The sequence below is a fragment of the Burkholderia sp. AU16482 genome, assembly GCF_002223285.1.
Taxonomy (GTDB): Bacteria; Pseudomonadota; Gammaproteobacteria; order Burkholderiales; family Burkholderiaceae; genus Burkholderia; species Burkholderia semiarida.
In genome coordinates this window covers 789158-904500 of record NZ_NKEY01000003.1, presented here as the reverse complement: position 1 = coordinate 904500, position 115343 = coordinate 789158, and the positions used below count along the sequence as shown (strand labels likewise).

General features: G+C 67.2%; 95 protein-coding genes, 2 tRNA genes and 1 pseudogene (2 of these 98 running past the window's edge). 32 read left to right on the top strand and 66 right to left on the bottom strand.

What is annotated here, in order from left to right; genetic code table 11:
* The 8 genes in view from bcsG to bcsB are tightly spaced (at most 27 nt apart) and all read right to left on the bottom strand, a layout consistent with a single transcriptional unit that may run on beyond the window.
* Nucleotides 1-315 carry the 5' end (the start) of a cellulose biosynthesis protein BcsG gene (gene bcsG / locus CFB35_RS06735; protein ID WP_089464711.1) on the bottom strand. It extends 1242 nt beyond the left edge of the window, so the window shows 315 of its 1557 coding nt (coding positions 1-315); its start codon is at nucleotides 313-315; the stop codon falls past the left edge of the window.
* A 27-nt stretch (nucleotides 316-342) separates the two neighbouring features.
* Nucleotides 343-2880, bottom strand: coding sequence for a UDP-forming cellulose synthase catalytic subunit (gene bcsA / locus CFB35_RS06730; protein ID WP_089464710.1), 2538 nt, complete (start codon nucleotides 2878-2880; stop codon nucleotides 343-345).
* Complete coding sequence (gene bcsQ / locus CFB35_RS06725) at nucleotides 2877-3656, bottom strand: cellulose biosynthesis protein BcsQ (RefSeq protein WP_089464709.1); 780 nt, start codon at nucleotides 3654-3656, stop codon at nucleotides 2877-2879. Before bcsQ ends, bcsA begins: the two co-directional genes overlap by 4 nt.
* On the bottom strand, nucleotides 3653-3898 hold the full coding sequence (locus CFB35_RS06720) for a hypothetical protein (RefSeq protein WP_060011717.1): 246 nt from the start codon (nucleotides 3896-3898) through the stop codon (nucleotides 3653-3655). The genes bcsQ and CFB35_RS06720 overlap by 4 nt, the downstream gene beginning before the upstream one ends.
* Entirely contained in the window at nucleotides 3895-5871 is a 1977-nt protein-coding gene (bcsE, locus tag CFB35_RS06715) for a cellulose biosynthesis protein BcsE (RefSeq protein WP_060011715.1), read from the bottom strand. Before bcsE ends, CFB35_RS06720 begins: the two co-directional genes overlap by 4 nt.
* Before the next feature lie 8 nt (nucleotides 5872-5879).
* On the bottom strand, nucleotides 5880-9776 hold the full coding sequence (locus CFB35_RS06710; protein ID WP_089464971.1) for a cellulose synthase subunit BcsC-related outer membrane protein: 3897 nt from the start codon (nucleotides 9774-9776) through the stop codon (nucleotides 5880-5882).
* On the bottom strand, nucleotides 9761-10990 hold the full coding sequence (bcsZ, locus tag CFB35_RS06705) for a cellulose synthase complex periplasmic endoglucanase BcsZ (protein WP_089464708.1): 1230 nt from the start codon (nucleotides 10988-10990) through the stop codon (nucleotides 9761-9763). Before bcsZ ends, CFB35_RS06710 begins: the two co-directional genes overlap by 16 nt.
* A gap of 3 nt (nucleotides 10991-10993) precedes the next feature.
* Entirely contained in the window at nucleotides 10994-13321 is a 2328-nt protein-coding gene (gene bcsB / locus CFB35_RS06700) for a cellulose biosynthesis cyclic di-GMP-binding regulatory protein BcsB (protein WP_059573794.1), read from the bottom strand.
* Nucleotides 13322-13812: 491 nt separating this feature from the next.
* On the opposite strand from bcsB, the gene CFB35_RS06695 reads away from it, so the two are divergent.
* Nucleotides 13813-14835, top strand: coding sequence for a sensor domain-containing diguanylate cyclase (locus CFB35_RS06695; protein WP_060011712.1), 1023 nt, complete (start codon nucleotides 13813-13815; stop codon nucleotides 14833-14835).
* 54 nt (nucleotides 14836-14889) lie between these two features.
* Here CFB35_RS06695 and CFB35_RS06690 read toward each other — a convergent pair whose 3' ends face one another.
* From CFB35_RS06690 to CFB35_RS06675, 4 genes are all read right to left on the bottom strand, one after another.
* Nucleotides 14890-15342, bottom strand: coding sequence for a hypothetical protein (locus CFB35_RS06690; RefSeq protein ID WP_059573796.1), 453 nt, complete (start codon nucleotides 15340-15342; stop codon nucleotides 14890-14892).
* A complete protein-coding gene (locus CFB35_RS06685) occupies nucleotides 15342-16757 on the bottom strand; it encodes a phosphatase PAP2/dual specificity phosphatase family protein (RefSeq protein WP_089464707.1) in 1416 nt (471 codons plus the stop codon). The genes CFB35_RS06690 and CFB35_RS06685 overlap by 1 nt, the downstream gene beginning before the upstream one ends.
* A complete protein-coding gene (locus CFB35_RS06680) occupies nucleotides 16754-18523 on the bottom strand; it encodes a bifunctional alpha/beta hydrolase/class I SAM-dependent methyltransferase (RefSeq protein ID WP_089464706.1) in 1770 nt (589 codons plus the stop codon). Before CFB35_RS06680 ends, CFB35_RS06685 begins: the two co-directional genes overlap by 4 nt.
* 77 nt (nucleotides 18524-18600) lie before the next feature.
* Nucleotides 18601-19206 (bottom strand): CDP-alcohol phosphatidyltransferase family protein, encoded by a 606-nt coding sequence (locus CFB35_RS06675; RefSeq protein WP_059573799.1) that lies wholly within the window; start codon nucleotides 19204-19206, stop codon nucleotides 18601-18603.
* Nucleotides 19207-19675: 469 nt separating this feature from the next.
* Here CFB35_RS06675 and CFB35_RS06665 point away from each other — a divergent pair, with 469 nt between their 5' ends.
* Together CFB35_RS06665 and CFB35_RS06660 are read left to right on the top strand one after the other, a co-directional pair.
* Nucleotides 19676-20308 carry a lysophospholipid acyltransferase family protein gene (locus CFB35_RS06665; RefSeq protein WP_089464970.1) on the top strand — a complete coding sequence of 211 codons (633 nt, stop codon included), beginning with the start codon at nucleotides 19676-19678 and terminating at the stop codon, nucleotides 20306-20308.
* Nucleotides 20309-20343: 35 nt separating this feature from the next.
* Nucleotides 20344-21273, top strand: coding sequence for a phosphatidate cytidylyltransferase (locus CFB35_RS06660; protein WP_059573800.1), 930 nt, complete (start codon nucleotides 20344-20346; stop codon nucleotides 21271-21273).
* Nucleotides 21274-21314: 41 nt separating this feature from the next.
* Here CFB35_RS06660 and CFB35_RS06655 read toward each other — a convergent pair whose 3' ends face one another.
* The 4 genes from CFB35_RS06655 to CFB35_RS06640 all read right to left on the bottom strand — a co-directional run bounded on the left by CFB35_RS06655 (nucleotide 21315) and on the right by CFB35_RS06640 (nucleotide 25407).
* Nucleotides 21315-22139, bottom strand: coding sequence for a hypothetical protein (locus CFB35_RS06655; RefSeq protein WP_059573801.1), 825 nt, complete (start codon nucleotides 22137-22139; stop codon nucleotides 21315-21317).
* A gap of 257 nt (nucleotides 22140-22396) precedes the next feature.
* A complete protein-coding gene (locus tag CFB35_RS06650; RefSeq protein ID WP_059573802.1) occupies nucleotides 22397-22708 on the bottom strand; it encodes a hypothetical protein in 312 nt (103 codons plus the stop codon).
* Nucleotides 22708-24069: an acyclic terpene utilization AtuA family protein gene (locus CFB35_RS06645; RefSeq protein ID WP_089464705.1), complete on the bottom strand. Its 1362-nt coding sequence runs from the start codon at nucleotides 24067-24069 to the stop codon at nucleotides 22708-22710. Before CFB35_RS06645 ends, CFB35_RS06650 begins: the two co-directional genes overlap by 1 nt.
* Nucleotides 24070-24108: 39 nt before the next feature.
* Complete coding sequence (locus tag CFB35_RS06640; protein ID WP_059640911.1) at nucleotides 24109-25407, bottom strand: CitMHS family transporter; 1299 nt, start codon at nucleotides 25405-25407, stop codon at nucleotides 24109-24111.
* A gap of 97 nt (nucleotides 25408-25504) precedes the next feature.
* Here CFB35_RS06640 and CFB35_RS06635 point away from each other — a divergent pair, with 97 nt between their 5' ends.
* Nucleotides 25505-26401 carry a LysR family transcriptional regulator gene (locus CFB35_RS06635; protein ID WP_060011698.1) on the top strand — a complete coding sequence of 299 codons (897 nt, stop codon included), beginning with the start codon at nucleotides 25505-25507 and terminating at the stop codon, nucleotides 26399-26401.
* A gap of 40 nt (nucleotides 26402-26441) precedes the next feature.
* Here the strand turns inward: CFB35_RS06635 and CFB35_RS06630 are convergent, their stop codons facing one another.
* Together CFB35_RS06630 and CFB35_RS06625 are read right to left on the bottom strand one after the other, a co-directional pair.
* The gene (locus tag CFB35_RS06630) at nucleotides 26442-27026 is read right to left on the bottom strand and encodes a flavin reductase family protein (protein ID WP_089464704.1); all 585 of its coding nucleotides are present in this window, start codon (nucleotides 27024-27026) and stop codon (nucleotides 26442-26444) included.
* 132 nt (nucleotides 27027-27158) lie between these two features.
* A complete protein-coding gene (locus tag CFB35_RS06625) occupies nucleotides 27159-27584 on the bottom strand; it encodes a VOC family protein (protein ID WP_060011695.1) in 426 nt (141 codons plus the stop codon).
* Between the two features lie 112 nt (nucleotides 27585-27696).
* Here CFB35_RS06625 and CFB35_RS06620 point away from each other — a divergent pair, with 112 nt between their 5' ends.
* The 3 genes from CFB35_RS06620 to CFB35_RS06605 all read left to right on the top strand — a co-directional run bounded on the left by CFB35_RS06620 (nucleotide 27697) and on the right by CFB35_RS06605 (nucleotide 31756).
* Nucleotides 27697-28587, top strand: coding sequence for a LysR family transcriptional regulator (locus CFB35_RS06620; RefSeq protein ID WP_059573808.1), 891 nt, complete (start codon nucleotides 27697-27699; stop codon nucleotides 28585-28587).
* Nucleotides 28588-28981: 394 nt separating this feature from the next.
* Nucleotides 28982-30142 carry a porin gene (locus CFB35_RS06615; RefSeq protein ID WP_060011690.1) on the top strand — a complete coding sequence of 387 codons (1161 nt, stop codon included), beginning with the start codon at nucleotides 28982-28984 and terminating at the stop codon, nucleotides 30140-30142.
* Nucleotides 30143-30547: 405 nt separating this feature from the next.
* Entirely contained in the window at nucleotides 30548-31756 is a 1209-nt protein-coding gene (locus CFB35_RS06605) for a transglycosylase SLT domain-containing protein (protein ID WP_059573810.1), read from the top strand.
* A 169-nt stretch (nucleotides 31757-31925) separates the two neighbouring features.
* Here the strand turns inward: CFB35_RS06605 and CFB35_RS06600 are convergent, their stop codons facing one another.
* Both CFB35_RS06600 and CFB35_RS06595 read right to left on the bottom strand, forming a co-directional pair.
* Nucleotides 31926-32261 (bottom strand): hypothetical protein, encoded by a 336-nt coding sequence (locus CFB35_RS06600; RefSeq protein ID WP_059573811.1) that lies wholly within the window; start codon nucleotides 32259-32261, stop codon nucleotides 31926-31928.
* 280 nt (nucleotides 32262-32541) lie between these two features.
* On the bottom strand, nucleotides 32542-33288 hold the full coding sequence (locus tag CFB35_RS06595) for a MipA/OmpV family protein (protein WP_059573812.1): 747 nt from the start codon (nucleotides 33286-33288) through the stop codon (nucleotides 32542-32544).
* Between the two features lie 245 nt (nucleotides 33289-33533).
* On the opposite strand from CFB35_RS06595, the gene CFB35_RS06590 reads away from it, so the two are divergent.
* Together CFB35_RS06590 and CFB35_RS06585 are read left to right on the top strand one after the other, a co-directional pair.
* The gene (locus CFB35_RS06590; protein ID WP_059573813.1) at nucleotides 33534-34259 is read left to right on the top strand and encodes a response regulator; all 726 of its coding nucleotides are present in this window, start codon (nucleotides 33534-33536) and stop codon (nucleotides 34257-34259) included.
* A complete protein-coding gene (locus CFB35_RS06585) occupies nucleotides 34260-35645 on the top strand; it encodes an ATP-binding protein (protein ID WP_059573814.1) in 1386 nt (461 codons plus the stop codon). It abuts the gene before it with no gap.
* Nucleotides 35646-35690: 45 nt separating this feature from the next.
* Here the strand turns inward: CFB35_RS06585 and CFB35_RS06580 are convergent, their stop codons facing one another.
* From CFB35_RS06580 to CFB35_RS06550, 6 genes are all read right to left on the bottom strand, one after another.
* Entirely contained in the window at nucleotides 35691-36731 is a 1041-nt protein-coding gene (locus tag CFB35_RS06580; protein ID WP_059573815.1) for an iron ABC transporter permease, read from the bottom strand.
* A complete protein-coding gene (locus CFB35_RS06575; protein ID WP_089464703.1) occupies nucleotides 36728-37720 on the bottom strand; it encodes an ABC transporter substrate-binding protein in 993 nt (330 codons plus the stop codon). Before CFB35_RS06575 ends, CFB35_RS06580 begins: the two co-directional genes overlap by 4 nt.
* Nucleotides 37717-38502 carry an ABC transporter ATP-binding protein gene (locus tag CFB35_RS06570; RefSeq protein WP_060965887.1) on the bottom strand — a complete coding sequence of 262 codons (786 nt, stop codon included), beginning with the start codon at nucleotides 38500-38502 and terminating at the stop codon, nucleotides 37717-37719. The genes CFB35_RS06575 and CFB35_RS06570 overlap by 4 nt, the downstream gene beginning before the upstream one ends.
* 11 nt (nucleotides 38503-38513) lie before the next feature.
* A complete protein-coding gene (locus tag CFB35_RS06565; RefSeq protein ID WP_059574310.1) occupies nucleotides 38514-40604 on the bottom strand; it encodes a TonB-dependent siderophore receptor in 2091 nt (696 codons plus the stop codon).
* Nucleotides 40605-41042: 438 nt separating this feature from the next.
* Nucleotides 41043-41483: a nuclear transport factor 2 family protein gene (locus CFB35_RS06555; RefSeq protein WP_059573819.1), complete on the bottom strand. Its 441-nt coding sequence runs from the start codon at nucleotides 41481-41483 to the stop codon at nucleotides 41043-41045.
* Nucleotides 41484-41529: 46 nt separating this feature from the next.
* Entirely contained in the window at nucleotides 41530-43554 is a 2025-nt protein-coding gene (locus tag CFB35_RS06550; RefSeq protein ID WP_089464702.1) for an NADPH-dependent 2,4-dienoyl-CoA reductase, read from the bottom strand.
* A 154-nt stretch (nucleotides 43555-43708) separates the two neighbouring features.
* Here CFB35_RS06550 and CFB35_RS06545 point away from each other — a divergent pair, with 154 nt between their 5' ends.
* A complete protein-coding gene (locus tag CFB35_RS06545; protein WP_179231719.1) occupies nucleotides 43709-44275 on the top strand; it encodes a PadR family transcriptional regulator in 567 nt (188 codons plus the stop codon).
* Between the two features lie 149 nt (nucleotides 44276-44424).
* Here the strand turns inward: CFB35_RS06545 and CFB35_RS06540 are convergent, their stop codons facing one another.
* The 4 genes from CFB35_RS06540 to wecB form a co-directional block, all read right to left on the bottom strand.
* Entirely contained in the window at nucleotides 44425-45405 is a 981-nt protein-coding gene (locus CFB35_RS06540) for an NADPH:quinone oxidoreductase family protein (RefSeq protein WP_089464700.1), read from the bottom strand.
* Nucleotides 45406-45649: 244 nt separating this feature from the next.
* Nucleotides 45650-47974 carry a xanthine dehydrogenase family protein molybdopterin-binding subunit gene (locus CFB35_RS06535; protein WP_089464699.1) on the bottom strand — a complete coding sequence of 775 codons (2325 nt, stop codon included), beginning with the start codon at nucleotides 47972-47974 and terminating at the stop codon, nucleotides 45650-45652.
* The gene (locus tag CFB35_RS06530) at nucleotides 47971-48432 is read right to left on the bottom strand and encodes a (2Fe-2S)-binding protein (RefSeq protein ID WP_059573824.1); all 462 of its coding nucleotides are present in this window, start codon (nucleotides 48430-48432) and stop codon (nucleotides 47971-47973) included. Before CFB35_RS06530 ends, CFB35_RS06535 begins: the two co-directional genes overlap by 4 nt.
* Before the next feature lie 455 nt (nucleotides 48433-48887).
* The gene (wecB, locus tag CFB35_RS06525; RefSeq protein WP_089464698.1) at nucleotides 48888-50105 is read right to left on the bottom strand and encodes a non-hydrolyzing UDP-N-acetylglucosamine 2-epimerase; all 1218 of its coding nucleotides are present in this window, start codon (nucleotides 50103-50105) and stop codon (nucleotides 48888-48890) included.
* A 1171-nt stretch (nucleotides 50106-51276) separates the two neighbouring features.
* On the opposite strand from wecB, the gene CFB35_RS06520 reads away from it, so the two are divergent.
* The 9 genes from CFB35_RS06520 (at nucleotide 51277) to CFB35_RS06480 (ending at nucleotide 63807) form a co-directional block, all read left to right on the top strand.
* Nucleotides 51277-52845, top strand: a complete 1569-nt coding sequence (locus tag CFB35_RS06520; RefSeq protein WP_089464697.1) for a glycosyltransferase family 2 protein — start codon at nucleotides 51277-51279, stop codon at nucleotides 52843-52845.
* A 3-nt stretch (nucleotides 52846-52848) separates the two neighbouring features.
* On the top strand, nucleotides 52849-53862 hold the full coding sequence (locus tag CFB35_RS06515) for a polymer-forming cytoskeletal protein (RefSeq protein ID WP_089464696.1): 1014 nt from the start codon (nucleotides 52849-52851) through the stop codon (nucleotides 53860-53862).
* Nucleotides 53855-54868 carry a YaiO family outer membrane beta-barrel protein gene (locus CFB35_RS06510; protein ID WP_089464695.1) on the top strand — a complete coding sequence of 338 codons (1014 nt, stop codon included), beginning with the start codon at nucleotides 53855-53857 and terminating at the stop codon, nucleotides 54866-54868. Before CFB35_RS06515 ends, CFB35_RS06510 begins: the two co-directional genes overlap by 8 nt.
* Nucleotides 54869-54881: 13 nt before the next feature.
* Complete coding sequence (locus tag CFB35_RS06505; RefSeq protein WP_089464694.1) at nucleotides 54882-55652, top strand: hypothetical protein; 771 nt, start codon at nucleotides 54882-54884, stop codon at nucleotides 55650-55652.
* Between the two features lie 332 nt (nucleotides 55653-55984).
* Nucleotides 55985-58132 carry a hypothetical protein gene (locus tag CFB35_RS06500; RefSeq protein ID WP_089464693.1) on the top strand — a complete coding sequence of 716 codons (2148 nt, stop codon included), beginning with the start codon at nucleotides 55985-55987 and terminating at the stop codon, nucleotides 58130-58132.
* A 92-nt stretch (nucleotides 58133-58224) separates the two neighbouring features.
* Nucleotides 58225-59313 (top strand): hypothetical protein, encoded by a 1089-nt coding sequence (locus tag CFB35_RS06495; RefSeq protein WP_089464692.1) that lies wholly within the window; start codon nucleotides 58225-58227, stop codon nucleotides 59311-59313.
* A gap of 49 nt (nucleotides 59314-59362) precedes the next feature.
* Nucleotides 59363-61180 (top strand): glutamine--fructose-6-phosphate transaminase (isomerizing), encoded by a 1818-nt coding sequence (gene glmS, locus CFB35_RS06490; RefSeq protein WP_089464691.1) that lies wholly within the window; start codon nucleotides 59363-59365, stop codon nucleotides 61178-61180.
* A gap of 256 nt (nucleotides 61181-61436) precedes the next feature.
* Nucleotides 61437-62513: a glycosyltransferase family 2 protein gene (locus tag CFB35_RS06485; protein WP_089464690.1), complete on the top strand. Its 1077-nt coding sequence runs from the start codon at nucleotides 61437-61439 to the stop codon at nucleotides 62511-62513.
* 16 nt (nucleotides 62514-62529) lie between these two features.
* On the top strand, nucleotides 62530-63807 hold the full coding sequence (locus tag CFB35_RS06480; protein ID WP_373453002.1) for a glycosyltransferase family 87 protein: 1278 nt from the start codon (nucleotides 62530-62532) through the stop codon (nucleotides 63805-63807).
* On the opposite strand, the gene CFB35_RS06475 is transcribed toward CFB35_RS06480, so the two are convergent.
* The 17 genes from CFB35_RS06475 to CFB35_RS06395 form a co-directional block, all read right to left on the bottom strand.
* Nucleotides 63771-64811 carry a TadG family pilus assembly protein gene (locus CFB35_RS06475; RefSeq protein WP_089464689.1) on the bottom strand — a complete coding sequence of 347 codons (1041 nt, stop codon included), beginning with the start codon at nucleotides 64809-64811 and terminating at the stop codon, nucleotides 63771-63773. The genes CFB35_RS06480 and CFB35_RS06475 overlap by 37 nt on opposite strands.
* Entirely contained in the window at nucleotides 64804-65232 is a 429-nt protein-coding gene (locus CFB35_RS06470; protein WP_059573836.1) for a TadE/TadG family type IV pilus assembly protein, read from the bottom strand. The genes CFB35_RS06475 and CFB35_RS06470 overlap by 8 nt, the downstream gene beginning before the upstream one ends.
* Complete coding sequence (locus CFB35_RS06465; RefSeq protein WP_089464688.1) at nucleotides 65229-66086, bottom strand: lipopolysaccharide assembly protein LapB; 858 nt, start codon at nucleotides 66084-66086, stop codon at nucleotides 65229-65231. Before CFB35_RS06465 ends, CFB35_RS06470 begins: the two co-directional genes overlap by 4 nt.
* Entirely contained in the window at nucleotides 66083-67027 is a 945-nt protein-coding gene (locus CFB35_RS06460) for a type II secretion system F family protein (protein WP_089464687.1), read from the bottom strand. The genes CFB35_RS06465 and CFB35_RS06460 overlap by 4 nt, the downstream gene beginning before the upstream one ends.
* A complete protein-coding gene (locus tag CFB35_RS06455) occupies nucleotides 67024-68001 on the bottom strand; it encodes a type II secretion system F family protein (protein ID WP_089464686.1) in 978 nt (325 codons plus the stop codon). Before CFB35_RS06455 ends, CFB35_RS06460 begins: the two co-directional genes overlap by 4 nt.
* Nucleotides 67998-69416 carry a CpaF family protein gene (locus CFB35_RS06450; protein ID WP_089464968.1) on the bottom strand — a complete coding sequence of 473 codons (1419 nt, stop codon included), beginning with the start codon at nucleotides 69414-69416 and terminating at the stop codon, nucleotides 67998-68000. Before CFB35_RS06450 ends, CFB35_RS06455 begins: the two co-directional genes overlap by 4 nt.
* Entirely contained in the window at nucleotides 69413-70636 is a 1224-nt protein-coding gene (locus CFB35_RS06445) for an AAA family ATPase (RefSeq protein ID WP_089464685.1), read from the bottom strand. The genes CFB35_RS06450 and CFB35_RS06445 overlap by 4 nt, the downstream gene beginning before the upstream one ends.
* 21 nt (nucleotides 70637-70657) lie before the next feature.
* Nucleotides 70658-71041, bottom strand: a complete 384-nt coding sequence (locus CFB35_RS06440; RefSeq protein ID WP_059573841.1) for a CpaD family pilus assembly lipoprotein — start codon at nucleotides 71039-71041, stop codon at nucleotides 70658-70660.
* Between the two features lie 14 nt (nucleotides 71042-71055).
* Nucleotides 71056-72438: a type II and III secretion system protein family protein gene (locus CFB35_RS06435; RefSeq protein WP_089464684.1), complete on the bottom strand. Its 1383-nt coding sequence runs from the start codon at nucleotides 72436-72438 to the stop codon at nucleotides 71056-71058.
* A gap of 63 nt (nucleotides 72439-72501) precedes the next feature.
* On the bottom strand, nucleotides 72502-73530 hold the full coding sequence (cpaB, locus tag CFB35_RS06430) for a Flp pilus assembly protein CpaB (RefSeq protein WP_089464683.1): 1029 nt from the start codon (nucleotides 73528-73530) through the stop codon (nucleotides 72502-72504).
* A gap of 17 nt (nucleotides 73531-73547) precedes the next feature.
* Nucleotides 73548-74030 (bottom strand): prepilin peptidase, encoded by a 483-nt coding sequence (locus CFB35_RS06425; protein WP_089464682.1) that lies wholly within the window; start codon nucleotides 74028-74030, stop codon nucleotides 73548-73550.
* An 89-nt stretch (nucleotides 74031-74119) separates the two neighbouring features.
* A complete protein-coding gene (locus tag CFB35_RS06420) occupies nucleotides 74120-74302 on the bottom strand; it encodes a Flp family type IVb pilin (RefSeq protein WP_059573845.1) in 183 nt (60 codons plus the stop codon).
* A 617-nt stretch (nucleotides 74303-74919) separates the two neighbouring features.
* Nucleotides 74920-77499 (bottom strand): EAL domain-containing protein, encoded by a 2580-nt coding sequence (locus tag CFB35_RS06415; protein ID WP_089464967.1) that lies wholly within the window; start codon nucleotides 77497-77499, stop codon nucleotides 74920-74922.
* Between the two features lie 56 nt (nucleotides 77500-77555).
* Nucleotides 77556-81245: a response regulator gene (locus CFB35_RS06410; RefSeq protein ID WP_089464681.1), complete on the bottom strand. Its 3690-nt coding sequence runs from the start codon at nucleotides 81243-81245 to the stop codon at nucleotides 77556-77558.
* Between the two features lie 43 nt (nucleotides 81246-81288).
* Nucleotides 81289-82524: an ABC transporter substrate-binding protein gene (locus CFB35_RS06405; protein ID WP_089464680.1), complete on the bottom strand. Its 1236-nt coding sequence runs from the start codon at nucleotides 82522-82524 to the stop codon at nucleotides 81289-81291.
* 789 nt (nucleotides 82525-83313) lie between these two features.
* A complete protein-coding gene (locus CFB35_RS06400) occupies nucleotides 83314-83676 on the bottom strand; it encodes an aegerolysin family protein (protein WP_059574313.1) in 363 nt (120 codons plus the stop codon).
* 428 nt (nucleotides 83677-84104) lie between these two features.
* A complete protein-coding gene (locus CFB35_RS06395; protein WP_218828247.1) occupies nucleotides 84105-84446 on the bottom strand; it encodes a hypothetical protein in 342 nt (113 codons plus the stop codon).
* A 233-nt stretch (nucleotides 84447-84679) separates the two neighbouring features.
* Here CFB35_RS06395 and CFB35_RS06390 point away from each other — a divergent pair, with 233 nt between their 5' ends.
* On the top strand, nucleotides 84680-85489 hold the full coding sequence (locus tag CFB35_RS06390; RefSeq protein ID WP_256939965.1) for an AbiJ-NTD4 domain-containing protein: 810 nt from the start codon (nucleotides 84680-84682) through the stop codon (nucleotides 85487-85489).
* A gap of 51 nt (nucleotides 85490-85540) precedes the next feature.
* Nucleotides 85541-86101 carry a hypothetical protein gene (locus CFB35_RS34185; RefSeq protein WP_143328700.1) on the top strand — a complete coding sequence of 187 codons (561 nt, stop codon included), beginning with the start codon at nucleotides 85541-85543 and terminating at the stop codon, nucleotides 86099-86101.
* Between the two features lie 119 nt (nucleotides 86102-86220).
* On the opposite strand, the gene CFB35_RS06385 is transcribed toward CFB35_RS34185, so the two are convergent.
* Together CFB35_RS06385 and CFB35_RS06380 are read right to left on the bottom strand one after the other, a co-directional pair.
* A tRNA-Arg gene (locus tag CFB35_RS06385) sits at nucleotides 86221-86297 on the bottom strand.
* Between the two features lie 191 nt (nucleotides 86298-86488).
* Nucleotides 86489-87319: an undecaprenyl-diphosphate phosphatase gene (locus tag CFB35_RS06380; RefSeq protein ID WP_059644280.1), complete on the bottom strand. Its 831-nt coding sequence runs from the start codon at nucleotides 87317-87319 to the stop codon at nucleotides 86489-86491.
* A 479-nt stretch (nucleotides 87320-87798) separates the two neighbouring features.
* On the opposite strand from CFB35_RS06380, the gene CFB35_RS06375 reads away from it, so the two are divergent.
* From CFB35_RS06375 to CFB35_RS06355, 5 genes are all read left to right on the top strand, one after another.
* Nucleotides 87799-88710, top strand: a complete 912-nt coding sequence (locus CFB35_RS06375) for an aldose epimerase (RefSeq protein WP_089464679.1) — start codon at nucleotides 87799-87801, stop codon at nucleotides 88708-88710.
* A gap of 133 nt (nucleotides 88711-88843) precedes the next feature.
* Nucleotides 88844-89545: a peptidoglycan DD-metalloendopeptidase family protein gene (locus tag CFB35_RS06370; RefSeq protein WP_089464678.1), complete on the top strand. Its 702-nt coding sequence runs from the start codon at nucleotides 88844-88846 to the stop codon at nucleotides 89543-89545.
* A 368-nt stretch (nucleotides 89546-89913) separates the two neighbouring features.
* The gene (locus tag CFB35_RS06365) at nucleotides 89914-91533 is read left to right on the top strand and encodes an acyl-CoA synthetase (RefSeq protein ID WP_089464677.1); all 1620 of its coding nucleotides are present in this window, start codon (nucleotides 89914-89916) and stop codon (nucleotides 91531-91533) included.
* Nucleotides 91534-91605: 72 nt separating this feature from the next.
* A complete protein-coding gene (locus CFB35_RS06360; protein ID WP_089464676.1) occupies nucleotides 91606-91929 on the top strand; it encodes a DUF2288 domain-containing protein in 324 nt (107 codons plus the stop codon).
* Between the two features lie 10 nt (nucleotides 91930-91939).
* Complete coding sequence (locus CFB35_RS06355) at nucleotides 91940-93319, top strand: MATE family efflux transporter (RefSeq protein ID WP_089464675.1); 1380 nt, start codon at nucleotides 91940-91942, stop codon at nucleotides 93317-93319.
* Between the two features lie 18 nt (nucleotides 93320-93337).
* Here the strand turns inward: CFB35_RS06355 and CFB35_RS34925 are convergent, their stop codons facing one another.
* On the bottom strand, nucleotides 93338-93514 hold the full coding sequence (locus tag CFB35_RS34925) for a hypothetical protein (RefSeq protein ID WP_089464674.1): 177 nt from the start codon (nucleotides 93512-93514) through the stop codon (nucleotides 93338-93340).
* A 136-nt stretch (nucleotides 93515-93650) separates the two neighbouring features.
* Here CFB35_RS34925 and CFB35_RS06345 point away from each other — a divergent pair, with 136 nt between their 5' ends.
* Nucleotides 93651-93821, top strand: a complete 171-nt coding sequence (locus tag CFB35_RS06345) for a hypothetical protein (RefSeq protein ID WP_167351607.1) — start codon at nucleotides 93651-93653, stop codon at nucleotides 93819-93821.
* A gap of 201 nt (nucleotides 93822-94022) precedes the next feature.
* Here the strand turns inward: CFB35_RS06345 and CFB35_RS06340 are convergent, their stop codons facing one another.
* Both CFB35_RS06340 and sixA read right to left on the bottom strand, forming a co-directional pair.
* Nucleotides 94023-94829: a GNAT family N-acetyltransferase gene (locus CFB35_RS06340; RefSeq protein ID WP_059644266.1), complete on the bottom strand. Its 807-nt coding sequence runs from the start codon at nucleotides 94827-94829 to the stop codon at nucleotides 94023-94025.
* Nucleotides 94830-94999: 170 nt separating this feature from the next.
* Nucleotides 95000-95461, bottom strand: a complete 462-nt coding sequence (gene sixA / locus CFB35_RS06335) for a phosphohistidine phosphatase SixA (protein WP_059644263.1) — start codon at nucleotides 95459-95461, stop codon at nucleotides 95000-95002.
* A gap of 161 nt (nucleotides 95462-95622) precedes the next feature.
* Between sixA and CFB35_RS06330 the strand changes: the two genes are divergently transcribed.
* Nucleotides 95623-95699: transfer RNA gene (locus CFB35_RS06330), tRNA-Pro, on the top strand.
* Between the two features lie 172 nt (nucleotides 95700-95871).
* Here CFB35_RS06330 and CFB35_RS06325 read toward each other — a convergent pair.
* From CFB35_RS06325 to CFB35_RS34920, 4 genes are all read right to left on the bottom strand, one after another.
* Nucleotides 95872-96261: a hypothetical protein gene (locus CFB35_RS06325; protein WP_089464671.1), complete on the bottom strand. Its 390-nt coding sequence runs from the start codon at nucleotides 96259-96261 to the stop codon at nucleotides 95872-95874.
* A gap of 160 nt (nucleotides 96262-96421) precedes the next feature.
* Nucleotides 96422-96673 (bottom strand): PAAR domain-containing protein, encoded by a 252-nt coding sequence (locus tag CFB35_RS06320; protein WP_081066582.1) that lies wholly within the window; start codon nucleotides 96671-96673, stop codon nucleotides 96422-96424.
* Nucleotides 96674-96701: 28 nt separating this feature from the next.
* Nucleotides 96702-97229 (bottom strand): hypothetical protein, encoded by a 528-nt coding sequence (locus CFB35_RS06315; RefSeq protein ID WP_256939964.1) that lies wholly within the window; start codon nucleotides 97227-97229, stop codon nucleotides 96702-96704.
* A gap of 10 nt (nucleotides 97230-97239) precedes the next feature.
* Entirely contained in the window at nucleotides 97240-97620 is a 381-nt protein-coding gene (locus CFB35_RS34920) for a hypothetical protein (protein WP_179231717.1), read from the bottom strand.
* A gap of 39 nt (nucleotides 97621-97659) precedes the next feature.
* On the opposite strand from CFB35_RS34920, the gene istA reads away from it, so the two are divergent.
* The gene (gene istA / locus CFB35_RS06310) at nucleotides 97660-98688 is read left to right on the top strand and encodes an IS21-like element ISBcen13 family transposase (protein WP_071335282.1); all 1029 of its coding nucleotides are present in this window, start codon (nucleotides 97660-97662) and stop codon (nucleotides 98686-98688) included.
* The gene (gene istB, locus CFB35_RS06305; protein WP_069246704.1) at nucleotides 98685-99458 is read left to right on the top strand and encodes an IS21-like element ISBcen13 family helper ATPase IstB; all 774 of its coding nucleotides are present in this window, start codon (nucleotides 98685-98687) and stop codon (nucleotides 99456-99458) included. Before istA ends, istB begins: the two co-directional genes overlap by 4 nt.
* A 72-nt stretch (nucleotides 99459-99530) precedes the next feature.
* On the opposite strand, the gene CFB35_RS06300 is transcribed toward istB, so the two are convergent.
* The 6 genes and pseudogenes from CFB35_RS06300 to CFB35_RS06275 form a co-directional block, all read right to left on the bottom strand.
* On the bottom strand, nucleotides 99531-100127 hold the full coding sequence (locus CFB35_RS06300; RefSeq protein ID WP_060011521.1) for a plasmid pRiA4b ORF-3 family protein: 597 nt from the start codon (nucleotides 100125-100127) through the stop codon (nucleotides 99531-99533).
* A gap of 38 nt (nucleotides 100128-100165) precedes the next feature.
* A pseudogene (locus CFB35_RS06295) lies at nucleotides 100166-101336 on the bottom strand (IS66 family transposase); the annotation flags it as partial.
* 98 nt (nucleotides 101337-101434) lie between these two features.
* On the bottom strand, nucleotides 101435-101716 hold the full coding sequence (locus tag CFB35_RS06290) for a PAAR domain-containing protein (protein WP_081066583.1): 282 nt from the start codon (nucleotides 101714-101716) through the stop codon (nucleotides 101435-101437).
* A 63-nt stretch (nucleotides 101717-101779) separates the two neighbouring features.
* A complete protein-coding gene (locus tag CFB35_RS06285; RefSeq protein ID WP_226232572.1) occupies nucleotides 101780-102583 on the bottom strand; it encodes a lysozyme inhibitor LprI family protein in 804 nt (267 codons plus the stop codon).
* Nucleotides 102584-102602: 19 nt separating this feature from the next.
* Entirely contained in the window at nucleotides 102603-104318 is a 1716-nt protein-coding gene (locus CFB35_RS06280; RefSeq protein ID WP_059573859.1) for a glycoside hydrolase family protein, read from the bottom strand.
* A gap of 28 nt (nucleotides 104319-104346) precedes the next feature.
* Entirely contained in the window at nucleotides 104347-107112 is a 2766-nt protein-coding gene (locus CFB35_RS06275) for a type VI secretion system Vgr family protein (protein WP_089464668.1), read from the bottom strand.
* A 934-nt stretch (nucleotides 107113-108046) separates the two neighbouring features.
* On the opposite strand from CFB35_RS06275, the gene CFB35_RS06270 reads away from it, so the two are divergent.
* Nucleotides 108047-108484 carry a hypothetical protein gene (locus CFB35_RS06270; protein ID WP_089464965.1) on the top strand — a complete coding sequence of 146 codons (438 nt, stop codon included), beginning with the start codon at nucleotides 108047-108049 and terminating at the stop codon, nucleotides 108482-108484.
* Between the two features lie 103 nt (nucleotides 108485-108587).
* Here CFB35_RS06270 and ppx read toward each other — a convergent pair whose 3' ends face one another.
* Nucleotides 108588-110102: an exopolyphosphatase gene (gene ppx / locus CFB35_RS06265; protein WP_060011517.1), complete on the bottom strand. Its 1515-nt coding sequence runs from the start codon at nucleotides 110100-110102 to the stop codon at nucleotides 108588-108590.
* 278 nt (nucleotides 110103-110380) lie between these two features.
* Here ppx and ppk1 point away from each other — a divergent pair, with 278 nt between their 5' ends.
* Nucleotides 110381-112444, top strand: coding sequence for a polyphosphate kinase 1 (gene ppk1 / locus CFB35_RS06260; RefSeq protein WP_089464667.1), 2064 nt, complete (start codon nucleotides 110381-110383; stop codon nucleotides 112442-112444).
* An 87-nt stretch (nucleotides 112445-112531) separates the two neighbouring features.
* Here ppk1 and phoR read toward each other — a convergent pair whose 3' ends face one another.
* The 3 genes in view from phoR to phoU are tightly spaced (at most 57 nt apart) and all read right to left on the bottom strand, a layout consistent with a single transcriptional unit that may run on beyond the window.
* Complete coding sequence (phoR, locus tag CFB35_RS06255) at nucleotides 112532-113851, bottom strand: phosphate regulon sensor histidine kinase PhoR (protein WP_059644238.1); 1320 nt, start codon at nucleotides 113849-113851, stop codon at nucleotides 112532-112534.
* 57 nt (nucleotides 113852-113908) lie between these two features.
* Nucleotides 113909-114610 (bottom strand): phosphate regulon transcriptional regulator PhoB, encoded by a 702-nt coding sequence (gene phoB / locus CFB35_RS06250; protein ID WP_006750313.1) that lies wholly within the window; start codon nucleotides 114608-114610, stop codon nucleotides 113909-113911.
* A gap of 31 nt (nucleotides 114611-114641) precedes the next feature.
* Nucleotides 114642-115343 carry the 3' portion of a phosphate signaling complex protein PhoU gene (phoU, locus tag CFB35_RS06245; protein WP_059573864.1) on the bottom strand. The gene runs 3 nt beyond the window's last position, so 702 of the gene's 705 nt are visible here — the last part of the coding sequence; its start codon lies off the right edge, out of view — the gene reads right to left on this strand; its stop codon occupies nucleotides 114642-114644.

The following is a 115343-nucleotide window of genomic DNA, read 5'->3' as shown; positions in this document are numbered from 1 at the left end:
GACGATCGTCAGCGCGAGCACGGGCGGCAACAGGCGCGGCAGCAGCTCCATCCAGTAGTCGAGCCGGAACGTGCTGACTTCGCGCGCGGCCTCCGCGAGACGGGCGAGCGGCGGCGCATGCAGCTCGCGCGCGAGCAGCGGCACCGCGATCGCGATCGCCACGACCTGCCGGACGATGCGCCACGCGCGCGACCGGATCGGCGCGCTCGCCACCAGCGCCACCGCGAACGCGAGGTTCGCGAGCCAGAACGGCTGCAGGCGCCCGGTCGCGAACAGCGCGAACTTCAGGATGAAATACAGATTCCAGAACGTCATCTAACCCACTCCATGATGCGCGCCGCGTCAGTCGCGCGCGCGATCGAGTTTCGGCGCGAGCATGGCCTGCACGCCGCGCGCCGCACCCTTCCACATTCGTACGTAACCGTCGAGCCCGATCCGCAGCACTTCCTTGAGCCCGCCGAGCGGCGTGTCGGGCCGCGCGCCCTCGCGCCAGTCGAGCCACGCATCCGCACGGCCGAACGTGCATTGCACGAGCTGACGCTCCTGTTCGAGCGTCAGCGCCTCGAAGCTCACGCCGACGTGGGTCGGCGTCACACGGGTCACGCGCACCGGGAACGGAAACGCGCGGTCGCCGCGCGTCACGCACACCGTCAGCGTGTCGCCGACCGCGAGCGGCAGCCCCGGCACGGCTTCAAGACCGAGGCCGCCGGTCGAGTAGTCGCTCGTGAAGCACGCGGCGGTCGAGCCGTCGGCGAGCAGCAGCATCGCCGGCACGCGCATCGCGATCCGGTGCGTGACGCGCACCTGCTTCGTCTCGCGCGCGACGGCCAGCGCCGCGCCGAGCATCGCGAGGTTGTACACGGTCCAGCCGAGCGTGATCAGGATCGTCGACGCCTCGTCGCCCTGGTCGGCCACGAGCCGCCACAGGCCGGCGACGATCGCGAGCACGTTCAGCGCGAACAGCACGAGATACGGCTTCGACGTCGACCAGTCGACGTAGCCTTCGTCGATCTTGCCGCCCTTGTCGGTCACGTTGAACTTGCCGTGCTTCGGGCTGAAGAACGCGACGGTGGTCGGCAGCGCGATGTACCACGCGAGCACCGATTCGTAGACCTCGGCCCAGAACGAATGCCGGTAGCGCCCCTGCATCCGCGAGTTCGCGATGTTCGCGAGCACGAGGTACGGGATCACGTAGCTCGCGAGCGCGAGCGACGACGCGTTGATGAAGTACAGGTGGAAGAACAGGTACGCGAGCGGGATCGTCAGGAATACCAGGCGCGGAATCCCGTAGAAGAAGTGCAGCATCGCGTTGCCGTAGCAGATCCGCTGGATGAAGCCGAGCCCGCGCCCGAGGAACGGGTTGTCGATGCGGAAGATCTGCGCCATCCCGCGCGCCCAGCGCGTGCGCTGCTTCACGTGGCCGGCGAGGCTTTCGGTCGCGAGGCCGGCCGCCTGCACGGTCGGCAGGTACGCCGACGTATAGCCGCGCCGATGCAGCTTGAGCGCCGTGTGCGCATCCTCGGTCACGGTTTCGACCGCGACGCCGCCGACCTCCTCCAGCGCGCTGCGCTTGAGCACCGCACACGATCCGCAGAAGAACGTCGCGTTCCACAGGTCGTTGCCCGACTGCACGAGGCCGTAGAACAGGTTGCCCTCGTTCGGCACCTCGCGGAACGTGCCGAGGTTGCGCTCGAACGGATCGGGCGAGAAGAAATGGTGCGGCGTCTGCACGAGCGCGCACTTCGGGTCGCGCAGGAACACGCCCATCGTCGTCTGCAGGAACGAGCGCGTCGGCACGTGATCGCAGTCGAAGATCGCGATGTACTCGCCGTGCGTCTTCGGCAACGCGCGGTTGATGTTGCCGGCCTTCGCGTGGAGATTGTCGTCGCGCGTCAGGTAGTCGATGCCGGCCTCGGCCGCGAATGCCGCGAATTCCGGGCGCCGGCCGTCGTCGAGCAGGTACACGCGCAGCTTCGCGGCGGGCCAGTCGATGCTCTGCGCGGCGAACACGGTCGGCTTCACGACCGACAGCGGTTCGTTGTAGGTCGGGATATAGACGTCGACGCTCGGCCAGGTGTCCGGATCGTCGGGCAGCGGCACGATCGGCCGGTCGAGCGGCCATGCGGTCTGCACGAAGCCGAGCAGCAGGATCATCCACGTATAGGCTTCGGCGCCATACAGCAGGTAGCCGGCGACGGCCTCGATCGGGCTGCGGAAATCGAGCGTCTGCGTCGTGCGCCACCATACGTAGCGCACGGCCGCGAGCAGCGCGAGCGACGCGAGCGCGAGGGTCGGCAGATGGCCCGGCAGGCGGCGCAGCGCGAGCGCGAGCACCGCGACGATCGCGAAGAACGCGAACTGCGCGCCGGGCATCAGCGGCGACATCCCGGCCGCGGCCCACAGCACCGCGCCGGCCACGAGCAGCAGCGGCGCGAGCCCGCGGCGCCGGCCGACGCCGTTCGCGCGCGCATCGAGCCAGCCGCCCCAGCGCGCCCACGGCAGACGTTCGAGCATCGCGTTGATGCGCCGGCCGACCGCGCGCCCGGCCACGTAGACGGGCACCACGAACCTGTCGAACCACGCGAGCGGATCGCGCGCGGGCCGGCCGTCGGCCGCGCGCGGCGCGCGCACGATCGCGCGCCACAGCCATTCGCGCACGCTGAGCGGCTGCAGCACGCCCCAATCGTGCGCGAGCTGCAGGAACGCGACGCGCACCCAGCGGCGCACATGATCGGGCCGCCCGGCCGGCGGCGCGTGGAAGAACAGCCGCACGAACCAGTCCAGCCGCGTGCGTTGCGCCGGCAGCCCGATGCCGCGCGCGCACCAGTCGGCCGCTCGACGGCCGAGCGCGCGCAGTCGCGACGCGAACGCGGCCTTCATCGCATGGCTCCCGCGCGGCCGGCGACGACCGCCTTCAGCCACGTATCGACCCAGTTCGCGACGCCGTTCAGGTCGTGCGACGCCTGCGAATACGGCGCGTCGTCGAAGATCCAGCTGCCGCGCGCGAGCGCTTCGGGCACGGCCGCGTCGACGTGAATGCGCTGCTCGAGCATCGACGCCGGCCCCGCGACCGCGCGCAGCATCGCCAGCGCGTCGCGCTGCATGTCGCGCGCCGGGTTCAGCCGGTTCACGACGATCCGCAGGTCGCCGCCGCCGGCCCGCAGCGCGCCGAGCCGCGCGGCCGTCGTCGCGCAGGCGACCGGCTCCGGCGGCACGACGACGAGCATCAGGTCCGCGCATCGGATCGCCTGCTCGGCCTGCGGCGACGGATAGCGGGCGGTGTCGATCAGCACGACGCCGTCGGCCGGCAGCGCGATCTCGTGGAGCGCGCGCGCGAGCCACGCCGGATCGGCCACGAGCCGCGCATCGCACGCGGCCGCGCCGGCCGCGTCGACCTGCCCGTACGGCACGAACAGCACGCCGTCGGCGTTGCCCCACGTATGCGTATGCCACGGTTCGGCGCCGCCCAGCAGGCCGTGCGCGAGACCGTGTTCGGCCAGCGTATCGAGGCCGAGCGCCGCGCCCATCAGGTTCTGTGCATCGAATTCGACGGCGACGACCGGCCGGCCGCGGCGCGCGAGCAGCACCGCGAGCGCGGCGGCGAGCGTCGTGCGGCCCGCGCCGCCCGTCGTCGATGTGAGGGCGATCGTCTTCATCGTGCCGCCTTGCTGTCGCGCGTGCCGCGCTGGTCGCCTTCATCGCCTCCGTCTCCGCCCGCGCCGGGCAGCAGGCGGCCGCGCAGCGCGACGGGCACGAGTTCGCACGGCACCGCGTCGCGCCGGTCGATGCCGCGCGGTGCATGAAAGCCGCGGCCGATGCCGAGGTGCTGCGCGACGATCCACACCGGCACCGCGATCACGATACCGACGATGAAGCCGATGACGAGTTCGGCGATCATGCGTCCTCCTGCTTGCGCAGCGGCATCGCGCTGCGAATGGCGCCGCGCGCACGCACGGCGGGAATGACGGGATCCGGCGCCGCGGCGGCGTCGGCAGCGGGCGCGGACGCCTGCGGCACGCCGATCGCGTCGAGCGCGACGACGGTATCGATCGCATCGATCGCGTCGCTCACCTCGCTCGCGTCGGGCAATGCCGCGCCGGGCGCGACGGGCGTGGCCGCTGCGCGCGCGGCGCCCGGCGGCCGCGCCGCCGCGAACAGGTCGCTGTAATCGGCGATCGGCGCGCGCCGGTTCTCGGCCTTCAGCGCGTCGAGCTCGGTGTCGATGCTGCCCTGCCCCAGGCACACGACGCGGTCGGACAGCGTATCGACCGGCACGTCGAAGATCCGCGCGAGCGCGTCTTCGGCATCAACCGGCTCGCACGCGAACAGGAACACGAACAGGTGCCCGGCATCGGCCGTCACGACGTCGCCCGCGCGACGCGGCCGGCAATGCCGCAACGCGTCGACGTGCGACACGCCCGGCAGCAGCGTGAGCTTCGCGAGCGTATGCGGCAGCGCGAGCACCGCGCCGCGATCGAGCACCGCGCGAATCCGCTGGCAGAACGCGCCGACCGGCAGGTAGCCGAGCACCGAATCGCCGAGCGCGGCCGCGAGCGCCGCGCGATAGTCGGCCGCGACGGGACGCGCGTAGAGCTGGCCGTGCAGCGCGTGCACGGCGGCCTGCATCCGCGACACGGGCAGGTCGCGCGCGACGACGCGGTTCGCGCCGACGCTCAGCACGAGCATCTCGAACTGCTGGCGCAGCACCTCGCCGCGCTCGACGACCGCGATCTTCAGCGCGCCGCCGCACTGCCGGCGCAACGTATGCACGTCCGCGCACAGCGCTTCGAGCTGCGCATGCGAGCGGAACACCAGCACCGCGGTCGCGGCCTGTGCGTTCGCGCACGCGGCGACGACGGCCGCGTTGTCGTCGACGATCTCCCAGCCGTCCGGCACGCGGCTCGCGCCGTCGAGCACCGCGCGGCTGACCACCACGCGATCCTCGTCGCTCGCGAGCTTCATCCGGTGCGCCGGTTCGGTCGCGCCGCCATCGACGCTGGCGGTCAACCGGCCGCCGGGCGCGAAGCGCAGCGGCCGCACCTCGCCGGCCGCGAGCGTGTCGCCCGCGCGCCAGAAATCGACGACCCACAGCAATTCGCCGTGCGTGCGCTGCAACTGCGCGACACCCGAGCAGATTCCGTGGAAGGCGCTGCGCGGCGCGCGCTGCGCATCGCGCACGAGCGGCGCATCGTCGGCACGCGTGTCGCCGCCTGCCCGGGCCGCTTCCGGGTCGAGCAGCAGCACGAGCGCGATCCGGCGGGTGCGGCACCAGCCGGCCAGCGCGTGCGCTTCCTCCGCGAGCGCGACCGGATCGTCCCAGCTGAACCAGCGCTGCGCGCCTTCGACGAAATACAGCGACCGGGCATGCAGCCCGTAGCGCTTCATCGCGCGCAAGCCGCCCGTCAGCCGCGCGAACGGGCCGGGCGCCGCGCGGCCCGACGCGCCGCCGGCCACGCCGGCATCGGCGCCGGCGCCGGCGTCGGCCGGCTCGGCCGCCGGCGGCATCGCCAGCACGTTCAGGTTGCGCGGCCAGCCGGCCGGCTGCGCGCCGCCCGCGAAGCCGAGCGATGCCATCTGCGCGGCGACGCTCGCCGGATCGCGCGCCAGCACGATCGTGACGTCGCGCGTGCGCGCCTGCCGCGCGCTTTCCCACACGAGCGCGTCGCACCCCGGCGTGCCGCCGGCCGCGTAGATCGCGTAAAGGCCGCCGGCGTCCAGTTGCGTCCAGGCGTCGGGCAGGCCGTCGATCGCGAGCCGGCTCGATGCGCCGGCACGGCCGCCCGCCGGCCCCATGCGCAACAGCGCGCGCACGCGATCGACCAGGCCGGTGGCGCCGGGCGCGAGGCGGGTAGCATCGAATTCCGTAGTCACGCGTTCCCCTAGTAATCCGAATAAAGCCGCACGGGCGTGGGTGTCACGAGCCAGCTGCGCGGCGCGCGCGCATCGAACGCATAGCGCAGGTAGACGAGCGCCGAGCTCGGCGCATAGTCGTGCGACCGGTCGATGTGCAACTGCGCGCCGACGCTCAGGTGCGGGTTCACGCGATACTCGACGATGCCGTTCACGCCGTACGAGAACGACACGCCGCGCGTCGAACTGCCCGCGTACACGAACCCGGCCGCCACCTGCGCGGCCCGCTGTCCGGAGAGCGTCGGGTAATACAGCGAATCCTTCTCGTAGCTGTTCGAGATCCCGCCCGTGACGGTCAGGTCCCACGACAGCGCATCGTGCCGCCCCGCCCATTCGATCGGCACGCCGAGCGACAGGTAGCGCTGCGGGCTGTAGTAACCGCCCTGCCCGTACGTGTAGTAACGCAGGTTCTGCGCGTAGTGCCACGCATTGCCGACGAGCCCGGTGCTGACCTTCATCGTCGCGCGCTCGTACACGGGCACCGTGAAGCCGGTGCGCAGCGTGACTTCCGCATTGCGTTCGACGTTGCGGCCGGACAGCACGCCCGCGCCGAGTTCCGCGAACAGGTTCGTGCGGCCGACGTCGACCGACGCGCGCAGGTTCACGCCGTCGCGGCGCACGCCGCCCCACACCGCGCCCGTCCACGGGTCGCGCATCCCCGCGTACGACAGCACGCTGCTCGTTTCCGGCCGGCGCGACGCATTCACGGAGAAACTCGCCGGGCCCGCGTCGAAGCGATAACGCACGCCGCCGACGAGGTAATGCACGGGGAAGCCGAGCGGCGACGTGCCGAGATCGAAGCGCCATGCATCGGACAGGTAACCGGCACCGAGCGCGACGCCCGTCACCGACTGGTGCAACGAGCCCGACGGATTCGCGAGCAGCGCGGCAGCCTGCGGATTCGGCTGGAACGGCGGCGGCAGCCCGTTCGGCGCCCTGAGCCCCGCGTACGTGCCGAACGTCTTCAGCGAATACGCGTTCGGGTCGCTCGTATCGAGCGTGCCCGGGTCGAGATGCACGGTGTCGATCTGCGCGAATACGTGCCCGTCGTAGCGGACCGGCATCTGCATGTAGATCGGCACCTGCTGCGCGCGATACGACGAGATGCCTTCGTCGCCCGATTTGTACGCGGGTATCCAGCCGGTCTCGATCTCGGGATTGCGCCGCTGCGCCAGCTCCGCGAACGCGGCCTGCGCGGGTGTCAGCCCGTCGCGGCCCGGGCCTACCCCCGTCGCGCGCTCCTGCGACTGCGACAGCCGGTACAGCGACGCCGCGTCGTCGTAGCGGCCCTGCGCCTCGGCCACGCGGCCGGCCGCGACCGTCACGTCGGCGCGCGCCGGATATGCGGCCTGCAGCCGCCCGGTCACCTGCGCGGCTTCGTCCGGCCGGCGCAGCGCGTTCAGGCGCCGCACGGCCGACAACTGCGTGTCGACGTCGTCGTCCGGCGTGCGCGCCAGCACCGCCTGCACGCGCTCGCGGGCGGCCGCACGGTTGCCGCTGTCCTCGTCGATCCGGGCGAGCGCGAGCTGCGTATCGGCATCGTCGGGCGTACGCGCCACGACCGGCGCGAGCGCCTCGCGCGCCGCATCGTAATGCCCCTGCGCGCGTTCGAGATCGGCGAGTTCGAGCGCATGGCGCTTGTCCGCGCGGCCGGCCGGGCTCGCGCGATCGAGCAGCGTGCGCGCCTGTGCATAGTCCTGTCGCGCGATCGCGTCGTCGGTCTGCCGCAGCACGAGCCGCAGCGACTGGTCCTCCAGTCGCGCCGTCTGCGCGGGCGTCAGCGCCGGGTCGCGGCGCAGCGTGTCGAGCCACGCGGCGAGCGCGTCGTCGCGCCCCGCGCGGCCGAGCAGGTCGCCGTAGCGCAGGCGCACGTCCGCATCGGCTTCGCGCGGATGCGCGGCGATCCAGTCGTGGAGCGGCGCGAGGCCGCGCTCGGGTTCGCCCGCGTCGATCCACTGCGCGCCGATCGCGGCGAGCATGTCGGGATCGTCCGGCGCGCTCGCCTGCGCGTGCGCGAGCGTGGCGGCGAATGCCGCGCGGTCGCCGCGTGCATGCGCGCCGCGCGCGTCGGCGAGCGCATTTTCGGCATCGAGCTTGCGCGCGAGCGCACGCATCCCGTCCGAACGGTGCGCATCGTCGACCGGCGCCAGTGCGGCCTGCGCGCCCGCGACATCGTCGAGCGAGTTGCGATACAGCGCGTTCGCGTAGCGCATCTCGGGCGTATCGCTCAGCGCGAGCCCGTCGTCCATCACCGTGCGGCCGAGCTGCGGCAGCCCCATGTCGCGATAAAGGCGCGCGAGCGCGAAGCGCGTCCACGGCGCGTCGGGCGTCGCGCGCACGGCCGCCTCGTAGCGTTGCGCGGCCGGCCCGCGTGCCCCCTTGTCGGCCAGCGCGCGCGCTTCCTTCGCGAGCAGGTCGCCGCGCAGGCCGTCGAGCGCGCGCCGATCGTCGGCGCCCGTCACGCGCCCTTGCAGCGCGTCGAGCAACGGGCCGATCCGGTCCGCGCGGCCGGTGTTTTCATACAGCGTGGCCGTGTCGCGCACGGCCGACACGCTCGGCGAGCGCGCGGCGAGCAAACCGCGCAGCAATGGCTCCGCCTGCGCCCAGTCGCGCTGCGCGAGCAGCGCATCGGCAAGCTGAAGCTTCGCGTCCGGGTTGTCCGGCTGCATCGCGAGCGCCGCGCGCGCGGCGCGCTCGGCATCGCGCGGGCGGCCCGCACTGGCCGCCTCGCGGCCCTGGGCGAGCAGCCCCCAGAACTGCGCGGTACGCGCGAGGCCTTGCCATTTGCCGCGCTGGTCGGTCGCACGCGTCGCGGCCCGTGCGAACAGCGCGCGCGCTTCGTCATGCCGCCCTTCGCGCAGGCGCAGCAGGCCGAGCCCGCCCAGCGCATCGGCGTCGTCCGCCCGCGCCCGCGCGGCGCGCGCGAGCAGCGGGTCGGCGGCGGCCAGGTCGCCGCGCGCCAGCGCCTGCAGCCCGCGCTGCTGCGCGATGTAGTCGGGATCGCGCTCGAGCCGGCGCTGCGCATCGCGCTGCCGATCGAGGCCGGCTGCGCGATCGCGGAATTCGGTATCGTCCGGCGCGAGCGCGAGATACGCGTGCAGCGCATCGAGATACGCGGGATCGCTGCCGGCCGACTGCAGCACGCGCCGCCACAGCGCCATCGCTTCCGTATGGTCCGCGTCGGCGCGCGTCGCGAGCGACGACGCGATCCGGTTCGCTTCCGCGCGCGTGTCGTCGCGCTGGTTCAACAGCCGCGCGAGCGCGATCGACGCGCTCGTGTCGCGCGGATCGGCGGCGATCGCGCGGCGCAGCGCGGCGATCGCCGGCTCGCGCCCGCCCGGCGCATTCGACACGATCTGGTAATACTCGGCGCCGAGCGCACCCGACGGCGCGCCGTTCGGAAACAGCGCGACGATCCGCCGGGCCGCCTCGTCGGCGCGGCCGCTGCGCGCGAGCAGCCGGATCTGCGCCATCTCGCCGCGCGCGCTCGTCGCGACGCGGTATTCGTCGGCCACCCGCCGCGTGGCCGGCGCATTCGGCGACTGCGCCTGCAGCCGCGCCAGCGACGCCTGCGCGCCTTTCGCGTCGCCGAGCCGCAGCAGCACGCGCACCTGTTCGGCCAGCAGCTCGGTGTCTCCCGGCGCGATCAGCAGGCCCTTGCGCAGCGCATCGCGCGCGAGATCGTCGCGATGCTTGATGCCCCACATCCGCGCGGTGTCGAGCTCGCGCCGCGCATCGCCGGCAGCCGCGGTCGCCGGTGCCGCGGGGGTCGCCGCCGCGGCGCCCGGCGCCGCCGCGCACACCGACGACGCGAGCCACGCGAATCCCGCGACGTGCGGCGCGGCGCGCTTCAACGGGCGGCGCACGAACGGCCTCCCCAACGGGTGTCGAGCGTGCCGTCCGCTTCGAACCGGTAGCGGCCGTCCCGCCAGCCGAGCCCGAACAGCGTCAGCACGCTGGAGTAATAGCCGGGCGCCGACTGGCGCGCGAGCGTCTCGACGCGCGCCGCCTGCGCATCCGCGAGCGCGTGCTGGCCGCGCGCGTCGAGGAACGGCACGGCCGCCGCGGAGAAGCCGCCGTTGCCGTCGTTCGGGCCCGCGACGCCCGTCGTCGTATCGACCTTCTCCGGCGGCGCGCCATGCGCGGCGATATGGTCGGCAAACGGCGCGAACTTCGCGAGCAGCGGCGTGGCGAGCGGATCGGCGCGGTCGAGCATGCCGGCCCACAGGTACACGCGGATCGCGTTGTACGCGCTCTCCGCGTGCGTGTCCGGATCGGGCCCGAACCCCTTGCCCGCGCGATACAGCGCCCAGTCGGGCGAGAAGCCCTTCGGCGCGGTGTCGAGCAGCACGCGAGCGGTGCTGGATGCGAGCGCGGCCCAGCGACGGTCGTCGGGCAGCCGCGCGCCGAGCGCGCGAATCACCTGCGGCGGCGAATAGCTCGGATTCACGCGCCATTGGCCGTTGGCCAGCTTGAACCCGGTCGGCCCCGGCAGCAGCGTGAGGCCGAGGCCCGGCACGGTCGCCGTCTCGTCGTCGAGCACGCGCTTCGCGAGCAGCGCGCCGCGCGCCGTATAGCTGCGCTCGTGCCACAGCCGCCCGGCCTCGACGAGCGCATAGGCGATCCACAGGTCGGCGTCCGACGCCGCGTTCGCGTCGAGCACGCGCCATGCGCCGTCGGGCGCGCGGCCCCACAGCCACGCCGGCAAGCGTGCGCTCAGGTCGCCCTGCGCGAGATTGTTCTCGGTCCACGCGAGGATCGTGTCGAACATGCGCCGGTCGTTCGCGACCAGCGCGAAGAACAGCCCATACGCCTGCCCCTCCGATACCGTGCGCGAATCGGCCGAGCCGACGTCGATCACGCGGCCGTCGGCCGAGATGAAATCGCGCTTGAACGCGTCCCAGCGCGGCCACGCGGCGCTGCATCCCGCGGCGGCGGCATCGGCTGCACTGGCCGGCGCGGCCCGCGCGTGCATGGCCATGCCGGCCGCCGCGCACGTCACCGCCACCGCCAGCGCGAGCGTCGCGCCGACACGCCGCGCCGGCTGCGTCGCCCGTCGCTTCGTCATTGCCCGCGCCATCCGTTACATCCCCCGTCGACGCGCGGCGATTCGCTGCAGCACGCTGAACACGCCGAGCGCGAGCAGCAGCCCCGCGACGACGCCCACCGCGCCGAGCACGACCGGATGCCGCGCCGCCTCCGTCCACACGCGCGCATACCACGGCACGAAGCCGACCACGTAAGGCTCGCCGACCCGCAGGCTGTCGACCTGCCCCGGCCGCACCAGCGCGAGGTCGCCCTGCAGTTGCGCCACGAGCCCCGCGTTCTCGAACACGTCGAGCAGATCGCCGAGGCGCGGCTGGTCGGTCGCCGTCAGCGCGACGACGCTGCGGCCGCGGCTGCCCGGCAGCTCGAAACCGGCGAGCGCGGCGAGCGGGCCCGTCTGTTCGATGTGCGCGCCGCCGTCGGCGACGCCCACGCCGTTGCGCCAGCGCTCCTTCACCGTGAACGCGACGCGCGTCGCGCCGCCGCCGCCCGCGCCGCCCGGCTCGCCGATCGCGAGCGGCAGCGACGCACGCCAGTTCGCGAGCAGCGGCGACGCCGGGGAGCCATCGATCACGAGCACATCCTTGTGCCCCGACAGCGCGGCGACGTCGCCGGGCCGCGCGACCTGCACGCGCAGCGCCGGGAAGCCGGTCCATTCGCCCATGTGGCCGAGCATCGTCAGGTACGCCTCGAGCTCCTGCGGCGAGGGCCGCTCGGGCAGCACGACGGCCGTCTGCGACAGGTCCGCGAAGCGCGTGAACGGAAAGCCGCTGTTCGCGAAGAACGCAAGGTTCGGCAATTGCGCGTAATGGACGAAATGCGAGAAGTCGATCGTCGAATCCGGATCGATCGCCGCGCGCTGAGGCTCGGTGGCCGTGCTCGAGCACAGGCCCGTCTTCTGCGAATCGAGCGTGAAGCGGAATTGCAGCTGGTTGCCGCTGCCGACGCGAAACGCGGGAATGTCGACGTCGCTCGTCACGCGCCCTTCCGGCACCGACAGCAGCGGCAACTGCATGCGCCCGTGCGCGTCCTCCGCGTGGGCCGGCCCGAGCCGGTACGACTTCACGAGCTGGTCGTTGATCTCGACCGCGAGCGTCGAATTGTCCTGCACGGTCGGCGCCGTGTAGCGGTAGCGCAGCGTGATCGGCACGCCCGCGCCGTTCCACGAATGCAGATCGGCCGGCACACGCAGGTTCAGCCGGATCGCGTCGGGCGTCGTGCCGCGCACTTCGAGCTGGCGCGGGTCGTTCACGAGCTCGCGGAACGCGATCGGCCGGTTCACCGGCAGCCAGCGCGGCGCGTCGTACGGCTTGCGCGGCGCGCCGAGATCGACGTGCGCGACCGTCGCGGCCGGCCCGGACAGCGCCGCGCGGCCGAGCACGAGCGTCGCGACCGCGTCGTCGACCTCGGCCGCCGTGCGGCCCGTGACGATCAGCAGCTTGCGCCCCGGCGCGGCCGGATTGTCGGCGACCGCGAGCAGCGGACCGTTGATGGGCGGCAGCGCGAGACCGGCCGGCAGCGTCGCGGCCGTGCCGACCACGACGGCCTGGTCGTCGGCCGGCAGCGCGGCCGATACCGGGAAGCGCGCATGCCGGTAGTCGGCCAGCGCGCCGAACCACGACGCGAGCACGCCCGCGCTGCGCAGCGTCGCCGAATCGGGCGTGGCCGGCAGCACGAACGGCAGCCGCAGGCGGCCGTTGTCGCGCCGGTCGAAGAACGGCGCGGGCAGCAGCGCGAGATCGTTCGGCAGGCGCACCGGCGATTCGTCGAGGATCAGCTCGCTCGTCGGGCTCACGTCGGCCCACAGCGCCGAGTTCGCCGGATCCTCGCAATGGTCGAGCGTGTAGTGCGCGATCAGGCGCAGGCCGATCTGGTTGAAATCGGAAAAGTAGCGCGGATCGATCGGGATCTCCTGCGTGACCGTACGCCCGGCGCGTGCCGCATCGAACGGAACGGTCGCGATCACCTCGCCGTTCACCGACACCTTCAGGTGCGACAGCGGAAAGACCAGCGACGGCGAATACGCGTAGGTCAGGCGCAGCCGCGCGCCCGTGATCACGCGGTCGAGCCGCACGCCGGCGTTGATCGTGCGCGCGTCGTCGGCGCCGCGCAGGCGCAGCGGATCGAACGCGCCGAGCGATGCGAACGGCATGCGCACGGTCGTCGCCGGCAGGCCGGCGGCCGGCGCGCTGGCCGCCGTCGGCGCGGCCGCGGGCGCCGCGGTAGCGGGGGCCGCCGCGCGATCGGCAGCGGACGTCGAAGCGGCGGCCGGCACCGCCGGCATCGGCGCGGCCGACAGCGCGGCCGCGTGGAAAGCGCCGGTCATCGCGGCCGCGAGGACGAACAGCGACACGGCCGGCCTCATGCGCCGCTCTCCATCGTCACGATCGTCCGGTCCATCCGCGCGTCGCAACGGACGCGCGCAAAGCAGCTATGCCCGTGAGTGCACATCCCCTCTGCTTCCTCTCATCTATATGACCTGATTGCATTTGTCGGTACGACGCGGCGAATGCTTCAGCGGCCGGTTCGTCGCGTTGCGGCGCGCCTGGCACCGGCGCCCGCTCATTCGTCACACTATCTCAAAAATAGAACAAAACTTACCGTGATTCGCGACTGTGAAGCGAAAAAACCTCAATTCGGTCGGAAATGCCGCGCGGGAAGAGGGAATGGCAAGAATTGCGCCGTTGCCAGCGGGACGGCTGGAACGGCATACTGCCGGCGCGATACGGCTGGCCGGGAGCCGGGCCCCGGCCGCGGTCCGTGGCGGACCGCCCTCGCCACGCGCGCTGCCGCAGGCGGCGCGTATGCTACCGCAAGTACGTGTCGCGCGACGTACTTTCTTCATGGAAAACTGACTTGAATCAAACCGCCGACTCCGCCACCCCGTCCGCCGACACGTTGCTGCGCATCATCGCGGCACAAGCCGAAATCGCGAAACTCGGCATGGACCTCGGCAGCGTGATCGCGTACGTGGCCGAACAGATGCCGCAGCTCACCGGCGCGAGCGCCGCCGCGGTCGAATTCGCCGAAGGCGACGACATGGTGTACCGCGCCGCGTCCGGCACGGCCGCCGGCATGCTCGGCCTGCGGTTGCGGCGCTCGGGCAGCCTGTCGGGGCTGTGCGTGCAGCAAGGCGAGTTGCTGCACTGCATCGATTCCGAAACCGACCCGCGCGTCGATCGCGATGCGTGCCGCCGGGTCGGCCTGCGCTCGATGCTCGTGATGCCGCTCGCGCATGCCGACACGACGGTCGGCGTGCTGAAGGTGATGTCGCCGGACGTCGACGGCTTCTCGCCGGCCGACTCGGCCACCCTGCGGCTGATGGCCGACCTGATCGCCGCCGCGATGTTCCACGCGGCGCGCAACGAAGCGAACGAGCTCTACCTGCGCGCGACCCACGACGCGCTCACGGGCCTGCCGAACCGCGCGCTGTTCTACGACCGCCTGCGCCAGTCGATGCATTCGGCGCTGCGCGCAAGCGGCCGGCTCGGCATTCTCAACATCGACATGGACGGGCTGAAGCCGATCAACGACGGGTTCGGCCACCGCGCGGGCGACGCCGCGCTGCGCGAGGTCGCCACGCGGATGCAGGCCGCGGTGCGACGCTCGGATACGGTCGCGCGCATCGGCGGCGACGAATTCGCGGTGATCCTGCCGAATATCGGCACCCGCGACGATGCCCATGCGCAAAGCACGCGGCTCGCGCGGCGGGTGGGCGAGCCGTTCGAATTCGACGGGCATGCGCTGCAGCTCGGCGTCAGCGTCGGCATCGCGGTGCTGCCGGACGACGGCACCGACATGAATGCGCTGATCGAGCACGCGGACCACGCGATGTACGAGGCCAAGCGCACGCGATCGCGGCGCTCCGCGCAAGCATGACGCGTCGCATGCGCCGGACGGGCCGTTCCCGCCGATAGCGCGCTTGCGCTGGCCCTAACCGATCGGCGACACCGCGATCGCGAGCCCGACGACGAGCCACTGCACGATCGCCACGAGCACCGCGGCCCGGCACAGCCCGACCGCGCCGCGCACGCGTGCGTCGAGCGTGCGTCCGGCCTTCGCCGCGTCGATCCAGCCCAGATCGGCGAGCGCACGGTCGAGCGCCGCGAGCCCGTCGTCGACCGCCCCGTCGCCTTGCGCCGCCCGCGCCAGCGCGGCAAACAGCCGCCGATCGATCTCGATGCGCACCGCGTACCACAGCGCCGCGATCCCCGATCCCGTGCTGACGACGGCCAGCAGTACCCGGGCGAGCGTCGCGGGCGCCCAGCCCGCCGCGATCCACCCGCCCGCGCCGGCCGCGGCCAGCGCGGCCGCGAGCGCCCATGCACCCGCATCGAGCGCGCCGCGCGCGGCGGCGATCCTGAACGGCGCGGACGGATCGCGCATCACACGCGCCCCGCGTCGCACCGGCGATCGATCCACTGCTGCAGCACGGCCACGCCGTCATCCGACCAAACCGCGCGCGGCCGAACCGCGCGCACCGCGGCCAGCGCCTCGCGCGCATCGGTGAACCCGCGCCGCGCGGCGAGCCACGCGGCCGCGCACAGCACGCTGCGCCCGTAGCCGAGCGCACAGCAGACCAGCACGTCGCGCCCTTCGCCGTGCAGGCGCTCGAGCGCCGCTACGGCCTGCGCGAGCTGCGCCGCCGTCGGCGCGACGAGGTCGAGCTGCGGCACGCACGCATACGCGAGCGATGCGTCGGCCGTCGCCCAGCGCGGCATCTCGGCAGTCAGGTCGACCAGCGCGGAGAAGCCGTGGCGCCGGATGTCGCGCGTCGTCGGCGTCCGGCCGATCGACACGCGTTCGTCGATCCGCACCGGCGCCGGCTGGCGGAACGTCCACAGCCGCGAATTGACGAACGCGCCGGCGATCGTCGGCGCGAGCAGCGCGCCGATGAAGACCGGAAACCGCCCGTGCGCGTCCTTCTGGAACGCGCCGGGCGCGCCGCGCCGGTAAGCCCACGCAACGCAGGCGAGCGCCAGCGCGACCCACCCCGCCGCCAGCGCCCCGGCCGGCGCACGCGGCACGCAGGCCAGCGCCGCGCATGCGACCAGCGCGGCGCCGAACGCATAGCGGCGCGCGAGCGCGCGGCCGGCCTGGCTCGGCGATGCATCGGCGCCCGGCCACCGGCCCGCGGCATCGCGCAGCGGAAACAGGAACAGCGCGAGACAGCCGACGGCCGCCCCGGTCGGCACGTCGATCGCGTGATGCTGGTAGGTCGTCAGCACCGACACGCCGATCACCGCGAACCACAGGTGCAGCACGCCGCGCGCGAACGTGCCGCGCAGGTGCTTCGCATAGACGGCCCACAGCACGACGAGCAACCCGATATGCAGCGACGGCGCCTGGTTGAACGGCTTGTCGAAGCCCATCAGCAGCGTGAACAGCGCGCCGGCCACGCCGCCCGCGTCGGGCCGCTCGAAGCCGAAGCGCAGCGGCCACGCGATGAAGCATGCGACCGACACCAGTTGCACCGTCAGCAGCCGTTTCACGTGATCGAGCAGATCGTCGCGGCGCGTCCAGAAGAAGAACGACAGCGCATACAGCAGGTCGATCGACCAGTACGGCACGATCGTCCACGGCACGAACGGGATCGCATGCTCCCAGCCGAACGCGAACGTCGGCACCGCGGCGCGTCGCGCGGCGAGCCAGTTCGCGAAGCCGTACGTCGAGAAGAACACGGCGCCCATCGCCGCGAGCCAGCCGAAACGCAGCGCGAACGACGCGCCGCGCGCGCCGGCCGCCGGCTCGGCCAGCCCGCCGCCCGCACCCGCGCCCGCGCCGCCGCCGAGCGCGCTCATGACGCGTCGACCCGCTGCGCGAGACTGACCGTGAAGATGCCCATCTCGTCGATCCGCTGGTCGAGCTTGCGGAAGCCGGCCCGCGCGACGAGCTCGTCCATTTCGGCCTGCGAACGGCGGCGCATCACCCACGTCGACTCGCCGCGGTGATTGTTCAGCGCGCGCGCGATAAATTCGAGCTGCGGATGCCACGGCTGCCCCGTGTAGACGAGATAGCCGCCCGGCGGCACGGCCTGCGCGAGCCCGCGCAGCGAGCGCTCGATCAGCGCGTTCTCGCCGAACAGCTCGTACAGGCCCGACACGATCGCCAGCGTCGGCCGCGGCTCGAGCGTCGCGAGCGACGCCTCGTCGAACGCGTCGCCGCGCTCGAAGCGCGCGATCGGCTCGAGGCCGCGCTGCGCGATCAGCACGCGCCCAGCCTCGACGTTCGGCGGGCTGTAGTCGCGCAGCGTGATGTCGTCGGGCGCCGCGCCGTCGCGCTCGGCGGCCATCGCGATCGCGTCGAGCACGTAGCGCCCGTGACCGGCCGCGATGTCGACGATCCGCACCGGCGTGCCGTGCGCGCGCAGCCGGCCGATCGCCGTGCCGATCAGCTCCTGCAGATGCACCTTGCGCTGGCGGATGCCGACCCAGCCCGGCGAATCGAGATACGTGCGGTCGATCAGCGCGCCGATGCCGAACCGCCCCTGCGCGCGGTTGCGGTACACGTAGTCGAGCGTCGAGCCCGAATCGAAGCCGAGTCGCAAGCCGAGCGCGATGCCGTCCGACAGCGCGCCGCCGGCTTTCAGCCCGGCGCGCGTGAGCGCCCAGTACGCCCGGGCGAACACGTTGGCCGGCGGCCGGCCGAGCGCCGCGTATTCGTCGTGGAACGCGCCGCGCCGGTCGGCATCGGCGAGCGACACGCGCGGGCTCGGCGCATCGAACTCGCGCAGCACGAACGCGCGCAGCGGCGCGAGCGCCTGGGCCCGATCGCGCTCGCCGAGCGTGTCGTGGTAGAAGCCCGGCAGCACGATGCGCTCCTTGCGCGCCGAGCCGAGCCGTTCGAAGAAGCGGTCCTGCGGGCCGCGATGCACGACCCAGTCGGCGCCCGAGATCAGCAACTGCGTCGGTACGGTGATCGCGGCCGCGTCGGCGACGATCCGCCGCGCGGTATCGTGCAGGTCGAGCAGCATGTTGACCGCGATCGGCCGCGTGATCAGCGGATCGGACGCGTAGCTCGCGATCCGTTCGGGATCGTGCGTGAGGAATTTCGGCTTCACGTAGCTGTTCACGTAGAACAGCCCGCGCAGCTTGTGCATCAGCCGCAGCCCCGGCCGCGCGAACGGCACGTAGAGCTTGATGTGGAATGCCGGCGACGCGACGACCAGCGCGCGGATCGGCGGCGCGTAGTCGTGCACCCAGGTCGCCGCGAGCACCGCGCCGACGCTCTGGCCGACGATCGCCATCTCCTCGATCGCGATACCGTGCGTGTCGCGGATATGCTCGACGAAGGTCTGCAGGTCGCGCACCGACGCGGCCGCGCTCGGGCTGTAGCCGCGCGCGCCCGGCGAGCGGCCGTGGCCGCGTGCGTCCCACGCAAAAAAGGCGAAATCCGGCAGGTCGAGCTCGTCGACGAGGTGCGCGACGCGCGCCGAATGTTCGTGCCCGCGATGCAGCAGCACGATCGCGCCGCGGCAGCGTGCGCCCGTCGCGGGCCAGTGGCGGTAGAACAGCGTCGCGCCGTCGTGCGTGATGAAGTCGGCCTCGCGGGCCGTGCGTGCGTTCATGCGATCTCTCTCGTTTCGTTATTCGAATCATGCGGCGCCGCCCTCCGGCGCCGGTCCCGCCCCGCGTCGGCGGCCGATCAGCCGCCCGCTTCGGCGATCCCGGCCTGCACGCGCCGCACCGCCGTCACGATCGACAGCACGATCAGCAGCCGCCACAGCCACGCGGCGGCGCCGCCGACCGGCAAGCCGAGGCCGATCCACAGCGCGAACGCGCCGAGGGCCAGCGCCCGGTCGCTCTTGCCGAACGGGCCGTCGTAGCGGCGCGTCGCGCCGACGAGCGGGCCGATCAGCCCCGCGCATTCGACGATCACCGCCGTCAGCGCGAACAGCCAGACGTCCGCCGGCGCGAACGCGGGAATGGCGAGGAACGGCAGCACGAGCGCGACGTCGGACACGATGTCGCCCAGCTCGTTCAGGTAAGCGCCGAGCGTGCTCTTCTGCCCGTGCTCGCGCGCGAGCATCCCGTCGATCGCGTTGAGCGCCATCCGCGCGAACAGCCACAGCGGAATCAGCAGGAACAGCGCGCGGGCGAACACGCCGAGACCGGCGAGCGCGCCGACGACGATCGAGCCGCCGGCCGCGAACAGCGTGACCTGGTTGGCCGTGACGCCACGTTCGGCGAGCGAATTCGCGAACGGGCGCAGACGGTTCTGGAATTTGGGTTTGAGTGCGTAGAGGCTCATCGTTTCGTATTCGTATTATTCGCGCGGCACGGTTGGATACGTTTCCCGCCGCCATGCCCCGGGCGGCGAAACGGCCTTCGTCGGCCTGGATTGAACGGCCCTCATCGTCGCCGAGCCGCCCCGATGCGTCAAGCATGCGGCCCGGCCCGCCCGCGTGGCGCCAATCTGGCGTTTTTCGGCGAAACTCGCGATAATCCGCTGGCCCGATCGCAGCGAGATCCATTCGAACTGCAGACGGGCACTCGTGCAACAGCCGATTATCACGCCGCCGACCGGCGCATTCGCCGCGACGCACCAGCGTGCGACGGCGAATCGTCCGATTATCGCGGACCTGCGACAGGCAGCCACGAACTTTGAAAAAATTTAAACAAGAGCCGTCCGGCGCGCATCCTGCCGCGCCGGCATTCCGGGGTTCCGCCCACCGCGCGTGCGCGGCGGGCCGGGCATGCACGCAGGAGGCCGCGCGCCGATGAACATCCTCAACGTCTGGCAGCGCGATTTCCTGCTGTCCATCGTGCGGCTCGTCGCCGGCGCGTATCCAGTCTGGCATCAGGCGCCACCGTCCCCGACGCAGAAGATCTATTTCTCGAACCATACGAGCCACATCGACACGCTCGCGATCCTCGCCGCGCTGCCGCGCGACGTGCGCGCGGTCGTGCGGCCGGTCGCCGCGCGCGACTACTGGGACAGCAGCGACCTGAAGCGTCACATCGCGCAGAAGCTGCTGAACGTCGTGCTGATCGACCGTCATCGCGAATCGGGCGGCGACCCGCTGGAGCCGGTGCGCGACGCGCTGCGGCAGGGCCACTCGATCATCATCTTCCCGGAAGGCACGCGCGGCGCCGACGTGCTGCCGCAGCCGTTCAAGAGCGGGCTGTTCCATCTCGCGACCGAATTCCCCGACGTCGCGCTCGCGCCCGTCTACCTCGAGAACCTGCAGCGCATCATGCCGAAGGGCGCGATCTGGCCCGTCCCGCTGATCTGCAAGGTGCATTTCGGCGCGAACGAAGCGCTCGCCGCGCAGGAAGACAAGCCGACGTTCCTCGCCCGCATGCGCGACGCGGTCGTCGCGCTCGCGCCGCCGCAGCGGCCGGCCGGCTGAGCGCGCCCCCCTTCTCCCTTTTCCGGATACCAACCATGCGAACCCTCTTCTGGGAACTGGTCGCGGGCGTCACGGGCGTGCTCGTCGTCGCGACCGTGATCGGCGCGATCCTCGGCGCGCGCAGCGGCGGCGCGAGCCCGACCATCGTCAACCTGAACCAGCGCATCCGCGCATGGTGGGCGATGATCGCGATCATGGCCGTCGCGATCGGCCTCGGCAACAACGTCACGTACCTGGTGTTCGCGCTGCTGTCGTACCTGACGCTGCGCGAGTTCATCACGCTCACGCCGACCACCGCGAGCGACCATACGACGCTCTTCATCGCGTTCTTCATCGCGATTCCCGTGCAGTACCTGCTGCTCGGCATCAACTGGTACGGGATGTACTCGATCTTCGTGCCCGTGCACCTGTTCTTCGCGATGTCGCTCGTGTCGGCGCTCACGCAGGACACGCGCGACTTCCTGAGCCGCAACGCGAAGATCAACTGGGCGCTGATGGTGTGCGTGTACGGGCTGAGCCACGCGCCGGCCGTGCTGATCCTCGACATCCCGCGCTACGCGGGGCAGAACGCGCTGCTGCTGTTCTTCTTCCTGTTCGTCGTGCAGATCAGCGACGTGCTGCAATACGTCGTCGGCAAACTGTTCGGACGCCGCAAGATCGCGCCGCAGTTGTCGCCGTCGAAGACGGTCGAGGGCTTCATCGGCGGCGGGCTGCTCGCCACGCTGTGCGGCGCGTCGCTGTATCGCGTGACGCCGTTCGGCTTCGGCGCGGCGTTCGGGATCTCGCTCGCGATCGTGATCGCGGGCTTCGTCGGCGGGCTCGTGCTGTCGGCCGTCAAGCGCTCGCTCGGCACGAAGGACTGGGGCTCGATGATCGCCGGCCACGGCGGCATGCTCGACCGCGTCGATTCGATCTGCTTCGCCGCGCCGGTGTTCTTCCACCTGGTGCGCTACCTGTACGTGTGAATGCGCGGGCGGTGCAATGCCGCCCGTTTCCGCGCGAAGGATCAGTACCCGTCGCGCAACGCCTTGGGCACGACGTAGCGGCCGCGCGCGGCGTCGAACTTCACCGTGTAGCGTGCATGGATGGCCTTGTCGCCGCGCGTACCCGTTTCCGTGACCGTCAGCGGATAGACGTCGCCCGTGCCGGCGGTGTCCGGCGCGATCTCGAAGCGGCGTTCCTCGCAGCGCGCGCGGGCGTTCGCGCATTCCGTCGACTCCGCGTTGTCGAGCGCCTCGTCGATGCGTGCCGCCGCATGCACCAGCGCATTACCGACCGGCAGCCAGATAGAACGGAAGCGTTGCGTATAGCCTTGCCGCGTGTCGCTTTCGCCGATGACGAACCCGAACAGGTGCGGCCCGAGCCGCTCGATGCGCACCGTGCCCGGTTCGCCGCGCCCGCCCGAGGCGATCTCCGTTTTCTTCGCGACCGGCTCGAGCGTCCTGCCGTCCGGCGAAGGCTTCAGCACGTACAGGTCGATCGCGCCCGGCGTCGCGTCCGAATCCATGCCCGGCATCCCGTTCTGCACCGCCGCCTCGGTCTCGCCGCACATCGCGAGCAGCGTGCGCGGGCCGTCCGCGGTCGCCACGCGCAGCACGCCGCACGGCGAATGGATGAAATCGTCGCCGTCCGACTGCCAGCCCTTGCGGCTCGCGCGCCAGTTGCCGTACGTGTCGCGGATGAAGGTTTTCAGTTGACGGTCGGGCTGGGCCGGCTCGGCGGCATGAACGGGCGACGGTGCGGCGAGCGCCGTGAGTCCCGCGAGGGCACCAAGGGCGGCAAGCGAAGCCAAGAGCGGCTTGAGACGTATGGTCGGGTTCTGGGCAGTCATGACGAGATCAGGTCGGATGGGTGTGCGGCGGATTGTTGCAGAATCGGCGGGTCCCCGTCGATCCTTCACACGTCGTCCGGGGCGGAAAAGAATGGCAACCGCTCGTTGCCGACGACGACGCGCCCTGCATCGTTGCCCATCACGTCATCGCCTCGTGCCTGCGCACATCGCCGGCGCGCGCATCGAGCACGCGCACGAGCGTCGCGAACTGCCGATTCCGTGCGCGCCCGGCCGCGTCCCGACCGCGACGCCCGCCGTCACGCCGGATCCGGCACCTCGATCGCCAGCAGCGCCGAACTGACCGACTTGCCGTGCGCATCGAGCGCGAGCGAGCGCGTCACGCCACCGCCGAGCGCATCGCTCAGCACGAAGTTGAACGCACCGAGCGCCGGCAACTCGTAGCGCACGACGTCGCCGTGCACGATGCCCGCGAGCCATGCCTTCACCGCCTGCGCATCGAGGTGCGTGCGCAGATGATCGTAATGACGCGGATCGCGGCAGATGACCGACACGTTCAGCGTATTGCCCTTGTCGCCGGTGCGCGCATGCGCGAGTTCACGCAGTTGCATCAGGCCTCCACGAATGAAAACGACGGCGTCACGGCCGCGCGCGGCAGCAGCACCGACTGCACGGCGATCACCTCGCGCGTCGACTTGAACGCGCCGCCGCCGCCGGCCGGCCCGTTCGTATAGAGTGTCTCGACTTCGTTGCCGATTCGCGCGGCCTCGGCGGCGTTCGCCGCGCGGCCGGCCACCCGCACGCGCACCTCGGCCGGCTCGCCGCGCACGGCCGGCGTCGCGTCGCCGTACAGCGCATCGACGCCGATCAGGTCGAAGCGCAACTCGGTCGCCGCGACGCCGGTCAGCGCGAGCCGCTCGCGAACGATGTCGAGCGCAAGATGCGCCCGCGCGAGCGCGCCCGGCCCGCCGTACGAGATCTGGCCTTCGCCGATCCAGCCGTCGACATACGCGACCGACACCTTCAGCGTATCGGGCCGCGCGGCGCCGCGCCCGCCCGTCACACGCACGCGATCGGTCGCCTCCTCCGCGACCGCCACGCGCGTGAAATCGGCCACGACGTCGGGCTGCAGATACCGCGCCGGATCGTGAATCTCGTAGAGCAGTTGTTCCTTGCAGGTCGCCGCGCTCACGCGGCCGCCCGCGTGCGGCACCTTCGTGATCACGACCGAGCCGTCGGCCGCGACCTCGCCGATCGGGAAGCCGAGCCGCGCCAGATTCGGCACGTCCTTGTAGCCGGGATCGGCGAAATAGCCGCCCGTCACCTGCCCCGCGCATTCGAGCAGATGGCCGACGACGGTCGCCTGCCCAAGCCGGTCCCAGTCGTCCATCCGCCAGCCGAATGCGTGGATCAGCGGCGCGGCGAACAGCGACGGATCGGCGACGCGCCCGGTCAGCACGACGTCCGCGCCGGCCGCGAGCGCGTCGACGATCGGCGCGGCGCCGAGATACGCGTTCGCGGATACGATACGGTCGCGATACGCGGCGACCTCGTCGCCCGATTCCTCGAAACGGAACGCGCCGCGCAGCACGACGTCGAGCACGTCGTCGCCTTCGACCGCCGCGACCTTCAGCCCCGCGATGCCGAGCGACTGCGCGATCCGCGCGGTACGCCGTGCGGCCGCGCGCGGATTCGCCGCACCCATGTTCGACACGATGCGCACGCGCTTGACCGCCGCGACCGGCAGCACCGCCTGCATGCGCGCGTCGAGCAGCGGATCGTAGCCGAGCGCCGGATCGTTGCGTCGCGCTTGCTGCGCGATCGCGATCGTGCGCTCGGCCAGGCATTCGAAGACCAGGTAGTCGAGTTGCCCGTGTTCGGCCAGCTCGACCGCGGGCTCGATCCGGTCGCCCGAGTAGCCGGCGCCCGCGCCGATGCGCACGCGCCGTTCATGTGAAGGCTTTGCTGTCATGTCCGTACCGTCGTCCGGCGGAGCGCGCCGCCGGCAAAATCAAAAGACGCCGAGCACGACGCAGGCGATCGTCATCACGATCGACGCGCCGAACAACAGCGGAAACGTGAATTTCTGGTGCTCGGCGAGCTCGATCCCGCACAGGCCGACGACGAGGAACGTCGCCGGCGTGAGCGGGCTGACCGGGAACCCCGTCGTCATCTGGCCGAGCAGCGCGGCCTGCCCGACCTGCACGGCCGGCACGCCGAGCTGCCCGGCCACTTCGGCGATCACGGGCAGCACGCCGAAGTAGAACGAATCGGGATCGAACAGCATGCTGAGCGGCATCGACGCGAGGCCGAGCGCGACCGGAATGTGGCCGGCCATCGACGGCGGCACGAAGCCGACCGCCGCCTGCGCCATCGCCTTCAGCATCCCGCTGCCCTGCATGATCCCGGTGAACACGCCGGCCGCGAGCAGGATGCCGGCCATCATCAGCGCGGCCCGCGCATGCGCGTCGATGCGCTTCCGCTGCATGTCGACGTCGGGGTAATTCACCATCAGCGCGATGCACAGCCCGACCATGAACATGATCGCGGGCGGAATCTTCTCGCCCATCACGACCATCGTGCCGAGCACGACGAGCGTCAGCACGAGGTTGAACCAGAACAGATGCGGCCGACGCAGCGCCTGCTCGTCGGCCGTCAATTCGCGCCTGGGCAGCGGGATCGACGCATCGTCGCGCGACAGGCCGAGCCGCTTCTCCTCGCGCCGCCCGAGCCAGTACGCGACGCCGAACACGAACACGAGCCCGATCGCCTGCACCGGAATCAGCGGATTGAACAGCGCCGACACCGGCAGGTGCAGCGACGCGGACGCGCGAATCATCGGCCCCGTCCACGGCAGGAAGTTGATGCCCGCGGCCATCGACACGGCGGCGGCCAGCACGCGCCGGTCCATCTTCAGCCGGTCGTACAGCGGCAGCACGGCCGGAATCGTCACGAGAAAGCAGACGGCGCCCGAGCCGTCGAGGTGGATCAGCAGCGCGAGCAGCGTCGTGCCCATCACGATGCGCGTCGGCCGCGTGCCGACCGCGCGCAGGATCCGGTCGATGATCGGGTCGAGCGTGCCGGCATCGGTGATCGTCCCGAAATAGAGGATCGCGAACACGAACATCCCGACCACGGGCGCGAGGCCCTTCAGCCCGTCGATGACGAACTTGCTGGTGTGCAGCCCGAAGCCGCCGATCAGCGACGCGGCGATCGGCACGATGATCAGCGCGACGAGCGGCGACATCCGCTTCGACAGAATCGCGGCCAGCAGCACGACGATCGTGCCAAGCCCGAGTAACGGCAGCATCCGTGTCTCCTACCTTGTCTTTTGTTGGAGACGAGCGTAAGGTCGGCGCAGCGATAGCACAATTGAAATGATTTGATCGTAGCAATCACGAATCGTTATGGATCTGAATCTTCGGGACATTCGCGCGTTCGTCACCGTCGCGCACGCCGGCAACTTCACGCGCGCGGCCGCGCGGCTGCACCTGTCGCAGCCGGCGCTGACCGTGCAGATCCGCCGGCTCGAGGAAATCGTCGGCGCGCGCCTGTTCGACCGCAACAGCCGCAGCGTCGCGCTCACGCAGACCGGGCGCGAGTTGCTGCCGCTGTTGCAACGCTCGCTCGACGACATGGAGCGCGTGCTGCGCGATGCGCGCGCGCTCGGCGAAGGCGCGAGCGGCACGGTGCGGCTCGCGTGCCTGCCGACCTTCGCGTCGAGCATGCTGCCGGAGCTGATCCAGTCGTTCCGGCGCGACGTGCCGCGCGCGGGCTTCGAGATCCGCGACGGCGTCGCGAGCCTCGTCACCGCGCTCGTGCGCAACGAGGATGCCGATCTCGGGCTGACCGGCGGCGACACGTTCGATGCGTCGCTCGAGGTGCTGTATGTGGGCGCCGACCGGCTCGTCGCCGTGTGCCCGCAGGATCATCCGCTCGCGCGCAAGCGTCGCGTCGGCACCGCCGACGTCGCCGGCGTGCCGCTCGTGCTCACCGCGCAGGGCACGAGCGTGCGCAGCGTCGTCGATGCCGCGCTGGAAGCGGCCGGCTGCACGGCCGACATCGCGTGCGAGCCGACCTACATGATGACGGCCGTCGCGATGGTGCGCGGCGGCCTCGGGGTGACGATCCTGCCCGCGACCGCCCGCGAGGTGCGCGCCGAGCCCGATCTGGTCGCGAAGCCGATCGACGATCCCGCGTTCGTGCGGCCGATCGCGCTCGTCGTCAAGCGCGGGCGCACGCTGCCGCGCGTCGCGCAGGCGTTCGCCGACCTCATGCTGGCGGAATTGAAAAAGCGCGCGTGACGCGCGGTTCCCACATCGGGACGGTTTGCCCGGCGCTTACTTACTGCGCCGCCGGGTCGACGTGCAGCGATTCGCCAATCGCATAGAAATTGCCGCCCGCGATGTAGTGCAGGCTGCGCAGCGCGGGATCGGCCGATTCGAAATACCAGTGGCCGTCGCGGAACACGCGCGTGTCGGACCACGCGGCGACCACCTCGCCGATGAACAGGTCGTAGGTCTGCTGGTTGTGCGGCTCCGGAATCAGCCTGCACGCGAGCCAGCCCGAGCAGCCGGCGACGAACGGCAGGCCGTGACCGTCGACGTCGAACAGCGTGACGCCCGCGTCGCGCAGCTTGTCGGGCCGCTCGGTCAGACTGTGGCTGCCGACCGCATGCGTGAGCCGCAGTTGCGCGGCCGTCGGCACCTGGATCACGAACGTGCCGCTGCGCTCGACGAGCTCGCGCGTCTTCGCGGATTTGTCGAGCACGACCGTCAGCTTCGGCGGCAGGAAGTCCAGCGCGCACGCCCACGCGGCGGCCATCACGTTGTCGACGCCGTCGTGGCGGGCCGACACGAGCACGGTCGGGCCGTGATTGAGGAGACGGTAGGCTTTGTTCAGCGCCACCGGCGCGATGTGACTGTTCATACGAGCTCCCTGGAGAACGGCGCGCACGGACGGATGCCCTGCGGCGCGGCGCCGGCCGTCGCACCTGCGCGCGGCCGGATCCGAGGCCGCATTCTCGCACCCGATTTCGATCGGCGCAGGCGCCGCGGCAGGTCACTTCGCGAACAGTTGGCCGATGTCGCGAAACGCCTTGAATTCGAGCGCATTGCCGCACGGATCGAACAGGAACATCGTCGCCTGTTCGCCGACCTGCCCCTGGAACCGCACATACGGCTCGATCACGAACGTCACGCCGAACGAACGCAGCCGCTCGGCCAGCGCCTCCCAGCTTGCCCAGTCGAGCACGATCCCGAAATGCGGCACCGGCACGTCGTGGCCGTCGACCGCATTCGTATGCGCGCTTTCCTGCGCCGCGGTTTTCGGATGCTCATGGATCACGAGCTGATGGCCGTAGAAGTTGAAGTCGACCCACTGCGCGCTCGAGCGCCCCTCTTCCAGCCCGAACACGCGGCCGTAGAAATCGCGCGCGGCCGGCAGGTCGTGGACGGGAATCGCGAGGTGAAACGGGGAAAGACTCATGATGGCCTCGTGAAGGAACGCTCGCGGGGCGCGAGGACGGCACCATGGTAGACAAGCCCGGACAAAAATCAAATCAATATAAAATTGGCTGATTCACAAACAGAATTGATGAATGATCCGCGAACTGAAAACCCTCGTCGCCGTCGCCCGGGAAGGCACCTTTGCCGCCGCCGGCAACCGTATCGGGCTCACGCAGGCGGCCGTGAGCGCGCAGATGCAGCGCCTCGAAGCCGAACTCGGCTTCGCGCTGTTCGACCGGCAAGGGCGATCGGCGCGGCTCAACGAAATGGGTCATCACGTGCTGGACCAGGCGCAGACGCTGATCGGCCTGTACGAGAACCTGAGTTCGACCGCGCCCGGCTCGCCGGCCGCCGTGCGCGTGACGATCGGCGCGATCGCATCGGTGCAGAGCGCGCTGCTGCCGGCCGCGCTGGCCGATTTCCATCGCCGGCACCCCACATGCCGGACGCGCGTGATACCGGGGCTGTCGATCGAGCTGGTCAACCGGGTCGACGCGGGCGAGATCGACATGGCCGCGATCATCCGGCCGCCGTTTGCGCTGCAGAGCGACCTGTACTGGACGACGCTCGCACAGGAACCGTTCCGGCTGATCGTGCCGCGCGGCGTGAAGGGCAAGGACTGGGCCGCCCTGCTCGCGAGCGAGCCGTTCGTGCGCTACGATCGCGCGTCGTTCGGCGGCCGCCAGGTCGACCGCTTTCTGCGCAAGATGCACATCGCGGTGCGCGACACCTGCGAACTCGATGAGCTCGACGCGATCGTCAAGCTGGTCGAGAACGGCGTCGGCGTCGCGATCGTGCCGCAGACCGCCGTGTATCGCCGCTGGCCGGCCGGCGTGCGCGCGATCGACCTCGGGCATCACACGTTCCATCGCGACATCGGCCTCGTGCATCGCGCGCGGCGCACGATGTCGGAACCCGCGCAAACGCTGGCGCAACTGATCGAGGCGGCGTCGCGGCGACGCTCGCCGCCGCAAGCCGCGTGATCGACACGTGGCGGCTCGGCGCCGAATGGCAAGCAGCGATGCCGTCCACCCGACGCGAATCGCACGCCTTTATCACACTCATTCCGACTGAGCCAATTCAATCCATTAAATAACGATTTGACGAAACGTTAACAATGTTGGGAATGAGGCAATTCGCCCGAAAACTACCTCGAATTATCACTCGACACGCAAAACTCAACGACACCCCACCCAAACTCGGCCCCCTATTGATACGCAACGATCAATAATCCAAATCCCTCAATGATGAATTTCATAAAACAGGCCTGTCTGCACCAGGCCACAATGGAGAATTTCATTTTTGCGGTTTTATCGCGGCTCTGTAGTCTCCTGCCATTCCGGATCACGAACCCACACCAATGCGCAAGGAGATGACATGAAACGCACGACCCTCTCGCTGATTTCGCTCGCGTCGTTCGCGGCGATGCCCGTCGCGCATGCGCAGTCGAGCGTCACGCTGTACGGCGTGATCGACACGTCGATCACCTATGTGAACCATGCACAAGGCAAGGACAACGCGTGGATGCTCGGCAACAGCAGCGCGGGCAACCTCGCCGGCAGCCGCTGGGGCGTGAAAGGCACCGAGGATCTCGGCGGCGGGCTGAAGGCGCTGTTCCAGCTCGAGAACGGCTTCGACCCGAGCAACGGCCGGCTGGGCCAGGGCAACCGCCTGTTCGGCCGGCAGGCCTTCGTCGGGCTGGCGAGCGACCGCTACGGCACGCTCACGTTCGGCCGCCAGTACGACCCGCTCATCGATCTCGTGCAGGGCATCACCGCCGACAACTATCTGGGCAGCGCGTTCGCGACGCCGGGCGACGTCGACAACTACGACAACAGCTTCCGCGTCGACAACGCGGTGAAGTACACGTCGGCCGTCTATTCGGGCCTGCAGTTCGCGGCGATGTATTCGTTCGGCGGCATCGCCGGCAGCACCGGCGCCGCGCAGTCGTACTCGGCCGCCGTGTCGTACAACAACGGGCCGTTCAGCGTCGCGGGCGGCTACTTCCACGCGACCAACAGCCCCGCGTCGAGCGGTGTGCGCAACGGCTGGACGAGCTCGTCGGACGGCACGTTCGACGGCCCGATCAATAACGGCTACGCGAGCGCCCATTCGATCGGCATCGCGCGCATCGCGGGCCAGTACGTCGCCGGCCCGTTCACGTTCGGCCTCGGCTACAGCAACGCGCAGTACCGCCGCGACGCCAGCTCGGTGTTCGGCTCGAACGAGCACTACAACACGGGGCAAGGCTTCGTGAACTATCAGGCGACGAATGCGCTGCTCGTCGGCGTCGGCTACAGCTACACGCGCTCGGGCGGCGACACGTCGGCGACCTATCACCAGGTATCGGCCGGAGCCGACTACAACCTGTCGAAGCGCACCGACGTCTACCTGACCGCCGCGTACCAGCACGCGAGCGGCCAGACCGGCGACGGCAAGGGCGGCTCGATGGCCGCGCAGGCATCGATCGGCTCGTACGGTTATGCGGGCACGAGCTCGCAGACGATGGTCAACCTCGGCCTGCGTCACCGTTTCTGATCGCGATACGGCAGGACGGCCGGCCGCGCGCGGCGCGACCGGCCGAATCCGCATTGCGCAAACGGCGGCTTCGGCCGCCGATTTTTTATCGCTTTCTATCGCCCCCGCCAACGGCCGCCGGGCGATTTTCCCTGTCGCGCCGCTTATCGCCGGCTTTACCGCGTGGCTGACGCAGCACGTCAGGTTTCCATCGCCGCCGTTGCATTCGCATGCGCATAATTTCCGGCCATTTTTACCGATCAGGCATCGGCTCGGTCCCTGATCCGGCGCGATAAAAATGCCCGGCGAACGCGCGGGCAAATGCAAAGGAAAGTTTGACGCGAACCATTTGCCCGCCTGCTATGGCACACTTCGCGTCTGCGTAATTTCCTTGCACCGGGCGGCCGGATTCCGCCCCATCCTGCCATGCCGCGTCATACTTCTCGCCCGCTCGGTCGCGCCACACCGACCATTGCCTCGACGATCGCGCTCTCCTGCGCGCTCTGCGGCGTCGCGCGGGCCGACTGCCTGGACGACGCGGCCGCATTCCAGCACGTGAGCGTCAGCCTGATGCGCGGCATCGCGCAGGTCGAATCGGGAATGAATCCGAACGCGATCAACACCAATACCAACGGCACGGTCGACATCGGGCTGATGCAGATCAACAGCACGTGGCTGCCGACGCTCGCGCGCGAAGGCATCACGCGGGAAAGCCTGTTCGATGCGTGCACGAACGCGTATGTCGGCGCGTGGATCCTGTCGCAGAACATCCGCCAGCTCGGCCCCAACTGGAACGCGATCGGCGCGTACAACTCCGCGTCGCCCGACAAGCGCCTCGCGTATGCGCGCAAGGTCTATGATGCAATCCGGACCATGCCGGATTCGCCGGATACTCCCATGCCCATCCTTCCACCGTCCTTCACGCCGCCGCAACAGGCGCAGACGTACAACCCGTTCGCGAGCCTGAGCGTGTCGGCGCCGCCCGTCACGCGCGCACGCACGATATCGCCGGCCTCGCCGCCTCCGCCGCCGCAGGGTGGCCCCGCCGGCCCGGCTGGTACGTACAACTTCGGATGGACGGTCACCGGCGCCGACCAGGCCAAGCCGACCCAGGTGTTCGACGACGGCGCACGGGTCTACGTGCAGTTCAGCGACATGAAACACGTGCCTGCGATCTTCACCGAAACGTCGGCCGGGCGCGTGCTGATGTCGTGGGAGCTGCAGTTTCCGTATGCCGTCGTGACGCGTCCCGCGCAAACGTTGATCTTCCAGCTCGGGCCGTTCGAAGCGCGCGCGCAGCGGGGGGCGGCGGCCGCCGGCATGACCGCGCAGGCCGGGACGGCGGGCACGGCGACGGCCGGGGCATCGAAGAAATCGGCCGGGACGGCCGCGCATGCGGCGACGAACACGGCGCCCAATACGGCCGCGAAACGCACGGCCTCGGCCGATGCGCTGTGGTACGTGAATACGCCATCGACGTCGGGCACGGCGGCGGCCTCGCCTTCGACCGCGAATATTCCCGCCACGCTGCCGACGGCCATTACGTCGAACACGCCGCCGCCCGCGCCGGCTCAGGCACCGGCCGCTCAGCCGTCGCGCGCCAGCGCGGACGCGCTGTGGTACATCTCGAAGTGACGCGCGTCCGACCGCACGCGCATCGCGGCGATCATGGGCCCGCTGTCGGCCGCGGTTCGGGCGCGTTCATGTCGTCCACCCGTTGCAGCTCGGCCGTGCCGTTCTGCCTGAAATACACGCGCAGATAACGCGACGTCGACGATTCCGGCTGCGGAATCGTCACACGCCCTCACCCGCGCCGCACCCAGATCACCTTGCCGTCGCGAATGCCGAGATTGCGGCGCTCCTCGCGATAATCCATCGTGCCCGGCAACGACTTGCCGTCGCGCTCGAGCACGCGCCACAGGCAACCGTCGAGCAGCGCGGCCGCATCGGTTTCGGTCTTGCCGACCAGCGCGTCGTCCGGCGTGGCGTCCGCCTTGCACGCCGGCGCGGCGCCCGGCTGCGCGGGAATCGTCGCCGCGCCGCCGGCGGTGGCGTTGCGGTGCTGCGTGTTCATGTCTGCACATCCTGCAAAAGTTGCGCTCGCAACGAGTGCGACGAGCATCGCGATCGTGTTCTTCATTGGTTTCTCCTTCTCTCGGCCCGGCGGTCCATGTGCGGCATTCGTGCACGACCGGGCATCGCATGCGTGATCGGTTCCGCACGCTGCCGGCCGTTTCCTGACGGAGCCGGCCAGCGAACGGCGGCCGTTTTCGACCTGGCCGAGCCGTCTCGGCGCACCTGCGTCGCGGGCCGGCCTGACGCCGGACCCGAGCGCATGTTACCGCACGCGGTTCGCGGCGACCGCGCGACGCCGACGCAACGCATGCGCCCGGCACACGCCGGCCCGCGTCGGCATCCGTTCAGAATTTGTAGGTAACGCCCGCGATGCCGTAGTAGTTGCTGCGCGACTGCACGATCGGGCTGTCGCCCGCGCGGCCGAGCAGCCGCGTCACGCCGCCGGTCGCGAGCACCGACCAGTGCCGCGACAGCGTCCAGTTCCATGCCACCGCCATCGACGCGCTGTCGATCCCGCCGCTCGCCGAATACGGCCGGAACCGGCTCGTCAGCGACTGTGCATCGGTCACGCCGTAGAAGGTCTGCATGTAGCGTCCCGAGCCCGCGTGCACGGTGCCCGTTACGATGATCTCGTGCCGCGACGTCTTGAGCACCGGCACCGCGAGATCCACGTGCCCCGACACGCCGCGCGACGTGTGCGTCACCGGCGTATCGATCGTGACGCTCAGTTCCGCCGCATCGAAGAACGTCACGCCGGCGCGCACGCCGACGAGCACCGAGCCCGGAATCCGCCCCATTCCCTTCAGGTAGTCGGAGCCCGGCAGATCGAAGCGGTTCTCGTCCGCGCGGCCCGCGTCATAGCCCACCGCCGCCGACACGAACGCACCGTGCGGCAGGTTCAGCCGGTAGCCGGCGCCCTGCGTGCTGTCGATGAAGAAGCCGTTGCCGAACGTGGCGGAAAACGACGGCGCGACGACGCCGCGATACTGGTTGCTGCCCGCGTAGCGCGGTGCGAACCCGCCGCCGAGCGACAACGCATACTGGTTTTCCGCGTGGGCGGCGGCGGCGAGGGTCAGGCCGGCGAGCGGCATGCAATAGCGGTAGCGGCGAAGTAATGGGCGCACAATATTGAGATAAGAGTGACGAAGCCCGCAGTCTAGGTGCCGCCCTGCGCCGAGACTGTCCCGAATGTGCGGCGAATCTGTGCGCAATTGTGTTCGATTGTTCGAGATTGTCTCCCCGCTGCCCCGCCGGTCGATCCGCCGGCTAGAATTCGCGTGCCGCGTCGCGCACCAGCCTGCCGGGTGCGAAATGGCGCGTGCGCCCTGAGGAGACCATGAACGAAGTTCCGCTCAAATACCGTGTGCTGCTGATCGAGGACGACGATCGCCTCGCGCAGCTCGTCCGCGAATATCTCGACGGCTACGAATTCGCGGTGACGGTCGTGCGGCGCGGCGACCTCGCTGTCGCGGGCGTCCGCGAGCACCAGCCGGCCCTCGTGATACTCGACCTGATGCTGCCGAATCTCGACGGCATGGAAGTCTGCCGGCGCATCCGCGCGTTCACCAACGTCCCGGTGCTGATCCTGACCGCGCGCGCGGACGTGTACGACCAGGTCGCCGGGCTCGAGACCGGCGCCGACGACTACGTGACGAAGCCGATCGAGCCGCGCGTGCTCGTCGCACGCGCCCGCGCGCTGTTGCGCCGCGCGCAGCCGGCCGCGGTGGAAGCGCCGGCCGTCGCGCCCGACGCGCTCGTATTCGGCGAACTCACGATCTCGCCGCCGAACCGCACCGTCACGTGGCGCGGCGAGCCGGTCGAGCTGAAGACCGCCGAATTCAACCTGCTGCTGATCCTTGCGCGCGCGGCCGGCACCGTGCTGAGCCGCGACGACATCCTGAAGCAGTTGCGCGGGATCGAATTCGACGGACTCGACCGCTCGGTCGATTCCGGCATCTCGAAGCTGCGCCGCCGCTTCGAGGACGCTTCGTCGGAGCCGCACAAGATCAAGACGATCTGGGGCCGCGGCTACCTGTTCAGCCCTTCCGCATGGGACGAGTAAATGCTGCGCCCGCTACTCCGGTTGTATCTCGTCGTGATCCTGTTCGTCGGCGCGTCGATCATCTTCATCCAGCTATCGTTCGACCGGATCTTCTACGAGCGCGGCGCGCAGGCTCAGCGCGACTCGCTGACGACCTACTCGTTCGTGCTGAACGACTATCTCGAACGCCATCCGGGCGCGCAGCGCGAGCTTGCGTTGCGCGAACTCGCGCTGCACGGCCGCGAAGGGTTCGGCTTCATGTCGATGGCCGACGCGCGTGCGCAATTGAGCGGCGCGCCGCTGCGCGATCTCGATGCCGGCCGGATCGCGATCAGCTACAACGGCAAGGATTACTACATGCCGCTCGCGGACGGCTCGGTGCTGCATGCGCGCCCGATCGAGGCGCCGGACCTCGACATCCGCATCTATGCGTACATGCTGCTCGCGCTCGCGACGCTGCTCGCGGTGGTGCTGTGGATTCACTATCACTGGCGCGACATTCGCCGGCTGCAGGATGCCGCGCGCGCGTTCGGCGCCGGGATGCTGTCGACGCGCGTGAAGCTGTCGGGCAAGTCGAACATCTACGAGCTGTCGCAGCAGTTCAACGACATGGCCGCGCGCATCGAGGCGTCGATCAAGCAGCAGCGCGAAATGATGCACGGCATCTCGCATGAACTGAAAACGCCGCTCGCCCGACTCGAATTCGGGCTCGCGCTGCTCGCCGACGCCGACGAAACGGGCCGGATGCGCGAGCGCCGCGACGCGCTGCGGCGCGACGTGCGCGAACTCGACGAGCTCGTCACCGAGCTGCTGACGATCGGCCGGCTCGAACAGGGGGCGAGCGAACTCGCGCCGATGGAAGTCGACGTCGACGCGCTGATCGACAGCGTCGCCGGCAACGTCGCGGACGACATCGCCGATCGCGGCATCGCGCTCGACGTGTCGACGCTCGATGCGCCCGCGACCCATGTCTGCGATCCGAAGCTCGTCGCCCGCGCGCTGCTGAACCTGATCCGCAACGGCGCGCGCTATGCGTCGCGCAAGGTCGTGCTGGCCGCCACGCGAGACCGGTCCGGCGCGCTCGTGCTGAGCGTCGACGACGACGGCCCCGGCATTCCGGCCGCCGAGCGTGCCCGCGTGTTCGAGCCGTTCCAGCGGCTGGATTCGAGCCGCGACCGGCAGACCGGCGGCTTCGGGCTCGGGCTCGCGATCGTGCGGCGCGTCGCGCAGGTGCACGGCGGCGACGTGCGGCTCGAGGATTCGCCGCTCGGCGGCGCGCGCTTCGTGATCACGCTGCCCGTGCGCGCGCTGCCGGACACGCTCTTCGACGTCGCGCAGGACGCGGCGAGCACGCATGCCGACGCGCGGCGCGGCAGCGGCGCGGGTGCGGTCATCCCGCTTCGATAAAACACGCGGCGTGCGTCGGCCTGCCCCGCCCGACCGCGCCGCCGCTCAGCGCCGGCGCAGCAGCGCGACGAAGAACAGGCTGCCGAACAGCGCGGTTACGATGCCGATCGGCAGATCCTCCGGCGCCGCGAGCGTGCGCGCGGCGACATCGGCCCACACGAGCAGGATCGCGCCCGCGAGCGCGGCAACCGGCAGCAGCCGGCCGTGCTCGGCGCCGACGACGCGACGGCACAGATGCGGCGTCACGAGCCCGACGAAGCCGATCGCGCCGCTCACCGCGACCATCGCGCCCGTCGCGAACGACGCGACGACGAACACCTCGCGCCGCATCCGTGCGCTCGGCACGCCGAGCGACGCGGCGGCGACGTCGCCCGACATCAGCGCATTCAGTTCGCGCCGGCGCGCATGGAGCGCGCCGACGGCGAGCACCGCGCACACGGCCGGCACCGGCAGCAGGTCCCAGCGCGCGAGCCCGACGCCGCCGAGCATCCAGAACAGCACCGACGATGCGGCGCGCTGGTCGCCGAGATACAGCAGCAGGTTGCCGAACGCGGCCATCATGAACGACACCGACACGCCCGCGAGCAGCAGCCGGTCCGATTCGAGCCGGCCGCTCCGGTAAGCGAGCGCGACCACGCACGCCGTGGCCGCGAGCGCCCCCGCAAAGGCGGCGGCCGACAGCGTGAACGGGCCGAACGCCGCGCCGGCCACCACCGTGACCGCGACCGCGCCGAGCATCGCGCCCGCGCTCACGCCGAGCAGGTGCGGATCGGCCAGGCGGTTCGCGGTCGCCGCCTGCAACGCGACGCCGACCGTCGCCAGCGTCGCGCCGACGATCGCGGCCAGCAGCGCACGCGGCATCCGGATCAGCCACACGATGCTGTCGTCGCCCGCTGCCGCGGCGAACGCGTCGGCGCCGCCGAACGCCGACGCGACGTGCGCGGCGACGATCCGCACCGCGGCCGGCATCGCGATCGGCGCCGGGCCGAACGCGGCCGACACGACGATCGACGCGATCAGCAGCACGGCCAGCGCCGGCAGCACCATGCGCATGCGGGGCCGCGCCGCCTGCCCGCGCACGCTCATCGCGCCGCTCCGGCAAATGCGGCCGGATACAGCGCGCGTGCGAGCGTCTCGACGGCCGCGACGTTCTCGGGGCCCGGCGTCGCGGCATCGTACGGAATCACGACGAAGCGCCGGTCGCGGATCGCGGCCATGCGCGCGAGCGCCGGCTGGCTCGACAGGAACTGCTGCTTCTGCGCGGCCGTGACCGCCGAATAGTCGACGATCACGATCACCTGCGGATCGCGCGCGACCACGCTTTCCCAGCTCACCTGCGTCCAGCTGCGCGGCAGGTCGTCCATCACGTTGCGTGCGCCCGCCGCCGCGAGCAGCGCGGTCGGCATCGCGAGCCCGCCCGCCGTCATCGGCTTGTCGGTGCCGCTGTCGTACACGAACACGCGCACTGGCGCCGGGCGCCCGATCGCACGCGACACCGCCGCGAGCCGCGCGCGCATCGCGGCGACGACCTGCGCGGCGCGCGCATCGACGCCGAAGATCCGGCCGAGATTGGTCAGGTCGCGGAACACGTCGTCGAACGATGCGGCCGACTGCTTCATCACGTGCGAACACGATTCGGTCAGTTCGTACGTGCGGATGCCGAACGGCGCGAGCGTCGCCGGCGTCACCGGCCCGCCGACATGCATCCCGTAGTTCCAGCCGGCGAGATAGAAGTCTGCGCGCGCGGCGGCCAGCACTTCCAGCGACGGATACTGGCTCGCCAGTTCGGGCACGCCGCGCAATGCGTCGCGCACGCGCGCGGTGCCCGTCTTCCAGCCGCCGATGCCCGTATAGCCGACGAGCCGGTCCTTCAGGCCAAGCACGAGCATCATCTCGGTGAGGTTCACGTCGTTGCTCACCGCACGCCGTGGCGCATGCTCGAACGTCACGTCGCGGTCGCAACTGCGCACGGTGACCGGATAGGCGAGCGCGTGAACGGCCGCGCAGCCGAGCACGGCGGCGGCAAGCAGCCGGCGGGACACGAAGGACAAGAGAGTAAACGGCATGGCGGTCATTCCGGATGAAGCGGCGTGATGCGCGGGCGGCCCGTGACGGGATGGCGATCGACGAGCGCGGCGACGCCGAACACGTCGCGCAGCAGCGCTTCGGTCAGCACGTCGTCCGGCGCGCCGGACGCGACGACGCGGCCGTGCGCGAGCACATGGAGCCGGTCGCAATACGCGGCCGCGAGATTGAGGTCATGAATCGTCGCGAGCGTCGCGATGCCGAGGCGGCGCACGCGCGCGAGCAGTTCGAGCTGGTGACGCAGGTCGAGATGGTTGGTCGGTTCGTCGAGCAACAGCAGCTCGGGCTGCTGCGCGAGGGCGCGAGCCAGCAGCGCGCGCTGCTTCTCGCCGCCCGACAGCGACGCGAAACGCTGGGCGCGGCGCTCGACGAGGCCGACGTCGTGCAGCGCGGAGTCGACGATCCGCCGATCGTCGGCCGATTCCGCATCGAACGCCCGTTTGTGCGGCGTGCGGCCCATGCCGACCAGTTCGTCGACCGTCAGCCCGAAATCGTCCGGCGTTTCCTGCTGCAGCACCGCGATGCGCCGCGCGACCGCGCGCGGCCGCATGCGCCACACGTCCTCGGCGTCGAGCGCGACGCGACCCGCGTCGGGGCGCGCGTAGCGGAACACGCAGCGCAGCAGGCTCGTCTTGCCGCTGCCGTTCGGGCCGACCAGCCCGACGAATTCGCCTTCGGCCACCGTCAGCGTCACCGAATCGAGCACGTCGACCGCGCCGCCGGGAGACCAGCGCACGCGTTCGATGTCGAGCATGTGGGTGACGGCACGCATGTCGTGCCGGCCTAGAAGCGCATCGTCGCGACGAGCTCCGCCGAGCGCGACGGGCCGAGCAGCCATTGCTCGCCGCCGTTCGACGTCGTCGCCGCGTACGTGCGGTTCGCGAGATTGCGCAGCGTCAGCGCGAGCTCGGTGCGCGACGTCGGCTGCCAGCGCAGCGACGCATCGAACACCGTATACGACGGCACCTGTATGCGATTGGCGTCGTCGCCGTAGGTCGGCCCGACGTAGCGCACGCCCGCATTCGCCTGCCAGCGCTCGGCGAACGCCCAGCCGAGCCACAGGTTCGCGGTCCGCTGCGGCACGCCGGACGGCACGTTGCCGGCCCGCGACACCGTCGCGCCGCCGGCCGTCTGGTTGAATGTGTCGTAGCGCGCACGCAGCAGCGCGACGTTCGCATCGACCGTCCAGCCGTGCGGCAGCCGCGCGCCGCCCGTCAGCTCGACGCCGCGCGACGACTGCCGGCCAACCTGCTGGCGCAGCGCCGGATTGAACGGATCGGTGCTGAGCAGGTTGCGCTTCGTGATGTCGTACACGGCGAACGTCCAGTACGCGCGACCGTCGAGCAGCGTCTGCTTGAGGCCGGCTTCCCACTGCTCGCCGGTCGCGAGCCGGTAGCCCGCCTGCGACGCCGACAGCGTCAACAGCGAGCCGACGCCCTCCGCGCCCGTCGTGTACTGCGCATACGCGCTGAACGTCGGTGCGATGTCGAACACGAAACCGGTGCGCCAGCCGACGTTCGCGAATCGCTTGTCGAAGCGCGCGCCGGTCGCCGCCTGCTCGCGGCTGAACGCGATGTGGTCGTAGCGCAGGCCGCTCACCCACGCGAGCCGCGGCAGCACCTCGAGCCGGTTCTCGGCGAATACCGCCGCCTGCCGCGCGCGCGTGCTGAACTGCGGCACGGTCGGGTTCGGGCTCGTGAATACGCCGGGATCGAAGCCGTGCGCCGGTACCGTCGTTTCGCCGCCGTACGGCGAATTGTTGATGCCGTTGAACGTGGTCTGGCTGAATTCCGTGCCGACGACGAAACGGTTCGCGCGACCGAACAGCATGCCGTCGAAGCGCGCGCTCAGCCGGTCGCCGATCTGTCGCTGATGGTGGCCGATGTCGAGATAGTCGCCGCGCGTGACACGTCCCGTCGCGCGGTCAAGCACATACGATTCCGCGTTGCGCCAGTGGCGGTTCGAGGTCAGGTAGTAGAGCTGGTTGTCGATCGTCACGCCGGCCGCGGGCCGGTAGCTGGCCGACAGGCGCGTCCACTGGTCGTAGTACGAAATCGTCGCGTCACCGACCGTGTAGTTCAGCTTGCGCAGCGACGGATCGAGCACGCCGTTCGGCGCGGGCACGCCATAGTACGTCGCGGGCATCTGGCGCCCGTAGTCGTAGTCGAGCGTCAGCGTGAGCCGGGGGCTCACGTCGACTGTCAGCGCGCCGCCGATGGCCGTCGTATGCGTATCGGCCCGCTCGGCGAGACCGTTCGCGCGCGCATCGCTCGCGTAGAAGCGGTACGACAGCCGCGGGCCGAGCGCGCCCGTCGTATCGAACGCGAAGCGCTTCGCGCCGTCGGGGCCGATGCCGGCCTGCAGCGTCGTCTCGCGCGCGCGCCGGGGCCGCTTCGGCACCACGTTCACGACCCCGCCGATCGCCCCTTCGCCGTACAGCACCGATGCCGGCCCGCGCAGCACCTCGATGCGCGCGACCGACCACGTGTCGAACGGAAACGTGATCGTGCCGGCCGCCGGCATCAGCCGCACGCCGTCGAGCAGCATCATCACCGATTCCTGCCCGCTGAAGCCGCGCACGCTCGATGCGGTGCCACCCGTGCCTGGTGCGATCGCGCTCGCAAAGCCGGCCGTGCGCGTGACCGCGTCGAGCACGGTGCGATCGCCGCGTGCTTCGATCGTATCGGCCGTGACGGTTTCGACGCTCGCAGGCGTGTCGAGGCTCGCGAGCCCGAGCCGCGAGCCCGTTTCGAGCGGTTGCGTCAGCGGGTCGGCCGGTGCGGACGAAGCCGTGACGCTGATCGCCGGCAGCGCGTGCCGGTCGTCCGCCGCCGATGCGGCGGCTTCGGCGGCCAGCGCGCCGGTGGTCGCGATCGCGCAGCCGACCAAGGTCGTGCAACCGCGTGCCGCGCGCGTGCGCCAGGCGCTCGCGTTCCGGCGCGGCGCGGCATGGCGCCGCGCCCCGCGCGCCGGGGTGTGTCCGATTCTCGTCACGTCGTATCGATCTTCGCAGGATGTCGTCGCACACGAGCGGCCCGGGCAGCCCGCCCGGCCGGCGACGAAAACCTCGGATGATACAATATATCAACTTGATTCGTCAGGATTTTGACAGCTTGGGATGCCGCTCCGCGCGTCTGCGGCGGGAAACCGAACTGCATCCGCGGCTTGTCGGCCTGCGGCCGATTGCGTGCCGTGAACGCGTGCACCCGCACACGTACGCGCTTGCCGTGCGCGTCGTCGACGCTGCGCCCGACCTCGCGCGGGGCCGGCAACGCGGCCGCAAGCCGGTTGCACGCTAGCGCGTGTTCCCGCTCACCCGCCGGTCTTGAACGCCGGCAACTGCTGCCCGAGCCGTGCGCCCATTTCCGCGCCGAGCGCCTGCAGCGCATTGAACGGCCGGATCATTACCTCGAATTCGACGATCCGCCCGTCGTCGTCGAAGCGGATCATGTCGATCCCCTTCAGCGCCTTGTCGCCGACGGTCGCGTCAAACTCGAGCACGACGCTCTTGCCGTCGTCGGTCGCGAACTGGCGGTGATACGTGAAATTCTCGAGGATCGTGATCACCGTGCGCAGCGCCATCAGCAGCGCGGGCGCCGGCCCGTACGGCTTGAACGCCATCGGCGAACGGAACACGGCGTCCGGATGGACGATCGATTCCAGCGCGCCGAAATCCTTGCGCTCGACCATCGCGTGCCACGCGTCGAGCGATTTCGCGACGGCGGGATGAACATTCAGCAGTGAGTGCGTCATCGCGGTCTCCAGTAACGTTGTTGGATCGAATGGAAACGAGTCGGTATCAAAGCGTCGCGGCCAGCGTCGTGCCCTGGTGAATCGCGCGCTTCGCATCGAGTTCGGCGGCCTCGTATGCGCCGCCGATCAGATGCACGCGGCATCCGGCGGCTTGCAGTTGCTCCGCCAGCTCGCGCGACGGCTCCTGCCCCGCGCAGATCACGACGTTGTCCACCGGCAGCGTCTGCTCGACGCCGTCGATCGTCACGTGGAAACCGTCGTCGTCGATGCGGCGGTACGTGACCGCCGACGACATCCCGACGCCGCGCGCCTTCAGCGCCGCGCGGTGAATCCATCCGGTGGTCTTGCCGAGCCCGTCGCCGACTTTCGACGCCTTGCGCTGCAGCAGATGCACGTGCCGCGCCGCCGGCTCGGGCCGCGCGGCGCCGAGCCCGCCCGCGGTCGCATACGTGCTGTCGACCCCCCATTCGCTGAAGAAACGGTCGGCATCGACGCGCTCGCCGCCGTCGCGATGAACGAGATATTCGGCGACGTCGAAGCCGATGCCGCCCGCGCCGACGATCGCGACGCTGCGGCCGACGGCCATGCCGTCGCGCAGCACGTCGAGATAGCCGAGCGCCTTCGGATGGTCGATGCCTTCGATCGGCGGTGTACGCGGCACGATGCCCGTCGCGATCACCACTTCGTCGAATTCGCGTTGCAACAGCATCTCGGCGCTCGCACGCGTATTGACGTGCAGCGTGATGCCGCGCAGCTCGATCTGCCGGCGGAAGTAGCGCAGCGTCTCGTTGAACTCTTCCTTGCCGGGCACTTTCTTCGCGAGGTTGAACTGGCCGCCGATCTCGGCGCCGGCCTCGTACAGCGTGACCGCGTGACCGCGTTCGGCCGCCGTGACCGCGAAGCCGAGGCCCGCCGGCCCCGCGCCGACCACCGCGATCCGCTTGCGCCGCGGCGCGGGACGAATCACGAGCTCGGTTTCATGGCACGCACGCGGGTTCACGAGGCACGACGTGATCCTGCCGCTGAACGTATGGTCGAGACACGCCTGGTTGCAGCCGATGCACGTGTTGATTTCGTCCGCGCGCCCTTCCCGCGCCTTGCGGACGAATTCGGCATCGGCGAGGAACGGCCGCGCCATCGACACCATGTCGCAATAGCCGTCGGCGAGCAGTTGCTCGGCGACTTCCGGCGTGTTGATCCGGTTGGTCGCGACGAGCGGAATGCCGACCTTGCCCATCAGTTGCCGCGTCACCCACGCATACGCGGCGCGCGGCACCTTGGTCGCGATGGTCGGAATGCGCGCCTCGTGCCAGCCGATACCGGTGTTGAGGATCGTCGCGCCGGCCGCCTCGATCGCCCGCGCGAGCCGGATCACCTCGTCGAGCGTCGAGCCGCCTTCGACGAGATCGAGCATCGACAGCCGGTAGATGACGATGAAGTTCGCGCCGACGCGTTCGCGCACGCGCCGCACGATCTCGACCGCGAAGCGGATACGGTTGTCGTACGCACCGCCCCACGCATCGTCGCGATGGTTCGTGCGCGCGGCGATGAATTCGTTGATCAGGTAGCCCTCGGAGCCCATGATCTCGACGCCGTCGTAGCCCGCATGCTGCGCGAGCGCCGCGCATCGCACGAAATCGGCGATCGTCTCGTCGACCTCGTCGCTCGTCAACGCATGCGGCGTGAACCGGTTGATCGGCGCCTTCAGCGCGCTGGGCGCCGCGAGCGCCGGGTGATACGCATAGCGCCCGAAATGCAGGATCTGCAACGCGATCCTGCCGCCTTCCGCGTGCACCGCACGCGTCACGACGCGATGGCGTTCGGCGTCCGCTTCGGTCGTCAGCATCGCGCCGCCGGGCGCCGGGCGGCCACGCTCGTTCGGCGCGAAGCCGCCCGTGACGATCAGGCCGGCCTCGCCCCGTGCGCGCTCCGCATAGAACGCCGCCATCCGCTCGAAGCCGTTCGGCGCCTCCTCGAGGCCGACGTGCATCGACCCCATCAGCACGCGGTTCCTGAGCGACGTGAAGCCGAGTTCGAGCGGGGTCGTCAAATGCGGATAACGGGAGGTCATCGGGAGCGTCTCCAATTTTTATGCAACAAGTTGCACGAATGGTAGCTCGCCGCCCTCGTTTATGCAACATGTTGCATAAACAGGGTCCCGTCGTTTGTGCCGTGGCCCCGATATGGCAAGATGCAGGCCATTGCGCAGCCTCCTTCGATCCGACATGTCCCTGCCTCACGCGCTTCTCACCGCCCTCGCCGAACGTCCCGGTTCGGGGTCCGAGCTCGCCGATCGTTTCGATCGCTCGATCGGCTACTTCTGGCAGGCGACGCATCAGCAGATCTATCGCGAACTCGGGCGTCTCGAGGAAGCGGGCTGGATCGAATCGCTGCCGGCCGAATCCGGTCGCGGCCGCAAGCGCGCGTACCGGATCCTGCCGGCCGGCAAGAAGGAATTGCGCCGCTGGATCGCCGAACCGGAAGATCCGACGCCGTTGCGCGAAGCGTTGATGGTGCGCCTGCGCGCGGAAGCCGTGCTCGGGCCGGCCGGCCTCGAGGACGAGATCCGGCGGCGCATCGCGCTGCATCAGGCAAAGCTCGACCTGTATCTGCAAATCGAGGCGCGTGATTTTTTGGCGGCCGGCGATCTGGCGGCCGGCGACCCGGCGGCCGGCGAGTCACGCACGAAGCGCCTGCAGCATCTGGTGCTGCAGGCCGGCATCGCGAACGAGCGGTTCTGGGTCGAGTTTTCGCAGCACGCGCTCGATACGCTGCGTCTGCCGAAGGATTGACGCCGCGGCGCGGCGGTTCGCTTCACCGCCGCTCGACATCGTGCGTCTGACTACATGGCGAGGATGCCTTTACAACGCTCGCCCCGCGCCCGTCGTCATGAAGAACCCGCCGCGCGGCCCGCGTTGAATCGCCGCGCGGCGAAACCGGATCACGCGTCCGGGAAAATCACCACCTTGCCCTTCACCTGCCGGTTCGCCATCCGCGCGATCGCGTCGGCCGCACCGTCCAGCGACACGCGCTCGGTGATCGCGGGCCGCACCTTGCCGGCCGCGAACCATTCGGCGAGCAGCCGCATGTTCGCGGCATGCTGCGCCGGATCGCGCCGCACCGCATCGCCCCAGAACACGCCGAGAATGTCGCGCTCCTTCAGCAGCGCGAGGTTCAGCGCAATCTTCGGAATCTCGCCGGCCGCGAAGCCGACCACGAGAAACCGGCCGCGCCACGCGGTCGCACGCAGCGCCGCTTCGCTGCATGCGCCGCCCACCGGATCGTAGACGACGTCGGCCCCGCACCCGCCGGTCAGTTCGTCCACGCGGCGGCGCAGATCCTCGGTCGCATAGTCGATCGTCTCGTCGGCGCCCGCTTCGCGGCACAGCGCGAGCTTGTCCGCGCTCGACGCCGCCGCGATCACGCGCGCACCGAGCGCTTTCGCGATCTCGATCGCGGCGAGCCCGACGCCGCCGGCCGCACCCAGCACGAGCAGCGTCTCGCCCGGCTGCAACCGCGCCCGCTGCTGCAACGCGTGCAGCGACGTGCCGTACGCGAGCACGAGCGCCGCGCCCTGCTCGAACGTCATGCCCGGCGGCAGCGCGGCGAGCTGGTGCGCATCGGCCACGCACTGCTGCGCGAACCCGCCGTGCCCGGTAAACGCCATCACGGAATCGCCGGGCCGCCATGCGGTGACGCCGTCGCCGACCGCATCGATCACGCCGGCAAACTCGGCGCCCGGCGAAAACGGCAGCGCCGGTTTCACCTGATAGAGCCCCTGGACGATCAGCGCGTCGGGAAAATTGAGCGACGCCGCCTTCACCTGGATCCGGACCTGCCCGGCAGCCGGTTCGGGAATCGCGACGTCCTCGATGCGCAAGCGGTCGATCGGGCCGAATGCGGTACACAACAGGGCTTTCATGCGCTTCTCTCTCCTTGCGCGGCGTGGCCGGGCATCGGTATGGTCCGCGGGATCCGCCCGCTCGGCCGGTTCGCGACGAACGCACGATGGCCTTCGGCGTCGGCACGATCGTCAGCATTCCGGCTGGCGGAAATTTAGCACGGTCGTTCGCAACCGACAACGACGCTCGCGCGAGTCCGCGCACCGGGAGGCGGGCCGGGCCGCGCGATGCGGCCCGGCGCCGCCGCCACGAACGGTGGTTGCGTCAACCCGCCCGCGGTTTCGCGAGCTGATCGGCAACCGGCAGGCTGCGGATACGCGTGCCGGTCGCCGCGAAGATCGCGTTGGTCAGCGCCGGCGCGACGGGCGGCAGGCCCGGTTCGCCGACGCCGCCGAGCGGCGTCGAGTAGTCGTCCGGCGCGACGAGATGCACGCGGATCTCGCGCGGCGCCTCGTTCATCCTCAGCACCTGGAAGCCGTTGAAGTTGCTCTGCTCCGGGTGGCCGTCCTTGAACGTGATCTCGCCGTGCAGCGCGATGCCGAGCCCCATCACGACCGCGCCCTCGAGCTGCGAGCGCACGCGCTCCGGATTGACCTGCGGCCCGCAGTCGATCGCGATGTCGACGCGCGGCACCGAGATCCCGCCGTCCGCGCCGACCTGAACCTCGCACACGGCGGCCGTGTACGACACGAAGCTGCGATGCGCGGCGATCCCGAGCCCGTGCCCCTTCGGCAGCTTGCGCCCCCAGCCGGCTTCGCGCGCGACCGTCTCGACCACGCGCCGCAGCCGCCCCGTATCGACCGGATACAGCGCGGGATCCTCGCCGTAGTTCACGTTCCTCACCGTGATGTGCGGTTCGAAACGCCGCGCGGGCCCGATCAGTTCGAGCAGGAAATCCTTCGGATCGCGGCCGGCCGCATGCGCGAGCTCCGACACGAAACTCTGGATCCCGAACGCATGCGGGATGTTGTACACCGAACGGAACCAGCCGATCCGCGTGTGCGCTTCGGCGGCCGGATTCTCGATCCGCACGTTCGGAATCGCGAACGGCAGATCCGCGATGCCCTGCGCGAGCTCGCCCGGCTGCTCGTGCACGACGCCGGCCCGGAACGTCGACTGGATCGACGGCGCGACCGTGCGATGCTGCCACGCGACGACCTTCCCCGACGCATCGATCCCGCCGTCGAACGCCTCGAGCGACACCGCGTGGAAGTAGTCGTGCGCGATGTCGTCCTCGCGCGTGAAGGTCAGCTTCACGGGCGCGCCGACCGCCTTCGACAGCAGCGCGGCTTCCACCACGTAATCGGGCTTCGACTTGCGCCCGAAGCCGCCGCCGAGCAGCGTCACGTTGACCGTCACGCGCTCGGTCGGCAAGCCGAGCGCCTTCGCGATCTCGTCGCGCGTGGTCTGCGGCGCCTGCGTGCAGGTCCACACTTCGCAACGGCCGTCGGCCACGCGCGCGACGGCCGCGGGCGGCTCCATCGTCGCATGCGCGAGATGCGGGACGTAGTACGTCGCACGCACGCGTTTCGCGGCGCCGGCGAGCGCGGCCGCCAGGTCGCCGTCGTTGCGGATCACGTCGCCCGGCTGAGCGGCGGCCGCTTCGAGCGTCTTGCGATAGGCGGCCGAGTCGTAGCCCGCATGCGGCCCGCGCTTCCAGTCGATCTTCAACTGCGCGCGTGCCTGGATGGCCGTCCACGTATCGCGCGCGACGACGGCCACGCCGCCGAGCGGCTGGAAGCCGGACGGCAGCGGCGTCGACGCCAGTTGCACGACCTTGACGACGCCCGGCAGCTTCTCGGCGGCCGACGCATCGAACGACGCGACCGTGTCGCCGTAGGCCGGCGGTCGCGCGACGACCGCATACAGCATGCCGTCGAGCCGCGTATCGATCCCGTACTGTGCCCGGCCGCCGACGATGTCGCGTCCGTCGATCAGCGCCGTCCTGCCCTTGCCGATATAGCGGAATTCGGCCGGCGCCTTCAACGCGAGCGTCGTCGTATCCGGCACCGGCAGCGCGGCCGCCTTCGCCGCCAACTCGCCGAAGCCGAGCGTGCGTCCGGTCTTCGGGTCGACGACCTCGTGCACCGTCACCTTGACCTGGCGCACGTCGACGCCCCACTCCGCAGCGGCCGCCTGCGCGAGCATCGTGCGCGCGGCCGCGCCCGCGCGGCGCAGCGCGGCGAAGCTCTGGCGCAAGCTGCGCGACCCATCGGTGTTCTGGTTGCCGTAACGCGCCTCGTCGCCGACCGCTTGCGCGACCTTCACGCGCGCCCAGTCCGCGCCCAGCTCGTCGGCCACCACGAGCGCGACGCTCGTGCGCACGCCCTGCCCCATCTCGGAGCGGATGCAGGTCACCGTGACGGTGCCGTCCGTTGCGATCGCAACGAACAGGTTCGGATCGTCGCGCAAGCCGTGCGGCATGCCTGCGCCGCCATACCGCGGATTCGCGCTGACGGGCGGCTGCACCGGCGCGGCCGCCTGCGCGAGCGACGGCACGCCGAACGCGAGCAGCAGCCCGCCTGACGCGAAGCCGAGCAGCAGCGCGCGGCGGCTTTCGTTGTGGACGGAGAATTCGGATGCGCTCATGCGGCACCTCCGCGGCGCACGGCCAGCCGGATCGCCGCGCGAATGCGCGTATAGGTGCCGCAGCGGCAGATGTTGCCGGACATCGCATCGTCGATGTCGGCGTCGCTCGGATGCGGATTCGTCTTCAGCAGCGACGCGGCCTGCATGATCTGCCCGGACTGGCAGTAGCCGCACTGCGCGACGTTCAACTCCTGCCACGCCTGCTGCAGCGGGTGCGTGAGGTCCGTCGACAGCCCCTCGATCGTCGTCACGCGCTTGCCGGAAGCCGCCGCGACCGGCGTGATGCAAGACCGGATCGCCACGCCGTCGAGATGGACGGTGCACGCACCGCACAGCGCCATGCCGCAGCCGAACTTGGTGCCGGTGTGGCCGAGGACATCGCGCAGATACCAGAGCAACGGCATGTCGGGATTGCCGTCGAAGTGCTGCTCGCTACCGTTGACGGTCAGCGTGATCATCGTTCACCTCCTGGTTGCGATGCCCGCCGGGCAGGCATCGGGTGGGGATTCGAACGGCGCGGCGCACATTCCGAACGATCAGGCAGGCGTGGCGCCGTTTCGTCGGCCGTGTCGCGTGCAGGCACGGCCGGGCGGATGCCGCGAACGATGCTGTCGGCCGGTTGCCCGTGCAACCTTTCAACCGAACGCCGGCCGGCCGCTCGTCCGCATGGATCGCCGTCGGCATTATCGAACCATTTCGGATTTGACGTCGGATCGGGGCGATTCGGGAGTTTTAGGCAAGCGGGAAGAACACACGGCCGGGAACGGCGCGTGTCGGCGGCATGACTGGCGAATGCAACGGGACGATTCGTGCCGGGGCGCACACGTGCAAACATCCGGCCGACCTCGCGGCCGGACCGGATGCTCGATGGATGCGCGCGAACGCGTCGAAACGCGCTACCGCATGGTTTTCCTCACGGCGAGCGCAACGCCTGCAACCCGAGCGCGAGCGCGTTGAACGGCATTTCGGCGGCACCCATCGCGAAACTCGTCGTCTTCGTGGGCACGCCGGGCGTTCGCATCAACGCGTGCACGATCCGCTCGCTCGCATGGCCGTCGCCATACGGATTGCTCGCGCGGGACATTTCCTCGTAAGCGCTTTCGCTGTCGAACAGCCGCGACGCCTCCCACACGATCCTGTCCTGGTCGGTCCCGACGAGCCGCGCGGTGCCGGCCTGAATCGCCTCGGGCCGTTCGGTCGTCTCGCGCGTGACGAGCACCGGCTTGCCGAGCGCCGGCCCCTCTTCCTGAATGCCGCCCGAATCCGTGATGATGAAATACGCGCGCGACATCAGGAATACGAACGAAAGATATTCCTGCGGCTCGATCAGGTAGATGTTGGGCACGCCGCCGAGCCGCGCGCGCGCCGGTTCCCGCACGTTCGGATTCAGGTGCAGCGGATAGACGAACTGCGCATCCGGATAGCGTTTCGCCAGCGTGCAGAGCGCGTCGCAGAAATTCCGGAACGGTTCGCCGAAACTTTCGCGGCGATGGCCGGTGATCAGCACGACGCGCCGCGACGGTTCGAGAAACGGGAAGTACGCGGCGATCCGGTCCGTTAGCGCGGCGGTGCGATCGAGCATGCGCTTGACCTCGTGCAACGCGTCGATCACGGTATTGCCGGTCAGCGAGACCGCCCCGCCCGGCACGCCCTCGCTCAGCAGATTGTCGCGTGCCTGCCCGGTCGGCGCGAAATGCCATGACGACACCGCATCGGTCACGCGGCGATTCAGTTCCTCCGGCCACGGCGACCAGATGTCGCCGCTGCGCAGCCCGGCCTCCACGTGCCCGACCGGCAGATAGCGATAGAACGCCGCGAGGCTCACCGCGAGCGTGGTCGTCGTATCGCCGTGCACCAGCACGACGTCCGGACGCAATTCGTCGAAGACCATGCCGATCGCCTGAAGAATGCCGGTCGTCACGTCGGTCAGCGTCTGGCCCTGCCGCATCAGGTTGAGATCGTAGTCGGGCTTGATGTCGAACAGCGTCAGCACCTGGTCGAGCATTTGCCGATGCTGCGCGGTCACGCATACCCGGGCGTCGACACCCGCCTGCGCCTTCAGCGCGCGCACCAGCGGCGCCATCTTGATGGCCTCCGGCCGAGTCCCGAACACAAGCAAGATCTTCTTCATCGTTGTCCTCGTTTAGCCGCTTCGCGCGTGGCGATCCTGCACGTGGCGCGAAGCATGTATTCGGGCGGCGCACCCCGTACTCGCGCGCGATCGACATGCCGTGGTGCTGCGGGGCGAGCGGCCACCTCGTCCGCGCGGTCCGGGCCGCGCGAATCGTCGTACTACCGGCCGGTTGCGGTGGATCCATCACGTCATGAGCAGCTCCTCGCCGTGTCGAGCGTCAGGTCCTCCTGCTACAGCAATATTCAAACCAGCCGGCCCGCATCCCGGCCCGCTTCGTTTCACGGCGATCGTGTGCACGCGGCGCGTTGCGGAATGTTTCACAACTGCTACGGGCGCCCGCATCGCCGCCCCCCGCGACAACGACAAACACCGGGACGCGCGCGCGATCCGTCCGACGACGTCGTCCGACGAATCGCGCATGCCTGTCGTCACGCGTGACGCATCGAAGCGCGCGCATCTTTCGACGCGCGTTGCGTCGTCTCGATTCGCCCCTTTCGTCGGTGCAGCGCGTGGCGCGCGCGCGGCCGTCGGCCGCCGTCGCGCGTACGGAATTTCTCCGGCGCGAGACGGCGCTTGCGTCACACGAATCGGTGCGCGGGAAATGTTGCGAATGTGTAACGCGGCGCCGAATCCGGCAAATACATCGGAGTGCGTTCCATTTTCCTCATGCGAAACCGGCGCACGTTTCGACCGCCATACCGCCGCCCGCGCGACGGATCAGAGACGACAGTCCGTCTGCGCAGCCGCTCCCCGCCAGCGCCCCAACGGACGGGACGAACCGGCCGCCACGCGAAGTGGGAAACGCTTGCCGCCGGCGCCGCGCGGGCCGAATGCGATCCGTGCACGCTGATTCGTCAGTGAATCAAAACGCGCCGCCCACGCGCGTCCCGGATCCGCTTCCCGGGCACGGCGCCTTGCCGCACGGGGTATCCGGGCAGATGGCTCACGCCTTGCTTGATGTCGGACAGGTGTCCCGAAGCACTCGCACGGCAGCAGACGGACGGGGACGCCAAGGCAACGAAGCCGGGAGGCGACGCAACGCGTCCGTCCGGGGCACCCGACCACGGCCCCTGCGCGACGGACGCGCCACCGCTTTCCATTGACATCCGCGCGATCCACGCAGCGCTTCGGCGCTCACCGGTCGTCGTTGCGGGACCGGGGACCAGACATGAAGAAAACGCGCACGGCGTCACTCTGTGAGCAAGGCATCCTGCTGCTGATCGTTCTTGCCTGCTCGCTGATCGTGCGCGATACCGACACCGCCTCGCAGGCAATTGCCGAACCCGCCCGGTTCGGCGCCCCCGCTGTCAACGCCGCGAACGCCGCACATATCGCGATCGCGGTGGAGCGAGCCGCGCTCGACAGCGTGACGCTGTCCGTCTCCGCGCAGGCGTCGCCCGATCCGGATGCGTCGCTCGCGCCGCCGCCCGCCACCCCGCCGGACCTCACGTTCGATCCCGAGTTGCTGCTGATGCCGTGCGTTGCCTACCTGTGGCTGTTCACGCTGCTGACGTGCGTGTATGCCGCACGGCACTACGTATTCAGCATCGACCGCCTGTTCAAGCCGCAGCATGCGCCCTACCGGACGATGACCCACGGCGATTGGCCGCGGCTCACGGTCTTCGTCGCCGCCCACAACGAGGAAACCGTCATCGTCGATTGCCTGATGGCGCTGCTGGCCACGACCTACCCGCGCGACCGGCTGACGATCATTCCGGTCAACGACCGCTCGACCGACAACACGCACGCGCTGATCGAGGAAGTCCGGGCGCTCGCGCCCGAGCTGATCCAGCCGTTTCACCGCGAGACCGGCAAGCCGGGCAAGGCGGCCGCGCTGAAGGATGCGCTGCGCTTCATCCGCGGCGACATCATGGTGGTATTCGACGCCGACTACCTGCCGCGCCCCGGGCTGCTGAAGGAGCTCGTCGCGCCGTTCTTCGACCCGGAAGTCGGCGCGGTGATGGGCCGCGTCGTGCCGCAGAACGCCGACAGCAACCTGCTCGCGCGGCTGCTCGATCTCGAGCGCGCGGGCGGCTACCAGGTCAACCAGCAAGCCCGCAACAATCTCGACCTGGTGCCGCAGTATGGCGGCACGGTCGGCGGCATCCGCAAGAGCGCGCTCGACGCCGTGGGCGGCTGGTGCGACGACACGCTCGCCGAAGACACCGACATGACCTACCGCCTGCTGCTGAGCGACTGGCGCACGGTATATCTGAACCACGCCGAATGCTACGAGGAAGTGCCGGAGCGCTGGGCCGTCCGCGCCCGGCAACTGACGCGCTGGGCGAAGGGCCACAACCAGACGATGCTGCGCTATCTGCTGCCGGTGCTGCGCAATCCGCTGATTTCGCGGCGCTGCCGGCTCGACGGCGCGCTGCTGCTCGGCGTATTCGCGATGCCCGCGCTGCTCGCGATCGCCTGGAGCGCCGCGCTCGCGCTCTACCTGTTCAACGGCGTCAACTCGACCGCGCTCGGTTTGCTGCTATCGCTGTTCGCGCTGTTCTCGTTCAGCACCTTCGGCAACTTCGGCGTGTTCTTCGAGATCGTCGTCGCCGCGCGGCTCGACGGCCGCGCGACGCGCCTGCGGCTCGTGCCGGTCAACGTCGTCGGCTTTTGCGTGACGATTGCGGCGGTCGTCTCCGCGCTCTGGGGGCTCCTGCTCGACGCCGCGTTGCGCCGCGAACTGAAATGGGACAAGACCGAGCGTTTTCGCCGGCAACTGAAACCGGAGCGATGAGCGATGACGACCTTCAACGTGATGGTGCCGGTGGCCGGCGTGCTCACCCTGCCGTTCCTGCCGCTGCTGCATGAACTGATCCGGCGCAGCGACGTCGCGGCGCTGCCGATCGGCGACGGGCCGTTCGTCGATCAGGCGCTGCTCGCCGCGCGCTGGCACGACGCGCTGCGCGCGCACGCGGCCGGCACGCCGCCGACGGATGCGTCCGGCGCCCCGCCGTGGCAAGCGCTCGGGCTGGCCGTGCAGCATGCGGAAGCGATTCACGTCGCACGCGACGCGCATCGCGACGACGTGCTCCACGCCGATCGCACGATCACGCTCGACGACGGCGCGCGGGCCGCGTACGCATTCGCCGACGAGCGCATCGACATCCACGCCGGCGCGACGATCGGCACGCTCGCGCATGCGCCGCTGGTGGACGTCGACGGCGCGGTGCTGCGCGGCGTCGTGGTCGGCGGCACGGTGCGCCTGCGCGGCGCCGGCGGCTTCGCGTGCCTGTACGGAGAGCCGATCGTCTTCGGCGCGGCGCCGGGCGCGCGGCCCGCGGACACGGCGGCCGCGCCGCGCCGCGCGATCTCGCTCACCCGCCACTTCGCGTCGCTGCCGCATCGCTTCCTGCACGGTCGTTACCTGCTGCCGTGCGACGTTCGCCTGCCCGCGCATACGGTCGTGCAAGGCAACCTGATCGTCGACGGGACGCTCGTCCTCGGCGAAGGCTGCGTGCTGCGCGGCAGCGTCAAGGCGCATCGCGTCGAGCTCGAACGTCACGCGTTGCTGCACGGCGCGGTATTCGCGCGCGACGACGTGTTGCTCGCCAGCGCGAGCTGCATCGACGGCGTCGTGTCGGCCGGCGGCCTGCTGCGGCTCACGGGTGCGCGCATCGGTGTCGCCGGTCATCCGGTCAGCGCGTGCGCGCGCGACGTGTCGATCGTCAATCATGCCTGCGTGCATGGTGACCTCGTCGCGTGGCGCAGCGGCTGGTTCCATACATCCCGTCAAGGAGCGCCTCATGTCTGATCGCCCCAGCCATCGCGGCCCGCGCGTGCCGGTTGCCACCCTCGCGATGCTGTGCGGCGTCGCCTTCGGCGCGCCCGCGGCGCTGGCGGAGCAGCCGGACGATGCCGCCGCCGTGCCCGCCGTGCAGCCTCCGGCCCCCGCGACCGTCATCACCCCACGCATGCGCGACGAGTCGATGTTCGTGCGTGTGGACGCGGAAGGCCTGCCGGACGGCGTGCCGCTCGCCGAATTCACGCCCGAGGATACGAACCGGCCGCCGCTGCCCGATGCCGTCGTCGCCCATGTGCAGGCGCCGCGGGAAACGCATACCGAACTGACGCTCGGCTATTCGAGCGCGCACCTGACACACGGCTACGGCGACTGGTACGGCGTCCACCTGCGCGGCGTCTATCAGGATGGCGGCCGCACCATCCTCGGCGAACTGGCGCAACTGCACCGCTTCGGCGAGAACACGCAGCTCGGCGCGCTCACCTACGTGCAGGATCTCGGGCCGGACTGGTTCGGCGGGATCGGCTTTTCGGGCACCACGTCGGGCACGATCCTGCCGAGTGCGCGCATCGACGCGTCGATCAACCGCAAGCTGTTGCCCGATCGTTCGCTGGTCGTATCGCTCGGCGCAGGCTACGCATGGAACCGCAGCGGACACCGCGATCAGCTCTATCACGCCGGCGTGATCTGGTACGCATTGCCGAAGTGGATTTTCGAGGCGGGCGCGAACTATACGGTCGATTCGCCCGGATCGGTGAAGGCGCCCGGCTACTACGGCGCCGTCACCTACGGCGAAGCCGGCAAGAGCGTGATCGTGCTGCGCGGCGGGGTCGGCCGCGAGGCGTATCAGGTCACCGGCTCGGGCACGCAGATCGCGGATTTCCGCAGCCACGAGATCACCGCGAAATGGCGCTACTGGTTCACGCGCAAGTGGGGAACGCAGCTCGAATTCGCCTACTACCACAACCCGTACTACTCGCGGATCGGCGGCGAGCTCAGCGTGTTCTATCGCTGGTAGGCGGGCGGACGCCGTGCACACGCATCCCGTCCGTCCTCCCGTCGATCGTTCGCTGCGCATTCACGCGCATCCGCAGCGCTGGCTGTGGTCGATCGCGCTGCTGACGCCCGCGCTGTACGCGTCGCTGTGGTTCGGATTGCCGCTGGCGTGGCGCTACTGGCGCTCGATCATGGCGTGGGGCGCGCGCGAGATCGATCCGGCGCTGCACGTGATCGTGATCGGTTATCCGCCCGACGCGCCACGCGTGCCGCTGCTGTCGATCGACGTGGCGGCCCGCCTGCCGGGCGGCATGCTGCTGGCCGCCACCGCCGCGCTCTGTGCGATCGGTTTCGCCGCATCGTTCATCCGGCGCGCGAACTGGCTGCCTGTTGCATATCTGTTACGTATCGCGAGCTTCACCCAGTTGCTGATTTGCGCGTACTTCTGGCTCGCGCCGGGCACGTTCCCGTATGTCCCGCAACTGCATCTGCGCGACATGTTCGTGCTGCACGGCGCGGCGATCGCGCTGATCCCGCTGGTGATGGCCGCGCTGTACTACCCGCTCGATTTCTCGCTGCTGCAAAAGGCCGCCGCATCGCTGCTGGTGCTCGGCTACTTCGTGGTCGCGCTGCCGTTCGTGATGCTGCTGCATGCGACGATCATCCATCACGGCTCGCTGCTGTTTCTGCCGTTCTGCTATTTCCTGCTCGGCGGGCCGCTGCTGATCGGGCTGCTGGTCACGCTCTATACCTACTGCGCGAGCTGGCCCGGCGCACTGACGCGCGATCGCGATTCCGTCTGCTGATAGTGCCGTCAAACGCGCCGTATCAGCGATGAAACGAATCCGCCGCGTTTGCGACCGCGCCACGCGACGTGCATCGCAGGAAGCCAGCAGGACCGGGCCTCCTGCGCCAATGGCACGTTGTTCGCTTCTTTCAACGTGTCGCATCGAGTCCTCTCGTCGGCGAAGGCAGCGCCGCGCACCGACGCATGTGCGCAACCGGCTGCCGTCGACACGCACCGCTCGATACCCGACGAACCGGACAGCCGCACACACCTACGGGGCTGGATTGGTCGACCTGGCGGCACGCGGATCACGCTGCCGCACGCCCCCATTCCTTGAGCGAGGAGCACACCATGTTGGCAAAGTCAGGCAAGTTCTTGCGGATCCTGTTCGCGCTGTTCGCGCTCGCGTTCGCATTCAGTCCGGGCGGCGCTCAGGCGGCCACCAACCAGCTTCTGCTGTTGGTGCCCGACACGCTGACGCTGCCCGATCCGCGCGTATCCGCATGGCTCGACAGTGCGCAGGAGGAAGGGCTGCAGATCAAGGTGATGACCGACAGCCAGTTCATGGCGGCCGGCGCGTCGCTGTCGCAGTATCCGGGCCTGATCCTGCCCGATCAGGTACATACGACCGCGGCCGACTCGCTGGTAACGGCGATCCAGAACTATGCGCTGAACGGCGGCAAGGTGATGCTCGTCTACGATTTCGGCGTGCTGAATGCGGCCGGCTTCTACGTCAGCCCGAAATCGCGCTTCAGCAGCATGGTCGGCGTGGACTACGTGCTGTATGACCAATACGGCGGCAACATGATCGGCCTCGGCAACGTGACCGGCATGAGCAGCTGGCTGCGCACGCTCCAGGTGCCTCCCGGCAAGTCGATGGCGTGGACCACGGCTTCGTCGAGCACCACGACCGCGAGTGCGCTCGCATCGACGAGCACGTCGGGTACGTCGGGTACGTCGACGAATTCGACGTCGGGCACCGCACAGTTTCTGGCCGCCAGCCCGTCGAACCCGGGCGGACTCGCCAACTACAACCACGGCGCATGGTTCCAGTACGCGACGTCGACCAAGGGCAGCGGCGTGCTGAACCAGACGGCCCCCAAGCTGACCGGCACCGTGACCGGCAAGCTGAAGAAGACCACGGCGTACACCGCCAATTCGCTGCTGAGCACGTCGACCGGCAACACGGCCAACACGCTCGCGTCGACGCTGGCCACCACCACCGACACGCTCGAAGGCATCTCCGGCTACGTGTACGGCTTCCTCACCTATCCGAGCTTCGTCACGCAAGGCACGTATACCGGCACGACCATCCTGACCTCGCCGACCTTCGGGCTGGTGTCCGGCTACAACACGTACGGCAACGGCGGCGTGCTGTTCGTCAACCTGCCGCTCGCGTACCTCGACGGCCAGACCGACGGCATGCTGATCCACGGCTACCTGCATTATTTCGGCACGCAGATGCTGAACCTGCCGTCGCTGTCGCCGCTGCCGAAGGCGATGGCCGGCCTCGTGTTCAACTGGCACTTCTGCGCGGGCGATCAGCTCCAGCCGGCGCTCTACCTGAAGAGCCTCGGCGTGTGGAACAACGGGCCGTTCTCGCTCGTGGTCACGGCCGGCCCCGATGAAGCGGCGTTCGGCGACGGTGGCGGCCTCAATCTCGCCAACAACCCGCCCGCGCAGAATCTCCTCAAGTATTTCGTGAACAAAGGCCATCGCGTCGGTAGCCACGGCGGCTGGATTCACGACTACTGGGGCGCGAATGCGAGTGAATCGAACGCGAGCACGTTCACGCAGTACCTGGTGATGAATCACCAGGCCGTTCAGGCCGTGACGGCCGTGCCGGATGTCGAGTACGCGGCGCCGGAAGGCAACACGCCGACCTGGTCGGTCAACTGGCTCGAAAGCAACGGCTTCAACGGCTACTACTTCACCGGGCACACCGGCTCGGCGCCGACCCGCGCATACCGCAACGGCGCGCTGCTGAACCCGGGCCTGTGGGCTTACCCGGTGATGCCGTTCGGCAAGTACGCGACCTTCGAGGAGTTCCAGCAGTTCGCGGTGCCGACGGCCGACGTGAACAACTGGTATGCATCGCTGATGAACTTCGTCGTCGCGAACCGCACTAGCCGGCTGATCTACGCGCACCCGCTCGGCGCGTCGTCCTATACGTCGACGCTGTCCGCGATCTTCTCGCAAGCCAATACGCTGAAGCTGCTCGGTCAGTTCAAGTGGTACACGATGAGTGACATCACGACCTTCGATCGTGCACGCCTGAACGTCACGTGGTCGGCCACCGACACGGGCAGCGGCTGGGCGTTCGCCGCCAGCCACCCGACCAGTCTCGCGAACATGACGTGGCTGCTGCCGAAGAAGGGCTTCGCACTGCCGGTCATCACGCAAGGCTTCGGCAGCGTCGTCATCACCGACTCGACGTACTGGCTCGTGACCGCGAACAGCGGCACCAGTCTCAAGTTCACCAGCGCCAAGGTGCACTGAGCCGCGACATCGACATACCCGCCGGCGCGCGACGCGGCCAACGCCGCGCCCGGCGGGATTTGCGCAGGACCACCGCGCAGGAGCCCCCCATCATGAACCGGCCCGCGCTGTTCCCGGCCGCACGCGCACGCGTGACGGCCATCGCCCGGCTATGCCGCCTGTGGTGCGTCGCTTGCGGTGTCGCCGCGTGCGGCGTCGCGCTGCACGCGAGCGCCGCCGAACTCCAGCTCAACGGACTCTACCAACGCCCGGACGGCGCGATCACCGTGCGCCTGAACGGCGCCGGCATCGATCCTTACTTCGCGTCGAAGGCGCTGCTCGCCGCCGCCGACGCCGGGCTCGACGCCCATCAGGCCGCGCTCGCGTGGATCGCGTGGCTGTTGCCGCGCCAGCGTCCGGACGGCGGCTTCGATCGCTACTGCATGAAAAGCGGCCAGTACAGCGCATGCGCCGAAGCCGATGCCGACGACGCGATGATGGCGACCTGGATCGAACTGCTCGCCCGCTTCGCGCCGCCCGACGGCCTGCCCGCCGCATGGGAGCTCAGCCTGAATCGCGCCAGTGCGCACCTGGACACGCTGCTCGCCAAGCCCACGGGCGTCTATCAGATCTCGTCGACGCTGCGCGTCGCGCTGCTGATGGACAACGTCGAGGTACACAGCGCGTTCCAGGCGCTCGCGGCGTACTACGTCCGGCATGCCGACTCCACTCACGCCGGCCCGTGGAGCCAGCGCGCCGACCGGCTCGCGGCCGCGATCCTGAAGGTGTTCTGGCGCGGCACGCAGTCCGGCTTTCGCGCGAGCACGCAGCGCATCAGCGACACGACGTTCTACCCCGCGAAAGTCGCGCAAATCTTTCCGCTGCTGTCCGGCATTCAGGTACCCGAACAATCGAACGACACGATCTACGCGCAGTGGATGCAGAAGTACGGCAAGACCTGGCTGCAACTCGCCGGCTCCGATTATCCATGGGGCTTGATCGCACTGGTCGCACTCAAGATGAACGACAGGAACACGGTCGCGTGCTGGCATGCGCGATCGGGCCCGTACCGGCACGGCGCACACTGGAACGTACTGGAGGAAGCGCTTTACCTGGCATTCGAAAGCCGGATGGCCGACCCGGTCGCGCCCGCTCAATGCGGCTTCACGACGGCGGCGACAACGGAGACCGCGTCACGCTGATCCACGCGTGCGCACGGTCCGGGGGAATCTACAGGGAAGGAGACGTGTCATGTGTGGCATCGTCGGCGCGGTCGCGCAACGGGACATCGTCCCGATTCTGATCGAAGGTTTGCGCCGCCTGGAATATCGCGGCTACGATTCATGCGGAGTGGCGACCGTCGTCAACGGCCAGGCACGCCGCGAGCGCAGCGTGTCGCGCGTCGCCGACCTCGACGCCCACGTGCGCAGCGCCGGCCTGACCGGCAGCACCGGCATCGCGCACACGCGCTGGGCGACCCACGGCGCGCCGGCCACCTGCAACGCGCATCCGATCTTCTCGCGCGACGAAATCGCGCTGGTACACAACGGCATCATCGAGAACCACGAAACGTTGCGCAGGCAACTGGCCGACGAACACTACGAGTTCGACGGACAGACCGACACCGAGGTGGTCGCGCACCTGATCCACAGCAAGTATCGCGGCGACCTGCTCGCCGCCGTGCGCGACGCGACCTCGCAACTGCACGGCGCGTATGCGATCGCGGTGTTCAGCAAGCACGAGCCGCAGCGGCTGATCGGCGCGCGGGCCGGCTCGCCGCTCGTCGTCGGCGTGAAGGACGGCGAATGCTTTCTCGCGTCCGACGCGCTCGCGCTCGCCGGCATCACCGACCGCTTCATCTTCCTCGAGGAAGGCGACATCGTCGAGCTGACGCCGGGCGGCGTACGGGTGCTCGATCGCAACGGCGCGCCGATCGAACGCGCGATCCAGACCGTTTCGTCCACGCAGGGCGTGGTCGAGCTCGGGCCGTACCGGCACTTCATGCAGAAGGAGATCTTCGAGCAGCCGCAGGCCGTGGCCGCGACCATTCCCGATGCCGGGCTGTTCGACCCCGCCGTATTCGGCCCGGACGCCGCGCGCGCGTTCGAACAGATCGACAACGTGCTGATTCTCGCGTGCGGCACGAGCCACTACTCGGGCCTGACCGCACGCCGCTGGCTCGAGACGATCGCGCGCCTCCCCGCGCAGGTCGAGATCGCGAGCGAATACCGCTACAGCGACGCGCTCGCGACGCCGAACACGCTGGTGGTCAGCGTGTCGCAATCCGGCGAGACCGCCGACACGCTCGCCGCGCTGAAGTACGCGCAGGCGCTCGGCCACGTCGACACGCTGGCGATCTGCAACGTGCCGACCAGCGCGATGATGCGCCAGACCGGCCTGCGCTTCCTGACGCGCGCGGGCCCGGAGATCGGCGTCGCGTCGACCAAGGCGTTCACGACGCAGCTCGTCGCGCTGTTCATCCTCGCCGTGACGCTCGGGCGGCTGCGCGGCTACGTCGACGACGCGCAGCTCGCGCGCTATGCGCTGCAGTTGCGGCGCCTGCCTGGCGCACTAGAAGACGTGCTCGGGCTGGAGCCGCAGATCGCGCGCTGGGCAGCGGAATTCTCGCAGCATGAGAACGCGCTGTTTCTCGGGCGCGGGCTGCACTACCCGATCGCGCTCGAAGGCGCGTTGAAGCTGAAGGAGATCTCGTATATCCACGCGGAAGCGTATCCGGCCGGCGAGCTGAAACACGGGCCGCTCGCGCTCGTCACGCATACGATGCCCGTTGCGACGATCGCGCCGAACGATGCGCTGCTCGAAAAGCTCAAGTCGAACATGCAGGAAGTGCGCGCGCGCGGCGGGCAGCTCTACGTGTTCGCGGATGCCGATACGCGGATCGACAACGGCGAAGGCGTGTCGGTGCTTCGGATGCCGGATTACTACGGGCTGTTGTCGCCGATTCTGCACGTCGTGCCGTTGCAGTTGCTCGCGTATCACGCGGCGTGCTTGCGGGGCGCGGATATCGACAAGCCGAGGAATCTGGCGAAATCGGTGACGGTGGAGTGACGTACGGTTGCTCGACGCGCGCGGGCCGGTGAAGATCGTCAACCGATCGAGCCGGCCCGCCCTGCACGATTCGCCGTCGATTCGCGCCTTGTCGAATCCCGAATACTTCGTACAATACTTAAACCCTATGTCGTCCCGTCCACGGTGGGGAGGCTGGCCAGGACCGCCTTCGCCCCGAATCGGGTAACGCCCGCCCGGCGAACGACAACGGAAACCTACCGCGCAACGCAGGCCGAATCTCTCCGGGGGCCGCAACGTGTCGACGCATGCCAGGAAGCCGCTGATATCGCTCGTCGTGCCTTTTCATGACGAAGAAGAAACGATCGACGCATTCTTTGCCGAAACGCTGCCCGTTCTGGAGTCGGTCGGCTCGGTGCGCTTCGAGATCGTCTGCATCAACGACGGCAGCCGCGACGGCACGCTGGACCGGCTGCTCTCGGTCGCCGCCGGCGACGCGCGCGTGCACGTCGTGGATCTCACCCGCCGCTTCGGCAAGGAGGCGGCGCTCACCGCCGGCATCGACGAAGCGGCCGGCGCGGCCGTGATCCTGATCGACGCCGACCTGCAAGATCCACCGGCCCTGATTCCCGCGATGCTCGAACGCTGGCGCGCGGGCGCCGAGGTCGTCGCCGCGAAGCGCACCGACCGGATGTGCGATCCGCTGATGCAACGCGTGGCGGCCTCGCTCTACTACCGCGTGCACAATCGGCTCTCCGAAGTGGAGATGCCGGAGAACGTCGGCGATTTCCGGCTGATGGACCGCCAGGTCGTCGACGCGCTGCGTGCGCTGCCCGAACGGCGGCGCTTCATGAAAGGCCTGTTCGCGTGGGTCGGCTACCGTACCGAGATCATCGAATACACGCGTGCGCCGCGCAGCGGCGGCCGCTCGAAATTCTCCGGCTGGCGGCGCTGGAATTTCGCGCTCGAGGGCATCACGAGTTTCAGCACGGTGCCGCTGCGCGTGTGGACCTACGTCGGCCTCGCGTTCGCCGCGCTGTCGTTCGTCTACGGCGCGTACATCGTGATGCGCACGCTGCTGTATGGCAATCCGGTGCACGGCTACCCGTCGCTGATTTCCGTCGTGCTGTTCGTCGGCGGCATCCAGTTGATCGGCATCGGCGTGATCGGCGAATACCTCGGCCGCATCTATCACGAATCGAAGCAGCGCCCCGTCTATTTCGTGCGGCGGCGCTACCGCGCCGAGCGCGATGCGGCCGCGCGACCGGCATCGAAGCTGCTGCAGTTCCCGCTCAAGCGCACGCACCCGGCGCGCCGCCGGGCCGCGACTCCGGCGGCCACGGGCATCGCCGCGCGCAAGGCGTCGTTCAAGTAAGCCCGGGCCACGTCAATTGGACATCCTCCGGCAATCGACCCGCCCGACGGCGCGGCCCGTCGTCGCGTGGCTCACGTCGCGACGCGTCGTCCTGTACAGCGCGCTGATGCTGGTGTCGTACGCGCTGTTCATTGCGATCTGGATCGCGGTCGTTCGTCACGCGTCCGGCAGCGGCGGCGTCACGCCGCGCCCGGGCGCCGACTTCTCGGTGTTCTGGTCCGCGTCGTACGTGATGCTGCACGGCATGCCCTCGCACGCATACGATTTTTCCGCATTCTCGCGGCTGACGACCGGGCTGTTTCCGAGCCTTCCCCGCGACGTCTTCGCACCGTGGCTGTACCCGCCCACCTATCTGCTGCTCGTGACGCCGCTGGCGCTGCTGCCGTTCGCGCTTGCTTATCCGCTGTTCGTCGCGTTCGGCGTGCTCATGCTCGGCCTAGCCGCGTGGCGCGTATCCGGCCTCCGTACGATACCCGGCGCATCGCACGCCGGCGCATTCGCGCTGGTTGCCGCGCCATGCGTGTTCGTCACCGCGACGCTCGGACAGAACACGTTCCTGACCGCCTCGTGCGCGGCGCTGGCCGTTTACTGGGCCGATCGGCGGCCGATATATGCCGGCCTGTGCATCGCGCTGCTGTCGGTCAAGCCGCAACTGGCGCTGCTGTTCCCGTTCGTGCTGGTCGCCGCGCGCGCATGGCGCACGATCATGTGGGCCGCGCTCGCGACCGGCGCGTTCGCCGCGTCGAGCGTGCTCGTCTGCGGCGTCGAGTCGCCGCGCCTGTTCGTCGCCAGCGCCGGCATCGCCCGCTCGATCGTCCTCGAGCATGGCGTCGGGTTCTGGCTCGCGTCGCCCACGCCGTTCGCGGCGTTTCGTCTCGCGGACGTGCCGCTCGGCGCCGCGTACGCCGCGCATGCGTGCATCGCCGCGATCGCGATCTACGCCGCTTGCGTCGTATGGATGCAGTCGCGCGACACCCGCGTGCGTGCGGCCGTACTGACGGTCGCGACGCTCGTGGCGAACCCGTACGTGTGGCACTACGAACTCGCGTGGCTTGCCATCGCGATCGCGTGCATGCTGTCGATCGGCTGGCGCGACGGCTGGCTGCGCGGCGAACAGGCCGCGATCGCGCTGATGTGGGCGCTGCCGATCGTCGAATACCTGAACCCGTGGCTGCAACTGCCGCAGATCGGCCCGGCCGTGACGCTCTTCGCGCTGCTGGTGCTGCTGCGCCGCGCCCGCCACGACGCTCGCAACAGTCACAACGCAAGCCGCGGCGGCACGTACACGCCGTAGTACGGCCCGACGCCCGTCGCGACGCCGGTCATCTTCACCCCGGCGACGAAGTGCCCCTGGATGTACTTGTATGCGCCGCCGAGCGACACGTCGATGTGGAACGCGGCAAATGCGACGATCGGCACGTAGGTGCTGCTCGACGTCTGCGTGACGACCGGCAGCACGACCGTCGCGCCGACCGGCACCGACGTGTAGAGCGTCGCCTTCACGCCGGTCGCGAGATAGATGCTGTCGCCGATATTGAGCGTCGTCGGGTTGCCGGTCACCATCAGGCCGCCCATCGTCGTCGTGTCGGTCGCGGTCGACTGGAACGACGTCCACTGACCGCCCATGCACAGCGCGCCATACGTCTGGCCGTTCGTGATCGAAAACTGGTACGGCAGACCCGTGAGCGGATTGATCAGCGGCTGGTTGGTCTGCGCGTTCCAGTACTGGTTGTACACGCACTGGTCGATCGCGATCGGGAAAAGCCCGCCCGCCGCGACGCCGCCCGGCGCGGCGAGCACCGCGATCGCGGTCGCGCCGCCGGATGCGCCGGGGATGCCGAGCAACCCGCCGAGCAGCAGTGGAATCGAGCCGCCGTTGATGCCCGGCGCGCGCGACACGGTCACCTGCACCGCCGGCACGTCGTACGGGCCGGGCGTGATCGTGGTCGGCTGCATCGACGCGGGCGTGCGCGTCACGTTCCAGTAGCCGGTCGTCACGGTGCCGCTCGCGAGCCGCGAGCCCGCCGCCGAATTCAGCGCGATCACGCCGTTCGCCGCCGGCGCGGCCTGCGACCAGTTCAGCGGCCCGCCCGTTGGCGACATCATCGCGTCGGCCGCCGCGAGCGCGGCCGCGTCCGCCGCATTCTGCAACTGGTTGCGCACCGTGGCGATCCACGCGATGTCGATCGCCAGCGCGCCGAACGACAGCAGCGGGATCAGGAACATCAGGAAGAACAGCGCAACGGAACCGCGTTCGCGCGCGGCGCCGATGCATCGCGTGCCGGCCGCGTCATTCATAGAGCATCACCGAGGTAGCCGAGATCGTCACGGGGCCGGTCAGCGCGCTGAACGCCGAACCGAGCACCAGCCCCGCATACGTGTAGGTCACCGTGACCGTCAGCGCGGTGCCCGCCGTCGTGCCGTTCGCCTGCGTCACGGTCACGGTCGGCGTCGTCGGCGTGCCGCCGGTGATCAGGCTGTTCTGCGTATAGCTCAGCGCGACGTTGGCGATCTGCGTCGGGGTCAGCATCGGCACGCGCAGCACGACGCCGGCCCGCGCGGCTTCGCGGCTCGCGTTCGTGATCACGGCCTTGTCGCACAGCAGCAGGCTCGTGTCGATGATGCCGATCAGCACCATCAGCAGGAACGGCAGCATCAATACGAATTCGAGGGATACGACGCCGCGCGCGTGGCGGGCGCCCGTCGCCCCGCGTGTCATTTTGCGGCCCCCGCGGCAGGCGGCACGGCGCGCGGCTCGAGCGCGGCGCCCTTCGACGGCCGCGACGCATCGGCGAGCGGACGCGCCGCGAGCTGCGTACGCACCGCCTGGTACACGCGCAGATTGTCGGCCACCGCCGACGCGGGCAGGTCCGCGGACAGCAGCTTCTTCGCCGAATCGGTGTTGCCGAGCACGCCGTACGCGAACGCGAGGTTCTGGCGCGCCTGCCACGGCGCATCGGGCAGCCCGGCCACGTCGAGCAGCACGTTCACGCCTTCGCGCGGACGATTGCTCAGCACGAGCGACAGCCCGAGGTCGACCCGCAGCCCCTGCGCGTCCGGATGCGCGCTCAGCGCGTCCCGGTACACGGTCTGAGCGTCCTCGTGGCGGCCCTGAAGATCGAGCACCGTGCCGAGCCCCTGCGCCGCGAGCGGCAGGTTTGGCTGCGCGGCAAGCAAGTCGCGATAGCGGCGCGCGGCCTCGTCGAGTCGCCGCTGTCGCAACGCGACGCGCGCGAGCCCGACCTGCGGGCCCAGTTCGGCCGGCGCAAGCTGCCGCGCCTGCTCGTACAGAATACGCGCGCGCTCCAGATCGCCGGCGCGATAGTTGACGTCGGCAAGCCCCAGTTGCGCGGCGAGCGAATCGGGATGCCGCGCCAGCACCTTCGCGTACAGCGTCGACGCGAGATCGACGTTGCCGCCGGCCAGCGCGCTGTCGGCGATGCGCAATTCGGCCTGCGGGTCGTCGCTCTTGTGCGACAGCGCCGGCCGCGTCTGGATACCCGGCGCGCAGCCGCCGGCGAGCAGCGGCAGCACGGCCGCGAAGACGAACGCACGGAGCGCGGGGCCTGTCATTTGAACACCTCGAGCAAACGGATGGCCGCCGGGCCTGCCGCGATCAGGCCGACCGTCGGCAGGATGAACAGCATCATCGGCAGCGTGATCTTCGGCGCGAGCTTCGCGGCCTGCTCCTCGAGCGCGACGATCTGCTCGGTGCGCTCGCTGCGCGACAGCGTTCGCAGCGCCTGCGTGATCGGCGTGCCGAACCGCTGCGATTGCGTGAGCGTCGTGGCCAGCGAGCGCGCCGACGCGAAGTCGACGCGGATCGCGAAATGCGTGAGCGCTTCGGACACGTTGCCGCTCAGCGTCAGCTCGTCCGCGCACACCGTCAGCTCGTCGGCGAGCGGCGGGCAGATGCGCCTGAGTTCGCGCGCGACGCGCCGCACGCCCGATACGAGGCTGTTGCCGGCCATCGTGCAGATCACGAGCAGGTCGAGCGCATCCGGAAAGCATGCGGCGATGATCCGCCGGCGCCGCCGGATCATCGCGCCGAGCACGTATTCCGGCACGATCACGCCGACCACGAACGCGGCGACCATCGCCACCGCGCGGATCACGAAGTATTCGCCGAAGCGCGGAATATACGGGCTGAACACCATCGCGACGCCGGCGAACAGCACGCCGCAACTGAGCTTGATGCCGATCATCGACGACACCGCGCGCCGTTCGCGAAAGCCCGCGCGCGCCAGTTGCAGCGCGAGCTTCGCGCGCTGCATCGGATCGAGCACGGGCAGCCGCTCGCCGAGCTGCGCGAGCCGCCGCGTCAGGTCCCGACGCACGTCGCCCGCCTGCAGGCGCCCCGCTCCCAGCGCGGGCGACCGCTGTCCGGCGGCCTGCTGCACGCGCATGGCGATGCGCCGGCGCGTGCCGCCGCCCGGCGTCGCGAGCGCCGCCGCGACGCACGCGAGCAGCAGCAACAGTTCGAGGCCGCGGGCGGCCAGCATCGACATCGTCATCGTGCAGTATCCAGTTTCGAGATCTTGCGAATCGTCACCAGTCCGATCGTCAGCAGCGTCGCGGCGATCGTCAGCATCACGCGTCCGGCATGCGTATCGAACAGCAGCATCACGTATGCGCGGTTCACGAGGAACAGCGCGCCGATCATCACGAACGGCACCGCCGAGATGATCTTCGTCGTGATCCGCCCCTCGGCGGTCAGCGCGCGCGTCTTCAGGCGGATGTCGCGGCGCGTGCGGATGATGCTCGACAACTCGTCGAGCGTCTCGCCGAGGCTGCCGCCGGTCTCGCGCTGCAGCAGCAGGTAGACGGTGAAGAACGAGAAATCCGCGATCATCAGCCGGTCCGCCGCGTGCGTCAGCACGTCCTTCAGATCCGCGCCGACGCGCAGGCTGTCGCCCATCGTGCGGAAGGTCGAGCGCACCGGCTCGGCGGCGCTGTCGCCGACCGTGCTGATCGCCTGCGTGACCGGAATGCCCGCGCGCACCGCCCGCACGATCAGGTCGATCGCGTCGGGGAACGCCTCCAGAAAGCGCAGCCGGAAGCGCTCGACCAGCGCGCGATAGCTCGCGCGCATCGCGATCAGCGGCAGTCCGACGTAAATCGCCGGATGCACCACGCGCGGCAGCGCCACGAGCTTCACCACGACGATCCCCGCGATCGCGCCGGCGATCGTGCTCGCGACGACGATCCGCAGCCCGCGCTCGCCGCCGACCGCGCGCACGCGCGTCACGTAGCGCTGCACCCATGCCCGCACACGGGTCTGCCGGCGCGGCAGGTTGAACAGCGCGACACCGGCCCCGGCTGCCGCACCGGCGGCCCGGCCCGTCAGCGATGGCGCAATGCGCTGCATCCGCGCGCGAATGCGCTGCTCCGGCGTCTGGCGCGCGCGGTCCAGCAACGCCGACAGGCCGAGCCCCACCGCGAGGATCACGACGAAGGCGCCGAGCGCGAACAGGTCTGCCGTCCTCATTGCCGGAACGCCTCGGTAAGCGCGTCCTCGACGCCGTAGTACGCGGCGCGCGGCGCGAAGGCGGGCCGCAGCGACGACGCCTCGAACACGCCCTTCACCGCGTCGCGCGTCGTGTCGCCTTCCTGGCGGAACGCGAACAGATCCTGCGTGATCACGACTTCGCCTTCCATCCCGACGATCTCGGTGATCCGCGTCACGCGGCGCACGCCGTCGCGCATCCGCTCGACCTGCACGAACAGATGCACGGCGCTCGCGATCTGGCGCCGGATCGACAGCAGCTGCAGGTTCGCATTCGCCATCATGACCATGCTTTCGAGCCGGCTGATCGCGTCGCGCGGCGAGTTCGCATGGATCGTCGTCATCGAGCCGTCGTGGCCCGTGTTCATCGCCTGCAGCACGTCGAATGCCTCCGCGCCGCGGATTTCGCCGAGGATGATGCGGTCGGGCCGCATCCGCAGCGCGTTGCGCACGAGATCGCGCTGCGAGATGCCGCCGAGCCCTTCCGTGTTCTCCGGCCGCGTCTCGAGGCTCACCACGTGCGGCTGCAGCAGTTGCAGCTCGGCGGCGTCCTCGATCGTCACGATCCGCTCGTGCTCCTCGATGTGCTGCGACAGCGCGTTGAGCAGCGTCGTCTTGCCCGACCCGGTGCCGCCCGAGATCACGATGTTCAGCCGGCACGCGCATGCGATCTTCAGGACCTGCAGCATCCCGTGCGAGATGTTGCCCTGATGCGCCATCCGCGCGAGCGTGATGTCGCGCTTCGCGAACTTGCGGATCGAGATCGACGCGCCGCGCATCGCGATCGGCGGCAGGACCACGTTTACGCGGCTGCCGTCGGCAAGACGCGCATCGACCATCGGGCTGCTCTCGTCGACGCGGCGCCCGACCGCCGCCGCGATCCGCTGCGCGACGCTCGTCACGTGCGCGTTGTCGCGAAACTTCAGCGGCGTGAGCTCGAGCCGCCCCGCGCGTTCGACGTACACCTGGTCGGGGCCGTTCACGAGGATGTCGGACACGGTGTCGTCGGCAAGCAGCGGCTCGATCGGCCCGACGCCGAACATGTCGTTCAGGATCGCGTCGACGATCAGCACCTGCTCGCCCGTGGTGATCTTCAGGCGCTCGCGCTCGACCGTGTGCGCGGCCACCTGTTCGATGCCGGCCCGCACTTCGTCGCGCGTCTTCATCAGCGCGGCCGACATGTTCATCGACGCGAACACCGCGTTGCGTATCGCGTCGAACTTGCCGGAGCGGATGAGCGCCTCCTGGGTATCGGCCGTCGCGGCCGCACGCGCCGACGTGGACATGGACGCCGGCACCGGGCTTACGGCCGGCGCGGGCGCAGTGTCGTGCGGCGCGGGGCGAGAACCCGCCGGCGCAGGGTCCGGTGTCGGCTGCTTGCGGGTACCGAACGTCACGATCCCTTCCTCCATTTGACGAAGCGCGCGTACCACGGCTCGGCGACGGCCATCGATTCGCCGGTGATGCCGTTCGCGAGCAGCCGGATCTCGTCCAGGAAGCCGCGGCGTTTCGAGCGTTCGATCGGCTCGCCCAGGTTCTCCGCGATCGCGAGCGACTGTGCCTCGTGCGGCAGCTCGCGCAATTGCACGCCGCCGAACGCATCCTCGAAATCCGACTGCGCGACGCGCCCCTTGACCGGCTCGAGCGGATTGTTCAGCACCATCGACAGCAGCCGCTCGCCCGGCATTTCCTTCACGAAGCGCGCAAGCCGCGCGGCTTCGTACGCGGCGTGCACCGACCGGTCGGCGACGATATAGACGAGATCGGACGCCGTCAGCGCATCCTCGAACAGCTTGCCGGCACGGTAGCCGACGTCGAACAGCACGTAATGGAAGCGGTCCTTCAGCATGTCGACGAGCTGCGCGATCGCATCGTCGCGCAGCAGCGCGTCTTCGCCGTATGCGAGTTCGGCCGACAGCACGTGCAGGCGGTCGCCCTTCGTGACGAACATGCGGTCGAACAGCGCGTCGTCGGGGCGCAGCTCCATGTTCAGCAATTCGATCAGCCCGTTGTTGCTCGACAGCCCGAGCATCGAGTTCGCGCCGCCGCCATGCAGGTTCAGGTCGACGTACGCGACGCGCCGACGCTTCTCCCCCGTCAGGCAGCGCGCGAGGCTGACCGCGATCGTCGTCGCGCCGACGCCGCCGCGCGCGCCGACGAAGCTCACGATCTTGCCGGTGCGCACCTGCACGACCGACTCCGTCGTGGTCAGCGCGCGCCGCATCAGCTCGACGGTCAGCGGCTTGACGATGTAGTCCTGCACGCCGATGCCGAGCAGGTTGCGGAACAGCCCGACGTCGTTCTGCGTGCCGATCGCGACGACCCGCACCGACGGATCGCACACGTCCGCGAGCCGCATCAGGTCCGACACCGGCAGCACCGAATCCGACACGTCGACGATCAACTGGCGCGGCGAGCGCTCTTGCTGCTGCAGCAATCGGATCGCGTCGTCGCAGTCGCCCGGGTGCACTTGGGCGCGCGCGATCGACAGATCCTGCGCGACGCGGCGGATCACGTCCTCGCTGCCCGCATCGGACACGACCGCGAGGAGATCCGCCGCTCCGGCGGAGGCGGCGCGCTTGGCGTTCTGGCGGTCGAGGACGTTCATGGGCGGCATCGCGATCGCATCGTGAGTGGGTCAATGACCGGGCGAGCCGGTCGTCGTCTGCGTCTTGCCCGGCGCGGGCTGCTTCACGCGGTCCTCGACGTAGCGGCGCACCGCGTCGGCCGCCACTTGCGCATCGGCGCCGCCGTACGGCACGGGCGCGACGAGGTCTTCCGGGCGCGCGAGCATCGTCGCGAGATTCGTGTAGGTCGCGCAGCCGAACGGCACGCCGGGCCGCCCGAACCCTGCATCGACGAGATGCGACGGCTGCATCAGCTTCGCGCAGTCGGGCGGCACCGCGCGCACGCCGTCGAAGCCGATCGCGCGCGCATCGGGCAGGTTGATCGGCGGCGGCGCCGACAGGCAGGCCGCGAGCGCCAGCGGCAACGGTGCGGTGAACAGGGTTCGAACTCGCATGCGCGCTCCTTGGCTCAGTACACGAAGCCCGCGGCGCCGACGAGACGCGGCGTGTCGCCCGACAACAGGTCCAGCCCGAGATTGCGCTGGATCGCGAACTCGAGGTCGCTGCTCGGCCGCGCGACGGTGTCGAGCGCCTGCTCGAGCTGGCCGGGCCCGGTCGGCTGCACGATGTACGGCGTCACGATCACGACGACCTCGGTCTTGTGGTCCTGGAAGTTCTTCGATGAAAACAGCCGGCCGATGATCGGCAGCCGGCCGAGCCCCGGGACCTGCGACACGGTATCCGCGGTCTGGCTCTGCAGCAGGCCGCCGATCGCGAAGCTCTGCCCGCTCGACAGCTCGACCGTCGTCTCCACGCGCCGCACGGAGAGCCCCGGCACCGTGATGCTGCCAGTCGTCACGCTGTTGCTCGTATCGACCTCGCTCACTTCCGGGCGCACCTTCAGGCTGATCCGGTTGTCGGCGAGCACGGTCGGCGTGAAGTCCAGCGACACGCCGAACGGCTTGTACTCGACCGTGATCGCGCCGGTCGTGTTGCCGGCCTGCGCGACCGGAATCGGAATCTCGCCGCCCGCGAGGAAGCTCGCGGTCTGCCCGGACATCGCGGTAAGGTTCGGCTCCGCGAGCATCGTGATCAGCCCTTCCTGGTCGAGCGCATCGAGCACGACGTCGATCGACCAGCGCCCCGTATGGAAGCCGCCAAGCACCGAATATGCGCCGCTCGGCGACAGGTTGAACAGCTTGTTCGTCGGATCGAACAGCGTGCGTCCGTTGAACAGCCCGCCGACGAAGTTGCCTGCCGCGCCGAGCGAACTCCAGTTGATGCCGAGCTGCTGCGTGATGTTGCGGCTCACTTCCGTCACGCGCACGCGCAGGTTCACCTGGATCGGGCGCGACAGCGTGAGCCGGTTGACGATCTTTTCCTTGTCGCTCACATAAGGCGCGAGCGACTGCATCACGGCGTCCGCGTCGGCCGCGCTCGGCACCTTGCCCGACACCATCAGCGAGCCGGGCGCGCCGGACACCGACAGCTTCAATTGCGGGAAGCGGCTGTCGAGCACCGTCTGCAGCGATGCGGTATCGACCTGCACGATCACGGTCCGGCGAAGGATCGGCCGATGATTCGCGCCGAGCGCGATCAGCGAGGTCGTACCGGCCTTCTTGCCGAACACGAACACGGTGCGCGGCGACGGCACCTGGATGTCCGCGATGCTCGGGTCCGCGACGAACATCGCGGTCGCGGGCTCCGGCAACGACAGCATCTCGCCCTTGCCGGTCGCGATCGACAGCGCCGCGCCGGCGTCCGCCGCCTGCGCGCGCTGCGCGAGCGCGGCCTCCGGCGCGACGACGCAGGCCAGGCACCAGAAAGCGATCCAACGAACCGTGCGCACCATTCGTGTTCCCGTCAAATGCCGGCCGCCGGGCGGCCGGTTCCGAATCGACACCTCGTCATCGCGTCACTGCGCGACCGCCGCCCGCGGCACCTGCGCCGTCGCGTCGGCGGCGGCATTGCCCGCGGCGGGCGCAGCCGGCGCAACCGGCGTGCCCGGCCAGCCGGATGGCAGCGGCGGAAGGCCCGGCGTACCCACACCACCGCCTCCGCCACGCGAGCCGTCATCCACCGATGAACCGCGATAGATCACCACCGTATTGCCCTGCGGTGCCGGCCGCGCGCCCGTGTCGGCTTTCGCGGACGGCGAGCGCGCCGCGTCGCGGAACGCGCGCGATACGTCGCCGGCCCACACCGGCGGCGTATCGGGCTCCTGTTCGGCGCCGCCCGCCGCATCGCGGCGGTCGCTCGTCGCGAAGCTGCGCAGCGCGAGCGACAGCGAACCGAGGCGCGTCGCGACCAGCACGACCTGGGCCGTGCGCGGCGCGACCTCGAGCGTGACCGTGCGCGCGCGCACCGGTGCATCGGGCGCGCTCGCGGGCGCCTTCGCGCGCTGGAATTCCGAGCCGACGGCGAGCACGCGAGCACGGCGCACGACCGTCTCCGCTTCGAACGTGCCGGGTGTCGTCGCGGAACCCCCGATCTGCTGCGTGAGCACGACGTCGACGAAGTCGCCCGGCTGGATCAGCCCTGCGTTGCCCGACACGTCGTCGACCGGCACCGAGATCGCGCGCATGCCCGGTTGCAGCGCGGCCGCGAGAAAGTCCGGCGCGCCGGCCGGAATCACGTTGTCCGCGCGGATCGGCGTACCGGCGTCGACGCGGTTGCGCAGCAGCGCACCCTTGAGCTCCGCGCCCGGCTGGGACTCGACGAATGCGCCGGCCGGCACCTGCGCGCTCGGGATGCGCTTCCACGCGAGATCGTTGTCGCGCAGCAGCAGCCCTTCGGGCAGGTCGGCCGCCGCGACGCGCACGTTGACGTCGCTCGCCGCGCCGGACACCGCCGGCGTCGACGCGGCGACATAGAGCTGGCGCAGGACGAACGCACCGACGGCGGCAGCGATGATCAGCACGGCCATTCTCAGAGGTTTGGGCATGGCGGCGTGCGTCCCCGCTAGGTGAGCGAAACCGCGTGTGGAAACGGCGCCCAGACGGCCAGTGCGCCGCCGAGCGAAAGCGCGACGCCGTACGGCACGCCGCGCGTGTCGATCGTGCGCGCCGGCGCAATGCGCCAGCGCTGCCATGCGACGGCCGCGAGCACGGCGAGACCGCACGCCGCGCCGCTCGCGCCGACGATCGTCAGCACCGGCAGCGCGAGGCCCGGCCCGGCCCACAGGAAGACGGCCGCCGCCAGCTTCACGTCGCCGCCGCCGATCCAGCCGGCGTGACGCAGTCCGGCGAACAGCAGCAGCATCGCCGCCGCGGTCCCCACGTGAGCGGCGAGCTGCGCGAGCCCGTCGCGCGCGAGCGCGGCCGCGACGAAATACAGCATCGCGAACGTGAGCACCGTGCGGTTCGACAAGCGCCGCGTGCGCACGTCCTGCAGCACGAGCGACATCAGCACGAGCGTCGCCGCCGACTGTACGAGATGGAGCATCGGAGAGCCGTCCGTCGGCGCGCCCCGGCTGGATACGTCGTACCGCTGCGGATCCGTGTATTCGTCGGCGGCGCGCGGGTTCAGGGAGGTCAGATCAGCGCGGTGACCTTGTTCATCAGCGACGTGAACACGGCCGGCAGGCCACCGGTGTTGCTGCTCAGGATCACCCCGACCGCCGCCAGCGCGACGACCACGATGCCGGCGAGTACCGCGTATTCGAGCGAGCTGACGCCGCGTTCATCACGCAGCAGGGATTTGACGTAGTGCAGCATGACAACCTCCGTGTGACGGGGTCGTTGATCGACCGTTGAATGTAAAGACGCGGTGTTGCTTCGGTGGCGCGCACTGCGTTCGCCCATTCACGACTCATGCGGCAGCCCGGGCAACGGGCCGTTCGCATCCCCCGGAATCCATTCGATCGCTGCAACGCGCGGTTGCTGGCGTCGGCCATTGCCAGCGCCCGCTTGTTGCGTGCCCGCATCGGCACGATGCGGATCAGGCTGATTCGTCTAGGGTATAGACAATTTTTTTGGCGTTTTCAAATAATTTGGCGTCGAAATGTATTTATGAAAATGCCCGTGCACAAGTGAATCCGGAACTCGACGCGCGGGGTAATTACTGCGCCCTCCATGATGTCATCGTGAGCCCGATTAAGAATCCTTACTGCTTCGGATGGGCGATTTCCGGAACCGGGAACAATTTACGCATTTGTTCAATTTTTGACCGCCGCGCAATCCTCCTTATTACCTGGGTATCGATCCTTGGCGATCGATCCGGGCACCACGTGCTGCTCGATCGGCGTCGCACGGCGTGATCCACGATTGCACTTTCCAGGTCCATTCACGTGCCGTCACGACTGCGGACAATAACGCGCGGCGGCGCCTTCCGGTCAAGGGCGATTGCGCGGTTCCGCCACGTCGAGAGACCGCGGCGGAGACCGGCGAATGCCGAGGCGCGCCACCCCGAGATCCCCGCCGCTCAGCGACGTGTGCTCGAACCGCTGGAACGACTCGGCAATGTGCTTGCGCAGCAGCGCGACGTCCCATGGCTTGATCAGCAGCTTCTGAACGGACCCGTTGCCGGACGCGTCGGCGATCGACGCGCCGTCGCCGTAGCTGGACAGCAGGATGCGCACGATGTCCGGGTACAGCGCCTTGACCCGCTGCAGCAGGTCGAGCCCGGACACGCTCGACATCCGGAAGTCCGACACGATCACGCCGACGCGATGCTGGGCCAGCAGGTCGAGCGCTTCGTCGGGATCGGTGGTGTCGAGAATCTCGTAGCCGTCGCGGCCGAGCGCCTGCCGGAGCATCTGCAGCACCGCGCGGTCGTCGTCCACCAGCAGCAGCGTGCGGTGCAGCAGTTCGCGCTGCCGGCAGTGCTCGGGCAGCTCCGAGCCGGCGGACAGCATGTCGGCGATCTCGTCGCCGGTGACCGGATGGCTGAAGTAGTAGCCCTGCATCGCATGGCAGCGATGCCGGTTCAGGAACGACAGCTGGGCTTCCGTCTCCACGCCCTCGGCCACCGTCTCCATGTGCAGCGACTCGGCCATCGCGATGATCGAGCGCGTCAACGACGCGCCTTCCGCGCTGGTGGTGACGTCGCTGAGGAACGAACGATCGATCTTGACGACGTCGATCGGCAAGTCCTTCAGGTACGACAGGCTCGAATAGCCGGTGCCGAAATCGTCCAGCGACAGCACGACGCCGAGCGCCTTCAGTTCGCGCAGCGTGTGTGCGATCGCATTGGAGTCCTCCATCAGCACGCTTTCGGTCAGCTCCAGTTCGAGCGAGTCCGGCTCGAGACCGGTTTCCGTGAGCGCAGTTCGCACCAGGTGGGCCACGTCCTGCTGCCGGAACTGGCGCGCGGACAGGTTGACGGCAATCCGGATCGGCGGATGCCCTTCCCGGCGCCACGCGACGGCCTGGGCGCACGCGGTGCGCAACACCCATTCTCCGATCGGCAGAATCAGCCCGGTTTCTTCGGCGATCGGGATGAAGCGGTCGGGCGGAATCACGCCGATTCCCGGGCGTCGCCAGCGAATCAGCGCTTCGACGCCGCTGATCTGGCCGGTCTTGAGATCGACCTTCGGCTGGTAGTACAGCTCGAGCTCGCCGTTCGACACGGCCTGGTGCAGCGCGTTTTCGAGGATGGCGTGCTCCTCGACGCGCGCGCCCAGTTCGCGCGTATAGAAGCTGTAGCAGTTGCGCCCGTGTTCCTTCGCGCAATACAGCGCGGCATCGGCCGTCTTCAGCAGCGTCTCCGCGTCGGTGCCGTCGGTCGGGTAAAGGCTGACGCCGACGCTCGTCGTCACGTGCAGGTCGTGGCCGTCGAGCACGAACGGCGCGACGAAGGTGTCCAGGATCTTGCGGGCGATCGCGTCCGCGTCCGACGCCGTCGACAGGTTGACCAGCATCACGACGAACTCGTCGCCGCCAAGCCGCGCGACCGTGTCGCCGTCGCGCACCGAACTCTTGAGCCGCGCGGCGACGACCCGCAGCAGCCCGTCGCCCGCCGAGTGGCCGAAGCTGTCGTTGATGTGCTTGAAGCGGTCCAGGTCGAGCACCATCACCGCGATCAGTTGCCCGGTGCGCCGCGCCTGCGACATCGCCTGCTCCATCCGGTCGCCGAGCAGGTTGCGGTTCGGCAGGCCGGTCAGCGCGTCGTGATTGGCGAGGTATTCGATGCGGCCCTGCTGCATCTTGCGCTCGGTGATGTCCTGGACGATGCCGCGCAGGATGATCGCGTGATTCGGATCGCGGCCGGACTCCGCCTGATGCAGCACGTAGCGCTCGGTGCCGTCCGCGTGGATCAGCCGATGCTCGATCGAGAACGCGACGCCTTCGGTGCGCAGGCTCGCGTAGGACTGCACGAGCAGCGGCTGCTCGTCGGGCGGAACGGCCTGCACGAGCCGTTCGAACGTCGGCGGCGTATGGGCGGCGTCGACGCCGAGAATCCGGTACAGCTCCGGCGACCAGTAGCCGTCCGTCCGCCCGGCCTGGTATTCCCAGTTGCCGAGGTGCGCGAGCGCCTGCGCATGCGTGAGGCTGACTTCGGTCGTCGCCAGCTTTTCGACCGCCGCGGCCGCGCGCAACAGATAACGGACCCGATAGCCGAGCAGTTTCCACCGCATCGGCTTGGACACGAAGTCGGTCGCGCCGGCGTCGAACGCGCTGGCGATCGACGCGTCGTCGTCGTTGCCCGTGAGCATGACGATCGGCACGCGGCGGCCCTCGGGCAACGCGCGCAGCGCCCGGCAACAGTCGAATCCGTCGCCGCCGGGCATTTCGACGTCGAGCAGCACGACGACCGGACGATGGCGCAGGAACGCATCGATACCCGCCTGCGGACCCGTCGCTTCCTCGACGCGAAAGCCTTCCGGTTCGAGCGTTTCCACGACCAGCAGGCGCGTCATCGCATCGTCGTCGATGATCAGAATCGTCGGTACATCAGCATGCTCGTCGTTCACGACCGTCCTCCTGTTGTACTGCCGCGCGATCGTCATGGCGATCGGCCGGCGTCCCTTCAACCGTCCACGCGCTCCGCGATCAACGCCGCATGCGCGTGCCCGAACTCCGCTTCCGTGCCGGCGACCAGTTCCACCGCCGCGTCCACGTCGGCGGCGCGCGCGAGCCGCTCGATCTCGCGGCAACGCGCCGACAGCAAGTGCGCGCCGACGTTCGCGCTGCTCGATTTCAGCGTATGAGCGGCCAGCTTCAGCGCATCGGCGTCGCCCGCTTCGACCGCCGCCTGCATGTCGCGGATCAGCCGCGGCGCATCCGCCGTGAATTGATCGATGATCCGCGTCAGGACATCCGGGCGGCCCGGCCGCTGCAGCGCGCGCAACGCATCGAGCGCCTTATGGTCGATCACGCTTGCTTCGTCATCCGGATCGATGGCGGCGCCCCCCGTCGCTTCCGGCTTCGCTTCGACGCCGCCGCCCGTCGTTGCCGCATCGGTTCCGGTAGCCGGCGCGCACGCCGCGCCGCCGACATGGCGCGCGAGCATCTGCAGCAACGCATCGCGGCGAAACGGCTTGCCGAGATAGTCGTCCATGCCGGCGGCCAGACAGCGCTCGCGGTCGCCGCTGAGCGCATTGGCCGTCAACGCGATGACCGGCATGCGCGGCGCGCCGGCTTCGGCTTCGCGACGGCGCAACTGCCGCGTCGCCTCGAAGCCGTCGAGCCGCGGCATCTGGCAGTCCATCAGCACGACGTCGAATACGTCGTCGGCCAGGCGATTCAGCGCCTGCTCGCCGTCGTCGGCCACCGCCACCTGATAGGCGGTGTCCTCCAGCATCGCGAGCGCGATCTGCTGATTCACGACGTTGTCCTCCACCAGCAGCACGCGCGCCGAAATCGCATCGAGCGGCCGGCCCGGGCCGGCGCCGGCGTCGTCAGATAGCGGTTCCGGCGAATTCAGCCGCGGCGGCATCACGTGCATCGCCGACGCGATGGCCGTATGGAGAGCGGCGCCACGAAGCGGCTTCGTCAGCCGGGCGGCGATGTCGAGTTCGTGCGCGACCAGGACGCTGTCCATCATCTCGAACGCGGTCAGCGTGATGATCCTGAGCGCACGCAACGACGGATCGCGGCGGATGTGCTGCACGAGCGAGATGCCATCCATGCCCGGCATCCGCACGTCGACGATCGCCAGATCGAACGGCGCGCCGTCGGCGACCGCCGCGCGCAACTGCGACAGTGCGTCGTCGCCGCCGATCGCCGTGGCGACGCACAGCTGCCATTCGATCGCGTGTTCGAGCAGCACGCTGCGATCGGTCTCGCTGTCGTCCACGATCAGCACCTTCAGGCCCGCGAGCGACGGTCGTGCATCGGCTGCTACGCCGACCTCGCCGGATGCCGGCTCGAACCGGGTCGTCACGGTAAATACCGAACCCTTGCCGGGCGTCGATTCGAGCGTGAGCTCGCCGCCCATCATCTCGGCCAGCTGGCGGGAAATCACCAGACCGAGCCCGGTTCCGCCGTATTTGCGCGCGATCGAGTTGTCGGCCTGCTGGAACGGCCGGAACAACTGCGCGGCCACCTCGGGCGCGATGCCGATGCCGCTGTCGGCGATCGTGAACACGATGCGGCCGTCGTCCGAATACGATGCGCCGAGCGCGACGTGCCCGTGCTCGGTGAACTTGATCGCGTTGCCCAGCAGGTTCGTGAGCACCTGGCGCAACCGCACCGGGTCGCCGCGCATCCACTCCGGAACGGTGTCGCCGCGCCGGAACTCGAGCGCAAGCGCCTTGCGCTGCGCGTTGGGCTCCAGCAGCGCGACGACATCGTCGAGCAATTGATGCAGATTGAAATCGATGCGCTCCAGCGTCAGCTTGCCCGCCTCGATCTTCGAGAAATCCAGAATGTCGTCGATGAGGACGAGCAGCGTCTGGCCCGATCGATACACGGTGTCGACGAACTTGCGCTGCTTCGACGTCAGCCGCGTGCGCTGCAGCAGTTCGGTCATGCCGAGCACGCCGTTCATCGGCGTGCGGATCTCGTGACTCATCCGCGCGAGAAACTCCGATTTCGCCGAATTCGCGGCTTCGGCCGTGGCGATCGCCGCCTGCAACGCGACGTCGCGGCGCTCGATTTCGTCGAGCATCATGTTGAAGCCGGCAATCAGCACGGCGACTTCGTCGCTGCCTTTGTGCGTCATGCGCAACGACAGGTCGCTGCCGCTGCGAATGCGGGCCATCGTGCGCGTCAGGTTCGACAGCGGCCGCGAGATCGACGTGCCGAGCCGATGGCTGATCACCAGCCCGCCGATCGCGAGCAGGAACGATACCCCCACGATCATCAGGATCGCGGTCGCCACGGCCCGGTAGACGTCCGATACGATGCCGCGCTGCTGAAGATCGACGCGCACGGCTTCCTGCTCCGTGTAGGCCGCGAGGCGATTGGCCGTCGTGTCGACGTCCGCGACGATGCGCTGCATGGCCACGTCGTTGGACAGCATGTCGGACTTCACGGCGAGGATGCGGCGCGCGGATCCACCGAGCGCCGCGGTCAGCCCGACGACATCCTGCGCGCGCTTCGCGTTGCCCGGGCCGTCCGCGGCGAGCGCCTCGCGCAGCGCGCCGGCGGATGCGGTCAGCGCGCCGATACTCTTGCGCAGTTCGTCGTCGGCGCGCTTCAGACGGTCGGCGCTGTCGCTTTGCGCGATCATGCGCAGGTCGAACGCCAATGCGTTGATGCCGCCGCTCACGACCGCCGACAGCGATGCAACCCGCGCGGCTCGCCGCCGGAATTCGATCGCGTCGTCGAGGCGCCGTCGCGCCTTGACGATCTGCAACGCGAACGGGTCCGCGATCTCCGCGAGCTTCGCGTCCAGCGCATCGAGCGACTGCAGCACCCTGTCCTCCTTCGCGCGGTAGCGGGGCGCGACGGAGGATTCGGCGAACAGGGCGCCGCGCAGCGCGACGAGGCCGTCGTGACCGCCGAGGATGTCGGCCGCCACGCGCCCCAGCGCGCTCGTCACCCCCTGTGCGGTGGCGGCATCGAGGTTCGGCGCCGCGATCGTGAGCGCATTGCGTGCGCCGTCGAGCGACGCCTGCATGCGCTCGCGCAGCGGCGCGAGCCGGTACCGGTTCGGCGCGACGTCGACGCGGCCGGCGATCGTCATGATGTCCTTGACGTTCGTGCGAACCTGATCCAGTGCATGAATCGTCCGGTTGTAGGCGGTGTTGGCCGCGAGCGCGCCGCTCACCGCCGCATCGGCATCGTCGTCCAGCCGCTCGATTTCCTTGCCGATCTCGGTCAGCAGCGTGGCGCCCCGTGCCTGCAGGCCTTCGATCAGCCGGCGCTCGGCGACGAGTTGCGCATCGCCGCGCAGGCGCTTGTCGATCCCTTCGTTCATCGAACGGAACATCGTCCGCAGGTCGGTGGACGGCTCGGCGATGCCGTGCCCGTCGATCGCGCGCACGGCGGCCGTGATGCCGGCAATCCGCTGCAATTGCGTTTCGATCTCCGACGACGACTGCTGTCGCTCCGACGCATCCTGCGCGTGCTGGAGCCGACCGAACTCCACCGCAAGTTCCGCATAGGCGCGCTGGAGTTCGTTGCTGCGCATCTGCAGCGGCAGCGATTCCGTCGTCAGCGTGCGCACGCCGGACGCGATGCCGTGCACCGCGATCAGGCTGGTCACCGAAATCGCCACCGCCCCCAGCAGCATCAGGCTGGTGCTGGTGACGAGCTTCGCCTTGATGTCCATGCAGCCCTCCAGGATCGGGATGGCTCGGCGGCCATCCGTCCGCTCATTGCGCCGGCACGACGAGCGGCGTGACGCGGCCGTGCGCGATTTCGGTGAGGAACACGTCGTTCAGCGCCTGGTGATCGTCGGTGCTCAGATTGGCCACCAACCCGCCGAGGTCGAGATGCCGGATCGACTCGAGCGCCTGCTTCAGCGTCGCCCGGCTGGGTGCCGGCCCCGCGCGTTCCAGCCCGATCAGCGCGACCTTCGCGTCGAGACAACCCTCGATGTGCACCACGCCGATGTGCTCGTCCGGAAAGCGCCGCGCGATCAGCCGTGCACAGTCCCGGATCACGGGGCGCTCGCTCTGCGGCAGCGGCACGACCTGCGAAATCACCGTGCCGTTCGCTTCGTCGCCGATCAGGCGCAACAGGTCGTCGGTGCCGACGAACGACACCGCCGCGAGACGGGCCGCGAAGCCTTCGCGGTGCGCCGCGCGAATGAATGCGGCGACCGGCGTATACGGGCCGACCATGACGACGACGTCGGGCCGCGCGTCGAGTACGGCAGCGAGCCCCGTGTCGACCGCCGTCGTGCCGCGGCGAAACGTGCCGGTGGCGACGACGTCGAGGCCATGGCGGCGCAGTGCGAGTTGCGTGCCGGCCAGCACCGCGAGCCCGAAGCCGTCGTCCTGATAGAACACCGCGAAACGCTTTGCGCGGTCGTGCACGATCAAATGATCGACCAGCGCGCGCGTTTCGTCGTCATAGCTCGCCCGGATGTTGAAGACCTCCGGAATCACCGGCCTGCGCAGCGCCATCGCGCCGCTGAACGTACCGACGAGCGGGATGCCGGCATCCCGGATCATCGGCAGCACCGCGGTGGTTGTCGGCGTGCCGACATAGCCGAACAGCGCGAGGACGTTGCCCCGCTCGATCATTTCCAGCGTGTTGTCCACCGTCCGGTCGGGTTCGTAGCGGTCGTCGGCGACGACGAGATCGATTTTCCGCCCGTGCACGCCGCCGTGAGCGTTCGCGTCGTCGAATACGGCTTGCGCACCGATCAACAGCCCGCGCCCGAGGCCGGCGGAATTGCCCGACTGCGCGTTGACCATGCCCAGGCGGATCGTGTCGTCGGTCACGCCGGGTTCCGATGCAAAGCCCGCGCCCTGGCCGCTCAGTGCGGTGCAGCACGCGAACAGCACCAGCACGCGCCGGCCGCCGGGACACGCGAGCGCGTGCAGTACGTTCGAGAACCAGATGCCGGAACACATCCGTGTGACTGACACACCCTCGTCCATGTTGGGCTCCCGTTCGGCACCGGTTGTTCTGATTCGATGGTGCGCCCCGCCGCATGCCGCACCGCTGCCGTGGTACGAGTCAATTAGTCATATATATAGGTGGCATCCCTTGCGACTGCAAGCCAGAGGAGCGGATCGACGCCGTTTGTCGAGAATCGTTTCGCTGGGGCGACGGAATGCAGGTGGACGCGATCGGGCGGGATCGCCTTCCGGCATTTCGATACAGTCGTCAGTGCGGTGATTTGTTGCGGAAATCGATGCGTCAGGGCACGGCGCGGCGATCATCTCGCGCGTTGCGAGCATCGTGAACGTCGTGGCCTTGTCGTGTCCGGACCGCCCGAGCGGCAAGCGGATTTCGGGGGCGCGCACTTCGATGTCGATGTCCTCGACAACTAGTGCGCTGTGCCGTGTCCGTGACGATGGATGAATACGCGCCAGCGTTTCGGGTTGACTGCCGCGATTCGGTCCAGTTGGAATAAGCAAAGGAATGCAAAACAAATGGACGAGGCTGATGCGGTTCGTCCGTGCGGTGTCTATCGACCGATGGGATGATTTCCGGCACGACGGTAGCAATGGAGTTCATCTACCTTGGATATGACATCGGTTTCCGATGCAATCTCCCGCTCTCAAGCCGTGATCCTTCAACTCGTGCGTCAAGTTTCAGAGGCCGCGCGCTCCGCTTAATACTGATCATCGGCTTCCCCCGCACTCCGTCAGCCTACTCCTGGGATACAGACTCCTGGCCGTCATTCGCGCCCATCGGAATGGGCGCGAGCCGATCACACCAAGTCAGGCCTGCTTGATGTAGAAAGTGACCGTCGCATTGTCTCCTGAGCCTCCGTCGTAACCGACTTTGTAACCGGCAGCGCTCACGGTTATCGAGTATCCGTTTCCGCCGTAATACGGGTTGTCCCAGTAGATCCGCAAGTTTTCGATACCGCCACCGTCGGCAAATTGATATTGAAGCTTCCCCTCGGTTCCGGTCATGAAGCCGTCGGAATCGCTCTCCCATTCCCCCGTTTGTCCATTCGGGATCTTCTCCGGCGGGTACGTGACCCATTCGCCATGCAGCAGATTGATCGATGCCGAGTCCAGAAACAACGTGCTGCCCGAGTTGTTTTGCAGCTTCACAACAGTGCTTCGTGCGGACATTTCGTTCTCCACAATAAAGTGTGATTACGCATCGCAGCCGTTTTTGAATGCATACCCCGCAATGCATCTCAAACATAGAACGCGAACATCAGCACCGAAAGCTGATACTTATGACAGTCGAATTTTATGGAATAGTTTAAGAAATTATTCAAACAATTGTGACATCAAAAATCACAACGTAAAAACCACAAAAATAGAATCGAGCAGCATTTGATTCGCAAAATTAACCGCATTGCTTCCTTAAAAATCGCACGAAACACCACGGTTTCATGACAACGACACCGCGCCGCGTTGAGAGCATGTGGCTGGCCCAGCTCCACTTTCGTGACAATCCCGCCCTGTGGATACGAAATCTGCGGCCCTGTCTTGGTGGTGTCGTGCGACCGGCTCGACATTGCGGCGTACGGCGCCATCAAAATAAGCATTTTTCAGTGAAAACTTCCCGGTCTCACATGGATTTGTTGTGTTCCGGACTGACTGCAAACATCTACACGCTGCCTACAAGAGCATACCGACAGACGACGATGGGAAATTTGAAAGCCATAGGGCGAGAAGCCATATTGATAGAGTCGCCGACGCTCTTCGGCGTCGGGATAAATGGTCTCGACGACCGCGCGGCCGCGCCGGACGACTGCCTGTTCGAGCCAAGCCTGTTTTGCCGCCGCTGCCACGGTGAAGGTTTTGTGCCAGAGCGACGCCAACTTTGCCTCGGCGACTGCTCCGTCGAGCGCATCGTCGAGCAGACTCAATTCCTCGAGCGCGGTCATCACGAAGGCGTCTAGCTCGTCTAACCATGTGCGCAGCAGCCCGTATTGAAGCGGATTGGTTGCCCGGCGATCAAAAGCCGCTGGGTAAACGCGCACGCTGGCGCACGGGGGAGCGCGGGTGCGAGCGGGCGGCGTAAGTCCGCGCAGATAAGCACATCAAATTTGGGCCCGAGTACAATCCAACTGCCACTTGCCGCTCTTATCCTCGGAACCATCTCCGCATCCAAGACTACTAAATGACACTAAAGTTCAGCCAACGCTTGGGAATAACGCCGCTGCCCGAGGCATTAAAACCCGACACGATGCCCGATGAGCTACGAAGCTCACTATGGAATGCGTTCTTGGATTGGCAGAGTCGCCAAGATGACGAGGCGCTCCTGAACATCATCTCGCGACACTTCTGGAAACGCCCCGCTGACACAATTCCAATCCGTCGCGGTTATGGAGGTGCTAGCTTCCACGACGCTTGGAAGGTCGTGCGAGATTATTTCTTCCACTCGAACTGGCACGGCGTGTACGATTTCCTAGAGTTCCTTATTCGGATAGGCTATCCCGGCGAACAACTCGGACAAGCTGTAGACAAGGTGCTCGCCCGCGAATTGGCCGCGTATCGCATCGTGAACAGTCAAATTGTCCCGGTCACTTCAACGCAAGAAGTACAGGCGCTAGAACAAGCCTTGTCAGACAAGGGACCATTCGTAGCAGCCAGCGCCCACTTATCCACGGCACTCGGACATCTAAGCAACCGGCAAAATCCCGATTATCGAAACTCGATCAAAGAATCTATTTCTGCCGTTGAGGCAGTTGCCAAAGTCGTCAGCGGGAAAGACAAGGCCGAGCTTGGTGATGCTTTGGCAACGCTGGAGAAAGCCGGCAAACTCCACGCGGCGCTTCGGAAGGGCTATTCTGCACTGTACGGCTACACCAGCGACGCTAACGGTATTCGCCACGCTCTAATGGATGAACCAAACCTCAACGCGGAAGATGCCAAGTACTTCCTCTTGGCCTGCACCGCATTCGTCAATTACTTGAAGACGTTAGCCTGAGCCCGTTTCGGGAAATAACGTAACTGAGCCGCCGCGTACCTAGGAATTCTCATGAGTAAGACCAACAACCAAGCGACCACTCAGGATGGGGAACATGCCAAGCAGTCCGTGCGCCTAGACTTGCCGCCTATGTTTGGGCCAGTCGCAGATGGGAAGGTTGAATGGAAGCGCCTTGAAACGATTGACTACGACTTAATGGGGTATTTGCTCTCGTGCCATCTAATTATTGAGCATTACATGGACGAGTATTTGAAGGCCGAGTTCCCCAGCTTGGATTGGAACGTTGCGAAACTGACATTTGGTCAGCGAATCTCGCTACTGAGCACTCAGAATGTTGGGGGCAAGTTCGATTCAACGCCTGCTATTAAACATCTAAACTCGCTACGTAACCGATTCAGTCACCGCATCGACTACACATTGGTGGCGGAGGACATGCTTCCGTTCGTCCATTACATAAAATCCGTTACTCCAGACGCGGACCCACCGCACACACCCAAAGCCATTCTCAGCACATTCACTTGGACGTGCTGCGCTGCGTTCGCCGGGAGCGTCAGCTACATTGCAAGGACTAAAGGAATACGGCACCACGGCCATAGTCAAAGCCCCCGCTGATTGCACGTACGCTAGAATCCCGCCACGCTCTCGCCACAGCGGGAGTGCAGCAGACCCGTATCCGATTCCAACCAAGCGGTTAAAGCGAATTTGTAAGTGCTTGAATAAGCGAAGAATTCTGGCCCGCCCTACACGATTCGAACGTGTGACCTACGGCTTAGAAGGCCGTTGCTCTATCCAACTGAGCTAAGGGCGGTCGGGGAGAAAAGACACGGCCGGACACGGACCGGCATTCGGCATCGGGCTCTGAGTAACGAAGCAGCAGCAACCCCGCCCACTGCCCCACGACAACTCAAACCCCCGAAACAAAACGGGCCCGGCACGAAGCCGAGCCCGAAATTATACCCGATCATCGCACCAGATCACGCGATACCGGCGCCCGCCGCGTCAAACCGGCTGCGGATGCAGCATGAACCAGCCGAGGCAGACCACCCCGGCGATCACGCAATACACGCCGAACGACGCGAGCCGGCCGCGCCCTTCGAAATAGCGCATCAGGAACCGCACGCTGAGGTACGCGGCGATCGCCGTCAGCACGCCGCCGAGCAGCGCATCGGCGAGCTGGTCGCGCGCATGGAACAGCTTCGGCAGTTCGAGCACGCCCGCGGCAAAGATGATCGGCGTGCCGAGCAGGAACGAGAATTCCGCCGCCTTCTCCGCCGTCAGCCCGGCCGCGTTGCCGGCGATCATCGTCAGCCCGCTGCGCGAGAAGCCTGGAATCAGCGCGCCGATCTGCGCGAGCCCGACGAAGAACGCCTGCTTGAACGTCATCTTCTCGGGCGGCTGGTGCGCGCGGCTACGCTGGATGCGATCGCCGAGCCACAGCAACACGCCGTTGACGATCAGCGCGATCGCAACGATCCGCAGGTCGTGAAACACGCGTTCGATGCGCTTCTCGAGCAGCAGCCCCACGATGCCGGTCGGGATCGTGCCGATGATCAGCGCCCACATCAGGTGCCCGTCGTCGTTCTTGCGACCGCCGAGCTGCGCGAAGAAACCGCCGATCAGCGCGATCCACCGCGCGCGGAAGTACCACAGCAGCGCCAACGCGGTACCGAGGTGGAGCGCGACGAGGAATGGCAACAGCTGCGGCGCATGCTTGTCGATGTGCATGCCGAACAGCGCCGGCACGAGCAGCGTATGGCCGAGGCTGCTGACGGGGAAGAGTTCGGTGACGCCCTGCAGGACGCTCAGGAATACCAGAAACCAGAGGCTCACGCGTCGGTCCTTTCAGTGAAGATTAAGCGGGAAGGAAGGCGGACGACGCGATGCGCGTCCTGAAAAACGCGCCCCGATTATGCCGAGCCAGGATTACCGCGCCAAGGCATTTGGCAGGATATTGCGGCAATGCACACAAACGCTTGCAATTTGTAAGCACTCAGAAAGCAAAAAGCCCGCCATTTGCATGGCGGGCCTGTCGATTTCGGCAGAAATTGCCGTCAGCGGCCGAGCTGATAGAAAAATAATACCGTGCTGCCGGTAAACATGCCGAACAGTGCGATTCCCATTGCCATTGCCAGATCCATGGCCCCCTCCACGAAGTGTCATGACCCGGCAACATCACCGGTTTAGAGGCATTATCCCGACGGTTGACAGCGTTAAAAACTCGCAATTTCCCGAGAAGGGTTTTCCCGGACCGCCCGCGGCCCGATAATGGAATGCACGTTGCTCCCCTCACCCGCCCAACCCGATTCGCCATGCCGATCTTCCAGCAACACGACATTCACGAACTTCATGCCGGCCCGTCGCTCGTCCGGGTCGCCCCACAATTCGGCGGCCGCCTGCTGTCCTGGCACGTCGATGGCGAGCCGGTGATCTTCTGGCCGGAAACCGCCGACTGGAGCAACCTCGCCCGCGTGCGCGGCGGCAATCCGCTGCTGTTCCCGTTCCTCGGCCGCCACCGCGTCGACGGTGAAATCGGCCGCTGGCGCGATGCCGCCGGCGTGGTCCGCGACCTGCCGATGCACGGTTTCGCGCGCGACCTGCCGTTCGATGCGCACCCGTCGGCCGACGGCGCCGCGCTGTCGATGACGCTCGACGCGAATGACGCGCTGCGCGCGAGCTACCCGTTCGATTTCCGCTTCGAAACCACCTACCGGCTGGCCGACGCACATACGCTCGACGTCGCGCTGACGACGACCAATCGCGGCGACACGCCGCTGCCTTACTACGCCGGCCACCATTTCTACTTTGCGCTGCCGCACGGCGAGCGGGCCGAGACCCTCCTCGAATTGCCGCCCACCCACCGTTGCCACCAGCGTGCCGACGGCTCGATCAGCCCGCTCGAACCGGGCGACGCCCGTTACCGTCTCGACGATGCGGACATCCTCGACCGCTTCCACTGCCTCGACGGCGAACCGTCCACGCCGGTGCGCATCGTGATGCCGGGCCGCCGCCGCACGATCGAGATCGCGCTGGACCTGCCGGGCTCGATCCCGTGGTACGCGGTCACGACGTGGACCGAAAAACCGGATTCCGACTTCTATTGCGTCGAGCCGTGGCTCGGACTGCCCGACGCGATCCACAACGGCCGCGGGTTGCGCATGCTCGCGCCGGGCGCGACGGAAACGGCGACGCTGCGGATCCGCGTGATCCCGTTCGCCGGCTGATTCGACACGCATCGGACCGGGGCCGCTACGGCCGCGCCCGCAGCCGAAACTGCGGCGTGCGGGTCGAACCCGTTAAAATCGGACGTTTTGTGTTGCCTGCCGCGTCACGCACGGCAGGGTTTTGCGAGGTTCAATGTTCGGAACAACAACGAAGCGACTCTTCGCAGCCGCCTGCGCCGCCCTGCTCGTCGCGTGCGGCTCCGCACCTGTCGGCCCCGGGTTCTATCGCGTCGAGCGTGGCGACACGCTGTACAAGATCGCGCGCGCGAACCGCACGTCGGTCCAGAACATCGTGCGCTGGAACCAGATGACGAACCCCGATGCGATCGAAGTCGGGCAGGTGCTGCGCGTCGCGCCGCCGCCCGGCTCGGCCACCGCATCGACGCCGTCGACCACCGGCACCGGCAGCGCGGGCCGCGCGCGGCCGGCTCCGTCCGCGCCGGTCGAATCGGCGGTGAAGCCGGCCACGAGCATTGCGCTGATCTGGCCGGCAGCCGGCAACGTGGTGCGTACGTTCGATGGCTCGAAATCGAAGGGCATCGACATCGCGAACTCGCCGGGCACGCCGGTGGTGGCGGCCGCGCCGGGCGTCGTGGTCTACGCCGGTAACGGGCTGCGCGGCTACGGCAACCTGATCATCCTGAAGCACAACGCCGACTACCTGACGGCCTACGCGCACAACCGCGCGCTGCTGGTGAAGGAAGGCCAGTCGGTCACGCAAGGGCAATCGATCGCGGAGATGGGCAACAGCGACAGCGATCGCGTCGCGCTGCATTTCGAACTGCGCTATGGCGGCCGCTCGATCGATCCGTCACGCTACCTGCCGCCGCGTTGAGCGCACGACAGACGACACACGATGCCGGTGCGCATCGCGTGTCGTCACGGCGAAAACGGAAAAAATCGAGTCAGCGCTTGCGCAGACGTCCGGTGAAACGGCCGGACAACGGATCGACGTGGCGGGCAAACGCCACCAGCCCGCCGATTCCAATCAGGCTGAACCCCGCAGCTATCAGAAGCAAATCCATGATCACACCACTGTTTTGTCTTGATCTTATGCGTCATTGTGGAATCGTGCACTGAGCCCCGCCTATTGGACGAGTCCGAACATTCCCTATCAGCAAACACCATTGTGGATGCGTCCGAGTGAAATCCTGATGTAAGCCGTTCACCCAACGCCACGTTCGACACCCAGGAGACCATGCGATGCTGCCCGCCGCCGACCGCTACGACCCGCTCCTCTCCCGCTTCCGGTGGGACATTCCGGCGCGCTACAACATCGGCGTGGACGTGTGCGACAAATGGGCCGACGGCAGCGGACGCATCGCGCTGATCCACGAAACGGCGCAAGGCGACGTTTCCCGCCTCACGTTCGACGAACTGAAGCATGCTTCTAATCGGCTCGCGAACAGCTTTGCGCGCGCGGGCCTGCGGCGCGGCGACCGGATCGGCATCTTCCTCGCGCAAGGCCCTGAAACGGCCGTCACCCATCTCGCCGCGTACAAGTTCGGCGCGATCGCGGTACCGCTCTTCACGCTGTTCGGCGTCGACGCACTGGAGTACCGGCTCGCGAACAGCGAGGCGGCCGCGCTCGTCACCGACGCGGCCGGCTACGCGAAGATCGCGCCGCTGCGCGCGCAGCTGCCGGCGCTGCACACCGTCTACTGCATCGGCGACGACGCGCCCGACACGCCCGGCGTGCTCCGCTACGACGCGGCGCTCGCCGCCGAAGCGCCGGATTTCGTGCCGGCGGATACGGCCGCCGACGATCCGGCCGTGATCATCTACACGTCCGGCACGACGGGCAAACCGAAAGGCGCGCTGCACGCGCATCGCGTGCTGCTCGGCCACTTGCCGGGCGTCGAGATGTCGCAGCAGTGCTTCCCGCGCGACGCACGCCTGTTCTGGACACCCGCCGACTGGGCATGGATCGGCGGGCTGCTCGACGTGCTGCTGCCGTCATGGCATCACGGCGTGCCGGTGCTCGCACGTCGCTTCGAGAAATTCGACGGCGAAGCGGCGTTCGCGCTGATGGCGCGGCACGGTGTCACCCATGCGTTCCTGCCGCCCACCGCGCTGAAGCTGATGCGCGCCGTCGCGGCGCCGCGCGAACGCTACGCGCTGTCGCTGAAATCGGTCGCAAGCGGCGGCGAATCGCTCGGCACCGAACTGACGGCGTGGGGCCGCGACGCGCTCGGCGTGACGATCAACGAGTTCTACGGGCAAACCGAGTGCAACATGGTGCTGTCGTCGTGCGCGGCGCTGTTCGATGCGCAGCCCGGCGCGATCGGCAAGGCGGTGCCCGGTCACACGGTCGCGATCGTCGATGCGGACGGCACGCCGCTGCCGCCGGGCGTCGAGGGCCGCATCGCGGTGCGCCGCCCCGACCCTGTGATGTTTCTCGAATACTGGCGCAACCCCGCCGCGACGCGCGACAAGTTCGCGGGCGACTACCTGCTCACCGGCGATACGGGCACCATCGACGCCGACGGCTTCGTGCGCTTCGTCGGCCGCGACGACGACGTGATCACGAGCGCCGGTTACCGGATCGGCCCGGGGCCGATCGAGGACTGCCTGCTCACGCATCCGGCGGTGCGGATGGCGGCCGTCGTCGGCGTGCCCGATGCGACGCGTACCGAGATCGTCAAGGCGTTCGTCGTGCTGAACCCCGGCCACGTCGGCGACGACGCTCTCGTGAGCGCGCTGCAAGCACATGTGCGCACGCGGCTCGCCGCGCACGAGTATCCGCGCGCGATCGCGTTCGTCGACAGCCTGCCGATGACCGCGACCGGCAAGATCGTGCGCCGCGCGCTGCGCGACGCATGAGCCGCCCGCCCGCGCTCGGCCCTCCCGACCGGATGGTTTATAGTGGCGCCACGCAGTCTTTCCAAGAAACCGATGTCCTCTGATCAACACCCCGTCGCGGGCGCGTCACACAGCCCGCTCTACGCCAAACTCCTCGGCGAAACCGCCAAGATCGACTGGTGCGATCTCGAACGCTTCTTCGCGCAGGGCAAGCTGCTGTCGATCGCGCGCGACCTCGATCTCGTGAGCGTCGCCGAAGCAGTCGCCAACGACGATGCCGAACAGGTCACGCGCTGGCTGTCGTCCGGCCTCGTCGCGCGCATGCCGGCCGAAACGGCTGCCGACTACGCCGCGCGCAATCCGGAGCTGTGGGCCGTCGTCGTCTCGCCGTGGGTGTGCGTGCAGGAACGCGCCTGACGCGTCCGCCATGTCCGGATCCGCGGTACCGCACGGGGCCGGCAGCGCGTCGGCCGCCGTCACGCATCGGCGCGTCCTCGCGCTCGCGTTCCCGATCGTCGTCGCGAACCTGACCCAGCCGATCCTCGGCGCCGTCGACACGGCCGTCGCCGGCCACCTCGACGGCGCGCAGTATCTCGGCGGCGTCGCGCTCGGCGGGCTCTTCTTCAATTTCGTGTTCTGGGGCTTCGGCTTCCTGCGGATGGGGACGACCGGGCTCGTCGCGCAGGCGCATGGCGCCGGCGACGCCGCCGGGATCCGCCTGAACCTGCTGCGCGCGCTGATCGTCGCGTTCGCGCTCGGCGCTGCGGTGCTTGCGCTGCAGGTGCCGCTGCTGTCGTTCGCGCTGTCCGCGTTCGGCGGCAGCGATGCCGTCCGCGCGACAGCGCTCGCGTACAGCCACGCGCGGATCTGGAGCGCGCCGTTCGCGCTCGCGAACTACGTGGTGCTCGGCTACCTGCTCGGCGTGCAGCGCGTGCGGCTCGCGCTCGTCGCGCAGGTGTTCATCAACGCGGTGAACATCGGCGCCGTGCTGCTCTACGTGTACGGCTTCGGCTGGGGTATCGCCGGCATCGGCGCCGCGACCGCCACCGCGGACGCATGCGGCTTCGCGCTCGGCGCGTGGATGCTGTGGCGGCTGCGGCCGAGCGGCCTTGCGCCGCTCGCGATGCGCGCGCTTGCCGACCGCGTCGCGCTCAAGCGGCTGATCGCGCTCAACCGCGACATCTTCCTGCGCACGCTGTGCCTGCTCGGCGCCTTCGGGTGGTTCGCGCATCTCGGCGCGAAGCAGGGCGACGCGACGCTCGCCGCGAATGCGCTGCTGCTGAATTTCCAGACGTTCATGGCGTATGGCCTCGACGGCTTCGCGCATGCGGCCGAGGCGCTCGTCGGCGCGGCGGCCGGCGCGCGCGACCGCCGCGCATTTCGGCAAGCCGTACGCGTCACACTGTTCTGGTCGGCACTCGGCGCGCTGCTGTTCGCGCTCGTTTACTGGGCGGCGGGCGGCTGGATCGTCGCGCGCCTGACCGATCAGACCGAGATCCGCGCCGTCGCGCTGCGCTACCTGCCGTGGGCCGCGATCTCGCCGATCGTGTCGGTCTGGGGCTTCCTGCTCGATGGCGTGTTCATCGGCGCCACGCAGACGCAATCGCTGATGCGCGCGATGGTCGTGTCCTTGTCGATCTTCATCGTGGCCACGCTCGCCGCCGCCGGACCGTTCGGCAATCACGGCCTGTGGTTCGCGCTACTGTTGTTCATGGCGGCGCGCGGTGCGACGCTCGCGCGCCACCTGCCGGCGCTGGTGCGGCGCATTGGCGCCGACCCGCCGGTCGCTGCCGCGGCCCGTGCGTGACGGCGGGCCCGCCGGCCGTTACTGCACCGGCTTCGGCGGCGGCGCGTCGAGCATCGACGGCGGCGTCATGTCGGTCGGCACGCCGTGATAGTCGGCCGGGTCTTCCGGCGGGTGGCCGCGGCGCGCCTGGCGAGGATCGCTGCTGCAGGCGGCAAGGAGGGATGCGGCCAGCACGGCCAGCAGGAAACGGGTCATCAGGGAGGGCTCCGGAAAACGGCGCGCCCATCGCGCGCCGGAACCGCGCCGAGTCTAGCGGAAATCCGGTTTCGGGGTTGCGCCGCGCATGTCCTACTATGTACGCATGGCGCTGTGCCGTCGAAAGGAGGCTGCCATGTCGTCTGAGGAAATTGCGGGCCTGATCGGCCTGATCATCGGTCTGATGGTGCTGGTCGCCCTGTCGTACTTCGAATCGCGCGAATACAAGCGCAGCCACGGAGGCGAAGGGATGATCCACCACTGGATGACGGAACACCACCTGCTCGACTGGCGGCGCAAGCACTGAGCGCGCCGCTGCCGGCCGGTCCCGCCTCGGGTCGTCGCGAACGTGCCGCTCTGCGGCACGGTGATCGCTGCGTGCCGCCGAAATTATCGGGGCCGGACATGCATGCATGGACCGGACACACGAACGCCGTCGCGCGGCTAACGTGCGACGGCGTTCGCTTGCGTGCGCCGCACCTGACCGGCGCGACGCGATTCGGACCGTTCAGCCCAGGAAGTGGCGGGCGTAGCGCGCGTTGATGTCCGACAGACGGAACAGCGTCAGGAAATCCGCGCAGTTGAAGTCGGGATCCCAGGCCGGGGCGCCGCAGATCTTCGCGCCGAGACGCAGATAACCCTTGATCAGCGGCGGCGGCGCGACGACGGTGCCCGTCTGCAGTTCGTCGACCGGCAACGCCGTGTGCGGGAACGCGCGATACTCGGGTGCCGTCAGCGCGCCTGCCGACAGCGACTGGTACAGGTTCGCCGCATAGTGGCCGCCATCGGCCATCGACACGCTCGCGCAGCCGAGCATCGTTTCGTAGCCGTTCTGCATCATGTATGCGCCCAGGCCGCCCCACAGCGCCATGATGACGGCGCCGCTCCGGTAGTCGGTGTGCACGCACGAGCGGCCGACCTCGACCATCTTGCCGCGCAGATGCGTAAGGCGTGACAGGTCGAATTCGCCTTCCGCGTACAGGCGGCCGACACGCGCCGCCTGGTGCGGCGGCAGCACGCGGTACGTGCCGACGACTTTCAGCGTGTCGAGATCGCGGACCAGCAGATGATCGCAATACGCGTCGAACGGATCGACGTCGAGACCGGACGGACCGCTGACCTGCGCACCCATCTCTTCAGCGAACACGCTGTAGCGAAGGCGCTGGGCTTCGCGCAATTCGTCTTCCGTACGCGCCCATGCGGCGCGCAGGCGATACTCCGATGTGACGGTTTCACTGGCGCGCGGCAGATGGCGCCGCGACGTGTCGAGGGGCAGCGAGGCAAAAGGGAGCGTAGGCGTCGGCAGTTCTCGCATTAGGCTTTCCTGATCGTAAGGAATAGGACGACATGCCCGCCAATGTAGTAACCGGCCGTGACCGTTATGTGGCACGACCGTGTCCTTTCAATGACGTGTCGCCGAATTGACTTTAGCAGAAAGCTTGCAAAACCGTATGACCAATCCCTTCAAACCTGCTCAGTCGGGCTTTACACCAGTTCGGGCGTCAGTACCGCCCGCAGCACGGCCTGCGGGCTGCCGTCGCGCGTGCGGCTCGCCAGCCACACGATTCCGCCCTTCCTGACGCTCCAGCCGTCGTCGCCGCCGGCGACGAGCTGCGCGGCGACGCTGCCGAGCGTCGGCTGGTGGCCGACGATCACGACCGTCGGCGCGATGCCTTCCGGCCAGCCGGCCGCCGTGAGCACGTCGTCGACGCTGCCGCCCGGCGCGAGCGCGTCGACGGTCCGGTACTGGTCGGTCAGCGCCTCGACGGTCTGCACGGTGCGCGCCGCCGGGCTCGCGAGAATCACGGTATTCGTCTCGAGGCGGCCGCGCAGCCATTTGGCCATCGCCTGCGCGTCCTTGCGGCCGCGCACGGTCAACTGGCGCGCGAGATCGCTCGTCGCGTAGTCTTCGGCTTCGGCGTGGCGCCACAGGATCAGGTTCATCATGATGTTCTCCTTGCGTCGGCAGGCGGCCGCACGCGAATGCCTGCGGGGCGGCCGATCATCAAGGGAATTGTCGCAAATCGTGGCAGATTCGCCGCCGCGGCATTTACCCGCATATCGTGATTGACCGAATCGGTCGTTCAACGTTATTATCTCTGGCTCGTCGGAGCGTAGCGCAGCCTGGTAGCGCATCTGATTTGGGATCAGAGGGTCGAAGGTTCGAATCCTTTCGCTCCGACCAAGGGAATCAAGGGGTTAGCGTAAGCTAACCCCTTTTTCTTTACTCGGTCCACGCTAGGTAACCCGATCCAGCCTAGGTCAATCTACATTGATCCATTTCGGCCCGGCCAATTTCCTCCCTGCTCTCCTCCTCTCGGAACGATCCAGCCAAGTTTTCGATGTGATTCCAGCGTTTATGGGGCCGGAAACTCCGATTGCCACCAGAGTGCAGTCCGGGGGCTGCGACGCCAAAGATACTGACCGCAGATCATGCCGATGTGCCGCCACACGCATGGCCCGAGCGCCCCTTCGCCATCCTCGTCTTGACACGCCTCCGGATACGACGGCTCGCCGACGTATTTGGCTGGGATTAAACAACGGCCCCCGGCTCGCCACGCTGGAGCGAATAGCCGCGACTTCCCCACATTGTCGTCCCGCACGTTCATCACGGTGCGCATGACGCCTGGCGTCTTGCCGGCCGCCCTGGCCGCTTCAATCCGCTCCCTCTGGATCGCGCGCGGCAGGAAGCCGAAGTTGGCGATCAGCGGCTTGAACTGGTCGTCTACGTAGCCGACGATCGGCACGTCGTAGTCCTGACGGATCTGCGGCTTCCACGGCGTGCAGTGGTACGGCCCCCGAAAACTGTCGATCTTGATCGCTCTGGCCCGGATCCTCGCCCGGCGCTACCTAGTTCGCGCACATCCCGGAGATACCTCCAATGATCCGTGCCTTGTTCAGTAGCGGTCATACGAGACTCGATATCAGATGGCAGCCACACGTGGCGCGATGGCCGTGACGCGCGATTGGAAGGCCGTCATCCATCATCGATCCGCCACCCTCTTCGATGACGTTGGGTGATACGTCAGGATGCCGAGGGCACGACACATAGTCGCCTTTTCGCGCGACGTAACGGCCGTCAAAAGACATTGTCGAAGAGGCTGTAATGACCTTGCCTTCGTGATCAGTGTCATCGTGAAGGCGGATTAAATTTATCATGATATTTCGTCGTGACGAAGAAATGACTCTAATTTTCTGTTTTGCAAGAGGAGAATGAATTTGGGATGGCGACTATCTTAATATTGTCGTCGACAATGAATTTCCGCTGCCGGCACTCGGCAGGCTTTCCGTTTGATGCGTCGATATAGTATTTTGCGACAAGCATCTTGCTCTCTGCCTTGCTTAGCAATTCGGTGATATATGATCTGCCATCCTGGGTTTTGTTAGGCGCTTTGCCGTTTGACGAAAACATATCCAGGGAGTTTAAATCCCTTCCCGTCGAAAGGTCTGATAAAGTGTAGTAACGACACTCCATGCCGCAACTATGGACCCCGATGTGATATTTTCCCGCGAAATTTATTACTGGAGGCCCCACTAGCTTGCCATCATCATCCCGCCAGCCGGAATCGGTTTTTTTGTAATACTTCGGTATATGGAGGGCACCTCGATAAAGAGTGGAAGGATGATTTGCGAAATCGACATCCTGCCCCCAGCACAAGGCATGGCTCATTGCTGCAACTACAATGGCAAATTTCCGTAAAATATCGCTCTTCATTGTTCGTTTTTTATTTAATCAAATCATCAAGACCACCAACAGGAACTGCAAGATCACTATTTCCCGCTAGCTCGTCCGCCACATATTTTTCAAAATGCTCCTTCACTGATTTGATGTTGACGCCGCCTTGACCATACTGATCGCCTGGCAGGCTGGCCCACTCGTTATTAGCATGATGCGTGAAGATTGCTCGCTCCAAATCAGCATTTTTCACGTCATCAAGACAATTTCTTTTGTATTTCATGATCGCAACAATATATCTATCTTGAGAAATTGGAGAGAAATCTTTAACCTTTGCCAATCTTCTGGTAAGCGCGTCACCAGCACCGTCGTGACGGTGTTGGGCGCAAAGTAATAATGAGCCACTTCGCGCGAAGTAAATCTGAGCCACCTTTCAGTACAGTCAGCCTTTTGCGCGCAAAGGCTGGCGATGCTCCAGAAGGAACAGTGGATGCAAATCCATGTGCTCAAAGCCCAAGGCGTATCGGAGCGCGAGATCGCGCGGCGCCTGGGCATTTCTCGCAACACGGTGGCGCGGTACCTGTCGGCCGAGGAAGTACCGCGCTACAAGCCGCGTGAACCGCGGCCAACCAAGCTTGGGGCGTTCGAGGCGTACATCCTCGATCGCATGGCTGCCGCCGCACCCGAGATCATCGCCGCGCCGGCGCTGCTGCGCGAGTTGCGTGCGCGCGGCTACGATGGCCAATTGCGAAGCCTTCAGGCTTTCATGAACGCGCATAAGTCCGTGCCGAAGCCAGATCCGGTCGTGAGGTTCGAGACCGAGCCCGGTCGGCAGATGCAGTGCGATTTCGTTGTCTTCCGTCGAGGCGCCGACCCGCTTTACGCCTTCACCGCCACGCTCGGCTTCAGTCGTTGGCGCTGGGCACGCTTCACCACCGATGAACGCGCCGAGACGCTCGTCGCCTGCCATCATGCGCTGTTCGAAGCCTTGGGCGGCGTTCCTCGCGAGATCCTTTACGACAACGCCAAGACCATCGTTGTCGAGCGCGATGCGTATGGCGACGGTCAACACCGCTGGCACGCCGGGTTGCTCGACCTGGCTAAGCGGTACGGCTTCCTGCCCAGGCTGTGCCAACCGTACCGTGCGCAGACCAAGGGCAAGGTCGAGCGATTCCACCGCTATCTGCGCGGCAATTTCTATGTGCCGCTGGCGAGCCAGCTCAAGCAATCCGGCTTGATGCTCGACGCCGTGACTGCAAACGTCGAGGTGAGTAAATGGCTGCGCGATGTGGCCAATCAGCGGGTGCATCCGGTTACAGGGCTGGCACCCGCGATTCTCCTGGAACAACGAGAACGGGCTTGCTTGCGCGATATGCCTGGCTACGCGGTGCCCCGATTGCCGGCTCGCGCCGTCGCTCGGCCGCGCGTTGACCCTGCGATGTCGATCCAGCACCCGTTGTCCGTCTACCAGCAATTGCTGACCGAGGTGCGCGCATGAACCTGCAGCAGGAACGCATCGACGGGCACTGCCAGAGCCTGAAGCTCGAGGGGCTCATGCAACGATACGTCGCTCTGGCAAGCGATGCCGCGGCCAAGCAATGGAGCTTCCTCGACTTCCTTGAGAACGCACTCGCTCATGAACGAGAGATGAGGCAAGTTCGTTCGCGGCAAACACTGGTGCGCATGGCCGGGTTCCCCGCCATCAAGACGCTCGATGACTACGACTACAGCTTCGCCGTCGGGGCGCCGCGCAAGACGATCGACGAGCTTGCCACCCTGCGCTTCATTGAGCGGGGTGAGAACGCCGTGTTGCTAGGTCCGTCAGGCGTGGGCAAGACCCACCTCGCGATCGCCATCGGGTATGCCGCGACACAGGCCGGCATCAAGACGAAGTTCATCACGGCGGCGGATCTGATGTTGCAGCTCGAGGCTGCACGCAGACAGGAGCGATACGACGCCGTACTTCGGCACAACATTCTCGGCCCGAGGTTGCTCATCGTCGATGAGATCGGCTATCTGCCGCTCTCGGGGGATCAGGCTAGCCACTTCTTCCAGATCGTCGCCAAGCGCTACGAGCGCGGGTCGATGATCCTGACCAGCAACCTTCCGTTTGCGCAGTGGGATGAAACCTTCGGCGGCAACTCCACACTGACTGCAGCGATGCTCGACCGCATCCTGCACCACGCCCACATCATCCAGATCAAAGGAGACAGCTACAGACTGAAACAGCAACGCCAAGCCGGCCACGTTTCGTCATCGAAGAGGTAACGACTGGCTCAGTTTTACTTTGCGCGATCAGGCGCGAAGTGGCTCAGATTTCAAATGCGTTTGACAACGGAGTTATCGATTACCCCATCGATTGGTCGCGAGTCGCATCAACGCGGCGTTGGCAGCACGCAAATCGAATAGCTCCGGGTCGAATCCTGGGCCGACCCATTGACGATAGTTATCCGCTTCTTCGCTGTCAGGACTGTCGCGCAACGTGGTCAGGAACGTTTCATACCCTGGCGCACCGCCGACGTCTTCCGGTGGGCAAGCGCGAGCACCATCGATCACCCTGGACTCGCCCCACGACTCGTCTGCAATCGTCTCAACGCTTTCGACCACGATCTGGTGATCCCAGCCGTCTCCGAAGTCATAGCGGTAGAGAATGCGCGAGTCAGGTCGCAGGACTTTGTTCAGTTTGGTTTTCCGGTCGTCGAATGTCTTCGATCGATCCATGAACTCTAGTGCCGCATCGACATCGAACATGGCGTAGGTTTTCCCGTCGATCAGGAAGTCGTGCATGTGTGTGCTTTCCCACCCGAAGGCTGCTTGCAGAATGTGGTGTAACTTGCGCAGCGAGTCGGGTCCTTCGACTGTGATCCGGCGCCAGATAGGCGGTTGGATATACAGTAATTGCACGTGCAAGGTATAGCGCTGGAACGACTTGGCCATCTGATCTCCGAGGTCTGGGCATCAGTGGCATTATCCCTTCACAACGTGGGAGGGGTCACCGTCCAGGGCAGCAGTTCGTCGATTCGGTTGATCGGGTGAGCGGCGATGCGCGCCAGGACATGACGCAGGTACGCCTCGGGATCGATACCATTGAGCTTGGCCGTGCCGATCAGGCTGTAAATCGCGGCCGCACGTTCGCCGCCGGAATCCGCGCCGGCGAACAGGTAGTTTCGTCGGCCCAGGGCAACGCCGCGCAGTGCCCGTTCGACCGGCAGATTGTCGATTTCCAATTGTCCGTCGTCACAGTAGCGAGTCAATGCTTCCCACCGGTTCAGGACATAGAGGATGGCCTGACTCGTGTCCGATTTGCGCGAGAGTGTTGCCAGCGCGGCGTTTAGCCACACATGGAACTGTTCGAGTAATGGTTTGGCGTTCGTCTGCCGGTGCGCTTGCCGCTCGTCTGGCGGTTTGCCCCGGATCGCTTCTTCGACCTCGTAGAGCGCGCCGATGCGTTCCAGCGCTTCCTTGTTCAGCGCGTTGGGCCGCGCCGCGTACAGATCGTAGAACTTGCGCCGGGCATGCGCCCAGCAAGCCGCCTCAAGTACCTTGCCGGTCTCGTAGATCTTCTGATAGCCGCCATAGGCATCGGCCTGCAGCGTCCCCTTGAACTTGGCCAGATGCATCGACCAGCGGTTGCAGTAGCTTGGCACTGTGCCCCACCCATTTCGCCAGCAACGAGCGATCCAGTTCAACGCCTTCTCGGGCGTAGATCGCCGACTGGCGGTACAACGGCAGGTGATCGTTGAACTTCGCCACGAGCACATGCGCAAGTAGTCCCGGGCCGGCCTGACCCCGTTCGATGGGGCGGCTTGGCGCTGCCGCCTGTGCGATCTGATCGCAACAGGTGCAGGCCAGTTTCGGTCGAACATGGCGAATCACGCGGAAGCTGGCCGCCACGTACTCCAGTTGCTCGGACACGTCTTCGCCGAGCGGCGTCATCGCGCCACCGCACGCCTTGCAGGTTTCGTCGGACTCCGGCAGGTACGTTCGTATGTCGCGCGGCAGATACTCCGGCAGCGGCTTGCGTTGTATCTGTTCCGGTACCGTGCGCGGTGCCTTGGGAATCTCGATGGGCGCAGCGCCTTCGTCGGCTTCGAGATCTTCCAGTTTCAGTTCGAGCTGCTCGATCTGGCGATCCAGTTTCTCGGAGCTGCAGACCGGACGCCACACCGGATCGGGCTCGCACGCCTGCTCACGGTCCACAATCCGGCATGTAAATCCGAGCTAAGTCGATCACCGAGGTGACACTAGTCTCCGACCTGCGTAGCGGTGCTGCCAATCAACATGCAACCGCATTCGGTGTGGTGGCCATGTAGCGCGACACGCTCGCCGCCAATTGTCAATGTTGGATGTGCTTCAATGATCTTGTTAATGCCGTGCGATTTGCCATCGGGATATTTCTCTGGGCAGTCAACGAGATCATGCAGACGAGCAATCGCCTTACCTCCAATCGTATGGATATCCGAGCCGCTGATCACGCGCCCCCCATGCGATGTCATATCTCCGACCACGATGATAGCTAGTGCCATTTTTCACCTCAACAAAGTTGAGAACGAGTTTCTGCGTGTTGTCTGGACAGAGGTGCGCGCGCATCAATCACCTTCTTGATTGGATTCCTCGTCGGGATAAGACGGGTAGGTGCTTGCTATCCTACCTTTGATGTAGGCTATGCGGCCGTTATATGCTTTCATCAAACAAGCGTTATCACTACAGGAATTCCGTACTGTCTTGATCCAGTTAATTTGATTCAGTCTCACTGGATCTTGGTATGAAATTTCTTTCGAATTGGTCAGCATCATCGCAACGTAGCCACGATTGACGGTCGCATCGAGTTTAATCAGATCTGGATTCTTGCATATAAGGTGTTCGACATTCGTTGCGGCTTTACTGCAGTCGAAACTTTGCTCCGCATTTGCTGGCGCATGGGTCTGACGCGCGAAGGCGTACGCCCAAGAACCGTCGAGCAACACCATCTCGTCCTGCGATCGATAGATCATCGCAGATCGGAGGCCCGAGCAGAGCGGTGCGTCGACATCACCCAGAATATAGGTATCCGTCAGCGCCGCGCCTTTCGCATGGAACTTCGCGCTCAGAAAGGCATTGAATTTGTCTCTGGAACCGAACGAGTGAGAGATGACCGGGTCGACATAGAAGTTCATTTTCTTGTCGATCTTTACGTTGCAACTGTGCCCGGTGTAATGAAGTGCAAACGCACTGTCATCGAAAGTGAGAAAAGCTGCGGTCTGGGGATTGACCGGAAAGGGCAACTGGTGTGTGTCATGTCCTTGTTCGAACTGCGCTGCACCTATCATTCGATATATTTCCTCGGCCGATGCATGCGCCGGCCCAAAGACCACCGACATCAGGAGGATTAAGCTCAGTGTGATTTTCTTCATGAAAAAAGACATCGTTCGTTTAATGGTTGGAATTGTAAGTGCCTAGGCAAAACATGTCGTGCTCTCGTTCGCGGCGCGTCTTGTTTTCGATATCCAGGAATTCGACAGGTGCTCCAGTGTAGTCACCGTTGTTCAGTTTACGACACAGACTTGGCGCTTTGCTCAGACTGCCCATGTTAAAGGCGAGCGAGACCAGTGCATCGTACTCGTGCTGGTAGAGCGGTACGCTGATCGCATTCTTGACACGACCTTCGATCACCGCGACATCGTTGTCAAAAAGTGTCTGAGCCTCAGCAACGGTTATCTTGCTCGACATTGCAATGTACCCGTTCGCCGCACAACTGCTTTCGGCAATCAGGTGACCCCAGCCAACCGTGCAGTAGCCCTTACTGTCGTTGTAATAGTAAGTATTTGCCTTCGCAGTGTCATAGTGCACACCCTCCCACCCCTTGATAAATGCCTTGCCTTGATCCGAAATTTTCAATTGCGCTATCGGGATCCGTTGACCAGTAGGCTTGAGCGGAGGGGCATCGAGAAATGTCGCCTTGTAGCCCTCCTGCAGAATCGCAAGCGAATCGATCAAGTCGCTGCGACGCTGGAACGGAGCGGCCAACGATGATCCGTTCAGTTTCGAGTGGGGATCGAATCCGAGAGCGCCCGAATACGTCTCGAAATGGAGCATCGACACATTTTCGCTTCCGACGACATGCAGCGGGGTACCGTTGCCCTTCAACAGCACTCCGCTGTTAGCAAGAACTTGCCCCTGGCTTACTGTGTCTCCGATTTTCACCTTTGTGGACGATGGATCGACTTCGCCGTACAAAGCGATAAACTCTCGGCCATCAGAGGTCTTGTGATGAATACTGATTTGCCAAGTTTGGCAATAGAAAAATTCGCATTTGATAACAACACCCGGTGCAATCGCTACGATCGGAGTGTGTGCCTGCACGTAAAGGTCGCGGGCCGCATGCTTCCGACCGCCAGCGCGATTCGCACCAAATCTTGCTTGATCATGACCACCGCCATGTAAAGGTTTGGTCCATGTATAGTCCGACGACGTCGTTCCGTATACGCCACCCTCGTCATTTAGCGGGCGGGTTTGTATCGGAAAAATTATAGGTGCAGCGCCCTGACGAGGTACCGAAGTCGGCGCTCCGCTATCGTTGTTCGGATGATCGTTCTGCGGTGGGCTACCCGGTGGATTTGGTTTCTTTGGCGTCGGCTCATCCGATTTCCGAGTCTCGGCCGGGGGGACCTTCAATTTTTGGCCTACGACGATGAGGTCTGATTTCAGTCCGTTCACCCGCTTGAGCAAATCAACGCTCGTATGATATTTCTTCGCGATTGTCGTCAGATTGTCGTGCGACTTGACAACGTAAGTGCCGCGCCAGTAATTGCCTTTCGCCGTATCGTCGACTTTGGTCGGCAACTCATGCTTGGTCTTCGGACTGGTCAGATTGAAGTAGGCCTGGGACAGAGACGCGTTCAAACGCGCGACTTCCTTCATCGTATCGCTAGTCCAACGCTTCACATGCACAGATAGCGCAGTGCCCATTTGAACCGAGAACCGGATGGCACCCTCCGCATTTGTCGATGCGGCGTGATAGACCTGATTCGCGCGGTCTTCCATACCCTTGATCTCGATTTTCAAATCCTGGATCGGTCGGCCAAAGTGATCCTTGAAATAGACCGTTACGGCGGACAGAGGATCAGTGTTGGTATTCGGGGCGGTCATGATTTTTCCGGATTGGCTCGAATGGCGTTCAGGCGCTGTGATTGACGTAATGGTCCGGATCGTCTGGAGTAGCTTCGCCGGAATCGCTGGACGATGGGGCTACCGATTCGACTAGCCAGGACCCTTGAGTGCCGACGAGTACCTGGAGGGTCTCGGGTTGGTCGGTCGTCAAGCGTGGCGTGCGACCATGCTCATCGAGAGTACCCTGAGCGACCACCTCACCATTCTCCCGTCGCGCCGTATATTCGACCTCGCCGAACTCTCTCTGCCAGTAGATATCATAGACATCGAGTCGGTTGCTGAATGCTTTGGGCATGTCAAAACCGGGTACGACGACAGGTAGCGACTTCGGGCCCGGCAGCGCATGGTTGCCTGCATAGGCGGTCCATTGCGCGGGCGTACCATGCTCGATTCCTGCACCGCTGATTCGGATATAGCTACCGCGCGCGTTGAGCAGGATTTCCTCGGCGGCGGTGATCTCGATCCGACGCTTTGCGCTGATCAGTTTCAGAACCTGATCGGCGATTATCTCGACATTATCCGACTGCGCCTGGATTTCTACCTTACCCTTTGCTGCGAATAGCTTCATCCCCGCATTCTTAACGAATAGGCTGACTTTTTCGGCCACGCTTGCGATCAATGATTTCCCTGCAGCCAGATGCGTGCTTTCACCGCTGACGATATTTACATGCTGGTCAGCCGTGATCTGCGTCGACTGTTGCGTTGATGTCGCGATACCGGCCGGGCTCGCGAACAACATGATCGGGGCCTTGAAACCGTTCGCACTGCCGGTACCGCCACCGGCGGTGCGACCTCCGGTAGAAGTACCGGCAACACTTGCCTGCGTCGCGTCGGTAAATGCACGCAACGCATCATAGCCTGCGCTGAGACTCTCAGCGCGATGCCCTGCACTTGCATCAGAAAGCGACTGGACAACGCTTTCCGCATTGACGAGCTGGCTGGTCGCGTGACGCGCATCCATGGGCTGTTTGACCGATGCGTCGTAGCTTGAGACGAAAAGCCCCTGCGCCGCACGAATTGCGCCGTGAGCGTCCGATTTCAAATCGAAACCGCTGCCGAGATAGGGGCCGCGGGTGTTACCATCCTGATCGATGAGATAGCCGAGGTGGAGAAGCGTGTTCGAACTGCTGCTGAACAGCCGAACACGATTCTGCGCAGTAGCGTCGTCCAAGACCATCTCGTTGTAGCCAGCACCTGCATACTCTTTCGATCGGTAGCCCGACAGGATGCCATTGCTGTGCCATTGCGGCTGAACGCTCCCGTTGTAAACGCGATGCAGCACGATGGGCCTGTCACAGTCACCCCCGACATAGCCAACCAGCACTTCCTCTCCGACTCTCGGAACGTGTACGCTCCCGTAACCACCGCCCGTATCCGATTGTGCGACTCTCACCCAGCACGAGGCATTCGCGCCCCCCGAACTTTGGCGGTCCCACACGAACATGACTTTGACGCGGTTCAATGCGTCCGTATACACCTCTTCGCCCTGCGGCCCGACGACGATTGCCGTCTCCAACTCCATCGTCGGCTTCTTGTGTTCGAAGGGACTCCGATACGGAACTGTGACACGCTGCGCTTCGACTTCGACCAGATAAAAACCGGCCGAGCCATCTTCATGAGTGACGATCTCACCCGATTGCTCAAACTTTGCCTGTGCTAGTTCGCTCTGCAAGCTATATGGAAAGCTCGCTTCGTGATTCGATAGCGGCAGATTGTTTTCGACGTACCGACGCACTTTGATCGATGCGAATTCTCGGTGCCCGGCTTGATCACGATCGTGCTCAGGATGGCCAGTCAGTACGAAACGGCGGCCGGCATCAATGGCCCGAACGCCCCCCATACCAAGAAATCTCTTCGCTCTCGATTCCCATTCCTCTAGATGAATCTTCGAGAGATGTTCACCGCGATCCCGGTTCAGATACGTGTAGGCGCCGGTATATTCGTAGACTTCCGTCTGTTCCGGCAAATTTCCCTGACCGGCCATCGTCGGCAGCGTCGTACCTTTCGGGTTGGCAATAGACGATGGTGCCTTGTAGTCAAACGTACGCGTCGTATGTACGGTACTCTGCAACGTCCGCGAGCCTGCCCATCGCGTAAAAGCATCCGTTTCGCCAGTCGCGCCCGATTTGGAGAACTCGACTGGATTGGGAGATACCTCATCAAGCGAGTAAATGTCATCGGTTACGATGAGCCTGTGTGACTTCCCCTCGTTGTCCTGGCGCCAAAAACCGAACAAGCCTTCTTCTTCCATCAATCGATGGACAAAATTCCAATCGGTTTCACTCTGACGGCAGTACGAGCGCGAGGGTAACGTCTTCAGCAAGGCGAATTCGAATTGTCCCCGCGCTTGTGGATGCGCATTGAATACATCGGTGAGGATGGCGTCAACGCTCTGGTCCTGCCAGTACCGCATATCGCTGCGGAACTTTAGGAAATGCATCCATGAAGCGAAGGCCAACTGATAGCTTGAAAGGCTTCCGTCAGTACCGAGTCTGCGAGCTGTATGAATGTATCCGTTGATCGGTAAATAAGACTTGTTCGCTTGCTGCAACCAAAGGGTCATCGGCTGAGCAATCAGCGTTTTGAGCTCAATATCACCTGCTGTGGATACCGTGTCGAGCGTGACACCGAAGTCACGGCCAAGCTCGGAGTAAGTCACCGCCCGACGCGGGACAAGCGCATTCTCCGGCAGCGATGGGATGCTCGTCTTGAGCAGGCGATCTTGCTGGATCAGGCCGCCACGAATTGCCTGAGCCACTTCGGTCATGTTCATGCGTTATCCATCTTGTTGTTTTTTGCAAGCCCCAATGGCCTGCGCTCTCACAGGAACGGCTTCCCGTTATGTCGCCGCAATTTTAGCGATACCGACAGGCCTTGAGAATGTATCTTGACCGTGAAAACAACAATATGATCTGACAAAAATTCATACACTCGTCTGCGAGAGGCCGGGCTTAATGCGCGTAGCGCCGCCATTTATTACTCATTCGACACAATTTCCTTTCATATACATTTCCAAATCGCGATGTAGTCGAGTGTCAGTGCAATCATGATTCCGGCGGCCGCACCGGACAGATGCTCGAGATGCGGGGGCTCGCGTTTAGACGCAATCGGCGACAGTAAATCGTTAGTGAGAAATTCTCTGAGTCGCGCTTGAGCATCAGCAATAACGTAGGGCGGGGAATTCAGTAATTGCTCATCGCGGAATATGCCAATCGTATCCGTCGCGGCACGCCACGCCCTGTACGCGAAGGCGCGAATATGGGCGCGTCCGATTATCTTGGGACACGCGCACCGGACACCGATCGATGCCGTGGCGCTTGACCCGCAATGCGACTCGGTCGCCGCTCGCCGCTACCGATAAACGGCCCGTGGCTGCACTGGTGGGGCGACAACTAGCGTCCTTGCCGGCCCGCTGCTTTTTCTCGCTATCGCTCATCGTTCGACTCGGAATCAGAGAGCCACAGGTTCGAACCCTTTCGCTCCGACCAAGGAATCAAGGGGGTTCCGATTAACCACTGTAGCCCCATTTACGTTGACGGGCGCTTTTTTCCTGGCGCTCGAATCGCACACCTGTTTTCCGTGTCCGCGGCAGTACGGCCCGGCACGAACCACCCGCCGCATCGACGCGCCCGCGCCTCCCCACCCAGGCCCGCGCACGGAACTTGCTGGAACACGCGATAATACGTATGAACAACCCGCAACCGCGCATGAAAAACAACATTCTCGAAACCGCCCTGTGTGCGTCGCTACTCGTGCTTGCGACCACCGCCGGCACTGCGTCGGCGAAAGCGCTCGACGACGCGCTCGACTGCCATTCGACCGGGCACAAGTTCGTCGCGCCGCTGCTCGCCGCCGGCGACATACAGTCGGAGCCGATGCACGTCGAGTCGAATTCGGTCAATGCATTCCGCACGAACCACCCGCTGACGGCGTACGGCTTCGGCGTCTATGTCGTGCTCGGCTACCAGGCGAACGACCCGATCTTCCGTCCGGGCGACGGCACGCCGATCGGCGACTGGGCCTACGGCGTCGTCGTACGCAGCACGAAGGGTTCGGTGGAGGAAGCCGTACGCAAGGCCGGCAGCGACGCAACCGTCAAGCAGGCGTTCCCGTTCCTGACCGCGATCGTCTGCTCGTCGGATTGAGCAAATCGGCAGCACGAACTCGTGGGCGCGCCTGACGGGCGCCGCCGCGGATCACCCGCGACCACGGGACCTCGAGCGCCTTGCGGGGCCCGCTATCGCCCCCTCACGCGCCGGTATACACCACCCGATACGGAATACCGACCTTCTCCCACTCCGCCGCCTCCTGGCTGAGGCTATAGTCGGTCAACGGGTTCTGCTCGACCCATGCGTTCGGCAAACGCACCTCGTACCCGCCCTTCTTCATCTGCGAAACCGAGATGTCGGGCAGCCCCGCATCGGTCCGGCGCCGGCACAGCAGCGCCGCGAGCCGCAGACAGAACAGCAGCGGCCACTCGACCTCGCGCGCCTGCGACAGCTTGCCGAGCTTGCCCGCATGGCCGAGCACGAGCGCCGCGAGCCGCGCCTGGTCGGTACGCGAAAAACCCGGCATGTCCGCATTGCTCGCGATATAGGCCGAATGCTTGTGATACGCGCTGTGCGAGATCGACAGACCGATTTCGTGCAACGCGGCCGCCCAGCCGAGGAACATCCGCCCTTCCTCGCGCGCTTCCTCGTCGCCCTCCTCGAGCTCGTCGTAGAAGCGCACGGCGAGCGCACCGATCCGCTCGGCTTGCGCGCGATCGACGCCGTAGCGGCGCGTGAAGCCCTCGACGGTCACCGCCCGCATGTCCTCGTGCTGCGTCCGGCCCAGCAGGTCGTACAGCACGCCGAGGCGCAGCGCGCCGTCGGTCGTATCGACGTAGTCGACACCCAGCTCCTCGAACACCGCCAGCATGATCGCGAGGCCGCCCGCGAGCACCGGCACGCGGTCGGGCTTCAGCGCGATCAGCTTCAGCCGGTTGACGTTCTCCGCCTTGATCAGCGCACGCTTGAGCCGCTCGAGGCCGCCGCGCGAAATGCCGTGCGTGATGCCCGGATCGTTGAAGCCGTTCGCCTCGACGAGCTCCGCGAGCGCCCGCGCGGTGCCGGACGAGCCGATCGCCTGGTCCCAGCCGGCCTTCTTGTACTCGCTCGAAATGATCTGGATCTCGCGCTTGGCCGCGAGTTCGGCCTGCCGCATCGTGTATTCGTCGACGTTGCCGGCCGGGAAGAAAGTGCGGCTATGGCTCACGCAGCCGATATAGAGGCTTTCCATCACGATCGGCGTGTAGTGCGAGCCGATGATGAATTCGGTCGAGCCGCCGCCGATATCGACGACGAGCCGCTTGCCGGCGCTCGCCGGCACCGAGTGCGCGGCGCCCGCATAGATGAGGCGCGCTTCTTCGCGGCCCGCGATCACTTCGATCGGGAAACCGAGCGCCGCCTCGGCCTCGCCGAGAAATTCGGCGGCGTTCTTCGCGACGCGCAGCGTGTTGGTCGCCACCGCGCGCACGTGGTCGGGATGGAAATCGCGCAGGCGCTCGCCGAACCGCTTGAGCGCCTCCCAGCCCCGCTCCTGCGACGCGCGGTCGAGCATCTTGTCGCTCGACAGCCCCGCGGCCAGCCGAACCGGCTCGCGCAGCGCATCGACGGGGTAGATCTGGCTGCCCGCCGGCGTTTCCTCGACGCGCCCGACGATCAGCCGGAAGCTGTTCGAGCCGAGATCCACGGCAGCCAGCAAGTGGGGAGTTGTAACCATCAGAAGGGGCTCCGTGCGCGTTCTTCCGCGGCAGCCGTTCCGGCAACCGAGGGCGATCAATCAAAGGCGACATTTTAAGCGTGGAACGCTTGCCGTTGCCACGCTTGACGGGCATGCACGCCGCTCGATTCCATATAGCCGAAACATTTATGCGACGAAAGGGTTACGGCGTAGAATTTCCGGATATAAAGGCATTATTGTCATCAGCACGTCATCGTACCGTGAGAGTTTCCGAGCGTCTGTTCGAATCATCGCCTGAATTACCCTCTACCCTGCCGATGTCCGTCCGTTACCCGCTTCTCAATCGTGAACTCGGCATCCTCGGTTTCAACGAGCGCGTGCTGGCCCAGGCGGCCGATCCGCATGTCCCGTTGCTCGAGCGCCTGCGTTTCATCTGCATCACCAGCAGCAATCTCGACGAATTCTTCGAAGTCCGGATGGCCGGCCTGCAGGAGCAGATTCGCGACAACCCCGGCGCGCTGACGCCCGACGGCATGTCGTTGCAGCACGCTTACGATCTCGTCGTCGAGCGCGCCCAGCGGCTCGTCCATCGACAGTACACGATGCTGCACGAAACCGTGCTGCCAGCGCTCGAACAGGAAGGCATCTACTTCCACGCGAGCGACACGTGGAACGACGAGCAGCTCGAATGGGCGCGGCGCTACTTCCTCGACGAACTGCTGCCCGTGCTGACGCCGATCGGCCTCGATCCGGCCCATCCGTTCCCGCGCGTGCTGAACAAGAGCCTGAACTTCGTCGTCGAACTCGAAGGCCGCGACGCGTTCGGCCGCCAGGCCGTGATGGGCATCGTCCAGGCGCCGCGCGCGCTGCCGCGCGTCGTGCGCATGCCGCATGCGCTGTCGGGTTTCGAGCACGGCTTCGTGCTGCTGAGCTCGTTCATGCAGCGCTTCGTCGGCGAACTCTTCCCGCAACTCGTCGTGAAGAGCTGCAATCAGTTCCGCATCACGCGCAACAGCGAGCTGTTCGTCGACGAAGACGAAATCACGAACCTGCGTGTCGCGTTGCAGGGCGAATTGCCCGCACGCCACCTCGGCAATGCGGTGCGCCTCGAAGTGTCGGCCGACACGCCGGCGCACATCGTGCGGCGCCTGCTCGACGAAAGCGAGCTCGGCGACAAGGACTGCTATCGCGTGGCGGGATCCGTGAATCTCGTGCGCCTGATGCAGATTCCCGACCTCGTCGATCGTCCCGACCTGAAGTTCACGCCGTTCACCGCGTCGACCCCCGCGGCAATCACCAACGCGCCGACGATGTTCGACGCGATCGACGCCGGCGACATCCTGCTGCACCACCCGTACGAGAGCTTCCAGCCGGTGCTCGAACTGCTGCAGCAGGCCGCGAGAGACCCGAGCGTCGTCGCGATCAAGCAGACGATCTACCGCACCGGCACCGACTCGCCGCTGATGGACGCGCTGATGGAAGCCGCGCGCAACGGCAAGGAAGTGACCGTCGTCGTCGAGCTGCTCGCGCGCTTCGACGAGGAAACCAACATCAACTGGGCATCGCAGCTCGAAGCGGTCGGCGCGCACGTGGTGTACGGCGTGGTCGGTCACAAGTGCCACGCGAAGATGATGCTGATCGTGCGCCGCGTCGTCGAGGGCGGCAAGGCATCGCTGCGCCGCTACGTGCACCTCGGCACCGGCAACTACCATCCGCGCACCGCACGCCTGTACACCGACTTCGGGCTGATGACGGCCGACCAGAAGATCTGCGAGGACGTTCATCACGTATTCCAGCAACTGACCGGGATCGGCGGCGAACTGATGCTGCACGAACTGTGGCAGTCGCCGTTTACGCTGCATCCGCGCATCATCGATTCGATCCGCGCGGAGATCGACAATGCGCAGGCCGGCAAGCGCGCGCGGATCGTCGCGAAAATGAACGCGCTGCTGGAGCCGTCGGTGATCGCCGCGCTGTACGAAGCGTCGCAGGCCGGCGTCAAGGTCGACCTGATCGTGCGCGGCGTCTGCGCGCTGAAGCCCGGTGTGCCGGGGCTGTCGGAAAACATCACGGTGCGCTCGATCGTCGGCCGCTTCCTCGAGCACCACCGCATCTACTATTTCCACGCGGGCGGCGCCGAGGACGTCTATCTGTCGAGCGCCGACTGGATGGACCGCAACCTGTTCCGCCGCGTCGAAGTCGCGTTCCCGATCCGCGATCGCAGGCTCAAGCGTCGCGTGATCGCCGAAGGGCTGTCGGTGTGCCTCGGCGACAACCAGTCGGCATGGCAGATGCACAGCGACGGTCACTATCGCCGCCGCCGCACCGGCAAGACGATCCGCAACGCGCAGCTCGGATTGCTCGCGAAGTTCTGTTCGTGAGCCGCCCGCGATGCGGGTCGCGCGTCGCGCCGGAATGAAAAAAAGCAGCCCGCGGGCTGCTTTTTTCAACGGCGGGCCGCTACGCGATCATGCTTCGTAAGCGGCCGGCCGGATCGCGATGACGCGCGAGCCCGGGAACCGCGCGGTGAACGTACTGCCGCGCCCTTCCTCGCTCTGCACGTACAGATGCGCGTCGTGCCGCTGCAGCACGTGCTTGACGATCGCGAGCCCGAGGCCCGTGCCGCCCGTGTCGCGCGAACGGCTGCGATCGACCCGGTAGAAGCGCTCGGTGAGCCGCGGCAGATCGGCGGCCGGGATCCCGAAGCCGCTGTCCGTGACGGAAAACACGCCCTGCGCGCCGTCGCGCCGCCACGACACGGCGATCTTGCCGCCGTCCGGCGTATAGCGGATCGCGTTCGTGACGAGATTCGCGAACGCGCTGAACAGCTCCGTCTGCGCACCGGTGACCCCGAGCGTCTCGTCGATCGAGAACGTGATGTCGTGATGCCCGTTCGACAGCGTCCGCGCGTCTTCCTTCAGATGGTCGAACACCGCCCGCATGTCGATCGCACGATCGACCGGCGGCTTGCTCTCGCCTTCCAGCTTCGCGAGCACCAGCAGGTCGGTCACGATGTGCCGCATCCGCGACGCCTGCTGCTCCATCATGTCGAGATAGCGCGCGCGATCCTCCTCGTTCAGCGGCAGCTCGCGCATCGTCTCCAGAAAGCCCGACAGCACGGTAAGCGGCGTCTTCAGCTCGTGCGACACGTTCGCGACGAAGTCGCGCCGCATCGCGTCGGTGCGCTCGAGCTCGGTGATGTCCTGCGTGAGCAGCAGCTTGCGGTTCTCGCCGTACGGAAACACCTGCACGGCCAGCACGTTCTGCCGCGAGTCGCCCATGCCGCGCATCAGCAGCGTGTCCTCGTAGTGCTGCGCATTCAGGTAGCGGACGAAATCGGGATGACGCACGAGGTTCGTGATGTGCTGGCGCAGGTCACGCTTCGCATCGAGGCCGAAATGGACTTCGGCGATCGCGTTGCACCACTCGATCTGGTCGTGGTCGTCGAGCATCGCGACGCCGTTCGGCGACGCCTGGATCGCCTGGATGAAGCGCGAGTGCTGCTGTTCGACCTGCCGCACCTGCGCATGCCATTGCTTCGCGAGCTTGTGCAGCCGGTAGTAGATCTCGCCCCAGATGCCCGGCGCGCTCGGCACTTCGCCGTAGACCGGCGCATCGAGCAGCCGCCACAGACGCTGCGTATGGAAGGTGCTGAAAAAGCCCTGCGCGACCAGCATCACGACCACGAACACGAGGCCCGCGGTCGGGCCGGCGAACACGCCGACCAATACGCCGATCAGCACGAGCAGCACGAGCGACACCAGAAAGCGCGCCCAGATGATGTTCATGATTCAGCGTCCGAAAGAATGAACGGCATGCCGCGGCACACGGCACGCCCGAGTACGTTACGCGTGCTTGGCGAGGCGGTAGCCGCTGCCGCGCACGGTTTCGATCATCGCATCGCAGCCGGCCGGTTTCAAGGCCGCGCGCAATCGCTTGATGTGGACGTCGACGGTGCGCTCCTCGACGAACACGTGGTCGCCCCACACCTGGTCGAGCAATTGCGTGCGGCTGTGCACGCGCTCCGGATGCGTCATGAAGAAATGCAGCAGGCGGAACTCGGTCGGGCCGAGATCGAGCTTGATCTCGCTGCCGTCCCCGTGCGCGGCGACGCGATGCGTGGCCGGATCGAGCCGCAGCCCGTTGATCGACACGACGTCCTCGGTCAGCTGCGGCGCGCGGCGGCGCAGCACGGCCTTGATGCGCGCCATCAGCTCCTTCGGCGAGAACGGCTTCGTCACGTAGTCGTCCGCGCCGATTTCGAGGCCGAGCACCTTGTCCTGCTCGTCGCCGCGGGCGGTGAGCATGATGATCGGGATGTGCTTGGTCCGTTCGTTGTTGCGCAGGTCGCGCGCGAACGCGATACCGGACTTGCCCGGCAGCATCCAGTCGAGCAGCACGAGATCGGGCAGCACGTCGCTGATCAGGTTCTGCGCCTGTTCGGCGTTGTACGCGCGGATCGGGCAGTGACCGGCGTGCTGGAGATTCACCGAGATCAGTTCGGAAATCGCGGGCTCATCTTCAACGACGAGAATGTTGCTGGGCATCGGCACCTCTGTTCTTCCTGTACGGAGTCGATTAACTGTTGGCTTCGCGATCGAGCGTGTCGCGCGGCTGGTGCCGCACGTCGGTGCCCTTCACGATGTAGATGATGAATTCGGCGATGTTCTTCGCATGGTCGCCGATCCGTTCGATCGCCTTCGCGATGAACAGGTATTCGAGGCCGACCGAGATCGTGCGCGGATCTTCCTGCATGTACGACACGAGCTTGCGCACGAACGCACGGAATTCCTGGTCGATCTCCTTGTCGTCCTTGACGATCTGCGCGGCGGCCACCGTATCGAGGCGCGCGAACGCGTCGAGCGCGCGGCGCAGGATCGTCACGGCCATCTCGCCCGACACCTTGATCTCGGCGATGTTGACCGTGCGCGCGGCCGGCTCGTCGATCAGGCGGCGCACGCGCTTCGCGATCTTCTCCGCTTCGTCGCCGGCGCGCTCGAGGTTCGTAATCGTTTTCGAAATCGACATCAAAAGACGCAGGTCACGCGCGGCAGGCTGCCTCCGCGCGATGATGTTGCCGCATTCCTGGTCGATCTCCACTTCCATCGCGTTCAGCGTTTCCTCGGCCGCGATCACCTTCTCGGCCCGCTCGCGATCGAATTCGTTCAGCGCGTGCATCGCGCCGACGATCTGCGACTCCACGAGTCCGCCCATTTCCAGCACTTTCGACGACACGGCATTCAGGTCCGCGTCGAACTGGCTCGACAGATGTTTATCCGA

Excerpts from the sequence above, each read along its gene's own strand:
- bcsA (WP_089464710.1), bottom strand. The coding sequence starts at position 2,880 with ATGAAGGCCGCGTTCGCGTCGCGACTGCGCGCGCTCGGCCGTCGAGCG.
- bcsQ (WP_089464709.1), bottom strand. The coding sequence starts at position 3,656 with ATGAAGACGATCGCCCTCACATCGACGACGGGCGGCGCGGGCCGCACG.
- CFB35_RS06720 (WP_060011717.1), bottom strand. The coding sequence starts at position 3,898 with ATGATCGCCGAACTCGTCATCGGCTTCATCGTCGGTATCGTGATCGCG.
- bcsZ (WP_089464708.1), bottom strand. The coding sequence starts at position 10,990 with ATGGCGCGGGCAATGACGAAGCGACGGGCGACGCAGCCGGCGCGGCGT.
- bcsB (WP_059573794.1), bottom strand. The coding sequence starts at position 13,321 with ATGAGGCCGGCCGTGTCGCTGTTCGTCCTCGCGGCCGCGATGACCGGC.
- CFB35_RS06690 (WP_059573796.1), bottom strand. The coding sequence starts at position 15,342 with ATGCGCGATCCGTCCGCGCCGTTCAGGATCGCCGCCGCGCGCGGCGCG.
- CFB35_RS06685 (WP_089464707.1), bottom strand. The coding sequence starts at position 16,757 with ATGAGCGCGCTCGGCGGCGGCGCGGGCGCGGGTGCGGGCGGCGGGCTG.
- CFB35_RS06680 (WP_089464706.1), bottom strand. The coding sequence starts at position 18,523 with ATGAACGCACGCACGGCCCGCGAGGCCGACTTCATCACGCACGACGGC.
- CFB35_RS06675 (WP_059573799.1), bottom strand. The coding sequence starts at position 19,206 with ATGAGCCTCTACGCACTCAAACCCAAATTCCAGAACCGTCTGCGCCCG.
- CFB35_RS06665 (WP_089464970.1), top strand. The coding sequence starts at position 19,676 with ATGAACATCCTCAACGTCTGGCAGCGCGATTTCCTGCTGTCCATCGTG.
- CFB35_RS06660 (WP_059573800.1), top strand. The coding sequence starts at position 20,344 with ATGCGAACCCTCTTCTGGGAACTGGTCGCGGGCGTCACGGGCGTGCTC.
- CFB35_RS06655 (WP_059573801.1), bottom strand. The coding sequence starts at position 22,139 with ATGACTGCCCAGAACCCGACCATACGTCTCAAGCCGCTCTTGGCTTCG.
- CFB35_RS06650 (WP_059573802.1), bottom strand. The coding sequence starts at position 22,708 with ATGCAACTGCGTGAACTCGCGCATGCGCGCACCGGCGACAAGGGCAAT.
- CFB35_RS06645 (WP_089464705.1), bottom strand. The coding sequence starts at position 24,069 with ATGACAGCAAAGCCTTCACATGAACGGCGCGTGCGCATCGGCGCGGGC.
- CFB35_RS06640 (WP_059640911.1), bottom strand. The coding sequence starts at position 25,407 with ATGCTGCCGTTACTCGGGCTTGGCACGATCGTCGTGCTGCTGGCCGCG.
- CFB35_RS06635 (WP_060011698.1), top strand. The coding sequence starts at position 25,505 with ATGGATCTGAATCTTCGGGACATTCGCGCGTTCGTCACCGTCGCGCAC.
- CFB35_RS06630 (WP_089464704.1), bottom strand. The coding sequence starts at position 27,026 with ATGAACAGTCACATCGCGCCGGTGGCGCTGAACAAAGCCTACCGTCTC.
- CFB35_RS06625 (WP_060011695.1), bottom strand. The coding sequence starts at position 27,584 with ATGAGTCTTTCCCCGTTTCACCTCGCGATTCCCGTCCACGACCTGCCG.
- CFB35_RS06620 (WP_059573808.1), top strand. The coding sequence starts at position 27,697 with ATGATCCGCGAACTGAAAACCCTCGTCGCCGTCGCCCGGGAAGGCACC.
- CFB35_RS06615 (WP_060011690.1), top strand. The coding sequence starts at position 28,982 with ATGAAACGCACGACCCTCTCGCTGATTTCGCTCGCGTCGTTCGCGGCG.
- CFB35_RS06605 (WP_059573810.1), top strand. The coding sequence starts at position 30,548 with ATGCCGCGTCATACTTCTCGCCCGCTCGGTCGCGCCACACCGACCATT.
- CFB35_RS06600 (WP_059573811.1), bottom strand. The coding sequence starts at position 32,261 with ATGAAGAACACGATCGCGATGCTCGTCGCACTCGTTGCGAGCGCAACT.
- CFB35_RS06595 (WP_059573812.1), bottom strand. The coding sequence starts at position 33,288 with ATGCCGCTCGCCGGCCTGACCCTCGCCGCCGCCGCCCACGCGGAAAAC.
- CFB35_RS06590 (WP_059573813.1), top strand. The coding sequence starts at position 33,534 with ATGAACGAAGTTCCGCTCAAATACCGTGTGCTGCTGATCGAGGACGAC.
- CFB35_RS06585 (WP_059573814.1), top strand. The coding sequence starts at position 34,260 with ATGCTGCGCCCGCTACTCCGGTTGTATCTCGTCGTGATCCTGTTCGTC.
- CFB35_RS06580 (WP_059573815.1), bottom strand. The coding sequence starts at position 36,731 with ATGAGCGTGCGCGGGCAGGCGGCGCGGCCCCGCATGCGCATGGTGCTG.
- CFB35_RS06575 (WP_089464703.1), bottom strand. The coding sequence starts at position 37,720 with ATGACCGCCATGCCGTTTACTCTCTTGTCCTTCGTGTCCCGCCGGCTG.
- CFB35_RS06570 (WP_060965887.1), bottom strand. The coding sequence starts at position 38,502 with ATGCGTGCCGTCACCCACATGCTCGACATCGAACGCGTGCGCTGGTCT.
- CFB35_RS06555 (WP_059573819.1), bottom strand. The coding sequence starts at position 41,483 with ATGACGCACTCACTGCTGAATGTTCATCCCGCCGTCGCGAAATCGCTC.
- CFB35_RS06550 (WP_089464702.1), bottom strand. The coding sequence starts at position 43,554 with ATGACCTCCCGTTATCCGCATTTGACGACCCCGCTCGAACTCGGCTTC.
- CFB35_RS06545 (WP_179231719.1), top strand. The coding sequence starts at position 43,709 with ATGTCCCTGCCTCACGCGCTTCTCACCGCCCTCGCCGAACGTCCCGGT.
- CFB35_RS06540 (WP_089464700.1), bottom strand. The coding sequence starts at position 45,405 with ATGAAAGCCCTGTTGTGTACCGCATTCGGCCCGATCGACCGCTTGCGC.
- CFB35_RS06535 (WP_089464699.1), bottom strand. The coding sequence starts at position 47,974 with ATGAGCGCATCCGAATTCTCCGTCCACAACGAAAGCCGCCGCGCGCTG.
- CFB35_RS06530 (WP_059573824.1), bottom strand. The coding sequence starts at position 48,432 with ATGATCACGCTGACCGTCAACGGTAGCGAGCAGCACTTCGACGGCAAT.
- wecB (WP_089464698.1), bottom strand. The coding sequence starts at position 50,105 with ATGAAGAAGATCTTGCTTGTGTTCGGGACTCGGCCGGAGGCCATCAAG.
- CFB35_RS06520 (WP_089464697.1), top strand. The coding sequence starts at position 51,277 with ATGAAGAAAACGCGCACGGCGTCACTCTGTGAGCAAGGCATCCTGCTG.
- CFB35_RS06515 (WP_089464696.1), top strand. The coding sequence starts at position 52,849 with ATGACGACCTTCAACGTGATGGTGCCGGTGGCCGGCGTGCTCACCCTG.
- CFB35_RS06510 (WP_089464695.1), top strand. The coding sequence starts at position 53,855 with ATGTCTGATCGCCCCAGCCATCGCGGCCCGCGCGTGCCGGTTGCCACC.
- CFB35_RS06500 (WP_089464693.1), top strand. The coding sequence starts at position 55,985 with ATGTTGGCAAAGTCAGGCAAGTTCTTGCGGATCCTGTTCGCGCTGTTC.
- CFB35_RS06495 (WP_089464692.1), top strand. The coding sequence starts at position 58,225 with ATGAACCGGCCCGCGCTGTTCCCGGCCGCACGCGCACGCGTGACGGCC.
- glmS (WP_089464691.1), top strand. The coding sequence starts at position 59,363 with ATGTGTGGCATCGTCGGCGCGGTCGCGCAACGGGACATCGTCCCGATT.
- CFB35_RS06475 (WP_089464689.1), bottom strand. The coding sequence starts at position 64,811 with ATGAATGACGCGGCCGGCACGCGATGCATCGGCGCCGCGCGCGAACGC.
- CFB35_RS06470 (WP_059573836.1), bottom strand. The coding sequence starts at position 65,232 with ATGACACGCGGGGCGACGGGCGCCCGCCACGCGCGCGGCGTCGTATCC.
- CFB35_RS06465 (WP_089464688.1), bottom strand. The coding sequence starts at position 66,086 with ATGACAGGCCCCGCGCTCCGTGCGTTCGTCTTCGCGGCCGTGCTGCCG.
- CFB35_RS06460 (WP_089464687.1), bottom strand. The coding sequence starts at position 67,027 with ATGACGATGTCGATGCTGGCCGCCCGCGGCCTCGAACTGTTGCTGCTG.
- CFB35_RS06455 (WP_089464686.1), bottom strand. The coding sequence starts at position 68,001 with ATGAGGACGGCAGACCTGTTCGCGCTCGGCGCCTTCGTCGTGATCCTC.
- CFB35_RS06445 (WP_089464685.1), bottom strand. The coding sequence starts at position 70,636 with ATGCCGCCCATGAACGTCCTCGACCGCCAGAACGCCAAGCGCGCCGCC.
- CFB35_RS06440 (WP_059573841.1), bottom strand. The coding sequence starts at position 71,041 with ATGCGAGTTCGAACCCTGTTCACCGCACCGTTGCCGCTGGCGCTCGCG.
- CFB35_RS06435 (WP_089464684.1), bottom strand. The coding sequence starts at position 72,438 with ATGGTGCGCACGGTTCGTTGGATCGCTTTCTGGTGCCTGGCCTGCGTC.
- cpaB (WP_089464683.1), bottom strand. The coding sequence starts at position 73,530 with ATGCCCAAACCTCTGAGAATGGCCGTGCTGATCATCGCTGCCGCCGTC.
- CFB35_RS06425 (WP_089464682.1), bottom strand. The coding sequence starts at position 74,030 with ATGCTCCATCTCGTACAGTCGGCGGCGACGCTCGTGCTGATGTCGCTC.
- CFB35_RS06420 (WP_059573845.1), bottom strand. The coding sequence starts at position 74,302 with ATGCTGCACTACGTCAAATCCCTGCTGCGTGATGAACGCGGCGTCAGC.
- CFB35_RS06410 (WP_089464681.1), bottom strand. The coding sequence starts at position 81,245 with ATGGACATCAAGGCGAAGCTCGTCACCAGCACCAGCCTGATGCTGCTG.
- CFB35_RS06405 (WP_089464680.1), bottom strand. The coding sequence starts at position 82,524 with ATGGACGAGGGTGTGTCAGTCACACGGATGTGTTCCGGCATCTGGTTC.
- CFB35_RS06400 (WP_059574313.1), bottom strand. The coding sequence starts at position 83,676 with ATGTCCGCACGAAGCACTGTTGTGAAGCTGCAAAACAACTCGGGCAGC.
- CFB35_RS06390 (WP_256939965.1), top strand. The coding sequence starts at position 84,680 with ATGACACTAAAGTTCAGCCAACGCTTGGGAATAACGCCGCTGCCCGAG.
- CFB35_RS34185 (WP_143328700.1), top strand. The coding sequence starts at position 85,541 with ATGAGTAAGACCAACAACCAAGCGACCACTCAGGATGGGGAACATGCC.
- CFB35_RS06375 (WP_089464679.1), top strand. The coding sequence starts at position 87,799 with ATGCCGATCTTCCAGCAACACGACATTCACGAACTTCATGCCGGCCCG.
- CFB35_RS06370 (WP_089464678.1), top strand. The coding sequence starts at position 88,844 with ATGTTCGGAACAACAACGAAGCGACTCTTCGCAGCCGCCTGCGCCGCC.
- CFB35_RS06365 (WP_089464677.1), top strand. The coding sequence starts at position 89,914 with ATGCTGCCCGCCGCCGACCGCTACGACCCGCTCCTCTCCCGCTTCCGG.
- CFB35_RS06360 (WP_089464676.1), top strand. The coding sequence starts at position 91,606 with ATGTCCTCTGATCAACACCCCGTCGCGGGCGCGTCACACAGCCCGCTC.
- CFB35_RS06355 (WP_089464675.1), top strand. The coding sequence starts at position 91,940 with ATGTCCGGATCCGCGGTACCGCACGGGGCCGGCAGCGCGTCGGCCGCC.
- CFB35_RS34925 (WP_089464674.1), bottom strand. The coding sequence starts at position 93,514 with ATGACCCGTTTCCTGCTGGCCGTGCTGGCCGCATCCCTCCTTGCCGCC.
- CFB35_RS06345 (WP_167351607.1), top strand. The coding sequence starts at position 93,651 with ATGTCGTCTGAGGAAATTGCGGGCCTGATCGGCCTGATCATCGGTCTG.
- CFB35_RS06340 (WP_059644266.1), bottom strand. The coding sequence starts at position 94,829 with ATGCGAGAACTGCCGACGCCTACGCTCCCTTTTGCCTCGCTGCCCCTC.
- sixA (WP_059644263.1), bottom strand. The coding sequence starts at position 95,461 with ATGATGAACCTGATCCTGTGGCGCCACGCCGAAGCCGAAGACTACGCG.
- CFB35_RS06320 (WP_081066582.1), bottom strand. The coding sequence starts at position 96,673 with ATGATAAATTTAATCCGCCTTCACGATGACACTGATCACGAAGGCAAG.
- CFB35_RS06315 (WP_256939964.1), bottom strand. The coding sequence starts at position 97,229 with ATGAAGAGCGATATTTTACGGAAATTTGCCATTGTAGTTGCAGCAATG.
- istA (WP_071335282.1), top strand. The coding sequence starts at position 97,660 with ATGCTCCAGAAGGAACAGTGGATGCAAATCCATGTGCTCAAAGCCCAA.
- istB (WP_069246704.1), top strand. The coding sequence starts at position 98,685 with ATGAACCTGCAGCAGGAACGCATCGACGGGCACTGCCAGAGCCTGAAG.
- CFB35_RS06300 (WP_060011521.1), bottom strand. The coding sequence starts at position 100,127 with ATGGCCAAGTCGTTCCAGCGCTATACCTTGCACGTGCAATTACTGTAT.
- CFB35_RS06290 (WP_081066583.1), bottom strand. The coding sequence starts at position 101,716 with ATGGCACTAGCTATCATCGTGGTCGGAGATATGACATCGCATGGGGGG.
- CFB35_RS06285 (WP_226232572.1), bottom strand. The coding sequence starts at position 102,583 with ATGAAGAAAATCACACTGAGCTTAATCCTCCTGATGTCGGTGGTCTTT.
- CFB35_RS06280 (WP_059573859.1), bottom strand. The coding sequence starts at position 104,318 with ATGACCGCCCCGAATACCAACACTGATCCTCTGTCCGCCGTAACGGTC.
- CFB35_RS06275 (WP_089464668.1), bottom strand. The coding sequence starts at position 107,112 with ATGAACATGACCGAAGTGGCTCAGGCAATTCGTGGCGGCCTGATCCAG.
- CFB35_RS06270 (WP_089464965.1), top strand. The coding sequence starts at position 108,047 with ATGAAAAACAACATTCTCGAAACCGCCCTGTGTGCGTCGCTACTCGTG.
- ppx (WP_060011517.1), bottom strand. The coding sequence starts at position 110,102 with ATGGTTACAACTCCCCACTTGCTGGCTGCCGTGGATCTCGGCTCGAAC.
- ppk1 (WP_089464667.1), top strand. The coding sequence starts at position 110,381 with ATGTCCGTCCGTTACCCGCTTCTCAATCGTGAACTCGGCATCCTCGGT.
- phoR (WP_059644238.1), bottom strand. The coding sequence starts at position 113,851 with ATGAACATCATCTGGGCGCGCTTTCTGGTGTCGCTCGTGCTGCTCGTG.
- phoB (WP_006750313.1), bottom strand. The coding sequence starts at position 114,610 with ATGCCCAGCAACATTCTCGTCGTTGAAGATGAGCCCGCGATTTCCGAA.